This is a genomic window from Xanthomonas sp. LF07-6 (assembly GCF_034105445.1).
Taxonomy (GTDB): Bacteria; Pseudomonadota; Gammaproteobacteria; order Xanthomonadales; family Xanthomonadaceae; genus Xanthomonas_A; species Xanthomonas_A sontii.
In genome coordinates this window covers 173,015-288,357 of record NZ_JAXGGI010000001.1, presented here as the reverse complement: position 1 = coordinate 288,357, position 115,343 = coordinate 173,015, and the positions used below count along the sequence as shown (strand labels likewise).

Annotated in this window: 88 protein-coding genes and 1 pseudogene (1 of these 89 cut by a window edge); 49 read left to right on the top strand and 40 right to left on the bottom strand. The window is 69.1% G+C overall.

The window, feature by feature from the left end; all coding sequences use genetic code 11:
- The 3 genes from SLW56_RS01145 to SLW56_RS01135 form a co-directional block, all read left to right on the top strand.
- Positions 1-389, top strand: the 3' portion of a protein-coding gene (locus SLW56_RS01145; protein WP_152235786.1) for a formylglycine-generating enzyme family protein. It extends 1,471 nt beyond the left edge of the window; the window shows 389 of its 1,860 coding nt (coding positions 1,472-1,860); the start codon falls outside the window, past its left edge; it ends in the stop codon at positions 387-389.
- 57 nt (positions 390-446) lie between these two features.
- The gene (locus tag SLW56_RS01140; RefSeq protein WP_017909672.1) at positions 447-1,358 is read left to right on the top strand and encodes a M48 family metallopeptidase; all 912 of its coding nucleotides are present in this window, start codon (positions 447-449) and stop codon (positions 1,356-1,358) included.
- 115 nt (positions 1,359-1,473) lie between these two features.
- Positions 1,474-1,932, top strand: a complete 459-nt coding sequence (locus tag SLW56_RS01135) for a DUF6491 family protein (protein WP_295917721.1) — start codon at positions 1,474-1,476, stop codon at positions 1,930-1,932.
- A gap of 288 nt (positions 1,933-2,220) precedes the next feature.
- On the opposite strand, the gene SLW56_RS01130 is transcribed toward SLW56_RS01135, so the two are convergent.
- From SLW56_RS01130 to SLW56_RS01115, 4 genes are all read right to left on the bottom strand, one after another.
- On the bottom strand, positions 2,221-2,499 hold the full coding sequence (locus tag SLW56_RS01130) for an oxidative damage protection protein (protein ID WP_017912227.1): 279 nt from the start codon (positions 2,497-2,499) through the stop codon (positions 2,221-2,223).
- Positions 2,500-2,543: 44 nt separating this feature from the next.
- Complete coding sequence (mutY, locus tag SLW56_RS01125) at positions 2,544-3,602, bottom strand: A/G-specific adenine glycosylase (protein ID WP_267117609.1); 1,059 nt, start codon at positions 3,600-3,602, stop codon at positions 2,544-2,546.
- Between the two features lie 162 nt (positions 3,603-3,764).
- Positions 3,765-5,132 (bottom strand): signal recognition particle-docking protein FtsY, encoded by a 1,368-nt coding sequence (ftsY, locus tag SLW56_RS01120; protein ID WP_295908790.1) that lies wholly within the window; start codon positions 5,130-5,132, stop codon positions 3,765-3,767.
- A gap of 409 nt (positions 5,133-5,541) precedes the next feature.
- On the bottom strand, positions 5,542-6,249 hold the full coding sequence (locus tag SLW56_RS01115; RefSeq protein ID WP_017911046.1) for an AraC family transcriptional regulator: 708 nt from the start codon (positions 6,247-6,249) through the stop codon (positions 5,542-5,544).
- Between the two features lie 172 nt (positions 6,250-6,421).
- On the opposite strand from SLW56_RS01115, the gene SLW56_RS01110 reads away from it, so the two are divergent.
- The 11 genes from SLW56_RS01110 to SLW56_RS01060 all read left to right on the top strand — a co-directional run bounded on the left by SLW56_RS01110 (position 6,422) and on the right by SLW56_RS01060 (position 21,783).
- Positions 6,422-7,363: a 4-hydroxyproline epimerase gene (locus SLW56_RS01110; protein ID WP_320694236.1), complete on the top strand. Its 942-nt coding sequence runs from the start codon at positions 6,422-6,424 to the stop codon at positions 7,361-7,363.
- Positions 7,360-8,460: an FAD-dependent oxidoreductase gene (locus SLW56_RS01105; RefSeq protein WP_152247692.1), complete on the top strand. Its 1,101-nt coding sequence runs from the start codon at positions 7,360-7,362 to the stop codon at positions 8,458-8,460. Before SLW56_RS01110 ends, SLW56_RS01105 begins: the two co-directional genes overlap by 4 nt.
- The gene (locus SLW56_RS01100; protein WP_320694235.1) at positions 8,457-8,705 is read left to right on the top strand and encodes a (2Fe-2S)-binding protein; all 249 of its coding nucleotides are present in this window, start codon (positions 8,457-8,459) and stop codon (positions 8,703-8,705) included. The genes SLW56_RS01105 and SLW56_RS01100 overlap by 4 nt, the downstream gene beginning before the upstream one ends.
- Positions 8,698-10,068 carry an FAD/NAD(P)-binding oxidoreductase gene (locus SLW56_RS01095; protein WP_267093810.1) on the top strand — a complete coding sequence of 457 codons (1,371 nt, stop codon included), beginning with the start codon at positions 8,698-8,700 and terminating at the stop codon, positions 10,066-10,068. The genes SLW56_RS01100 and SLW56_RS01095 overlap by 8 nt, the downstream gene beginning before the upstream one ends.
- Positions 10,065-10,970, top strand: coding sequence for a dihydrodipicolinate synthase family protein (locus SLW56_RS01090; protein WP_017909351.1), 906 nt, complete (start codon positions 10,065-10,067; stop codon positions 10,968-10,970). Before SLW56_RS01095 ends, SLW56_RS01090 begins: the two co-directional genes overlap by 4 nt.
- A gap of 1 nt (position 10,971) precedes the next feature.
- Positions 10,972-12,564, top strand: coding sequence for an aldehyde dehydrogenase family protein (locus SLW56_RS01085; protein WP_320694234.1), 1,593 nt, complete (start codon positions 10,972-10,974; stop codon positions 12,562-12,564).
- Positions 12,561-13,769: a Xaa-Pro peptidase family protein gene (locus SLW56_RS01080; RefSeq protein WP_152247700.1), complete on the top strand. Its 1,209-nt coding sequence runs from the start codon at positions 12,561-12,563 to the stop codon at positions 13,767-13,769. The genes SLW56_RS01085 and SLW56_RS01080 overlap by 4 nt, the downstream gene beginning before the upstream one ends.
- An 82-nt stretch (positions 13,770-13,851) precedes the next feature.
- Positions 13,852-15,684, top strand: a complete 1,833-nt coding sequence (locus SLW56_RS01075) for a DUF885 family protein (protein ID WP_320694233.1) — start codon at positions 13,852-13,854, stop codon at positions 15,682-15,684.
- The gene (locus SLW56_RS01070) at positions 15,681-17,510 is read left to right on the top strand and encodes a DUF885 family protein (RefSeq protein WP_320694232.1); all 1,830 of its coding nucleotides are present in this window, start codon (positions 15,681-15,683) and stop codon (positions 17,508-17,510) included. Before SLW56_RS01075 ends, SLW56_RS01070 begins: the two co-directional genes overlap by 4 nt.
- A 231-nt stretch (positions 17,511-17,741) precedes the next feature.
- Positions 17,742-19,313 carry an APC family permease gene (locus SLW56_RS01065; protein WP_017916460.1) on the top strand — a complete coding sequence of 524 codons (1,572 nt, stop codon included), beginning with the start codon at positions 17,742-17,744 and terminating at the stop codon, positions 19,311-19,313.
- A 139-nt stretch (positions 19,314-19,452) separates the two neighbouring features.
- On the top strand, positions 19,453-21,783 hold the full coding sequence (locus SLW56_RS01060) for a DPP IV N-terminal domain-containing protein (RefSeq protein ID WP_320694231.1): 2,331 nt from the start codon (positions 19,453-19,455) through the stop codon (positions 21,781-21,783).
- A gap of 74 nt (positions 21,784-21,857) precedes the next feature.
- On the opposite strand, the gene SLW56_RS01055 is transcribed toward SLW56_RS01060, so the two are convergent.
- Positions 21,858-22,265, bottom strand: coding sequence for a hypothetical protein (locus SLW56_RS01055; RefSeq protein ID WP_152181887.1), 408 nt, complete (start codon positions 22,263-22,265; stop codon positions 21,858-21,860).
- 533 nt (positions 22,266-22,798) lie between these two features.
- Here SLW56_RS01055 and SLW56_RS01050 point away from each other — a divergent pair.
- From SLW56_RS01050 to SLW56_RS01015, 8 genes are all read left to right on the top strand, one after another.
- Positions 22,799-23,107, top strand: coding sequence for a flagellar basal body protein (locus SLW56_RS01050; RefSeq protein ID WP_320694230.1), 309 nt, complete (start codon positions 22,799-22,801; stop codon positions 23,105-23,107).
- A 150-nt stretch (positions 23,108-23,257) separates the two neighbouring features.
- On the top strand, positions 23,258-25,624 hold the full coding sequence (locus SLW56_RS01045; RefSeq protein WP_320694229.1) for a Tat pathway signal protein: 2,367 nt from the start codon (positions 23,258-23,260) through the stop codon (positions 25,622-25,624).
- A gap of 333 nt (positions 25,625-25,957) precedes the next feature.
- Entirely contained in the window at positions 25,958-28,786 is a 2,829-nt protein-coding gene (locus SLW56_RS01040) for a TonB-dependent receptor (RefSeq protein WP_320694228.1), read from the top strand.
- Between the two features lie 164 nt (positions 28,787-28,950).
- Entirely contained in the window at positions 28,951-33,132 is a 4,182-nt protein-coding gene (locus tag SLW56_RS01035) for an Ig-like domain-containing protein (protein WP_320694390.1), read from the top strand.
- On the top strand, positions 33,129-34,730 hold the full coding sequence (locus tag SLW56_RS01030; RefSeq protein ID WP_320694227.1) for a family 43 glycosylhydrolase: 1,602 nt from the start codon (positions 33,129-33,131) through the stop codon (positions 34,728-34,730). Before SLW56_RS01035 ends, SLW56_RS01030 begins: the two co-directional genes overlap by 4 nt.
- Before the next feature lie 428 nt (positions 34,731-35,158).
- Positions 35,159-36,958 (top strand): Svx/AvrXca family virulence/avirulence protein, encoded by a 1,800-nt coding sequence (locus SLW56_RS01025; RefSeq protein ID WP_320694389.1) that lies wholly within the window; start codon positions 35,159-35,161, stop codon positions 36,956-36,958.
- A gap of 384 nt (positions 36,959-37,342) precedes the next feature.
- Complete coding sequence (locus SLW56_RS01020) at positions 37,343-39,757, top strand: glycoside hydrolase family 127 protein (protein WP_295965271.1); 2,415 nt, start codon at positions 37,343-37,345, stop codon at positions 39,755-39,757.
- Between the two features lie 494 nt (positions 39,758-40,251).
- Positions 40,252-43,128 (top strand): TonB-dependent receptor, encoded by a 2,877-nt coding sequence (locus tag SLW56_RS01015; protein WP_320694226.1) that lies wholly within the window; start codon positions 40,252-40,254, stop codon positions 43,126-43,128.
- Positions 43,129-43,458: 330 nt separating this feature from the next.
- On the opposite strand, the gene SLW56_RS01010 is transcribed toward SLW56_RS01015, so the two are convergent.
- Complete coding sequence (locus tag SLW56_RS01010; protein ID WP_320694225.1) at positions 43,459-44,481, bottom strand: Ldh family oxidoreductase; 1,023 nt, start codon at positions 44,479-44,481, stop codon at positions 43,459-43,461.
- Between the two features lie 222 nt (positions 44,482-44,703).
- Entirely contained in the window at positions 44,704-46,608 is a 1,905-nt protein-coding gene (gene htpG, locus SLW56_RS01005; protein ID WP_320694224.1) for a molecular chaperone HtpG, read from the bottom strand.
- 212 nt (positions 46,609-46,820) lie between these two features.
- On the opposite strand from htpG, the gene rsmD reads away from it, so the two are divergent.
- The 6 genes from rsmD to SLW56_RS00975 all read left to right on the top strand — a co-directional run bounded on the left by rsmD (position 46,821) and on the right by SLW56_RS00975 (position 51,677).
- Positions 46,821-47,426: a 16S rRNA (guanine(966)-N(2))-methyltransferase RsmD gene (rsmD, locus tag SLW56_RS01000; RefSeq protein WP_267084809.1), complete on the top strand. Its 606-nt coding sequence runs from the start codon at positions 46,821-46,823 to the stop codon at positions 47,424-47,426.
- A complete protein-coding gene (coaD, locus tag SLW56_RS00995) occupies positions 47,423-47,929 on the top strand; it encodes a pantetheine-phosphate adenylyltransferase (RefSeq protein ID WP_010342036.1) in 507 nt (168 codons plus the stop codon). Before rsmD ends, coaD begins: the two co-directional genes overlap by 4 nt.
- Before the next feature lie 40 nt (positions 47,930-47,969).
- Entirely contained in the window at positions 47,970-48,464 is a 495-nt protein-coding gene (locus SLW56_RS00990) for a hypothetical protein (protein WP_010342035.1), read from the top strand.
- A gap of 223 nt (positions 48,465-48,687) precedes the next feature.
- Positions 48,688-48,972 (top strand): YfhL family 4Fe-4S dicluster ferredoxin, encoded by a 285-nt coding sequence (locus SLW56_RS00985; protein WP_017908325.1) that lies wholly within the window; start codon positions 48,688-48,690, stop codon positions 48,970-48,972.
- Positions 48,969-50,729, top strand: a complete 1,761-nt coding sequence (gene ggt / locus SLW56_RS00980) for a gamma-glutamyltransferase (protein WP_320694223.1) — start codon at positions 48,969-48,971, stop codon at positions 50,727-50,729. The genes SLW56_RS00985 and ggt overlap by 4 nt, the downstream gene beginning before the upstream one ends.
- A gap of 54 nt (positions 50,730-50,783) precedes the next feature.
- Positions 50,784-51,677 (top strand): MBL fold metallo-hydrolase, encoded by an 894-nt coding sequence (locus tag SLW56_RS00975; protein WP_320694222.1) that lies wholly within the window; start codon positions 50,784-50,786, stop codon positions 51,675-51,677.
- A gap of 15 nt (positions 51,678-51,692) precedes the next feature.
- Here SLW56_RS00975 and SLW56_RS00970 read toward each other — a convergent pair whose 3' ends face one another.
- The 5 genes from SLW56_RS00970 to SLW56_RS00950 are packed head-to-tail and all read right to left on the bottom strand — an operon-like array spanning position 51,693 to position 59,606.
- Entirely contained in the window at positions 51,693-53,135 is a 1,443-nt protein-coding gene (locus tag SLW56_RS00970; RefSeq protein WP_320694221.1) for a heavy metal sensor histidine kinase, read from the bottom strand.
- Positions 53,132-53,815 (bottom strand): heavy metal response regulator transcription factor, encoded by a 684-nt coding sequence (locus tag SLW56_RS00965; RefSeq protein WP_017917576.1) that lies wholly within the window; start codon positions 53,813-53,815, stop codon positions 53,132-53,134. Before SLW56_RS00965 ends, SLW56_RS00970 begins: the two co-directional genes overlap by 4 nt.
- Complete coding sequence (locus tag SLW56_RS00960; protein ID WP_320694220.1) at positions 53,812-56,964, bottom strand: efflux RND transporter permease subunit; 3,153 nt, start codon at positions 56,962-56,964, stop codon at positions 53,812-53,814. Before SLW56_RS00960 ends, SLW56_RS00965 begins: the two co-directional genes overlap by 4 nt.
- Positions 56,961-58,163, bottom strand: coding sequence for an efflux RND transporter periplasmic adaptor subunit (locus SLW56_RS00955; protein WP_320694219.1), 1,203 nt, complete (start codon positions 58,161-58,163; stop codon positions 56,961-56,963). Before SLW56_RS00955 ends, SLW56_RS00960 begins: the two co-directional genes overlap by 4 nt.
- A gap of 3 nt (positions 58,164-58,166) precedes the next feature.
- Positions 58,167-59,606 carry an efflux transporter outer membrane subunit gene (locus SLW56_RS00950; protein ID WP_320694218.1) on the bottom strand — a complete coding sequence of 480 codons (1,440 nt, stop codon included), beginning with the start codon at positions 59,604-59,606 and terminating at the stop codon, positions 58,167-58,169.
- 235 nt (positions 59,607-59,841) lie between these two features.
- On the opposite strand from SLW56_RS00950, the gene SLW56_RS00945 reads away from it, so the two are divergent.
- The gene (locus tag SLW56_RS00945) at positions 59,842-61,572 is read left to right on the top strand and encodes a glycoside hydrolase family 9 protein (protein WP_320694217.1); all 1,731 of its coding nucleotides are present in this window, start codon (positions 59,842-59,844) and stop codon (positions 61,570-61,572) included.
- Positions 61,573-61,844: 272 nt separating this feature from the next.
- Here the strand turns inward: SLW56_RS00945 and upp are convergent, their stop codons facing one another.
- From upp to SLW56_RS00900, 9 genes are all read right to left on the bottom strand, one after another.
- The gene (gene upp, locus SLW56_RS00940; protein ID WP_048489430.1) at positions 61,845-62,477 is read right to left on the bottom strand and encodes a uracil phosphoribosyltransferase; all 633 of its coding nucleotides are present in this window, start codon (positions 62,475-62,477) and stop codon (positions 61,845-61,847) included.
- A 124-nt stretch (positions 62,478-62,601) separates the two neighbouring features.
- Positions 62,602-64,767 carry a methyl-accepting chemotaxis protein gene (locus tag SLW56_RS00935; protein WP_320694216.1) on the bottom strand — a complete coding sequence of 722 codons (2,166 nt, stop codon included), beginning with the start codon at positions 64,765-64,767 and terminating at the stop codon, positions 62,602-62,604.
- Between the two features lie 332 nt (positions 64,768-65,099).
- Complete coding sequence (locus SLW56_RS00930; protein WP_148827934.1) at positions 65,100-65,432, bottom strand: non-heme iron oxygenase ferredoxin subunit; 333 nt, start codon at positions 65,430-65,432, stop codon at positions 65,100-65,102.
- Positions 65,429-65,965, bottom strand: coding sequence for a GNAT family N-acetyltransferase (locus tag SLW56_RS00925; RefSeq protein WP_017915886.1), 537 nt, complete (start codon positions 65,963-65,965; stop codon positions 65,429-65,431). The genes SLW56_RS00930 and SLW56_RS00925 overlap by 4 nt, the downstream gene beginning before the upstream one ends.
- Positions 65,966-66,126: 161 nt before the next feature.
- A complete protein-coding gene (locus tag SLW56_RS00920; RefSeq protein ID WP_320694215.1) occupies positions 66,127-67,377 on the bottom strand; it encodes a cysteine desulfurase in 1,251 nt (416 codons plus the stop codon).
- A complete protein-coding gene (gene sufD / locus SLW56_RS00915; protein WP_267084799.1) occupies positions 67,374-68,636 on the bottom strand; it encodes a Fe-S cluster assembly protein SufD in 1,263 nt (420 codons plus the stop codon). Before sufD ends, SLW56_RS00920 begins: the two co-directional genes overlap by 4 nt.
- Positions 68,633-69,400, bottom strand: a complete 768-nt coding sequence (sufC, locus tag SLW56_RS00910; protein WP_017909660.1) for a Fe-S cluster assembly ATPase SufC — start codon at positions 69,398-69,400, stop codon at positions 68,633-68,635. Before sufC ends, sufD begins: the two co-directional genes overlap by 4 nt.
- A 165-nt stretch (positions 69,401-69,565) precedes the next feature.
- On the bottom strand, positions 69,566-71,008 hold the full coding sequence (gene sufB / locus SLW56_RS00905; protein ID WP_017915889.1) for a Fe-S cluster assembly protein SufB: 1,443 nt from the start codon (positions 71,006-71,008) through the stop codon (positions 69,566-69,568).
- A gap of 15 nt (positions 71,009-71,023) precedes the next feature.
- On the bottom strand, positions 71,024-71,482 hold the full coding sequence (locus SLW56_RS00900; RefSeq protein WP_017909662.1) for an SUF system Fe-S cluster assembly regulator: 459 nt from the start codon (positions 71,480-71,482) through the stop codon (positions 71,024-71,026).
- Positions 71,483-71,678: 196 nt separating this feature from the next.
- Here SLW56_RS00900 and SLW56_RS00895 point away from each other — a divergent pair, with 196 nt between their 5' ends.
- Together SLW56_RS00895 and SLW56_RS00890 are read left to right on the top strand one after the other, a co-directional pair.
- Entirely contained in the window at positions 71,679-72,146 is a 468-nt protein-coding gene (locus SLW56_RS00895; protein WP_017909663.1) for an SET domain-containing protein-lysine N-methyltransferase, read from the top strand.
- A gap of 97 nt (positions 72,147-72,243) precedes the next feature.
- Positions 72,244-72,789, top strand: coding sequence for a type 1 glutamine amidotransferase domain-containing protein (locus tag SLW56_RS00890; protein ID WP_150410852.1), 546 nt, complete (start codon positions 72,244-72,246; stop codon positions 72,787-72,789).
- Positions 72,790-72,925: 136 nt separating this feature from the next.
- Here the strand turns inward: SLW56_RS00890 and SLW56_RS00885 are convergent, their stop codons facing one another.
- The 5 genes from SLW56_RS00885 to SLW56_RS00865 all read right to left on the bottom strand — a co-directional run bounded on the left by SLW56_RS00885 (position 72,926) and on the right by SLW56_RS00865 (position 75,823).
- On the bottom strand, positions 72,926-73,522 hold the full coding sequence (locus tag SLW56_RS00885; protein ID WP_152181855.1) for a DUF1439 domain-containing protein: 597 nt from the start codon (positions 73,520-73,522) through the stop codon (positions 72,926-72,928).
- 88 nt (positions 73,523-73,610) lie between these two features.
- Positions 73,611-73,910 (bottom strand): DUF3861 family protein, encoded by a 300-nt coding sequence (locus SLW56_RS00880; protein ID WP_010342007.1) that lies wholly within the window; start codon positions 73,908-73,910, stop codon positions 73,611-73,613.
- Between the two features lie 94 nt (positions 73,911-74,004).
- Entirely contained in the window at positions 74,005-74,571 is a 567-nt protein-coding gene (locus tag SLW56_RS00875) for a M23 family metallopeptidase (protein WP_152239153.1), read from the bottom strand.
- 4 nt (positions 74,572-74,575) lie between these two features.
- Positions 74,576-75,280: a tellurite resistance TerB family protein gene (locus SLW56_RS00870; protein ID WP_017910835.1), complete on the bottom strand. Its 705-nt coding sequence runs from the start codon at positions 75,278-75,280 to the stop codon at positions 74,576-74,578.
- A gap of 144 nt (positions 75,281-75,424) precedes the next feature.
- Entirely contained in the window at positions 75,425-75,823 is a 399-nt protein-coding gene (locus tag SLW56_RS00865; protein ID WP_026143706.1) for an HU family DNA-binding protein, read from the bottom strand.
- A gap of 285 nt (positions 75,824-76,108) precedes the next feature.
- Between SLW56_RS00865 and SLW56_RS00860 the strand changes: the two genes are divergently transcribed.
- Together SLW56_RS00860 and SLW56_RS00855 are read left to right on the top strand one after the other, a co-directional pair.
- Complete coding sequence (locus SLW56_RS00860) at positions 76,109-76,540, top strand: OsmC family protein (RefSeq protein WP_017910837.1); 432 nt, start codon at positions 76,109-76,111, stop codon at positions 76,538-76,540.
- A 232-nt stretch (positions 76,541-76,772) separates the two neighbouring features.
- Positions 76,773-77,378, top strand: a complete 606-nt coding sequence (locus SLW56_RS00855; protein ID WP_017916410.1) for a glycine zipper 2TM domain-containing protein — start codon at positions 76,773-76,775, stop codon at positions 77,376-77,378.
- Positions 77,379-77,474: 96 nt separating this feature from the next.
- On the opposite strand, the gene SLW56_RS00850 is transcribed toward SLW56_RS00855, so the two are convergent.
- Positions 77,475-78,353 carry a PhzF family phenazine biosynthesis protein gene (locus tag SLW56_RS00850; protein WP_152237775.1) on the bottom strand — a complete coding sequence of 293 codons (879 nt, stop codon included), beginning with the start codon at positions 78,351-78,353 and terminating at the stop codon, positions 77,475-77,477.
- A gap of 165 nt (positions 78,354-78,518) precedes the next feature.
- A pseudogene (locus SLW56_RS00845) lies at positions 78,519-78,761 on the bottom strand (PhzF family phenazine biosynthesis protein); the annotation flags it as partial.
- Positions 78,762-78,841: 80 nt separating this feature from the next.
- On the opposite strand from SLW56_RS00845, the gene SLW56_RS00840 reads away from it, so the two are divergent.
- From SLW56_RS00840 to SLW56_RS00820, 5 genes are all read left to right on the top strand, one after another.
- Positions 78,842-81,451, top strand: coding sequence for a bifunctional aspartate kinase/diaminopimelate decarboxylase (locus SLW56_RS00840; protein WP_320694214.1), 2,610 nt, complete (start codon positions 78,842-78,844; stop codon positions 81,449-81,451).
- Positions 81,435-81,887: a hypothetical protein gene (locus SLW56_RS00835; protein ID WP_267093833.1), complete on the top strand. Its 453-nt coding sequence runs from the start codon at positions 81,435-81,437 to the stop codon at positions 81,885-81,887. The genes SLW56_RS00840 and SLW56_RS00835 overlap by 17 nt, the downstream gene beginning before the upstream one ends.
- Positions 81,884-83,239 (top strand): UDP-N-acetyl-alpha-D-muramoyl-L-alanyl-L-glutamate epimerase, encoded by a 1,356-nt coding sequence (murL, locus tag SLW56_RS00830; RefSeq protein ID WP_152243521.1) that lies wholly within the window; start codon positions 81,884-81,886, stop codon positions 83,237-83,239. The genes SLW56_RS00835 and murL overlap by 4 nt, the downstream gene beginning before the upstream one ends.
- Positions 83,220-84,656, top strand: coding sequence for a UDP-N-acetylmuramoyl-L-alanine--D-glutamate ligase (gene murD, locus SLW56_RS00825; RefSeq protein ID WP_320694213.1), 1,437 nt, complete (start codon positions 83,220-83,222; stop codon positions 84,654-84,656). Before murL ends, murD begins: the two co-directional genes overlap by 20 nt.
- A gap of 208 nt (positions 84,657-84,864) precedes the next feature.
- Positions 84,865-85,668: a dienelactone hydrolase family protein gene (locus tag SLW56_RS00820; RefSeq protein ID WP_320694212.1), complete on the top strand. Its 804-nt coding sequence runs from the start codon at positions 84,865-84,867 to the stop codon at positions 85,666-85,668.
- Between the two features lie 206 nt (positions 85,669-85,874).
- On the opposite strand, the gene SLW56_RS00815 is transcribed toward SLW56_RS00820, so the two are convergent.
- Positions 85,875-86,138 (bottom strand): helix-hairpin-helix domain-containing protein, encoded by a 264-nt coding sequence (locus SLW56_RS00815; RefSeq protein WP_017913939.1) that lies wholly within the window; start codon positions 86,136-86,138, stop codon positions 85,875-85,877.
- A 13-nt stretch (positions 86,139-86,151) separates the two neighbouring features.
- Positions 86,152-87,150: a polyprenyl synthetase family protein gene (locus tag SLW56_RS00810; protein WP_150411084.1), complete on the bottom strand. Its 999-nt coding sequence runs from the start codon at positions 87,148-87,150 to the stop codon at positions 86,152-86,154.
- A gap of 281 nt (positions 87,151-87,431) precedes the next feature.
- Here SLW56_RS00810 and SLW56_RS00805 point away from each other — a divergent pair, with 281 nt between their 5' ends.
- The 5 genes from SLW56_RS00805 (at position 87,432) to SLW56_RS00785 (ending at position 92,788) form a co-directional block, all read left to right on the top strand.
- Entirely contained in the window at positions 87,432-87,959 is a 528-nt protein-coding gene (locus SLW56_RS00805; protein ID WP_267093838.1) for a single-stranded DNA-binding protein, read from the top strand.
- A gap of 857 nt (positions 87,960-88,816) precedes the next feature.
- Positions 88,817-89,713 carry a TIM barrel protein gene (locus tag SLW56_RS00800; protein WP_320694211.1) on the top strand — a complete coding sequence of 299 codons (897 nt, stop codon included), beginning with the start codon at positions 88,817-88,819 and terminating at the stop codon, positions 89,711-89,713.
- A gap of 30 nt (positions 89,714-89,743) precedes the next feature.
- Positions 89,744-91,429: a GMC family oxidoreductase gene (locus SLW56_RS00795; RefSeq protein WP_267093840.1), complete on the top strand. Its 1,686-nt coding sequence runs from the start codon at positions 89,744-89,746 to the stop codon at positions 91,427-91,429.
- Positions 91,429-92,001: a gluconate 2-dehydrogenase subunit 3 family protein gene (locus SLW56_RS00790; RefSeq protein ID WP_043095702.1), complete on the top strand. Its 573-nt coding sequence runs from the start codon at positions 91,429-91,431 to the stop codon at positions 91,999-92,001. The genes SLW56_RS00795 and SLW56_RS00790 overlap by 1 nt, the downstream gene beginning before the upstream one ends.
- Positions 92,002-92,044: 43 nt before the next feature.
- A complete protein-coding gene (locus SLW56_RS00785) occupies positions 92,045-92,788 on the top strand; it encodes a DUF1080 domain-containing protein (RefSeq protein ID WP_267099553.1) in 744 nt (247 codons plus the stop codon).
- A gap of 93 nt (positions 92,789-92,881) precedes the next feature.
- Here the strand turns inward: SLW56_RS00785 and SLW56_RS00780 are convergent, their stop codons facing one another.
- From SLW56_RS00780 to SLW56_RS00760, 5 genes are read right to left on the bottom strand one after another with little or no spacing between them, the layout of a single operon-like run.
- Complete coding sequence (locus SLW56_RS00780; protein ID WP_026143968.1) at positions 92,882-93,178, bottom strand: cytochrome c; 297 nt, start codon at positions 93,176-93,178, stop codon at positions 92,882-92,884.
- A gap of 18 nt (positions 93,179-93,196) precedes the next feature.
- Positions 93,197-94,051, bottom strand: a complete 855-nt coding sequence (locus SLW56_RS00775) for a sugar phosphate isomerase/epimerase (protein ID WP_267093843.1) — start codon at positions 94,049-94,051, stop codon at positions 93,197-93,199.
- Between the two features lie 19 nt (positions 94,052-94,070).
- On the bottom strand, positions 94,071-95,195 hold the full coding sequence (locus SLW56_RS00770) for a Gfo/Idh/MocA family oxidoreductase (protein WP_295839370.1): 1,125 nt from the start codon (positions 95,193-95,195) through the stop codon (positions 94,071-94,073).
- 11 nt (positions 95,196-95,206) lie between these two features.
- Positions 95,207-96,424, bottom strand: coding sequence for a nucleoside permease (locus tag SLW56_RS00765; protein ID WP_267084788.1), 1,218 nt, complete (start codon positions 96,422-96,424; stop codon positions 95,207-95,209).
- A 27-nt stretch (positions 96,425-96,451) separates the two neighbouring features.
- Positions 96,452-97,504 carry a sugar phosphate isomerase/epimerase family protein gene (locus SLW56_RS00760; protein WP_267099556.1) on the bottom strand — a complete coding sequence of 351 codons (1,053 nt, stop codon included), beginning with the start codon at positions 97,502-97,504 and terminating at the stop codon, positions 96,452-96,454.
- 95 nt (positions 97,505-97,599) lie between these two features.
- Here SLW56_RS00760 and SLW56_RS00755 point away from each other — a divergent pair, with 95 nt between their 5' ends.
- Together SLW56_RS00755 and SLW56_RS00750 are read left to right on the top strand one after the other, a co-directional pair.
- A complete protein-coding gene (locus SLW56_RS00755) occupies positions 97,600-98,607 on the top strand; it encodes a LacI family DNA-binding transcriptional regulator (RefSeq protein ID WP_295839377.1) in 1,008 nt (335 codons plus the stop codon).
- A gap of 430 nt (positions 98,608-99,037) precedes the next feature.
- Positions 99,038-100,801 carry a S9 family peptidase gene (locus tag SLW56_RS00750; RefSeq protein ID WP_320694210.1) on the top strand — a complete coding sequence of 588 codons (1,764 nt, stop codon included), beginning with the start codon at positions 99,038-99,040 and terminating at the stop codon, positions 100,799-100,801.
- A 169-nt stretch (positions 100,802-100,970) separates the two neighbouring features.
- On the opposite strand, the gene SLW56_RS00745 is transcribed toward SLW56_RS00750, so the two are convergent.
- Positions 100,971-102,731, bottom strand: coding sequence for an oligopeptide:H+ symporter (locus SLW56_RS00745; RefSeq protein WP_320694388.1), 1,761 nt, complete (start codon positions 102,729-102,731; stop codon positions 100,971-100,973).
- 567 nt (positions 102,732-103,298) lie between these two features.
- Between SLW56_RS00745 and SLW56_RS00740 the strand changes: the two genes are divergently transcribed.
- The 3 genes from SLW56_RS00740 (at position 103,299) to SLW56_RS00730 (ending at position 109,464) form a co-directional block, all read left to right on the top strand.
- Positions 103,299-105,257 carry an oligopeptide transporter, OPT family gene (locus SLW56_RS00740; protein WP_320694209.1) on the top strand — a complete coding sequence of 653 codons (1,959 nt, stop codon included), beginning with the start codon at positions 103,299-103,301 and terminating at the stop codon, positions 105,255-105,257.
- 584 nt (positions 105,258-105,841) lie between these two features.
- Complete coding sequence (locus SLW56_RS00735; RefSeq protein WP_152238045.1) at positions 105,842-107,911, top strand: S9 family peptidase; 2,070 nt, start codon at positions 105,842-105,844, stop codon at positions 107,909-107,911.
- A gap of 308 nt (positions 107,912-108,219) precedes the next feature.
- Positions 108,220-109,464 (top strand): DUF819 family protein, encoded by a 1,245-nt coding sequence (locus SLW56_RS00730; RefSeq protein WP_267099560.1) that lies wholly within the window; start codon positions 108,220-108,222, stop codon positions 109,462-109,464.
- 202 nt (positions 109,465-109,666) lie between these two features.
- On the opposite strand, the gene SLW56_RS00725 is transcribed toward SLW56_RS00730, so the two are convergent.
- Positions 109,667-110,875: an XVIPCD domain-containing protein gene (locus SLW56_RS00725; RefSeq protein ID WP_152181876.1), complete on the bottom strand. Its 1,209-nt coding sequence runs from the start codon at positions 110,873-110,875 to the stop codon at positions 109,667-109,669.
- Between the two features lie 34 nt (positions 110,876-110,909).
- On the bottom strand, positions 110,910-111,677 hold the full coding sequence (locus SLW56_RS00720) for an ankyrin repeat domain-containing protein (protein WP_320694208.1): 768 nt from the start codon (positions 111,675-111,677) through the stop codon (positions 110,910-110,912).
- A 350-nt stretch (positions 111,678-112,027) separates the two neighbouring features.
- Between SLW56_RS00720 and SLW56_RS00715 the strand changes: the two genes are divergently transcribed.
- Positions 112,028-112,714: an HAD-IA family hydrolase gene (locus tag SLW56_RS00715; protein WP_267121076.1), complete on the top strand. Its 687-nt coding sequence runs from the start codon at positions 112,028-112,030 to the stop codon at positions 112,712-112,714.
- A gap of 261 nt (positions 112,715-112,975) precedes the next feature.
- Here the strand turns inward: SLW56_RS00715 and SLW56_RS00710 are convergent, their stop codons facing one another.
- Positions 112,976-113,200 carry a CstA-like transporter-associated (seleno)protein gene (locus SLW56_RS00710; protein WP_017909376.1) on the bottom strand — a complete coding sequence of 75 codons (225 nt, stop codon included), beginning with the start codon at positions 113,198-113,200 and terminating at the stop codon, positions 112,976-112,978.
- Positions 113,200-115,281 carry a carbon starvation CstA family protein gene (locus SLW56_RS00705; RefSeq protein WP_153751909.1) on the bottom strand — a complete coding sequence of 694 codons (2,082 nt, stop codon included), beginning with the start codon at positions 115,279-115,281 and terminating at the stop codon, positions 113,200-113,202. Before SLW56_RS00705 ends, SLW56_RS00710 begins: the two co-directional genes overlap by 1 nt.
- Positions 115,282-115,343: the final 62 nt, after the last annotated feature.

Below are 115,343 nucleotides of genomic sequence, written 5' to 3'. Positions count from 1 at the left end.
GCAACGCCGGCACGCCGCCGCGCGGCAGCGGCAACTTCACCGGCGGCGGCGACGTCTCGCCCAGCGGGCGGCACTGGCGCAATGCCTTCGTCGGCTACACCGACGGCTTCTGGGGCCCGGCCCCGGTGGCCAGTTTTTCCGCCAACGCCTGGGGCCTGCACGACATGGCCGGCAACCTCAGCGAGTGGGTCGCCGACTGCTGGCACGCCAGTTATCGCCGCGCGCCGGCCGACGGCGCGGCCTGGTACAACCCGGGCTGCCGCTCGCGGGTGGTGCGCGGCGGCAACTGGGCCAATGCGCCGGAGCAGACGCGCGCGGCCTGGCGGCTGATGCAGGATTCGGACAGCACCAGCGCACGCGTCGGCTTCCGCCTGGTGCGCGGCATTTGACGCCGCCGCGCCAGGGCCGGCGCTAGATTGCCTCACCAGTCAGCGAGGGGGAGTGCGATGAACCAAGTCTTCGGCCGCCAGGGCGGCGAACCGGGCGGCGGCCGCCGTGGACCGCTGGGCGGGGTGCGCTGGCTGGTACTGCTGGGGTTTGCCGTGTATGCCGGGTTCTACTGGTTCTCCAACCGCAGCGAGGATCCGTACACCGGCGAACAGGTGCTGATCGACCGCTCGTTGAATGTGGAGGACGAGAAGGCGCTGGGTCTGCAGGCGTACCAGGAGATTCTGGCGCAGGAACATCCGGTCGATCCGCAGTCGCAGGTGGCGCAGCAGGTGCGTGCGATCGCGCAGCGGCTGATCGCCAAGGTCGACGTGGTCGAGGACGCGCTGGCCGCCGAGCACGGCATGCAGGCCAAGCATTACGCGCGCGGCTTCGACTGGGACGTCAACGTGATCGAGTCCGACCAGGCCAATGCGTTCTGCCTCCCCGGCGGCAAGATGGCGGTCTACACCGGGCTGCTGCCGGTGGCCAAGAACGCCGACGCGATGGCGGTGGTGATGGGCCACGAGATCGCGCATGCGCTGCTGCGGCATGGCGCGCAGCGCATGGCCCAGCAGAAGCTGACCCAGATCGGGCAGATGGCCGGCGCCGCCGGCGGCCTGGATCCGCAACAGCAGCAGATGGCGATGGCGGCGATGGGCTATGGCTACCTGCTGCCTTACGCGCGCAGCCACGAGACCCAGGCCGACGAAGTGGGCCTGATGCTGGCCGCGGCGGCCTGTTTCGATCCGCGCGAGGCGGTGCCGCTGTGGGAGCGGATGAGCGCCAGCAGCGGCGGCCAGGCGCCGCCGGAGTTCGCCTCCACCCATCCCAATCCGGGCACCCGCATCCAGAACCTGCAGGCGCTGATGCCCAAGGCGCTGGAGTACCGGCAGCGCTTCTGCGAGTCCGCGCGTGGTGCTTCGCAGTAAGCGCTGCCGTCGCCGCACGCGTTGGCTGCCTTGTCGCTGAACGCCGCGCGCTTATCCACGCTCGCGTGCACGGCGGCGGGGGCATGATGCGCTCCACACCATCAGGAGCACTGCCATGAAACGCCTGCTGCTGTCCTCCCTCGTCGCCATGGCCGTGCTGGCCGGCTGCGCCACCAACCGGCTCAGCGACGACGAGCGTCTGACCCTGTACCGCGCCCACGCCGGTGCGCCGGTGCGCGACTTCCAGTACTTCAACCGGCTCAGCGGCTGGACCGCACTCGGCGACAGCGCGCTGGCGGTGTGGACGCGCCCGAACCAGGCCTATCTGCTGGAATTCGCCGGCACCTGCCAGGACCTGGATTTCGCCCCCAGCATCGCCATCACCCATTTCGGCAGCCAGGTCTCGGCGAAGTTCGACGATGTGCTGGTGCTCGGCGGCGGCCCCGCCGCGATTCGCCTGCCGTGCCGCATCGACAGCATCCGCCCGCTCGACGTCAAGGCGCTGCGCACCTCGGAGAAGGAACTGCGCGAGGCCAAGGTGCAGGAGCGGGCGCAGCAGGCGCCTGGGAGCTGACGCAGTGCCGGGATTCGGGATTCGCGAGGCGGCGCGCGCGGTGGTGCGGCTAGTGTGATGTCGCGCCGTCGCTTGCTGGTGCAGCCTGTTGCGTCATGTGCACTGCAAGGTGCTGTGCGGCACGCCCTTATGGCTCCGGGGTGCACGCTTCAGCCGCGACGGGTATTACCGGTAAGGCCGTGTCGCGGCTGAAGACGCTCCTGGAGGTCGGGTGAGGTGCGACGAACGCAGGCGCTTGGCGGTGTCTGAGCGTCGGTACGTGGGAGTGACGCGACGACGCGGTGGTGCTCAGGAGGCCTGGTCGGGCGCCACGTAGCCGTCGGGTTTGTCGGCGCCGCCCTGGAACAGGAACTTTTCCAGTTCCGCTTCCAGGAACGCGCGGTGCTTGGGATCGCGCGGCGACAGCCGGTTCTCGTTGATCAGCATGGTCTGGTGCGCCAGCCAGGCCTGCCAGCCGGCCTTGCCGATGTGCGCGAACACGCGCTTGCCGAGCTCGCCGGGATAGGGCACGTAATCGAGCCCTTCGGCGTCGCGTTGCTGGTACTGGCAGAAGACGGTGCGGGACATGGCAACAATTCCTGGCGGTGCGTGCGGCGGCGCGCGCTGGCGCGCTAGAGACCGTCGAGCAGTTTGCGGATCGGTGCGGGCAGGCCCAGCGTCGACAGGTCGGCGCGCGCCACCCAGCGCAGGTCGTCATTGTCGCCCAGCGCATCGCCCATGGCGACCTTGCGCAGGCGCAGTGGCTGCAGGTGCAGGCGGTAATGGCTGAAGGTGTGCACGATCGGCGGCAGCGCTTCGGCGTCGTCGTAGGCGCGCCCGCGCATCCAGCGCGCGTACCAGGCGCGCAGCTCGCTGTCGGTGTCGGCCTGCGGCAGGGTCCACAGCGAGGCCCAGATGCCGGTCGGCGGCCGCCGCTGCAGCAGCAATTCGCCGGCGGCGTTCTCCAGCAACAGCGCCAGCGCCTCGCGCTCGGGCAGGGTCTTGCCCGGCTTGGGCGTGGGCAGCGCTTCGACCAGGCCGTCGCGGCGCGCCACGCAGTCGTCCTGCAGCGGGCACAGCACGCAGGCCGGGTTGGCGCGGGTGCACAGGGTGGCGCCGAAATCCATCTGCGCCTGGGTGTAGTCGGCCATGCGCCCGTCCGGCACGGCGGCCACGTGGTCGTGCGCGAGCGCCCACAGCGGCTTTTCCACCGCCGGCAGGCCGGGGTAGCCGGCGATGCCGTGGTAGCGGGTCAGCACGCGCTTGACGTTGCCGTCGAGGATCGGGAAGCGGTCGTTCCAGGCCTGGCTGAGGATCGCGCCGGCGGTGCTGCGGCCGATGCCGGGCAGCGCATGCAGGGCCTCGAAATCGCGCGGCAGCTCGCCGCCGTGCAGTTCCACGCAGCGCTTGGCGGCAGCATGCAGGTTGCGCGCACGGGCGTAGTAGCCGAGACCGGCCCATTGCGCCATCACCGCGTCGTTGTCGGCGGCGGCCAGTGCCGGCAGGGTCGGGAAGTGCTGCAGGAAGCGCAGGAAGTAGGGGATGACCACCGCCACCTGGGTCTGCTGCAGCATGATCTCCGACAGCCACACCCGGTACGGACTGCGCGGATGCTGCCAGGGCAGGTCATGCCGCCCGTTGCGGTCGAACCAGGCGAGCAGGCGGGTGGGGAAGGTGTCGGGCTGGCGCATGCTGGCATCTGAGTTCCTTCTCCCCTCGGGAGAAGGTGCCCCGAAGGGGCGGATGAGGGTACGGGCGAAGCCTGGTGCGGTTTGGGTAGTGCGCATGCCGGCATGGCGGGCTCCGCCGTACCCTCACCCCAACCCCTCTCCCGGGGGGAGAGGGGCTTTGCATCAGCCGCCCAAGGCGTCGGGCAGCAACGCGTCGACGAAGGCTTCGGCGTCGAACACGCGCAGGTCTTCGGGGCGCTCGCCGATGCCGGCAAAGCGGATCGGGATGCCGAATTCGCGGGCCAGGGCGAACACCACGCCGCCCTTGGCGGTGCCGTCGAGCTTGGTCACCACCAGGCCGGTGACGCCGACCGCGGCGTGGAACTGGCGCAGTTGCGACAGCGCGTTCTGGCCGGTGGTGCCGTCGATGACCATCAGCACCTCGTGCGGGGCGCTGGGGTCGAGCTTGCCGAGCACGCGGCGGATCTTGCCCAACTCGTTCATCAGCCCGGTCTGGGTGTGCAGGCGGCCGGCGGTGTCGGCGATCAGCACCTCGGTGCCGCGCGCCTTGCCGGCCTGCAGCGCATCGAAGGCCACCGAGGCGGCGTCGGCGTTCTGGCCCTGCGCGATCACGGTCACACCGTTGCGCTCGCCCCAGGCCTGCAACTGCGCTACCGCGGCGGCGCGGAAGGTGTCGCCGGCGGCCAGCATCAGGCTGTGGCCCTCGTCCTTGAAGCGCTTGGCCAGCTTGCCGATGGTGGTGGTCTTGCCGACGCCGTTGACGCCGACGGTCAGCACCACGAAGGGCTTTGCATTGCGGTCGATCTGCAGCGGCCTGGCCACCGGCTGCAGGATCGCCAGCAGGTCGGCGCGCAGCGCCTGCTGCAGCGCCCTGGCGTCGGCGAACTCGCGCGCCTTCATGCGCTTGCGCAGGCTCTCGATCAGCGCGGTGGTGGCGGGAATGCCGACGTCGGCGGTGATCAGCGCGGTCTCGATCTCGTCGAGCAGGTCGTCGTCGAGCTTGGGGTTGCGCGAGAACAGGCTGCCGACGCTGCGCGCGAAGCTGCTGTTGCGCAGACGCTCGCGCCAGCCGGGCTTGCCGGCCGGGGCGGCGGGCGGCGCGTCGCTGCGGACGAGGTTGGCGTCGGCTGCGGGCACGGACGCGGTGGCCGGCGCTGGAGCCGCGGGGGCGGGCGTTGGCGTCGGCACGCTCGGTGCCGGCGCGGCGGCCGGGGCCGGCACATGGGCCTGCGGTGGCGGCGTGGGCGCTGCGTGCGGCAGCGGGGTCGGTTGCGGCTGCGGCACCGCGACCGGGGCCGGCGCCTGCACGGGATGTTCGGCGACCGGCGCGGACGTCGGCTGCGGGGTGGCGGCGGGCGCGGGAGCGGCGGGCGCTGCTTCAGCGGCAGGCGGCGCCGGCGGCGCAGGCGCAGCGGGCTCGGCGCTTGCCGGCTTGGGGAAGGCGGCGGCCAGTTCCTCGATGCTGTAGCGCTGCGTGCGGCTCTCGCCGGCGTTGTCCTGGGGCTTGTTGCGGCGGAATAGGCTGACCATGGATGACGCGTGGACCGGAAACGAAGAATGCTACCACTTGCGACCTGAGCGGCCGGTGCAGCGGGGCGGACCGGGATGGTTGGCGGGGTGGGCTTCGGGCGTCGCGACTGCGTGTGTCGCGCCAGGCGCGGTTCCTGGCCCTTTGCGGGATCAGCCGCGACAGGCGGGTGCCCACTGAAGCACAGTCGCAGGGTGCAGTTGCGGAATTGCCATGGTTTTTCGACGTAATGGCTCCGCCGCACCCTCACCCCAACCCCTCTCCCGGAGGGAGAGGGGCTTGTCACTGTGGGCGCGGGTGTTCCTGGGGAGTCGAAACTGCTCCTGCGACAGCCTCAACAGCGTCGCGATCCCAACGCCCGCATTCAGCCAAAAAACCAATCCCGATTCCCCATTCCCCATTCCCAGCTCTTCACAGCTTGCCCTTCATCGACCGGTAGTCGCGCGGGGTCATGCCCACGGTGGCCTTGAACTGGCGGGCGAAGGCGCTCTGGTCGGCGAAGCCGCACAACTGGCCGATGCTGGCGATGCTGTCGTCGCCGTGCAGCAGGCGCATCGCCGCTTCGATGCGCATCTTGGTCAGCAACTGCTGCGGGGTCAGCTGGAACACGCGGCGGAAGTGCCGCTCCAGTTGCGCCACCGACAGCTCGGCCAGGTCGGCCAGGGTCTGCACGCGCAGGTTGTCGCCGTAGTGCGCCTGCATGTGTTCCATGGCGCGGCTGATGCGCTCGTAGGCGGAATGGCGGCTGTCCGGCTGGCCCAGGTCGCGGGAGATGCCGACCACGCCGATCACCTCCTCGCCCTCGCACAGCGGGCGCTTGAAGGTCAGGCACCAGCCGGGGGTGCGGTTGGGGAACAAGTGCACTTCGAGCTGGTTCTCGATCACCTCGCCGCACAGCACGCGCCGGTCCTGCATCAGGTAGCTGCCGCCCAGCGGCAGCGGGAACACGTCCGCGGCCGACTTGCCGATCAGGTCGGCGCGGTATTTCTTGCCCAGCCGCCGCACCAGGGTCAGGTTGACGTGGGTGTAGCGGCCGTCGCGGTCCTTCACGAAGAACACCACGTCCGGCAGGGCGTCGAACAGCGTCTGCAGTTCCAGTGCCGAAATCAGAGTGTCCATGGCGTTCACCTGCGGAAGTGGGCGGCGGTGCGGGCGCGCCGCCGCGCGTCCCCCGAATGCCGATGCTAGCCTAAGTCGGCACCGGCGGGCGTCGCCGGGTTGTGCGAACTTCCGCATTGGCGACAGGCAAACGCTGCTAGCCGGCGACGGTGCCGAATGTGAGCATGGCCCCATGCATACACTCGATGTCATCGACTCGCACAGCGCCGGCGAACCGACCCGTGTCGTCGTCTCCGGCTTCCCCGATCTGGGAACCGGTTCCCTGGCCGAGCGCCGTGAGCTGTTCCGCACGCGCTTCGACCGCTGGCGCAGCGCCATCGCATGCGAACCGCGCGGCTCGGACACCATGGTCGGCGCGCTGCTGCTGCAGCCGGTGGCCGCCGATGCCTGCGCGGCGGTGATCTTCTTCAACAACGTCGGCTACCTGGGCATGTGCGGCCACGGCACCATCGGCTTGGTGCGCACGCTGGCCGAACTGGGCCGGCTGAGCGCGGGCACGCACCGCATCGAGACGCCGGTGGGCACGGTCGGCGTGGAACTGCACGCCGACGGTCGCGTCTCGGTCGACAACGTCGAGAGCTACCGCCATGCCACCGGCGTCGAAGTGCAGGTGCCCGAGTATGGGCGCGTGCGCGGCGACGTGGCCTGGGGCGGCAACTGGTTCTTCATCACCGAACAGACGCCATGCGCGCTGGAGCTGCGCCACCAGCGCGCGCTGACCGCCTACACCGAGGCGGTGCGGCTGGCGCTGGAGGCGGCCGGCATCCGCGGCGCCGACGGTGGCGAGATCGATCACATCGAGATCAACGGGCCGGCGCCGGACGCCAGCGCCGACGCGCGCAACTTCGTGCTGTGCCCGGGCCTGGCCTACGATCGGTCGCCGTGCGGGACCGGCACCAGCGCCAAGCTGGCGTGCCTGGCCGCCGACGGCAAGCTGGCGCCGGGCCAGGTGTGGCGGCAGCAGGGCATCCTCGGCAGCGTGTTCGAGGGCAGCTACACGGCCGGTGCGCGCGGGGTACTGCCGCGCATCACCGGGCAGGCCTACATCACTGCGCGCGCGCAGTTGTCGATCGATCCGCAGGATCCGTTCGCCTGGGGCATTGGCGCCGCATGAGCGGTTTCGACCTGATCGTCGTCGGCGCCGGCATCGTCGGCGCGGCCTGCGCCGATGCGGCGGCGGCCGCCGGTCTGCGCGTGGCGATCGTCGAGTCGGGCAGTATCGGCGGCGGTTCCACCGCCGCGGCGATGGGGCATTTGGTGGCCATGGACGACGATCCGGCGGAACTGGCGCTGTCGGCGTACTCGCTGCGTCTGTGGGAAGAATTTGCGCCGCTGCCGGAGGCCGAGTTCAGCCGCTGCGGCACGCTGTGGGTGGCGCGCGAGGCACGCGAACTGGAGGCGATTCCGGCCAAGATCCAGCGGCTGGCCGCGGCCGGCGTGCACGCCGAGGCGCTCGATGCGCAGCGCTTGTACCAACTGGAGCCGGCGCTGGTGCCGGGCCTGGCCGGCGGCATGCGCGTGGCCGCCGAGGCGGTGGTGTATCCGCCGCGGATGGCGCGCTACCTGGTCGAGCGTGCCTGCGCCGCCGGTGCGCAGCTGTACGCCGGGCGTCGCGCCACTGCGCTGGCCGATGCCGGCGTGCGTCTGGACGACGGCAGCGCGCTGCATGGCCCAGTGCTGGTCGCCACCGGCTGCGCCGTGCCGGAGCTGTTGCCGGAACTGCCGATGCGCGCGCGCAAAGGGCAACTGGTGATCACCGACCGCTATCCGGGCTTCGTCGCCCATCAATTGCTGGAACTGGGCTACGCCGACAGCGCGCACGGCAGCGACGGCAGCAGCGTGGCGTTCAACGTGCAGCCGCGGCCGACCGGGCAACTCCTGATCGGCTCCTCGCGCGAATTCGATGCGACCGACCGCGCGGTGTCGATGCCGATGCTGCAGCGGATGCTGGAGCGCGCCTTCGCGTTCTTGCCGGGCCTGCGGCAACTGCAGGCGATCCGGGTGTGGACCGGCCTGCGTCCGGCCACGCCGGACGGGCGCCCGTACCTGGGCGCGGTGCCGGAGCGGCGCGACGTGTGGGTCGCGGCCGGCCACGAGGGCCTGGGCGTGACGACGGCGCTGGGCAGTGCGCGCCTGCTGCTGGACCAATTGCTGCAGCGGCCCACGGCCATCGACGCGGCGCCGTACGCGCCGGCGCGGGCGTTGGCATGAGCGCGCGCATATTGCGCCTGCAGGTCGACGGCCGCGACGTCGAAGTGCCTGATGGCAGCAGCGTGGCCGCGGCGGTGGCGCAGGTGGCCACGCATTTCCGCCGCTCGCGCAGCGGGCAACCGCGCGCGCCGCTGTGCGGCATGGGCGTGTGCGCCGAGTGCCGGGTGCGCATCGACCGCGTCGGCCAGTTGCGCGCCTGCATCACCCCGGCGCGCGACGGCATGCAGGTGTGGACCGATGGCTGAGCCGCGCACCCACTTCGAGGTCTTGGTGATCGGCGCCGGGCCGGCCGGGCTGGCGGCGGCGCTGGCCGCGGCCGGGCATGGCCGCCGCGTCGGCCTGGTCGATCTGCAGGCGCGTGCCGGCGGGCAGATCTGGCGGCACGACGTGGCCCAGGCGCCGCCGCGCCTGGCCGCGCGCACGCTGGCGCAACTGGCGGCCAGCGCCGTGACCTTCCTGCCGCAGACCCAGGTGCTGCTGGCGCAGGACCGGCAACTGCTCACCGATGGACCCGATGGCCCGCGCTGGCTGGGCTACGACGCGCTGGTGCTGGCCACCGGCGCGCGCGAATTGCTGTTGCCGTTCCCGGGCTGGACCCTGCCCGGGGTGACCGGCGCCGGCGGCGCCCAGGCGCTGGCCAAGCAGGGCTGGCCGCTGCGCGGGCGGCGCGTGCTGGTCGCCGGCAGCGGGCCGCTGCTGCTGGCCTCGGCGGCGACGCTGCATCGCCACGGCGCGCAGGTGCTGGGCATCGTCGAACAGGCGCCGTGGCGCGCGCTGGCCGCGTTCGCCGCGCAGCTGCCGCTGCGTTGGCCGGACAAGGCGCTGCAGGCGCTGGCGCTGCGCACGCAACTGGCCGGGGTCGGCTACCACGCCGGCAGCGTGGTGCTGGCCGCGTACGGCGAGGGCCGCGTGCAAGAGGCGGAGATCGACGGCCCGCGCGGCCGCCGCCGTCTCGCCTGCGATCAACTGTCGGTGGGCTACGGCCTGGTGCCGAACGTGGAATTGGCGCAACTGCTGGGCTGCCGGCTGGGCCGCAGCGGCGCGCATCCGTGCGTGGCGGTGGATGCGCAACTGCGCACCAGCGTCGACGGCGTGTACGCCGCGGGCGAGGCGCTGGGCATCGGCGGGCGCGATTGCGCGCGGGTGGAAGGCGCCATCGCCGGCCACCTGGCCGCCGGCCAGGACGCCGCTGCGCAGGCGCTGCAGCCGCAGCGGCGACGTGCGCGCGCCTTCGCTGAACTGCTGCAGCGCCAGTTCGCGCTGGATCCACGCATCCACGCGCTGGCCGCGCCGGACACGCTGGTGTGCCGCTGCGAAGACGTGCCGCTGTCCGCGCTGCAGGGCCATGCCGACCTGCGCGACGCCAAGCTGGCCTCGCGCTGCGGCATGGGCGCCTGCCAGGGCCGCATCTGCGGCAGTGCGCTGACCGAACTTGGCCTGGCCACGCGCGCCGCCGATTTCTCCGACGACGGCCGCCGGCCGCCGCTGTTCCCGGCGCGGCTGGACGCGCTGGCCCATCCCTGTCCGGACCCCGCTCCGGACACCGCTTGCGCCGCGCCGTCGCGCGCGGCATCCCTTCGCAACTCTCCACAAGGTGTACATCCATGAGCAAGGCTTCCTTCTGGTACGGCGTGCTGCCGGCCATCACCACCCCGTTCAACGCCGACGGCAGCATCGACCACGCGTTCCTGGCCAAGCATGCGCAGCTCATGATCGACGCCGGCTGCACCGCGATCGTGCCGCTGGGCTCGCTGGGCGAGGCGGCCACGCTGAGCTTCGACGACAAGCTGGCGATCCTGAAGACCCTGGTGCAGGCGGTCGACGGCCGCATCCCGGTGGTGCCGGGCATCGCCGCGCTGTCCACCGACGAGGCCGTGCGCCTGGCGCAGGCGGCCAAGCAGGTCGGCTGCGGCGGCCTCATGGTGCTGCCGCCGTACGTGTATTCCACCGACTGGCGCGAGATGGGCGCGCACATGCGCGCGGTGATCGCCGCCACCGACCTGCCGGCGATCCTGTACAACAACCCGATCGCCTACAAGACCGATTTCAGCCCGGCGCAGATCGCCGAGCTGGCCGCCGAGTTCCCGAACCTGCAGGCGGTCAAGGAATCCTCCGGCGACGTGCGCCGCTTCGCCGCGCTGGGCGAACTGCTCGGCGACCGCCTGGTGCTGCTGGTGGGCATGGACGATGCGATCGTCGAAGGCCTGAGCATGGGCGCCAAGGGCTGGATCGCCGGCCTGGTCAACGCGTATCCGAAGGAGTCGGTGAAGCTGTTCGAGCTGGCCCGCGACGGCGGCTACCCGGCGGCCAAGGCGCTGTACGACTGGTTCCTGCCGCTGCTGCGCCTGGACACCGTGCCCAAGTTCGTCCAGCTGATCAAGCTGGTGCAGGAGAAGGTCGGCCTGGGCAGCGAGCGCGTGCGCGCGCCGCGGCTGGTGCTGGAAGGCGCCGAGCGCGAGGCCGCGCTGAAGGTCATCGACCACGCCATCGCCACCCATCCCGGGCACTGAGATGAGCACGCAACCGCTGTTGCTGGCCGGCCATTGGCAGGCCTCGCTGGAAGAGCGCGGCAGTTTCCGCGCCGAGGACCCGCGCGACGGGAGCGAGTTCGGCCCGTCGTTCCCGATCAGCGGCGCCGCCGACCTGGAAGCGGCGCTGAGCGCGGCGGCGCTGAGCGCCGATGCGCTGGCCGCGGCTGCGCCGGAACGCATCGCCGGGTTCCTGGATGCGTACGCGGACGCGATCGACGCCGACGTCGAGCGCCTGGTGGCGCTGGCCCATGCCGAAACCGGCCTGCCGGTGGAGCCGCGCTTGGCCAAGGTGGAACTGCCGCGCGCCAGCGGGCAGTTGCGCCAGGCCGCACAGGCAGTGCGCAGCCACAGCTGGGCGCAGCCGGTGATCGACACCGCGGCCGGCCTGCGCGCGCAGCTGGGGCCGCTGCACAAGCCGGTGCTGGTGTTCGGTCCGAACAATTTCCCGTTCGCGTTCAACGCGGTGGCCGGCAGCGATTTCGCCTCGGCCATCGCCGCACGCAATCCGGTCATCGCCAAGGCGCATCCCTCGCATCCGGCCACCAGCCAGCGCCTGGCCCAGCTCGCGCACCAGGCGCTGCTGGCGCATGACCTGCCGGCGGCGACGGTGCAGTTGCTCTACCACTTCGACAGCACGCTGGGCCTGGAGCTGGCCGGCGATCCGCGGCTGGGTGCGATCGGCTTCACCGGCAGCCGTGCCGGCGGGCTGGCGCTGAAGGCCGCCGCCGACCGCGCCGGCGTGCCGGCCTACGTCGAGTTGTCCAGCGTCAATCCGGTGTTCCTGCTGCCGGGCGCGCTGGCCGAACGCGGTGCGGCGCTGGCGCAGGAGTTCTTCGCCTCCTGCACCATGGGCAGCGGCCAGTTCTGCACCAACCCGGGCATCGTGGTGGTGCCCGAGGGCGAGGCCGGCGATGCCTTCGTCGCCGCGGCCACCGCGCATTTCGCCGCGGCTGCGCCGGCGCTGCTGTTCTCGCGCGGCGTGCTGGAGCACCTGCAGCGGAGCGTGGGCATGCTGCGCGATGCCGGCGCCACGGTGCTGGCCGGTGGCGAGGCCGATGCCGGCCCCGGCTATCGGCATGCGCCGACCCTGCTGCAAGTGTCGGCCGAGGCCTTCCTGCAGCAGCCCGAGGCGCTGCAGACCGAGGCGTTCGGCCCGGTCAGCCTGATCGTGCGCGGCGGCGGGTTGGGGCAGTTGACCGCCCTGGCGCGCAGCTTCGAGGGCAATCTCACCGGCACGCTCTATCGCGCCGCCGATGGCAGCGACGACATGGCCTTCGCCGCGCTGGCCGCGGCGCTGCGTCCGCGGGTCGGTCGCCTGATCTGCAACAAGATGCCGACCGGCGTGGCGGTGAGCCCGGCGATGAACCATGGCGGCCCGTATCCGAGCACCGGCCATCCGGGCTTCACTGCCGTCGGCATGCCCGCGGCGATCCGCCGCTTCGCCGCGCTGCACAGCTACGACGGCGTGCCCGACGCACTGCTGCCGCCGTTGCTGCGCGATCGCAATCCCGGCGGCGTGCAGCGCTTGATCGACGGCTGCTGGAGTACCGCCGACGTGGAGCCGCGCGCATGAGCGAGCAGGCCCAGATCGGCGGGTTGACCCTGGAGCAGGCGCACGCGCAACTGGCGCCGTGGCCACACCGCGCGCCGGCGATCCAGCAGCAGGAGTACCGGCAGCGTCTGGCCAACGCGCGCGCGCTGATGCGCGCGCACGGCGCCGACGCGTTGCTGATCGGTGCCGGCGCTTCGTTGCGCTACTTCACCGGCGTGCCGTGGGGCGCCAGCGAGCGCCTGGTGGCGATGTTGCTCACCGCCGAAGGCGATCCGCTGCTGATCTGCCCGGCGTTCGAGGAAGGCTCGCTGGACGCGGTGCTGTCGGTGCCGGTGCGCAAGCGCCTGTGGCAGGAACACGAGGATCCGCACGCGCTGGTCGCCGAGGCCTTGCTGGAACTGGACGCGCAGAGCCTGGCGCTTGACCCGGGCGTGGCCTTTGCGGTGCACACCGGGCTGACGGCGGTGCTGGGGCGGATCGCCATCCGCGATGCGGCGGCCATCGTCGACGGTTGCCGCATGCGCAAGTCGCCGGCGGAACTGGCGCTGATGCAGCAGGCCTGCGACATGACCCTGCAGGTGCAGCGGCTGGCCGCCGGGCTGATCCACGAAGGCATCACCACCGCGGAACTGACCCGCTTCATCGACCAGGCGCACCGCGCGCTCGGCGCCGACAACGGCTCGACCTTCTGCATCGTGCAGTTCGGCCATGCCACCGCGTATCCGCACGGCATTCCCGGCGTGCAGGCGCTGCGCCCGGGCGAACTGGTGCTGATCGATACCGGCTGCACGGTGCAGGGCTACCACTCCGACATCACCCGCACCTACATCTTCGGCGAGCCCAGCGAGAAGCAGCGACGCATCTGGCAACTGGAGCACGACGCGCAGGCGGCGGCCTTCGCCGCGGTGCGGCCGGGCGTGGCCTGCGCGGTGGTGGACGAGGCCGCGCGCAAGGTGCTGCAGCGTGCCGGGCTCGGCCCGGACTATCAGCTGCCGGGGCTGCCGCATCGCACCGGCCACGGCTGCGGCATGAGCATCCACGAGGCACCGTACCTGGTGCGCGGCAATGCGCTGGCGCTGGCGCCGGGCATGTGCTGCAGCAACGAGCCGATGATCGTGGTGCCGGGCGAGTTCGGCGTGCGCCTGGAGGATCATTTCTACGTCACCGAGGACGGCGCGCAGTGGTTCACGCCCCCGTCGCCGGCGATCGACCGGCCGTTCGCCTGATGCGCAGGGCGGCCGCCTGCCACGTTTGCGCGGCGGCCGCCGCGGTGTGTCACGGGCGCGTGCCGCCCTGCGGAGTTCCTCGATGAAGCACATACGTCTGCCCGTCGTCGGCATGCTGGCACTGGCCCTGCTGAGTGCCTGTCAGCCGTCGGCACCGTCGGCGCCTTCCACGCCGGCGGCAACGGCGCCGGCCAAGGCAAGCACCTCGCCGTCGCAGGCCTTCGCCGCGCTGCTCGATGCGCAGTGGCAGTACCAGCTCGAACACTATCCGGAGTTCGCCAGCATCATCGGCGACAGCCGCTACAACGATCGCTGGAGCGACTATTCGCTCGCCGCGCTGGAGGCCGAACGCCAGGCCATCGCTGCGTTCCTGGCGCGCTTCGATGCGATCGATGCCAAGGCGCTGTCGGCGCAGGAGCAGTTGAGCCTGCAGATGATGCAGCGGCAGTTGCGCGACCGGCTGGAGGCGATCGCGCTGAAGAACGACGAGATGCCGCTGGAACCGGTCGGCGGCATCCAGGTGGCGTTGCCGGGCTACGCGCAGGCGTTCCCATTCGCCAGCGTCAAGGACTACGAGGACTACATCAAGCGCCTGCAGGCGATCCCGGCGCTGCTCGACCAGGTGGTGGCGCTGTCGCGCGCCGGCGCCAGGGACGGGCTGGTGCAGCCGAAGTACCTGCTCGAGCGCATTCCCGCGCAGGTACGCGAGATCGCCGCACCGGCCGGGGCCGACAGTCCGTTCGCGCAGCCGCTGCAGCAGTTTCCTGCGGCAGTGCCGGAGGCCGAGCGGCCGCACCTGCGCGCGGCGATGATCGCGGCGATCGACCAGCAGGTGCGGCCGGCCTATCGCAAGCTCGCCGACTTCGTCGCCGACGAGTACGCGCCGCAGGGCCGCGTCCACGAAGGCCTGTGGTCGCTGCCCGATGGTGCGCGCCGCTACCGCTTCGCGATCCACACCCAGACCGCCACCGATCAGTCGCCCGAGCAGATCCACCAGACCGGCCTGGCCGAGGTCGCGCGCATCGAGGGCGAGATGGGCGTCATCGCCAAGCAGCTCGGCTATGCCGATCTGGCTGCGCTACGCAAGGCGGTGGCCCATGATCGCAAGTTCTTCGCCACCTCGCCCGAGCAGATCCTGCAGCGCTACCGCGACGACATCGCGCAGATGCAGCCGAGGCTGCCGACGTTGTTCGGTACGCTGCCGAAGACGCCGCTGGAGGTCCGCGCGATGCCCGCGTTCCGCGCCACCGCGCCCGGTGCCGAGTACTGGCAGAGCGATGCGCAGGGCAGTAAGCCGGGGCTGGTGATGGTCAACACCAGCGACTACGCGCACCGTACCCTGGTCAACATCGAGGCCACCGCCTACCACGAGGGCGTGCCCGGTCATCACCTGCAGATCTCGCTGGCGCAGACCCTGCCGCTGCCGCCGTTCCGCCAGCAATCCAGCTACAACGCCTACGTGGAAGGCTGGGCGCTGTACGCCGAGCGGCTGGGCAAGGAAGTGGGCTTCTACCGCGATCCGTACAGCGACTACGGCCGCCTGGCCGGCGAGCTGCTGCGCGCGAATCGACTGGTGCTGGATACCGGCGTGCACTACAAGCGCTGGACGCGGCAGCAGATGATCGACTTCTTCCACGCGCATCCGTCCGACGACGAGCCCAGCATCCAGTCCGAGACCGACCGCTACATCGTCTGGCCGGGCCAGGCACTGGGCTACAAGCTCGGCGAACTGGACATCCTGGCGCTGCGCGAGAAGGCCAGGCGCGCGCTGGGCGAGCGCTTCGACATCCGCGCCTTCCACGATGCCATCCTCGGCGGCGGCGCGATGCCGCTGGACCTGCTGGACGCGCGCATCGACGCCTGGATCGCCCAGGTCCAGGCCGGCGCTCCCTCTACTCAGGAGACTTCGCGATGACCTCCCGTTCCCGACTGCGCACGGCGCTGGCCCTGGCCATCGCGTGCACCCTGGCCTGGCAGGACGCTGCCGCCGCCGCGCCCGCAAAGACCGCCGCGCCGGCGGCCGCTGCCCCCGCCGGCGATGCCGGCGCGCGCTTCAAGGCGCTGTACCAGCGCGAGTGGAAATGGCGCCAGGAGCAATTCGCCGGCGCCGACGACGAGGACGCGCAGGGACAGGCCGCCGACCACCTGCCCAAGGTCGATCCGGCCACCCAGGCGCAGCGCACCGCCTACTGGCAGCAGACGCTGCATGATCTGGATGCGATCGACCCGGCGCAGTTGTCGGCGCAGGACCAGGTGAACTACCAGGTCTATCGCCAGCAACTGCAGGTGCTGCTCGACCAGCAGCGGTTCCGCGCCTGGGAAATGCCGTTCAACAGCGACTCCGCGTTCTGGAGCGACCTGGGGTTCACTGCGCGCGCCACCCTGCGCAATCGCGAGGACTACCAGCGCTATCTCGGACAGCTCGCCGACATCCCGCGCTACTTCGACGAGCAGATCGCCAACATGCGCGCCGGCCTGGCGCGCGGTTTCGCCCAGCCCAAAGTGACCCTGCAGGGCCGCGACCAGTCGATCGCCGAGGTCGCGCAGGCGGCGGGCGAGACCAATCTGTTCTACACCCCGTTCAAGCAGATGCCGGCGACGATCCCGGCGCCGTTGCAGGCGCAGTTGCGCGCGCAGGCGCGCACGGCGATCGCCCAGCAGGTGGTCCCGGCCTACGCCAAGCTGCTGCGTTTCATGCGCGAGGAATACCTGCCCAAGGCACGCCCGGCGCTGGCCGCCGAATCGCTGCCCGACGGCGCGGCGTACTACCGCGCGCAGATCCGCGAATACACCACGCTCGACCTCAGCCCCGAGCAGATCCACGCGGTGGGGCTGAAGGAAGTGGCGCGGCTGCGCAAGGAGATGGACCAGGCGATCGTCGACAGCGGTTTCAAGACCCCGCCGGGGCAGCAGACCTTCCCGGCGTTTCTGCACTATTTGCGCACCGATCCCAAGTTTTACGCCAAGACCCCGGAAGAACTGCTCAAGGACGCGGCGTGGATCGCCAAGCGCGTGGACGGCAAGATCGGCGACTACATCGGCCGGCTGCCGCGGCAACGCTTCGCGATCGAGCCGGTGCCGGCGGACCTGGCGCCGTTCTACACCGGCGGCCGCGGTGGCCCGGGTATCTACCTGGTCAACACCTACGACCTGCCGTCGCGTCCGCTGTACAACCTCGCTGCGCTGACCTTGCACGAGTCCTCGCCTGGTCATGCGCTGCAGATGCCGTTGGCGGCCGAGCAGGACAACCTGCCGGATTTCCGCCGCTACACCTTCATTTCCGCGTATGGCGAGGGTTGGGCGGTGTACTCGGAATACTTGGGGCAGGAGATGGGGATGTACGACACCCCGTACGACCGCTTCGGCTACCTGACCTACCAGATGTGGCGTGCGTGCCGGCTGGTGATCGACACCGGCATCCACCACGACGGCTGGACGCGGGAGCAGGCGCAGGCGTTCCTGCGCGACAACACCGCGCTCAGCGAGCACGAGGTGACCACCGAGGTCGACCGCTACATCGCCTGGCCCGGCCAGGCGCTGTCCTACTACCTGGGTGAGTTGAAGATCCTGGAGCTGCGGCGCAAGGCGGAGCAGGCGCTGGGCGAGAAGTTCGACATCCGCGCGTTCCACGACGCGGTGCTGGAGACGGGCTCGGTGCCGCTGCCGGTGCTGGAGCAGCGCATCGACCGGTTCATTGCCGAGGGTGGGAAGTCGCCTTGGTCGAAGGAGGCGGCGAAGTAATAGCCCCTCTCTGGAATAGGGGTTGGGGTGAGGGTCGGGGCGCGAAGCGCATGCGGTAGTTCGGCTGCACGAGGCTTCGCCCGTACCCTCATCCGCCCCTGCGGGGCACCTTCTCCCGGGGGGAGAAGGGGGCTTAAAAGCCCCTCTCCCTCCGGGAGAGGGGTTGGGGTGAGGGTAGGGAACGCCGCAGATCATCGAATCGCCAGTGACACCAATCCAGCGGGAGACGCCATGGCCGCACAAGGCAAGTTCCACAAGCGCTTGAGCCTCACCGATCTGACCTTCATCGGCTTGGGCTCGATCTTCGGGTCCGGTTGGCTGTTCTCGGCCAGCCACGTCTCGGCGATCGCCGGGCCGGCCGGCATCGTCTCGTGGATCGCCGGCGGCGTGGCGGTGCTGCTGCTGGGCCTGGTGTACTGCGAACTCGGCGCGGCGTTGCCGCGCGCCGGCGGCGTGGTGCGCTACCCGGAGTACTCGCACGGCGTGCTGCTCGGCTGGCTGATGGGCTTCATCACCCTGATCGCCTTCTCCAGCCTGATCGCGATCGAGGTGGAAGCGGCACGGCAATACGCCGCGGCGTGGTTCCCCTGGCTCAACCAGGCAGGCAGTACCCATCCCAGCGTCGCCGGCTGGCTGCTGCAACTGGCGCTGCTGGTCGCGTTCTTCCTGCTCAACTACTACAGCGTCAAGACCTTCGCCACCGCCAACAACATCGTCAGCGTGTTCAAGTTCCTGGTGCCGGTGCTGGTGATCGTGCTGCTGATGGCGCACTTCGATGTGCGCAACCTGCACGTGCAGGGCTTCGCGCCGTTCGGCGCGGCCGGGGTGGAGGCGGCGATTTCCGCCGGCGGCATCATCTTCGCCTACCTGGGGCTCACGCCGATCGTGTCGGTGGCCAGCGAGGTGCGCGATCCGCAGCGCAATATCCCGATCGCGCTGATCCTGTCGGTGGCGCTGTCCACGGTGATCTACGTGCTGCTGCAGCTCGCCTTCCTCGGCGGGGTGCCGGCGCAACATCTGGCCAACGGCTGGGGCGGCATCGACAAGGCGTTCTCGCTGCCGTACCACGATATCGCATTGGCGCTGGGCATGGGCTGGTTGGCGGCATTGGTGATCTGCGACGCGATGATCTCGCCCAGCGGCACCGGCAACATCTACATGAACGCCACGCCGCGGGTGGTCTACGGCTGGGCGCGAAGCGGCGGCTTTATGCCGGTGCTGACCAAGGTGGACGCCGCCTCCGGCATCCCGCGCCCGGCGCTGTGGCTGAGCCTGGGCCTGTCGGTGTTCTGGACCCTGCCGTTCCCCTCGTGGGAGGCGCTGATCAACGTGGTGTCGGCGGCGCTGGTGCTGAGCTATGCGGTGGCGCCGGTGACCGTGGCCGCGTTGCGGCGCAGCGCGCCGGAACTGCCGCGGCCGTTCCGGTTGCGCGGCATGGCGCTGCTCGGGCCGCTGTCGTTCATCGTCGCAGGCCTGATCGTGTATTGGTCGACCTGGAACACGCTGTCGTGGTTACTCGGCCTGCAGATCGCCATGTTCGCGCTGTACGTGCTGTACCGCCTGCCCAACGCGGCCGGCCGCGCACGGCTGTGGCGGCAGGTGCGCGGTGTGCTGTGGCTGATCGTGTTCTTCGCGCTGGTGTTGGTGGTGTCGCGCCTGGGCACCTTCGGCGGCAGCGGCTGGATCGCCCATCCCTGGGACACGCTGTGCGTGGCCGCGATCGCCTTGGGTTGCTACCACTGGGGTGCGCGCAGCGGCCTGCGTCCGGAGGAACTGGCGTTGGAAGAGGATGACGGGGAGTAGCCGTTGCGTGTGTGGAGAGGCGTAGGACGGTTCTTGTCCCTTTTTGTGGGATTGGCTGCGGCAGACGTCAACGGGAAAGCCCGTCGCGGCTAAAGCCGCTCTACGGGGAACAGCGCGTCATGAGATTTTTGGAAACCGAATGAACAAGTTCGTCGTATCGATCGTCATGGCACTGGCCTGCTGCGCCGGCGCCGCCCAGGCCGCGCCCAGCGTCGCCGACTACCAGCGCTCGCTGGGCCTGCGCGAGGCCTGGATCGGCCTGACCGAGAACGTGACCTGGCCGGCGCAGTGGCGCGACGACGGCGCGTTCTACTACCGCAAGACCGTACCGGGCGGCTTCGCCTTCGTGGTCGAGGACGTGGCCAGCCAGCGCAAGCAGCCGGCGTTCGACCAGCAGCAGTTGGCGCGCGCGTTGAGTGCGGCGACCGGCACCACGTATCCGGCGCTGCGGCTGCCGTTCGCGCGCTTCGCCTACGTCGCCGAGGGCGGCAAGTCGCAGGCGGCGATCGCCTTCGAGCTCGATGAGACGCCGTGGCGCTGCACGCTCACCACTTACGTCTGCGCGCGTGCCGACAGCGGCCCGCAGCCGCGGCCGCGCGGCTTCGGCGTGGTGCGCGATCTCAGCGTGCCGGCCGACGCCACCCCGCGGCGCTCGCCGGACGGACGCTGGGACGCCTATGTCGACGGCAATGCGGTGATGCTGCGCGCAGTGGCGGACGGCCACACGCTGCGCCTGGCCGACGATGGCCGCAGCGACGATTTCTACGATCCGGAAACGATTGCCTGGTCGCCGGATTCGCAGCGGCTGGCGCTGTACCGGGTGAAGCCCGGCTTCCCCCGCCGCGTCACCCGGGTCGAGGCGGCGCCGCCCGGCGGCGGCCAGCCGATCGTGCGCACGCAGCTGTATCCCAAGCCCGGCGATGCGGTGGACATCGAGCGGCCGGTGCTGTTCGACCTCGGCGCGCTGGCGCGCGGCGGTGCGCCCAAGCGCCTGCCCATCGACGACGCGCTGTTCGCCAACCCGTACCAGCTCTCGCCGATCCAGTGGCGACGCGACAGCGCCAGCTTCGTGTTCGATTACGTGCAGCGCGGCTTCCAGCGCATGCGCGCGATCGCGGTGGACGCGGCCACGGGCAAGGCGCACGTGGCGGTGGGCGAGGACGCCAAGACCTTCGTGTACGCCGACCGCAGCTACCACCACGATGTCGACGGCCTGGGCCAGGAAATCCTGTGGATCTCCGAGCGCGATGGTTGGCGCCACCTGTACCTGTTCGACGGTGCCAGCGGCCGGATCAAGGCGCAGATCACTAAAGGCGACTGGATCGTGCGCGACGTGCTGCGGGTGGACGATGCGCAGCGGCGCATCTGGTTCACCGCCAGCGGCATGGACGCGGGCAAGGATCCGTACTACCGGCAATTGTTCGCGGTGGATTTCGACGGCGGCCACCTGACCCGGCTGACCCAGGCCGATGCCGACCACGACGTGGCCATCGCCGACGACGGCCGTCATTACGTGGACGTGTATTCGCGTCCGGACATGGCGCCGGTGATGGAACTGCATGCCATCGACGGGCGCCTGCTGCAGGTGGTGGAGCGCGGCGACATCCGCAAGCTGCAGGCCGCCGGCTGGCGCGCACCGCAGACCTTCGTCGCCAAGGGCCGCGACGGCAAGACCGACATCTGGGGCATGGTGGTGCGGCCGCGCGACTACGACCCGCACAAGAAGTACCCGGTGATCGAGAACATCTATGCCGGCCCGCACGATTCCTTCGTGCCCAAGACCTTCTGGCCGTTCGGCTATCACTCCGGCGGCGACAAGCAGATCGGCATGCAGGCGCAGGCGGACCTGGGCTTCATCGTGGTGATGATCGACGGCATGGGCACCGCCAACCGCTCCAAGGCCTTCCACGACGTGGCCTGGAAGAACCTCGGCGATTCCGGCTTCCCCGACCGCATCGCCTGGCACAAGGCGCTGGCCGCGCAGGATCCGTCCTACGACATCGGCCGCGTCGGCATCTACGGCGCGTCGGCCGGCGGGCAGAGCACGCTGGGTGCGCTGGAGCGGCATCCGGACTTCTACAAGGTCGGCGTGGCCTATGCCGGGTGCTACGACAACCGCATGGACAAGATCAGCTGGAACGAGCAGTGGATGGGCTGGCCGGTGGACGCCAGCTATGCCCGCGCCTCCGGTGTGGACAATGCGGCCAAGCTGCGTGGCGACCTGCTGCTGATCGTCGGCGAGCAGGACAGCAACGTCGACCCGGCCTCGACCGCGCAGGTGGTGGACGCGCTGATCAAGGCCAACAAGGACTTCGACCTGCTGGTCGTGCCCGGCGGCGAACACACCGTCGGCCGCTCCACCGGTCCCATCGATTACGTGCAACGGCGCCAGTACGACTTCTTCGTGCGGCATCTGTTGGGGGAGCCGACGCCGCGTTGGAATGGCGTGGACGGACGCGTTGCGCGATAAGTAGAGCGCGCCTGCATGAATGTCAGAGATGCCGCCTTCCGGTGGCGGCATCGGATCATTCGGAAATCGTGGATTTAATAGAATCCGGCGTCACAGTTGGCGCCTTTGATCGTCGCTAATGAGCGATTTTTAATGGTATAGGTTCCGCCATAGGGTAGTCCTATTGCCATGCGCTTTGGATTTGTGACGTAGAACGTCTTTGCGGCTTTGTCGTACGTGACGTTTCTGGGGTCGTCGGTTTCGACATAGACTCTTTTTTCGGCTGCAGGCGTGCCAGAGTATGTGATCGCAAAAAAGATATTGCCGGGGGCGAAGAAATCGCATCCTGTTTCAAGGCCCATGTGTTCTTCGCCAGCGGTGAAGTCATAGGTTACTTTTTCCAAGGGCATGAAGAACCACGAGTTCTCGCCTATTCCGCAATTGCCTGCTCCGGCAATGGAAAACAACGCGCATGCCACGACTGATTTTTTATAAATCTTCATTCTTCTCTCTTGCAAGTGAGTCAAGTGAATCAAGTGGAATTCGATAAGAAATATAATTTTATTTAATGAATTTTGTATTTCGGAATATATACCCTGAATTTTTAAGGAAAATAAAATTAACAGTTCATTCAAGAGGCGTCAAGATAATTTCATATTTATGACACATTAATTTGGCCGAATGACGTGGCGATCCATCCGCGGTCCGCTGCGAACAGGGCAGCAATATCATCTGACTTCGATCGCACAATTGATGGATGGGTGGATCGCGATCGCCAATACTTCGACGTGTTTCCTTGACCTTTCGGCAGAAGGAGCCCCGCAGGGGCGGATGAGGGGGCGGAGGAGGCATTGGGGTTTCGCAGGCATCGCGGCGCTTCCGTACCCTCAGCCCCACCCTCTCCCGGCGGGAGAGGGGCCTTTGCTCTCGGCGCCGATGCGTTCGCTCCTGCGAATCCCCAATCCCGACTCCCGCCCCTAAAGATGCGGCGAACTCGGCCGATATCCCGGCAAGTCTCCTTGTGCCACGGCCTGCCATGACCGCCATCGCTCCCAGTTCCTCGCTCGCGCTGTCCGGCATGCGCGCTGCCACGTCCGGGCTGCAGGTGCGCGCCAACAACATCGCCAATCTCGCCACCGACGGGTTCCAGCGTTCGGTCCCGGTGAACCAGGCGAGCGCCGGCGGTGGCGTGGTCAGCCAGGTGCAGCAGGCCGGTGGGCCGGGCAGCGATCTGGTCGACGACATGGTCGGCACGCTGACCGAGCGCACCGCGTTCCAGGCCAATGCGCGCGTGCTGCGCGCGGCTGACGACAGCATCGGCAGCCTGCTCGACGTGCTCGCGTAAGCCGTCGCCGACGCGTTGCGTTCCCGCAGCGCAACATCGCCGCGATCACGCGGCTATGCGATTTTCCGCACCGATCCTCGGCACAGCGCACAAGACGCTGCGGCGCGCGCAGCGCACGATGCGACGATCGCATTGCATCGGGGACGGTAGATGGATCGGAGAGATTTCCTGCGGCAGGGCCTGGCCGTCGGCGCGGTTGCCGGCGTGGAAGCGCTGGCCGGGCGTGCCGCCGCGGCACCCACAGCGGCCAGCGCCGCGCGTGCGCCCGCACCGCCGCAACTGCAGCCGCTGGCGGCCGACGCGCTGGCCGGGCACACCTTGCAATGCCGTTTCGTCGAGGCCGGCGCGACCTGGGAGGTGTACGAAGACCTGCGCCAGCCCGACGGCGATCTGACCCTGCGCGGGCCGGGCGGGGCGCTGGTGCTGGGCAAGCGCACCGAAGCGGTGTTCCCTGCGGCGCAGGCCCCGTACTTCGGCATGGCCCTGGCCGAAGTGGCGATGGCCGATGCCGACCTGCTCGCCGATCGCCTGCTGCGCGACGGCGACCCCCGCGCCGACGAGGTGCGCGACGTGGCGCCGCCGCCGGCCTCGCAACTGGATCCCAAGGACTACAACGGGCGCCTGCCGTGGACCACCTTCGTCGGTACCCGCGAGTGCGCCGACACCATGCCGGTGTACCCGGACGGGCGCACCCGCTGTTATCGCGCCATCCAGGCGTTCCCGGAGCTGGGCAAGGACGAGCTGGTGCGGCGCCGCAGCGAAGGCCTGCTCGGCGGCTGGATGCCGGCGGTGCGCAAGGTAGTGCCGGCCGGCGAGGGCCGCTACTACGACATCCTGCTGTTCGCCGACGTGCTGGCCGAGGACCGCTTCGTGGTGCAGACCTGGCACCGCAGTGCGCTGGTCGAGCATGGCAAGGTCAGCAAGGTGGTGTACGGCTACAGCTATCCCGACTACCCGCCGCGGCGCGGCCCGCGCAGCGCCGAGGATTTCTACCGCGGCCTGCTCGCCTTCGCCGGCTACTGGCAGGCGCAGCTCGCCGACACCGTGCAGGCGCAAACCCCGGATGCGAGTTGGCGCGACATGGCGCGCTTCGCCTTCGCCCGCGAATTGGTGGTGCGTCCGGGCGGCACCTATCCCAAGTACGGCGCGGTAGACCGCGACTACTACGGCAACGAGTACGACGGCTTCCAGGACACCTTCACCAGTTCGCTGTACGCCAACCTGGAATGGGGGCGTTTCAGTCAGGCGGCGGCGGTGCTGGACGGCTATTTCAGCGACTTCGTGCAGGCCGACGGCATGGTCAACATGCGCGGCCCGGAGACCGGCCAGTTCGGGCTGACCCTGTCGCTGCTGGCGCGCTACCTGCGCTACACCGGCGATGCCGCGCTGCTGCGCAAGCACCGCGACAAGATCGCCGCCACCGCGCAGGTGCTGGTCGAGCTGCACGACGCCAGCCTGCGCCTGCCGGCATCGGCAGCGGGGCATGGCCTGCTCCACGGCTGGAACGAATCCGACGCCTGCCTGTTCCCCGATCCGCAGGTGTGGTGGAAGCCGTACTACGCCAACAGCGCGCTGACGGTGCGTGGCTGGCAGGACCTGGCGGCGGTGTGGAGCGGCATCGCCGGGCCCGGCGGGCAGGCCGCTGCGGCGCAATGGCAGCGGCGCGCGCAGCAGTTGTCCGCGCAATTGTTGCGCACGCTGCGTGGCAACATCCGCCGCGATCTGCAGCCGCCTTACATCGGCCCGCTGCCGGGGGTGAAGCTGACGTTCCGCCAGTCGCTGCAGCAGGAGCATCCCAGCGAGCAGGGCTGGCCGCACCGCGCCTATGCCGAACTGCTGCAGGCCGACGTGCTGCCCGACGACCTGGCGCACCTGGTCATCGACTGCGTGCGCGGCCACGGCGGCACCAGCCTCGGTGTGGTCGGCAACATCACCGCGCCGACCCCGGAGGCGCGCGACCTGCTTGGTTTCATCTCCTACGGCTACGCGCAGCAGTTGCTGCGCCTGGACCGGATCGAGGAATACCTGCTGTTCCTGTACGCGCATCGCTTCCACGTGCATACCCGCGGCAGTTGGACCGCGGGCGAGGTCACCGGCATCACCGGCGGCATGCCGCTGTTCTGCATCCCCGCGCAGTTGACCATTCCACTGCTGATGCGCTGGATGCTGGTGTTCGAGGACAGCGCCGGCGAGGAGCTGTTCCTGGCGCGGGCGGTGCCGCGCGACTGGCTGGGCAGCGGCGAGACGATCGCGATCGACGCCGCGCCGACGCGCTGGGGCAGGGTGTCGCTGGCGCTGCGCGGGGATCCGGCGCGCAAGCGCATCGACGGCCGCGTGACGCTGCCGGCGCAGCGGCCGGCACGGACCTGGCTGACCCTGCGCGTGCCGGCCGGCACCCGCCTGCAGGAGGTGCAACTGGACGGGCAGCCGGCGGCGCTGTCCGGGCCGCGCAACGAGCGCGTGCTGATGCCGGCCGGCAGCGCGGCGACGGTGGCGATTTCCGGCGTCTACGGCTGAGTGGCGAAAAAGTCGGAAACGTCCCGCCTGCCTGCGGGGCAGTGCGGTATTCCGCACGTTTTCCCGATAAATACGACAAGACGCCGCGCGCGTCCTACGCGCACATTGTGACCGTGCAGTGAATGTCCAGGGGGAGATTCGTTGCACGTCACCGGGGACGCAGCGCATGGGTCGTGCGCGTCGCCGTGCAGGCGGCGTCGGGATCGTCCCATCCGACGGCGCATGCGTGGACACGTCCGTTTTCGTTTCCGCCACACGCGCTGGCGACGGGGCGGCCGCCTGGGGAAGGGCGGCGTTCCGGCGAACGCCAGGCTGCCGCTCAGGAGATTTCCGATGTCGTCTTTGCTCGAACGCGTTGCGCCGCTGCTCCCGTGTTCCTGGCGCGCCGCGCCGCAGCCCGGTCCGCTGGCCGCGGCGATCTGCACCGCCCTGGCCCTGCTCGCGCCGGCGGCGCAGGCGCAGGATGCGCCGACGCAGGATAGCCAGGCGACCACGCTGGAACGCATCAGCGTCACCGGCAGCCATCTGCGCCGGGTCGATGCGGAAACCGCCAGCCCGGTCATCACCATCGACCGCCAGCGCATCGAGGACAGCGGCCAGGACACCCTCGGCCAGTTGCTGCAGCAACTGCCGGCGATGGCCGGCAACATGCCCAACGTCGCGCTCAACTCCGGCTTCAGCCACGGTCGCGCGCTGGTGTCGCTGCGCAACCTCGGCCCCGAGCGCACCCTGGTGCTGGTCAACGGCCATCGCATGGCCGGGCCGGCCAGCAGCGTCGCCGCCGCGCCCGGCGTGGACGTCAACGCGATTCCGGCGGCCATGGTCGAGCGCATCGAGGTGCTCACCGACGGCGCTTCGTCGGTGTACGGCTCCGACGCCATCGCCGGCGTGGTCAACATCATCCTCAAGGACAAGTACGACGGCTTCGCCGCCACCGCCGACTACGGCCTGAGCACCCACGGCGACGGCAACCGGCGCTCGCTCGGCCTGGAGTGGGGCAAGACCTGGGACCGCGGCGGGCTGATCCTGGGCGTGAGCCGCAGCTCGATGAACGCGCTGTACGACAGCGATCGCGACTACGCGCGCACCGCGCAGAACTATCTCAACGGCCAGGTGGTGGAGCGCCGCGGCAACGGCACCCGCGCCTTCCTGCGCAATGGCAGCGTGCTGACGCCCAACGCCAACCTGGCGCCGGGCCAGGTCACCGCCAGCGACTTCCATACCTACATCCAGGCGGTGGAAGGCTACAACTCCTACACCGGGCAGTACCTGATCACCCCGGTGCAGCGCACCAACGCCTCTGCACACGCCACGTTCGATTTCACCCCGAACGTGCAGGGCTACCTGGACATGTTCTGGACCCGCAGCGAGACCACCTCGCAGCTCACCGCCTACGGCCTGGAACTGCCCAACGCCGCGCAGAACTACTACAACCCCTTCGGCGCCCAGCTCAGCCGCTACCTGCTGCGTTCGGTGCCGGCCAACACCCGCGTCTACACCTCGACGATGTACCAGACCAACATCGTCGCCGGCTTGCGCGGCAAGTTCGGCGACAGCAGTTGGCAGTGGGATGCGGCGGCCGGCTACGCGCACTACAAGGACACCCTGGTGCGCAACGGCTTCTCCATCACCTCGGCGCTCAACAACGCGGTGGGTGCTTCGTTCCGCGACACCGACGGCACCATCAAGTGCGGTACGCCCGGCAACGTCATCGCCGGCTGCACCCCCATCAACGTGTTCAACCCGGACGATCCGGCCACCATCGCCGGCATCAAGGCCACCCAGAGCGCGGTCGACCTGATCGACGAGAGCACGATGAAGTTCGCCGAGGCCAGCGTCAACGGCGACCTGTTCGCGATGCCGGCCGGAGCGGTGCAGGCCGCGTTCGGCCTGTCGTTCCGCAAGAACGGCTTCTCGCAGGGCACCAGCAATCCGGTGGCGGCGGCCGATGCGGAAGGCAACTGCGACTACAACGACGGTTGCATCATGAACCAGGGCCACGACGAGACCATCAAGGAGGCGTATGCCGAAGTGCTGGTACCGCTGCTCAAGGGCGTGACCGGCGCGCAGGCGCTGAACCTCAACCTGGGCACGCGCTACTCGCGCTACGACTACTGGGGCAGCACCACCAACAGCAAGGTGGCGCTGGAATGGCGGCCGATCGACAACCTGCTGATCCGCGCCACCGGCTCGCAGGTGTTCCGCGCGCCGGCGCTGGGCGATCTGTACGGCTCCCCGTTCAACGGCGTGGTCGACGACGCCGGCACCTACACCGATCCGTGCAACGGCTACACCGGCGGCGGCAATCCCGCAGCCTGCGCCAACGTGCCGACCAACGGCAGCTTCGTCAACAGCTCGTCCTTCACCGTGCTCACCACCGGCTCGGCCAACGCCGGCTTTGCGATCAAGCCCGAGCAGGGCCGCTCCTACAACATCGGCGCGGTGTACGACCCGGGCTGGGCCGAGGGTCTGTCGCTGAATCTGGACAGCTGGCGCGTCACCCTGGACGACATGATCAACGGCACCGGCCTGGATCAGGTGCTGCAGAACTGCTACGACGGCCAGAGCGCCTATTGCCCGCTGATCAAGCGCGGTCCCACCGGGCAGCTGGTCAGCGTCACCGTGCCGTTCGCGATCAACAGCGGCAAGGTCGACATCCGCGGCGACGACGTCGGCATCAAGTACGCCTTGCCGGAGACGGCGTGGGGTCGCTTCCGTGCCGGCGTCGATGCCACCTACCTGTCCAGCTACAAGTTCAGCGGCGATCCGCACAACTACGTGGGCGAACAATCCAGCTACGGCAACATGCCGCGCTGGCGCGCCAACTTCACCCTCGACTGGGACAACGGCCCCTGGCACGCGAGCTGGAACACGCGGCTGATCGGGCGCACCACCGTCGGCAGTGCCTACGAGGACTTCTGCGTCAACACCGCCGCCGACGGCAGTTGCGTGTACTTCCCGGTCGGCACGGTGACCTATCACGACGCCAGCGTGAGCCGGAAGTTCGAGAGCCTGCATACCACCCTGGCGCTGGGCGTGAACAACCTCGGCAATCGCACGCCGCCGCGCTACTACGGCTATGCCAGCGCGGCCAACACCGATGCGTTCACCTACGACACGCTGGGGCGTTACTTCTGGGCGCGGATCAGGACCGAGTTTTGAGTCGCACGTCTGCACCCGGTGGCGCCGCATCGCGCGTGCGGCGCGGCGCCATCGCTCTCCTGGTTGGACTGTCGTTCGCTGCGAGTGCGGTGGCGGCGTCAGCCGCCGTCAGCGACCGCGACGGCGAAGGCGAAGGCCTGCAGCCCAGCAATGCCGCGATCGGCATGCCTCACTTCAAGGGCGATGCGCATCCCTTGCCGGATAGCGGCGTGGCGTTCGCGCCGGGGCAGGGGCAGGGCCAGTTGCAGCGGGCGTTCGCCGCCGACCTGGCGGCGGGTGCCGGCCGCGCGCCCGGCCGCGATTTCTGGATCGACCGCCTGCTGGCGCGGCAGGGCACCGGCGGCGGTTTCGGCGACAGCAACAACTGGCTGTTCACCCGCGGCCGCGCCGCCTACCTGTACACGCACAAGCCGGAGGAGCCTGGCTTCGTCGGCGACGCGGCCTACGTGCACAAGACCGGCCACGACGCGCTGTTCCGCCTGCAACTGGAGCGCGACGGCGTGCCGATCGCGCTGGTCGAGGACAGCGCGCAGCGGCGGCAGACGCCGAGCTATTTCAGCAGCGTGTATGCCGGTGGAGGCGTGCGCCTGCAACTGGTCAAGTTCATCAGCGAACAGAACGTTGCGGTGGCCGAAGTCACCGTGTCCAGTGTCGACGGCGTGGCGCACAGCCTGACCCTGCGTGCGGTCTCGCCGATGGCCACGCATCCCGTCAGTGCCGAGTTGACCGGCGCCTTCGTCACCCACAACGCCATCACCACGCTGTTCCCGCGGCTCTCCGGCGACGGCTTCGCGGTCGATGGCGCAAGCATCGCGCGGCCGCTGGCGGTGCCGGCGCACGGCGCCGCGCCGACGCTGAAGGTGCAACTGGGGCTGATCGCGCGCGAGCTGCCTGCCTCGCTGCAGGAATACCGGCGCATCGCCGCGCAGTCGCAGCAGCAGGCCTACCGCGACCACGTCGTCGCCTACAACCGCTGGTGGGCCGACAACCTGCCGTACCTGGACACGCCCGAGGACAATCTCGACAAGACCCTGTTCTACCGCTGGTGGCTGCTGCGCTTCAATTTCCTCGACGCAGCGGTGCCCGGCAACGACTACCAGTTCCCGGTGGCGATCGAAGGCGTGCTCGGCTACGACAACGCCATCGTGCTCACCACCGGCATGTTCATCGACGACCTCAAGTACCTGCGCGATCCGCTCTACGCCTACGGCTCCTGGCTCGGCGCGGGCGAGACCGCCGGCGGCGGCAAGTACGTGGACAACCCCGGCGCGCCGGAGAACTGGTCCAATTCCTACGCCCAGTACCTCAGTGCTGCCGCCTGGCGTGCCTACCAGGTGCATGGCGGCCCGCCGGCGATCGCCGGGCAACTGGCGCGCTACGCCAGCGACGACGTGGACGCGCTGCTGCGCGCCTATGACCGCAACGGCAACGGCCTGATCGAATACGACTGGGCGGCGATGACCGGCAACGACGCCGATGCGGTGTCCTTCGACTGGGCCAAGCGGCATGGCGCGCCGCGCATGGACCGCAGCGAGAGCGCGTACGTGTACGCCAATGCGCTGGCCGCTGCACAGGCCGCGCAACTGGCCGGCGACGCCGCCACCGCGGTGCGCATGCAGGCGCTGGCGGCGAAGATCCGCCGCGCCGTGCTCGATGTGCTGTGGCAGGACCACAGTGCACAGGCCGACGGCATGGGTCTGCACGGCGACCTGCTCAAGCAGCGCCAGGCCGATGAGCCGCGCCTGCCGGTGGACTGGAAGGAAACCAACAACTACTACCCTTTCAGCGTCGGCCTGATGCCCAGGCACGGCGATGCCGACGACGACCCCAAGTACGTGCGCGCGCTGCGTCTGTTCGCCGATGCGCGGCAGTTCCCGCTGTTCCCGTTCTACACCGCCAATCAGGCCGACGCGCAGGCGCGCGGCGCCGGCGGCAGCAACAATTTCTCGGTGATCAATTCCACCGTGGCGTTCCGCCTGCTCGGCAGCGTGTTGCGTGATTACCCGAGCCCGTACCTCGATGCGTCCAGCTACCGCAAGCTGCTGTACTGGAACGCGTGGGCGCACTACATCGACGGCGACAACCGCTACCCGGACCAGAACGAGTTCTGGGCGCAGGGCAGCGCCGCCGATGGCGGCCGCATCGGCTATCGCTCGTGGATCCACCACACCCAGCTCGGCGCCACCAACTTCACTTTGATCGAGGATGCGATGGGCCTGCGCCCGCGCAGCGATGCCCTGATCGAGCTGTATCCCATCGACATCGGTTGGGACCATTTCGCCGCCGACCGCCTGCGCTACCGCGACCGCGACCTGAGCATCGTCTGGGACCGCGACGGGCGCCGCTACGGCGGGGCCGCGCCAAAGGGCTATTCGCTGTACCTGGACGGGCATCTGGCCTTCACCGTCGATCGCCTGGCGCACGTGCTGTACGACCCGGCCAGCGGTCACGTGCAGGCCTTGCCGGATGTGGTCAATGCCGGTGCCGCGCAGATGCAGGTGCTGGCCGCGCATCGGCTGGCGCTGCAGGCGCCGCAGCAGGTGCGGTTTCCCGGCACGGCGCGAATCGGTGCGGTCCTCGCCGACGCGGGGCTCGACATCGCGTTGCCGCCCGGCGCGCGCAACCTGGCGCAGGCCGCGGCAGTCAGCGCCAGCTATGCGGCCGACGGGTTTCCGGCCACGGCGGCGGTCGACGGCAGCACCGCCAATGAACCGTTCTGGGGCACCGCCGGTTCGCCTGCCGCCAGCGATTGGCTGGAACTGGATCTGCAGCGCCCGCAGACCCTGGACGATGTACGCGTGTACTTCTATCGCAGTTCCTCGCCTCCGGGTGAACAGCACGGCTTCCCGTCGGGCACGCGCGCCGGCTACACGCCGCCGTGGCTGTACGTGCTGCAGTACTTCGACGCCGGCGTGTGGAAGACCGTGCCGGGCCAGGTGCGCGATGCACAGATCGCGCAGGGCAACCGCAACCGCATCCGTTTCCCGCCGCTGCGCGCGCAGCGCTGGCGTCTGCAGGTCACGCATGCCGGCGCGCTGCGCACCGGGATCAAGGAGATCCAGGCCTATGCCAGCGGCGCCGCGGCGCCGGCGGTGCACGGCAACCAGGCGCCGGAGGTCGAGGCCTGGCAGGAAGACGGCAGCGCGGCGGGTGGCGTGATGCGCCTGGTCGGCCGGGTCGGCGACGACGCGTTGCCGAACGGCACGCTGGCGCTGCAGTGGCGCACGCTGCAGGCACCGCCCGGCGGCGCTGCCCTGTTCGAGCAGCCGCAGGCGGCCACCACGCAGGTGCGTTTCACCGCGCCCGGTACCTACACCCTGCAGTTGCAGGCCGACGATGGCGCGTTGCAAGGGCACGCCGAGGTCAAGGTGATCGCGGCGGCGGCTCCGGCCGGGCAGACGCTGCAAGTACAGGGCGAGGCCACGCCGAGCGCGCAGTTCACCGCTGGCCATCACCGCCTGCAGGCGCTCAACGATGGGCTGCTGCCGGCGCCGGACCAGGTGCCGGCCGCCGACCGCCGCTGGGGCAGTTGGGGACGCGCGCAGCCGGCCTCGGTGTGGGTGCAGTACGAGTGGCCGCAACCGCAACGGCTGAGCGCCACGGCGCTGTATTTTTGGGACGACCAGCCGCAGGGCGGGGTGGCGTTGCCGCGCGCGTGGACGTTGCAATACCGAGACGGCACGCAGTGGCGCGACATCGCCGTGCGCGGCGGTTATCCGGTGCACGGCGATGGCGCGCCGAGCCGGGTGACGTTCGCGCCGGTGGTTACCACGGCCTTGCGCGCGGTGCTGCAGACCGCGACGCAGGGCGAGGGCCACTACGCGGTCGGGCTGGACGAATGGCAGGTGTTCGCCGAGCGCGCGGTGGCGACCGAAGCGGTGGACGTGCGCATCGCGCCCGGGCAGGCGCCGACGCTGCCGGCACGCATCGCCGGCTACTTCGCCGACGGCAGCTGGGCCTGGCTGGGCGTGCGCTGGTCGCAAGTCGATGCGGCGGCGCTGGCCGGCGAGGGCCGCGTGCAGGTGCAGGGCCTGGCCGACGGCGGCGTGCCGGTGACGGCCAGCATCTGGGTCCGCGCGACCGCGCCGGGCCAGCTCGCCACCGTGCAGGCGCCGCCGCCGCTGCACGTGCCTGCGGGGCAGGCGCCGGGGCTGCCGGAACTGGTCTCCGTGCAGTACAACGACGGCTCGCGCGAGCGCGTGCCGGTGCGTTGGGCGCCGCTGGCGCCGGCCGCCTATGCCAAGCCCGCACGCCTGAGCGTGGTCGGACAGGCGCGGGGCCGCGATGGCACCGGGACGCTGCCGGTGCGGCTGGAGCTGGTGATCGAGGCGGAGACGACACCATGAACCGCCATCCCGTGCGCCGTGCCGTCGCCTGCCTGTTGGTGGCCTGCACTGCCTGCATCGGCGTTGCCGCGGCCATCGCCGCGACACCGGCGGTGCCCTGGTCGCGGCAGGTACATGCGCCGGGCAATCCGATCCTGGCCGACGGCCGCGCCTATTCGGCCGACCCCGCGCCGCTGGTCGCCGACGGCAAGCTCTACATCATCGCCGGCCGCGACGAGGCGGCACCCGAGGTCAACGACTTCGTGATCGACCGCTGGCAACTGCTGGTCACCGACGATGTCGGCCGCGGCGACTGGACCCATTACCCGACGTTGCTGCGCCCGCAGCAGGTATTCGCCTGGGCGGCGCCCGGCCACGCCTACGCGGCGCAGATCGTGCAGGGCCCGGATAAACGCTATTACCTGTATGCGCCGGTGCAGGAAGCACACTCGCGCAATGCCGATCCGTTCGCGATCGGCGTGGCGGTGGCCGACAGCCCGCTGGGGCCGTGGCGCGACGCGCATCCGCAGGGACCGATCCTGTCGCAGTCGCTGCCGGTGCCCAACGCGATCCAGAACATCGACCCGACCGTCCTGGTCGACGACGACGGCCGCGTGTATCTGTACTGGGGCACCTTCGGCAAGCTGTTCGGCATCGAACTGGAACGCGACATGGTCACGCCGAAGGGGCAGGCGGTGGCGGTGACCACGCTGGACGGCTACTTCGAGGCGCCGTGGCTGTTCAAGCGCAATGGCACCTACTACATGGCCTACGCCGACAACCATGCCGGGCCGGAGTCGGACTGCACGCCGACGCTGTACCACGCGTGCATCGCCTACGGCAGCGCGCCCTCGCCGTTGGGGCCATGGACCTACCGCGGCGTGATTCTGCCGCCGGTGTCCTCGACCACCTCGCATCCGGGCATCGTGCAATTCAAGGGCCAGTGGTACCTGGTCTACCACACCGCCGACGCCAAGGGCGGCGGGCATTTCCGTCGCAGCGTGGCGATCGACCGGCTGCAGTGGGACGACACCCGGCAGCCGGCGCGGATCCTGCCGGTGGTGCCCACGCGGCGGCCGCAGCCTCCGTTGCCGCCGCAGCGCAACCTCGCCCGCTATGCGCGGGCCAGCGCGTCCAACGGCCCGGACATCCCGCACCAGTACTGGATCGCCGCGCTCAACGACGGCCGGGTCAAGCGCAATCCGTTGCCGCCGCAGCTATGGGGCAGTTGGACACCGCACAACCCACCGCAGCAATGGCTGCAGTACAGCTGGGCGCAACCGGTGACGCTGCAGGGCAGTCGCATCCTGTTCTGGGCCGATCATCCGCCGGGCGCGGACAGTGGCGTGGCGCCGCCGGCGCGCTGGCGGCTCGAGTACCGTCGCGACGGCCGTTGGTGGCCGCTGGCAGAGAGTGCACGCGCGCCCGTCGCCGGCCGCTGGCAGACGCTGCGCTTCGCGCCAGTGACCACGCGCTGCGCGCGCGCGGTGCTGGACGCATCCGGCGGCGGTGAGCGCTACGCCGCACTGGCGGTGCAGGAGTGGGAGATGTTGGCGCCGCAGGCGCAGCGCCTGCCGCAGGCGACCGCGGCGGATGTGCAGCGGTGCGACATGCCTTGAGGCGAGGCGGGGGTGCCGATTGCGCCAACGTCGCCGACCTTTGCGTGCGTTCCAGTGGCGAGCCCACTGCAGACATCGGCCGCAGTTGCCGGTCGCATCATGTTCCTGTCGTGACGCTAGTTTGATTTCCGGAATGTGTGCGGAATTAGCCCGATTCCGTGGGGATAACCGTAAGGTGGATTGCGTTTCACTGCATTAGTCTGCAAACGGGCTAGCGATATGCGCGTGGCTGACTCCGCCTGTTGTCGGCGTTCTGCCGGCCGCATTCCTCTACCGGCACGCCATCGGGGTGATGGCGGATCATCCATCACGGCACGCTGTTGCAGCGCATTGCGCGTCGCTCGCCCAATCCATCCACTGTCATCGAACAAGAGGAGTGTGGAGCCGTGAAACTTGCTGCTTCTCGATACGTGCGTCTGGTCTCCACGATGTGCCTGTCGGCCGTTCTGGCCTTGGCTGCGCAGCATGCGCAGGCGGCGGCCTGCACCGCCGGCCAATGGATCGCCAATCCCGGCGATACCGACATGCCGGCCGTTCGCTACGAAACGCAACACTTCGCGTTCCGCTGGAAGGACGGACAAGCCGTGTCGCAGAACGACGTCGCCTCGGCAGCCAAGGAACTGGAGCTGATTTGGGCTGCCTACATGGAGCGCGTCGGGTTTCCCGAGCCTTACTGCAACACGCAAACGAAGTACAAGGTCAGCGTCTACCTGGACCACAGCTTCGGCCTGAACGGCGGTACTTCCGCCAGCGGCGGCATGGGCATGTGGATCAATCCGGACCAGTTGGGGTATCACTGGGGCCTGGCGCATGAATTGACCCATGGCTTGCAGGGCAGTACCGGCGGCTTGCGCGACTCGCCGTACGTCGGCTGGATCTGGGAATCGCATGCCAACTGGATGGCGCATCAGTATTTCCACGACGACGTGCAGTGCTCTGAGATGTTGGTGAACTACCCGCATCTCTATCTTGGCTCGACTCGCGACCGCTACTGCAACTGGCAGTTCATGGAGTACCTCAAGGATCGCTTCGGTTACGCGATCATCAACGATCTGTGGGCCAAGGCGCCCAAGCCCGGCGATTCCCGCCAGGCCGATGCCGATCCGTTCTCGATCATCCGCGACAACATGGGCTGGAGCCAGTCGCAGCTCAACGACGTGCTCGGCGACTGGGCCATGCACAACGTGCAGTGGGACTACACCGACCCGGACGGTCGCGACCATGGCGCCGTGATGCGCCAGCAATACGGCAGCAATACCGCGTTCGATCCGGAAAACCCGGCCGATGAGACCAACCGCGATCGCGCGCTGCGCCTGACCCAGCTGGATCCGGTGCAGGGGCAGACAGGCGTCTACCAAGTGCCGTTCGACTGGGCGCCGCAGCGTTGGGGCTACAACCTGGTCCGGCTGATTCCCACCGTGGGTGCGAATGCGGTCGTGGTGAAGTTCCATGGCAACGTGCAGCAGAAGTCGGCGGTCGACACGTTGCCGGGCCTGGTCAACGATCCCGAGACGATCGGTACGCCGGATTCGGATTGGCGCTGGGGCCTGGTCGCGATCGAGGCGAACGGCAAGCCGCGCTACAGCGCGTTGCAGCGAGGCGCCGATGCCGCGCTGTCGTTCCAGGTGCGCAGCGATGACAGCGACCTGTATCTGGTGGTGATGGGGACGCCGAGCAAGATGCAGAAGATCAAGTGGGATCAGTCCTACTATTCGGTCTACCGCTACCCGTGGAGCGTCACGCTGCAGAACGCGTATCCGTCGGGCCAGCAGCCCGGGGCGCCGACGCCGACGCGCGTGGGCGGCCGTCACCCCAACGGCGGTGGCTGGGTCGCCCAGAACGCGTATGTCGCGTCGACCGCCTATGTCGGCCCGCATGCGCGGGTGCTGGGTGGCAAGGTGCTGGGCGATGCGCGCATCGAGGATCATGCGACGATCCTGGGCGGGCAGGTGCAGGACGGCGCCGTGGTTGGCGGGTTGAGTTTGCTGCAGGACGGGGTGACGGTGAAGGATCGCGCCCGGTTGCATACGGTGTTCAAGCCGGCGGGGGCGTTCGGCGGGTTCACGCTGTCCGGTTCCGCGCAGTTGCGTGGCGACGTCGAACAACGCGGCGCGTCGGCCAGCAAGGGCGTGTTCTACGGCTACGTCGATGCGAATACGGTGACCAACCCCGATTATGGCGCCGACCTGACCGACGCGGTGCCAGAGGTCACGGCGAAGCCGCAATGATCGACCGGCAATGACTGCCAGGCGGTGTCGTGGCGGATGCACGGTGCATTCGCTGCGACACCACCGCGGTGTCGCGATCCCGGCATGACACGACGCGTCGTGCAGGTGGCGCATGAGCTGCAGCGCATTGGCGTGTCGGCCGCGTTCGCCCACGCTGTCCGCAGGGGCCTGGTCGCCAGCGCCGGGTCGGCACGGTGATTCGGCAGAAATCCGCATCTGCACGCATCAGTGGGGACAAGACGCGCTGTCACCCGGATGACACAGTGACCATGGATCCGCCGGTCGTTGCCCTGCGGCGTCGGCGTCCCGACATCTCACACAGGAGCAGTCCATGCCTCGATGCGTTTCTTTCCCGCATGCCGCCTCGCACGCGGGAGGCCGGCGATGAGCGGGCAGGGCATGCATCGGCATGGCGCCGCCTGCGCGCACGCAGCTGCCGACGCGGCCGGCGCTGCGCTGGATCCTTCGCGGCGCCGCTTCCTGCAATGGAGCGCACTGGCGGTGGCCGCCGGGCTGCTGCGCTTCCCGCTGGACGCCGCCGCGTCCACGCCGGGCCGGGTGCAGGCGCTGCCCTTGCAGCAGGTCACGCTGAAGCCGTCGCTGTTCCTGGACTCGTTGCAGACCAACCGCCGCTACCTGCTGGAACTGGAGCCGGACCGCCTGCTGCACAACTTCCTGCAGTACGCCGGCCTGCCGCCGAAGGGCGCGGTGTACGGCGGCTGGGAGGGCGACACCATCGCCGGCCACACGCTGGGCCACTACCTCAGCGCACTGGCGAAGATGCACGCGCAGACCCGCGATCCCGCACTACGCGAGCGCATCGACTACATCGTCGCCGAACTGGCGCGCGCGCAGGCAAAGGACGCGGACGGCTACGTCGGCGGGCTCACCCGCAAGAACGACAACGGCGCCATCGACAGCGGCAAGGTGGTGTTCGAGGAAGTGCGCCGCGGCGTCATCAAGGGCAGCAAGTTCAATCTCAACGGTAGCTGGTCGCCGCTGTACACGGTGCACAAACTGTTCGCCGGCTTGCTCGACGCGCAAGAACTGGCCGGCAACGCACAAGCGCTGCAGGTGCTGTTGCCGCTGGCCGGCTATCTCGCCGGTGTGTTCGACGCGCTCGACCATGCGCAGATGCAGACCCTGCTGGACACCGAGTTCGGCGGGCTCAACGAGTCCTACATCGAACTGGGCGCGCGCACCGGCGATGCGCGCTGGGTCGCCATCGGCACGCGTTTGCGCCACGAGAAGGTGATCGACCCGGCCGTGGCCGGGCGCGATGAACTGCCGCACATCCACGCCAACACCCAGGTGCCCAAGTTCATCGGCGAGGCGCGCCAGTTCGAAGTCGCCGGCGATGCCGATGCGGCCGCGGCGGCGCGCTTCTTCTGGGAGACGGTGACCGCGCACTACAGCTACGTGATCGGCGGCAATGCCGACCGCGAGTATTTCCAGGAGCCGGACACCATCGCCGCGTTCCTGACCGAGCAGACCTGCGAGCATTGCAACAGCTACAACATGCTCAAGCTGACCCGGCACCTGTACCAGTGGACGCCGCAGGCGCGCTACTTCGACTACTACGAGCGCACGCTGCACAACCACACCATGGCCGCGCAGCATCCGGCCACCGGCATGTTCACCTACATGACGCCGATGATCAGCGGCGGCGAGCGCGGTTTCTCCGACAAGTTCGATTCGTTCTGGTGCTGCGTCGGCAGCGGCATGGAAGCGCACGCGCAGTTCGGCGATGCGATCTACTGGCAGGACGCCACCTCGCTGTACGTGAATCTCTATATTCCCTCGCGGCTGGACTGGAGCGAGCGCGACCTGGCGCTGGAACTGGACAGTGGCGTGCCCGACAACGGCAAGGTGCGCCTGCAGGTACTGCGTGCCGGCGCACGCGCGCCGCGGCGGCTGCTGTTGCGGGTGCCGGCTTGGTGCCAGGGCCGCTACACCCTGCGCGTGAACGGCAAGCCCGCGCGTGCGGCATTGGCCGATGGCTATCTGGCGCTGGAGCGCGACTGGCGCGCCGGCGACGTGATCGACCTGGACCTGGCCACGCCGCTGCGGCTGGAACACGCCGCCGGCGATGCGGACACGGTGGTGGTGATGCGCGGTCCGCTGGCGCTGGCCGCCGACCTGGGGCCGGTGAGTACGCCGTACGACGCGCCGGACCCGGCGCTTGTGGCCGCGGCCGATCCGCTGCGCGGCTTCGTCGAGCTGCCGCAGCCCGGCCATTTCCTGGCCAGCAGCACGCAACCGACGGGCCTGACCTTCGTCCCGTTCTACGCACAGTACGAGCGCCGCAGCGCGCTGTATTTCAAGCGTATGGATCCTGCGCAGTGGGCGCAGGAAGCGCAGCGGCGGGCGCGGCGCCAGGCCGAGCAGGACAAGCTGCGTGCGATCGCGGTGGACATGATCCAGTTCGGCGACGAGGCCTCCGAGCAGGCGCACCAGTTGCGCAGCGACACCTCCTTCGGTGGCGCCTACCGTCGGCAGCAGTGCCGCGACGTGCGCGGCAAGGGCTTCGTCGAGTTCCGCATGCGCGGCAGCGCGCAGCCGCTGGCGCTGCGCCTGCGCTTCTGGGGCAGCGACAAGGGCCGTTTCAACATCCTGATCAATGGCAAGCTGGCCGTGGAAGTGGCGGTGGAGCGCGGCCAGGTGATCGATTTCGTCGACCGCGATTACCCGTTGCCGCCGGCGCTCACCCGCGATGCGCAGCCGTTGATCGTGCGCATCGAGCCGCAGCACGGCGACACCGCCGGCCCGCTGTTCGGTGGCTGGCTGATCCCGGCGTGACCGCAACCAGCGGCATCGCCGTGCGCAGCGATGGCAGTGTGTGCCTGCCGTGTCGGTGTCTGCGCGACACCACGCCATGCCTCGTCACGAGCGCCTCATGCAGGCGCGCAGCCACGCACGACCATGCGTGATTCCGCATGCGAAACCGCGAATCGCGACAAGACGCGGCCATGCATCCACGGCACAGTGTGACCGCGTGATGAAAATCTGATCGCATCGTCGTACCGGCCGTGGCGCCGGCGTGCGCCACCGGAGCGCCGCCATCGTCGTCGGACGTCATCGTAGCAGCGGGGAGCCGCGCACGGCCGTGCGCGCAGGAGATCGGCCTCCCCGTTGTGCGCCAGGCCGTCGTGGTCCGGTGCAGGCACGCCACCGCAGGCGCCGCGCAGGCGCCACCGTCCAGCAGGTCCGTCCGTCGGCATGGCGCCGGCATGGCGTCGTTCGGCCTGCGTTTCTGCATCGTTCCCGTCTCGCCATCGTCCAGGAGTTCGCCCATGTCGTTTTCGCAGCCACGTCCTTCCTTCCGCCATGCCGCAACGCCGCTGGCGCTGGCGGTCGCCACCGCCTTGTCGCTGGGCAGCGCGGCAGCGGCGCAGGCGCAGGAGGCGAGTGCCGACAGCGCCACCCAGACCCTGGACAGCATCGTGGTCACCGGCTCGCGCCTGCGCCGCGTCGATACCGAAACCGCCAACCCGGTGGTGACCATCAGCCGCGCGCAGATCGAAGCCACCGGCAAGGCGACGCTCGGCGACCTGGTGCAGGAACTGCCGTCGATCGCCGGCAACGCCACCAATCCCAACACCAACAACGGCGGCGGCACCGGCGCCTCGGTGATCTCGCTGCGCGGCCTCGGCGACAAGCGCACCCTGGTCCTGGTCAACGGCACGCGCCTGGCCAGCAACGACGTCAACGCGATCCCGGCGACCATGATCGAGCGGGTGGAAGTGCTCAGCGACGGCGCCTCGGCGGTGTACGGCTCGGACGCGATCGGCGGCGTGGTCAACTTCATCCTGCGCAAGGGCTTCGACGGCGTCGAGGCCAGCGCCGACTTCGGCACCAGTTCGCGCAGCGACGGCAACCGCCGCAACTTCTCGCTCACCGCCGGCAAGACCGGCGAGCGCGGCAGCATCGTCGCCGGCCTGTCCTACCACGACATCGATCCTGTCTCGGCGGGCGCGCGCGCCTACTCCAAGGACGCGCTGTCGCTGATCGACGGCGTCGGGGTGAAGCAGGGCTCCTCGGCCACGCCGACCGGCAGCATCAGCTTCAACGACGGCTCTGCCGCGGCCAAGGCGCTGGCGGCCAGCAACGGCTGTTCGCGGGTCACCTTCAACGGCGGCAGCAGCAGCCCCACCAACGCCAGCCAGTACCACTGCTACGTCGCTTCCACCGATTCCTACAACTACCAGCCGTACAACCTGCTGCAGACCCCGCAGGAACGCACCAACGCCTTCGTGCTCGGCAGCTATCGCTTCAACGATCACCTGGAAGGCTACGTCAACACCTATTTCAGCAAGACCACCTCGTCCTCGATCATCGCGCCGATCCCGATCTTCGCCAACGGCGACAACTTCCTGGTCTCCTCCGCCAGCTACTACAACCCGTTCGGGGTCAACTTCGGCACCGACCGCAGCACCGGCACCTCGTACAACAACTTCAACACCCGCGCCACGGTGCTGGGCAACCGGCGCTACGAGTACAACACCTACAATTTCCAGATCAATCCGGGCCTGCGCGGCAGCTTTGGCGACAGTTCCTGGCAGTGGGATGCCAGCCTCAACTACGGCAAGGTCAAGCAGAAGTCGATCAACTACGGCTTCCTCGACTACGCCGGCTTCAATGCCGCGGTGGGGCCGTCGTTCCTGGCCGCCGACGGCACGGTCAAGTGCGGCAGCGCCGGCGCGCCGATCGCCGGCTGCACCCCGATCGACGTGTTCAACCTCAACGCCGCCAGCAACAAGGCCGCGCTGGAAGCGCTGGTGGTCAATCCGATCGTCACCAACGTCTATACGGTCAAGCAGTTCGAGGCCAACGCCAACGGCGAGCTGTTCGCACTGCCGGCCGGCACCGCGAGCCTGGCCGTCGGTGTCTCCTATCGCAAGGAAAGCACCAGTACCGCCGCCGATCCGCTGTGGACCGGCGACGAGAACGGCATGTGCGGCGTGCTCGAGTACTGCGCCTCGGTGCTCGGCGGCAGCTTCAGCGTCAAGGAAGCCTATGCCGAAGCGTTGTTCCCGCTGCTGGCCGGCCTGCCCGGCGTGCACTCGCTCAACCTGACCGTGGGCAGCCGCTTCTCCGACTACGACACTGTCGGCAGCAAGACCAACAGCAAGGTCTCGCTGGAGTATCGCCCGATCGAGAACCTGCTGCTGCGCGGCACCGCCTCGCAGGTGTTCCGCGCGCCCAACATCGGCGAGCTGTATGCCGGCGTGGCCGGCGACTCGCCGTCGGTCACCGACCCGTGCAATGGCTATACCGGCGGCCATGCCGCGGCCTGCGCCAACGTGCCCACCGATGGCAGCTACCAGCAGGCCGACAACCAGGTCGGCGCCAAGGCCTCCGGCGCGGCAGTGGCGGGCTACCAGCTCAAGCCGGAGACCGGCATGTCCTACGACTTCGGCGTGGTCTACGACCCGGGCTGGGTCGAGGGCCTGTCGATGAGCGCGGACCTGTGGAAGATCAACCTCAAGGACACCATCACCCAGGTCTCGGCACAGACCGTGCTCAACCAGTGCTATGCCAACGACGCCAGTGCGTTCTGCGCGCTGATCCACCGCAACGACAACGGCACCGTCAACTACATCGCCGAGCCCACCGTGAACCTCGGCAAGCTGTGGGCCAGCGGCGCGGACTTCAGCCTCACCTACCGCCTGCCGGACACCGCCTGGGGCAACTTCAGCGCCGGCCTCAATGGCACCTACGTGATCCGCTACGACATCAACCCCGACACCACCGACGCCAGCACCGTCACCATCCACAACGCCGGCAAGTACACCTACGCCTACGGCAACTTCCCGCGCTGGCGCGCACTGGGCACGCTGAACTGGAACCTGGGCGACTGGAGCGCGTCGTGGCGTGTCCGCTACATCGGCCGCACCGAGATCGGCAGCGCCGATACCCGCCAGAGCCTGTCGGCCGATGCCGACCAGCCCGCCGTGGTCCGCGACATCGGCGCCTACGTCTACCACAGCGTGCAGGTGGGCTATCAGGTCAAGCCGTGGAAGACGCGTTTCGAAGTCGGCGTGGACAACCTGGCCGACCGGCAGCCGCCGCTGTACTACGCCAACAACGTCACCAACGCCAACACCGACGTGGCCACCTACGATCTGCTCGGCCGCTACTACTGGGCGCGGGCGACGGTGAAGTTCTGAGGCGGAGCCTGCTTGCGCAGGCGAGTAGGTGACAGTGCCGTGGCGGGTGGAGCCCGCCGCGGTATGCTCGGCCAGGCGCGATTCCACCTGCTAGCGAGATTCCAGGTCGGCGGTAATGCCGTTCCTGCCCGCGGATCGTGCGGGCGGGGCGCTTGCTCACCCGCATCTGGCGCGCGCATGACACGAGCACACGATGCGCTGAAGCTCAATTGTAGAAGCGACTTCAGCCGCGACGCCTCACCAGTAATGCCGGTCGCGGCTGACGCCGCCTCTATGCGACAACGGCATGTCCCGCTGAGTCGCGTTGAAGCGCGTTACCAATAGTCTTCTTCAGTCGAGCAAGGCCAGCAGATCCTGATGCAGGGCCTGCGGAATCCGCACGCCTTCGCTGCGGCTGCGTTCCCGCGCCTGGTAACGGCGTTGCGACGGCAAGCGTGCCCCGGTGGCCTCGTAGGCCGCAAAAAAGGCTTCCGCACGGGCCAGGTGTGCGGCGCGGTCGGCGCCAAGAAAGCGCGCCGGATCCATGGCCAGAATCAGTTCGCCATGGTAGGGCGAAGCACCGGCGCCAGCATCGTGGGCCAGCGATTCGGCGCTGGTGAGGTCGCCGATCAGCGGCCCGGCGATCAGTTCGATCATCGCTGACAGCGCGGACCCCTTGTGCCCGCCGAAGGTCAGCATCGCGCCGCCGTCGGCGACTGCGGCCGGATCGGTGGTCGGCGCGCCCGCCGCGTCCACACCCCAGCCTTCGGGAATCGGCTGGCCGGCGCGCCGGCGCAGCTCGATCTCGCCGCGCGCTACCGCACTGGTGGCGAAGTCGAACACGAACGGCGGCGCGTCCACGCGCGGCCAGCCGAACGCCAGCGGGTTGGTGCCCAGCAGCGGCGTGCGCCCGCCGGCCGGGGTCACCCAGGCATGGCTGGGATTGCAGATCAGCGCGACCAGCCCGGTCTCGGTGATGCGCTCGACTTCCGGCCACAGCGCAGAGAAATGCACGCAATGGTTGATCGCCAGCGCCGCCAGCCCATTGCCACGGGCCTTCTCGATCAACAACGGCAGGCCGCGCTCGAACGCCAGCAGCGAGAACCCGCCGCGCGCATCGACCCGCACGATACCGGGCGCATGATCGTGCACGGCAGGCTCGGCATCGCCCACCACCTTGCCGTTGCGCAGCGTCGCCACGCAGCCGAGCGTCCGGTACAACCCGTGCGAGGCGCAGCCGTCGCGTTCGCCGGCGACGATGGTGTGGGTGAGCGCCTGCACGTGCGCCGGGCTGAAGCCGGCGTGGGTCAGGATGCGTTCGACCAGGGTGGTGGCCTGGTCCAGGGACAGGGTGATGGTGTCGCTGGCGTTCATCGAAGAGGACGGTCCGGGAATGTCATGGATTCTCGCGCTCACGGCGCTTCGTGAGAAGCCTGGGAGCGTCATGCAACCTCGAAGTTCTATCTACGTCGGCCGGTGCCGTGCATAGCGTCACCTCGCTCCGAGGCACTGTAATGATCGATCACTCAGGATTTTTCAAAAAAACAAAGCCGGCGCATGCCGGCTTCGTTCTTTTCGCGACCATCTGTCTCAGGCTTACACCGACAACTCCAACAACAACTTATTGAGCCGCCGCACATACGCCGCCGGGTCCTTCAGGCTGTCGCCAGCCGCCAACGCCGCCTGGTCGAACAGCACCTTCGCCAGATCGCCGAAGCGCTCGCCATCGGCTTCCGCATCCAGCTTCTCGATCAGCGGGTGCGCCGGGTTGAACTCGAACACCGGCTTGCTCTCCGGCAGCTTCTGGCCACTGGCTTCGAGGATCTGCCGCATCTGCAGGCCCAGGTCGCCCTGGCCGATGGCCAGGATCGCCGGGGAGTCGGTCAGGCGGTGCGAGACGCGGACTTCGGAGACGTCGTCCTTGAGCACGTTCTGGATGCGCTCGACCAGGCCCTGCTTGGCCTTGGCGGCTTCTTCCTTGGCCTGCTTCTCTTCTTCGCTGTCGAGCTTGCCCAGGTCCAGGTCGCCGCGCGCCACGTCGACGAAGGACTTGCCGTCGAACTCGGTGAGGTAGCTCATCAGCCACTCGTCGATGCGGTCGGTGAGCAGCAGCACTTCGATGCCCTTCTTGCGGAACACTTCCAGGTGCGGGCTGTCCTTGATCTGCGCGTAGCTCTCGCCGGTCAGGTAGTACAGCTTGTCCTGGCCTTCCTGCATCCGCGCCACGTAGTCGGCCAGCGAGACGTTCTGCGCGCCGTCGCTGCCGTGGGTGGAGGCGAAGCGCAGCAGGCCGGCGATCTTCTCGCGGTTGCCGAAGTCCTCGGCCGGGCCTTCCTTCAGCACCTGGCCGAAGTTCTTCCACACGCCCTGGTAGCGCTCGGCGTCGTCCTTGGCCAGCTTCTCCAGCATGTCCAGGGCGCGCTTGGTCAGCGCCGACTTCATCGAGTCGATCACCGGGCCGGACTGCAGGATTTCGCGCGAGACGTTCAGCGGCAGGTCGCTGGAATCGACGATGCCCTTGATGAAGCGCAGGTACAGCGGCAGGAACTGCTCGGCCTGGTCCATGATGAAGACGCGCTGCACGTACAGCTTGAGCCCGCGCGAGGCGTCGCGCTGGTACAGGTCGAACGGGGCGCGGCCGGGCACGTAAAGCAGCGAGGTGTACTCCAGCTTGCCCTCGACCTTGTTGTGGCTCCACGCCACCGGGTTCTCGTGGTCGTGGGCGATGTGCTTGTACAGCTCCTGGTATTCCTCGTCCTTGATCTCGGTGCGCGGACGCGTCCACAGCGCGCTGGCGCGGTTGACGGTTTCCCATTCCGGAGCCTCGGGCTTGTCCTTGTCCTCGCCGTAGTGTTCCTTATGAAACTCGATCGGCAGGGCGATGTGGTCGGAATACTTGCGCACGATGCCGCGCAGCTTCCAGCCGTCGGCGAAGTCCTTCTCGTCGTCCTTCAGGTGCAGCACGATGCGGGTGCCGCGCTCGGCCTTCTCGATGGTGGCGACCTCGAACTCGCCTTCGCCGCGCGAGGACCAGTGCACGCCTTCGCTGGCCGGCAGACCGGCGCGGCGGCTGTACACGTCGACTTGGTCGGCAACGATGAAGGCGCTGTAGAAGCCGACGCCGAACTGGCCGATCAGGTGCGAGTCCTTCTTCTGGTCGCCGGACAGGTGCTTGAGGAATTCGGAGGTGCCGGACTTGGCGATGGTGCCCAGGTGCGCGACGATCTCCTCGCGGCTCATGCCGATGCCGTTGTCGTCGATGGTGACGGTGCCGGCCTCCTTGTCGAAGCCGATGCGGATACGCAGTTGCGCGTCGCCGTCCAGCAGCTCCGGCTTGACCAGCGCCTCGAAGCGCAGCTTGTCGGCGGCGTCGGAGGCATTGGAGATCAGTTCGCGCAGGAAGATCTCCTTGTTGGAATACAGCGAATGGATCATCAGCTGCAGCAGCTGCTTGACCTCGGTCTGAAAGCCCAGGGTTTCTTTTTGGGTTTCCACGCTCATCGGTAGGTGCTCCATGAAGGATGGGCGGCCGCGCGGAGGAGGGCGCGACTCTGCCGGCCGACATGGTGGCGACCGCGGCCGGCTTCAAGCGCCTCGCCGCGCATACGCGCGACACCGCGCTGGTCTATGATCCGGACCCTGTTTCCGCGCCCGCCGCCCATGCCGTTCCTGCATTCCCCGTCCCGCCTGTCCCGGCCCCTGCGAGGCCGCCGATGAGCCGTCCCGGCGGCGGCCAGGTGCGGATCAACGGTGGGCGCTGGCGCAACACCCGGCTGCCGGTGCCGGACCTGGCCGGGCTGCGCCCGACCTCCGACCGGGTCCGCGAGACCCTGTTCAACTGGCTGCAGCCGGTGCTGCCCGGGGCGCGGGTGCTGGACCTGTTCGCCGGCAGCGGCGCGCTGGGGCTGGAGGCGGTGTCGCGCGGCGCGGCCGCTGCGGTGCTGGTCGAGCGCGATTTAGGCCAGGCGGCGCAGTTACGCGCCACGGTCGCGCGGCTGCAGGCGCAGGACCAGGTGCAGGTGGTGCAGGGCGATGCTCTGCGCTGGCTGGCCGAGGCGCCGGCCGAGGCACTGGCGGACATCGCCTTCGTCGACCCGCCGTTCGCCGCCGGGCTGTGGGACGCGGTGCTGCAGCGCCTGCCGGCGCGGCTGGCGGCCGATGCCTGGCTGTACCTCGAGTCGCCGGCCGGGCAGGCGCCCGCAGTGCCGGCGTCCTGGGCGCTGTACCGTGAGGGCGGCAGCCGCGAGGTGCGCGCTGCCCTGTACCGGCGCACCGCTGCTACACTTCCCGGCGACCTTCACGCGGTACCCGACGCATGACCGTGGCCCATAGCCGCATCGCCGTCTATCCCGGCACCTTCGATCCGATCACCAACGGCCATATCGATCTGGTCAACCGTGCCGCACCGCTGTTCGAGCAGGTGATCGTGGGCGTGGCGCAGAGCCCGTCCAAGGGGCCGACCCTGCCGCTGGACCTGCGCGTGTCGCTGGCCCGCGAAGCGCTGGCCGGGCACCGCAACGTGGAAGTGCTGGGCTTCGACACCCTGCTGGCTCATTTCGTGCGCTCGGTCGGCGGCGGCGTGCTGCTGCGCGGCCTGCGCGCGGTGTCGGACTTCGAATACGAGTTCCAGATGGCGAGCATGAACCGGCATCTGATCCCGGAGGTGGAGACCCTGTTCCTCACCCCGGCCGAGCAACACAGTTTCATTTCGTCCTCGTTGGTGCGCGAGATCGCGCGCCTGGGCGGGGACGTCTCCGGCTTCGTGCCGCCGTCGGTGGTGCAGGCGCTGGTCCAGGCCCGCCAGGCCGCCGCGCAGCGCTGAGCCGTCCACCATTCACTGACGACACAGAGGGAGCCGTTCCATGAACACCACCGCACGCGCGTTGCTGATCGCTTCGCTGGCCCTGGGCTTCACCGCCTGCAAGAAGGAAGAAGCCGCCAAGCCGGCCGCCGACGCGCAGCCCGCGCTGACCGCCCCGGCCAAGGACGACGACGCCGGCTGGAAGAAGTACCTGCAGGAAGTGGCGATCCAGAACATGGGCAACGTCACCAACAGCCCGTTCCTGTACTACCTGCCGCCGGAATCGGATCCGGAGTTCCAGGCCAAGTACGAGCGCCAGGTCGAAAGCGCCACCACCGCCATCGGCCGCGGCATCCAGCCGGGCAACATGCTGGCGTTCGGTTCCTCGGCCTCGGCCAAGATGGCCGACCTGATCGCCGCCGCCTTCGCCAAGGTCGAGGCGAACAGCATGAAGGGCGTGCGCGTGGTCTACATCGGCGCCCCGGCCGACAACGCCCGCGTCGAAGCCGTGGTCAAGCCGACCGGCGCCGACTACATCTTCGTCGAAGCCAAGTAAGCCCCGTGCGGACCGGCGCGCCGATGCGCGCCGGTTCCGCCATCCCGCGCCGCCCGCAACGGGCGGTTGCGCTGCGCAGTTCTGCTGCGTGCCGTGCCACATCGAGGTAGTTGCCCAAGCCGCCTTGCGCTGCATTGCAGCGTTCCGCGCCCCGGCGCCGCCTTCGCAGGGCCGTCCCGTCCCGATCCGGTAAACTGCCCGGGTCAGTGCCGAAGTGCGCCACATGTCCCTCAAGATCAACGAGCTCTGCGTCAACTGCGACGTCTGCGAGCCGGCCTGCCCGAATCAGGCCATCGCCATGGGCGAGACGATCTACGTGATCGACCCCGCCCGCTGTACCGAATGCGTCGGCCATTTCGACGAGCCGCAGTGCGTGGTGGTGTGCCCGGTGGAGTGCATCGACCCCGACCCGGCCATCCCGGAGACCCACGCCCAGTTGCTGGCCAAGCTGCAGCGCCTGCAGCGCGACCACCCCGAGTTGTACCCACAGGAGCCCCCCGCCGCATGAGAAGCCTCGTCCGCCGTGTCCTGCTGCTCGCCCTGGTCCTGACGCCGTCGGCGTGGGCCGAGGCGCCGGTCGCCGAAGCGACCGCCACCGCCCCGGCCGCGCACCCGCCCGGCGCCGCGATCGCCAGCGGCCATCGCCTGGCCACCGAGGCCGGCCTGCAGATCCTGCGCGAGGGCGGCAATGCCTTCGACGCCGCGGTGGCGGTGTCCTCGACGCTGTCGGTGGTCGAACCGATCAGTTCCGGCCTCGGCGGTGGCGGCTTCTTCCTGCTGCACGACGCCAAAACCGGCAAGGACGTGATGTTGGACGCGCGCGAGACCGCGCCGGAGTCGGCGACGCCGGCCGCGTTCCTGGACGCCAAGGGCGAGCTGGACCGCGATCGCTCGATCAACGGCCCATGGTCGGCCGGCATCCCCGGGCTGCCGGCGGCGCTGGTGGAACTGGCGACCAAGCACGGCCGGCTGCCGCTGCGGCAGTCGCTGGCGCCGGCGATCCGCATCGCCCGCGATGGCTTCCCGGTCTACGCGCGCATGGCCGAGGGCTACCAGTCGCGGCGCAAGGTGATGGAGCGCTATCCCGGCACCCGCGAGGTCTACCTGCGCAACGGCCGGCCGATCGCGGTGGGCGACGTGTTCAAGCAGCCGGAACTGGCCAACACGCTGCAACTGCTGGCCGACAAGGGCTTCGACGGTTTCTACCGCGGCGCCACCGCCAAGAAGCTGCTGGCCGGCGTGAAGCAGGCCGGCGGGCGCTGGACCGCGGAGGAACTGGCCGGCTACACGGTCAAGGAACGCACCCCGATCCGCTTCGACTACAAGGGCTGGACCATCACCACCGCGCCGCCGCCGTCCTCCGGCGGCATCGCCCTGGCCAGCATGCTGCAGATCCTGGAGGGCTACGACCTCAAGACCATGGACTCGGTGCACCGCGTACACCTGACCGTGGAGGCGATGCGCCGCGCCTACCGCGACCGCACCTTCTTCCTGGGCGATCCGGATTTCACCCACGTGCCGCAGCGCATCCTGCTCAGCAAGGACTATGCGGTGGGCCTGCGCTCGACGATCAACCCGGACAAGGCCACGCCCAGCGACCTGCTGTCGGGCCAGCCGACCCCGCTGGAAGACGACGAGACCACGCATTTCTCGATCATCGACGGCGAAGGCAACCGCGTCGGCGCCACCCAGACGGTCAACCTGCTGTACGGCTCTGGGCTGATCCCCAAGGGCACCGGCGTGCTGCTCAACAACGAGATGGACGATTTCGCGCTGCGTCCGGGCACGCCCAACGCCTTCGGGGTGATGGGCTACGCGGCCAACGCGCCCAAGCCGGGCAAGCGCCCGCTCAGCTCGATGTCGCCCACCTTCATGGAGAACGCGGACAAGGCGATCGTGCTCGGCACCCCGGGCGGCAGCCGCATCATCACCATGGTGCTGCTCGGCATCCTCGGCTACGACGACGGCCTCACGGCGCAGCAGGTCGCCGCGCTGCCGCGCTACCACCACCAGTGGCTGCCGGACGTGATCGAGGCCGAGACCGGCACATTCGACGCGGACACCGCGAAGGGCCTGGAAGCGATGGGGCACACGCTCAAGCTGCCTGGCGACACGGCCGAGGACGGCCACGGCTCCAGCCACGTCTGGGGCAACCTGCAGACCGTGGAATGGGACAAGCGCCGCAACGTGCTCAGCGGCGGCAGCGACCCGCGCAACGAAGTCGGCAGTGCCGAAGTGCTGCAACTGACAGCGCCGGCGCGCTGAGCAGCGCGTCGCCCGCTTTTGCGAATCCCCAATCCCCAATCCCGAATCCCCGCCATGAAACTCTGGTCCATCCAAGGCAACTCGCAAAAACTCGACGGCGGCGCGATGTTCGGCAACGCGCCCAAGGCGATGTGGCAGCAGTGGGCCGCGCCCGACGACGGCAACCGCATCGCGCTGGCCTGCCGCGCGCTGCTGGCCAGCCCGCTGGCCGGCAAGACCGTGCTGTTCGAGACCGGGATCGGCGCGTTCTTCCCGCCGGCGCTGCGCGAGCGCTACGGCGTGCAGGAGGCGCGGCACGTGCTGCTGGATTCGCTGCAGGACGCCGGCTTCGCCCATACCGACATCGACGTGGTGGTGTTGAGCCACCTGCACTTCGATCACGCCGGCGGCCTGCTGGCCGCCTACCGCGAGGGCGCGGCGCCGGAGCTGCTGTTCCCCAACGCGCAGTTCCTGGTCGGCGCGGCGCACTGGCAACGCGCGCTGCACCCGCATCCGCGCGACCGCGCCAGCTTCATCCCGGAACTGCCCGGCCTGCTCGAGGCCAGCGGCCGGCTGGAGCTGGTCGACGGCGAATATTCCCGCGCGCTCGGCGAGGCGGTGCGATTCCGTTTCAGCGACGGCCACACGCCGGGGCTGATGCTGGCCGAGATCGTCGGCCCCGGCCACGGCGAGGATGGCCAGGCACACGGCGGGGTGGCGTTCTGCGCCGACCTGATCCCGGGCCGCTCGTGGGTACACGTGCCGATCACCATGGGTTACGACCGCAACGCCGAGCTGCTGATCGACGAGAAGCGCGCATTCCTGGAAGACGCGCTGGCGCGCAACGTGCGCCTGTTCTTCACCCACGATCCGGACTGCGCGCTGGCGCAGCTCCAGCGCGATGCCAAGGGCCGTTTCGTCACTGCGCACGAAGTGCCGGCGCTGCAGGCCCGCGCACTGGCCGCCTGAGTCCGGCCTTGCGGTTTACCAGCGCAGGGCGGCGTGCGCCGGCACTGCGGCCGCGGCGCCGTCCAGCGCCACCGAAAACCCGATGGTGGTGATGCCGTCGCGGTGCTGCGCGAACACGCGCCCGCCGTGCATGCTCGCCACCGCCTTGACGATCGCCAATCCCAGGCCGTGGCTCTCGCGGCTGTTGGCGCGGGCGGCGTCGCCGCGGTAGAAGCGATCGAACAGGCGCTGCAGATGTTCCGGCGCCAGCGCCACGCTGGGATTGGAGAAGGCGATCAGTGCCTCGCCGCCGCGCTGTGCGATCTCCACCACGATCGGCGCGGCGCCGGCCGAATGCGTCGAATGCTGGATCGCGTTGTGCAGCAGGTTGGACAGCGCGCGCCGCAGCAGCGACTTCTCGACCGGCACCACCACGTCGCCGCGCATCTCCACCTGCAAGCCGGCCTCGTCCAGCAGCACCTCGAAGAACTCCACGGTCTTGCCGACTTCCTCGGCCAGCGACGCGTCCTCGCACTGGCGCGCGCGCTGGCCCTGTTCGGCGCGGGCCAGGAACAGCATGTCGGCGACGATCGCGCGCAGCCGCTCCAGTTCCTCCAGGTTCGACTGCAGTACCTGGCGCAACTGTTGCGCGTCGCGGTGGCGGGTCAGCGCCACCTGGGTCTGGCCGATCAGGCTGGCCAGCGGCGTGCGCAGTTCGTGGGCGACGTCGGCATTGAAGCTTTCCTGCTGCGCATAGGCGGCATCGAGCCGGTCGAAGGCCGCGTTCAACGAGGCGCCCAGGTCTTCCAGTTCGCGCGGCAGCCGCGGCAGGTCCAGGCGCCGCCGGTCGTGCGGGCCGATGCGCTGCGCATCGGCCGACAGCCGCTGCACCGGGCGCAGGCCGAGCTTGGCGGTCCAGTAGCCCAGCGCGCCGACCAGCGCAGTGCCGGCCAGCGTGACCAGCGCCAGGGCGATGTCGAAGCGGCGCCGGGTCAGCGCGAACGGTGCGCTGTCCATCGCCGCGATCAGCTGCACCGGCGGGCGTACCGGCGTGGCCGGCAGTGTTTGGCCGATGGCCTGCCACGATAGCGGCTGCGCGTCGGCGATGCCCAGCGCCTGCGGATCGCCGATGCGCACCAGGCCGCTGCGGCCGCGCGTGGCCGCCGCCATCGCCTCGGCGCCGCGCCCGTAGCGGAACGCCGGATCCTCGCTCCACAGCCAGAAGCGCAGGTCCGGCGCGCTGGAGACGCTTGCCAGGCGCGTGCGCGCATGTGCGGCCAGCTCCGGCGAGCGGCTGTTGATCAGCATGTACTGCACCGCGTCCATGCGTGAGCGCAGTTCCTCGCGCTGGTGGCGGCGCAGTTCGTGCTCCAGCACCTGGTGCAGCACCAGCCCGATCAGGGCGAAGCCGAGCAGCGCGGTGGCCGCGAACAGGCCGGCCAGGCGCAGCGCGATCGAGGGCCGCGCCGGCGCGCTCACCCGGCCGCGTCCTCGCGTTCTTCCAGCACGTAGCCCATGCCGCGCACGGTGTGCAGCAGCGGGGCGTCGAACGGCACGTCGATCTTGGCGCGCAGGCGCTTGATCGCCACTTCCACCACGTTGGTGTTGCTGTCGAAGTTCATGTCCCAGACCATCTCGGCGATCGCGGTTTTGGACAGGATCTCGCCCTGGTGCCGGGCCAGCACCGCCAGCAGCGCGAATTCCTTGGCGGTCAGGTCCAGCCGCTGCCGCCCGCGCATGGCTTTGCGGCTGATCATGTCGATCTGCAGCTCGCCCACGCGCAGCAGCGTGCTCTCCTGGGCACGGCCGCGCCGCGCCAGCACCTGCAGCCGCGCCAGCAGTTCGATGAAGGAGAACGGCTTGATCAGGTAGTCGTCGGCGCCCTCGCGCAGGCCCTTGACCCGGTCCTCGACGCTGTCGCGCGCGGTGAGCATGATCACCGGCGTGCTCTTCACCGAACGCAGCGAGCGCAGGATGGCGAAGCCGTCCAGGCCCGGCAGCATCGCGTCGAGCACGATCACGTCGAAGTCGTAGTGCAGGGCCAGGTGCTGGCCGTCGATGCCGTCGTAGGCCACGTCGACCGTGCAGCCCTGTTCGCTCAGTCCCTGCTGCAGGTAGTCGGCGGTCTTGCGCTCGTCCTCGACGATCAGCACCTTCATGGCTGCAGCGCCTCCGGCGCGGCAGTGCGTGCGCGACGTGCCTGGCGCCGCTGCATGTACCAGCCGTGCAGGCGGTCCAGGTACAGGTACACGATCGGCGTACTGAACAGAGTCAGCAGTTGCGACAGCAGCAGTCCGCCGACCATCGCATAGCCCAGCGGCCGCCGCAGTTCCGACCCGGCGCCGTGGCTGAGCATCAGCGGCAGGCCGCCGAGCAGTGCGCACAGGGTGGTCATCATGATCGGCCGGAAGCGCATCAGGCAGGCCTCGAAGATCGCATCGCGCGAGGACAGCCCGCGTTCGCGTTCGGCATGCAGGGCGAAGTCCACCATCATGATCCCGTTCTTCTTGACGATGCCGATCAGCAGGATGATGCCGATCATCGCAATCACGCTCAAGTCGTAGCCGCCGGCCATCAGGATCAGCAGCGCGCCGACGCCGGCCGAGGGCAGGGTGGAGAGGATGGTCAGCGGGTGGATGTAGCTCTCGTAGAGCAGGCCGAGCACGATGTAGACCGCGATCAACGCCGCCAGGATCAGGTACGGCTGGGTGCGCAGCGAGGCGCTGAACGCCTGCGCCGTGCCCTGGAAGCTGCCGCTGAGCGTGGCCGGCACCCGCAGCTGCGCCTGGGCCTGCTGGATCGCGTCCACCGCATCGCCCAGTGCCGCGCCCGGCGTCAGGTTGAAGGAGATGGTCACCGCCGGGAACTGGCCCTGGTGGCTCACCGACAGGTAGCCGGTCTTGCTGGTGTCGAGCGTGGCGAAGGTGGACAGCGGCACCTGCTTGCCGGTCAGCGGCGAGGTCAGGTACAGCCGCTGGAACAGCGACGGATCGCCCTGCAGCGCCGGCGTCACTTCCAGCACCACGTGGTAGCTGTTGAGCTGGGTGAAGTACTGCGCGACCTGGCGCTGGCCGATGGCGTCGTTGATGGTCGCGTCGATCTGCTGCGGGGTGATGCCGAAGCTGGCCGCGCGCTGGCGGTCGATGGTCAGGCTGGCGATCGGCGCGGCGTTCTGCTGGTCCGAGGCGACGTCGGTCAGTTGCGGCAGCGCCCGGAACGCCTTCAGCAGCTGCGGCGCCCAGGTGTTGAGTTCATCCAGGTTGGCGTCGGTCAGGGTGTATTGGTACTGGGTGCGGGCCAGGCGGCCGCCGACATTGATGTCCTGCCCGGCCTGCATGAACAGGGTGACGCCCTGCACGTGCGCCAGGCGTTTGCGCAGCCGCGCGATCACCTGGTCGGCGCTGGCGGTGCGGCCCGCGTCCTTGGGCTTGAGCGCGATCGAGAAGGTGCCGGAGTTGAAGGTGCTGGCGCCGGTCTGCATGCCGAAGGACAGCACGTCCGGGTCGCGGCGGATGATGTCGGCCAGTTGCAGCATGCGCGTGCGCATCGCCGCCGAGGACGAATCCTGCGCCGAATCGGCGGTGCCGGAGATGAAGCCGGTGTCCTGCTGCGGGAAGAAGCCCTTGGGCATCACCACGAACAGCGCCACGCTGGTGGCCACGGTCAGCAGGAAGCTGGCCAGGGTCAGCCGCGGATGCCGCAGCACCGTCTCCAGGCCGCGCCGGTAGGCCGCCAGCATCGCATCGAAGCCGCGCTCGAACGCGCGCGCCAGGCGTCCCTGCGCCTGCTCGGCGTGCGGCTTGAGCAGGCGCGCGCACAGCATCGGGGTCAGGGTCAGCGACACCAGCAACGACACCAGGATGGTCAGGCTCACGGTCACCGCGAACTCGCGGAACAGGCGGCCGACGATGCCGCCCATCAGCAGCAGCGGGATGAACACCGCCACCAGCGACACCGAGATCGAGACCAGGGTGAAGCCGATCTCGGCCGCACCCTGCAGCGCCGCCTGCAACGGCGCCATGCCGTCCTCGATGTGCCGGTAGATGTTCTCCAGCATCACGATGGCGTCGTCCACCACGAAGCCGACCGCGATGGTCAGGCCCATCAGCGACAGATTGTCCAGGCTGTAGCCGAGCACGTACATCAGCGCGGCGGTACCGAGGATCGCCAGCGGCACGGTCAGGCTCGGGATCAGGGTGACCACCGCGCTGCGCAGGAACACGAAGATCACCGCCACCACCAGCACGATGGACAGCAGCAGGGTGAACTCCACGTCCTTGACCGAGGCGCGGATGTTCTGCGTGCGGTCGGCGAGGATCTTGACGCTGACGCTGGGCGGGATCGAGGCCATCAGCCTGGGCAGCGCGGCCTTGACCTGGTCCACCGTGTCGATGACGTTGGCGCCGGGCTGCTTGGTGATGGCGATCATGATCGCGCGGCCATCGACGATGCCGCTGTCGGCCGGCGCGGCGGCGCCGGCGAAGCCCCACGCGGCGATCTTGGCGTTCTCCGGCCCGTCCACCGCGGTGCCGACGTCGCGCACGCGGATCGGCGCGCCGTTGCGCCAGGCCAGCACCGCGTCGTTCCAGGCCTGGCTCTGCAGCAGTTGATCGTTGGTGGAGACAGTGAAGGCCTGGCGCGCGCCATCGATCGAGCCGGTGGCCGCGTTCACCGTGGTGGTGGCGATCACCGAGCGGATGTCCTCCAGGCTCAGGCCAAGCGCCGCCAGCTTGGCCGGATCCACCTGCACGCGCACCGCCGGCTTCTGCGCACCGTACAGGTTGACCAGGCCGACCCCGGAGATGCGCGAGATCTGCTGCGCGAGCACGTTGTCGGCGTAGTCGTTGACCTGGGTCAGCGGCAACACCCGCGACTGCACCGCCAGGATCAGCGACGCCGATTCGGCCGGGTTGATCTTGCGGAAGCTCGGTGCGCTCGGCAGCCCGCTCGGCAACTGCCCGGACGCGGCGTTGATCGCGGTCTGCACATCGAGCGCGGCGGCGTCGATGTTGCGGTCCAGGTCGAACTGCAGCGTCACCTGGGTCGAGCCGAGCGCGCTGGTCGAGGTCATCTGGCTCAGGCCTGGGATCAGCGACAGCTGCCGCTCCAGTGGCTGCGCCACGTTCGAGGCCATGGTCTGCGGGCTGGCGCCGGGCAGGCTGGCCGAAACCTGGATGGTGGGGAAATCGACCTGCGGCAACGGCGCCACCGGCAGCAGCGGCCAGGCCACCAGGCCCAGCAACAGCAGCGCCATGGCCAGCAGCGAGGTGCCGATCGGGCGTTTGATGAAGGCCGCCGAGACGCTCACGCGTGCGCTCCCGCCGCGGCCGGTTTGGCGTGCCTGGCCGGCTTGGCCTCCACCACCTTCGCCCCCGGATGCAGCCGGTACTGCCCATCCACCACCACACGCTGGCCGGCCTGCAGGCCCTGGCCGATCACGCTCTCGCCATCGGCCTCGTCCAGCACCTGCACCGGTTGGTCGCGCACGCTGCCGTCGCTGCCGACCACGTACACGAACTCGCCGTCCTGGCTGCGCTGCACGGCCGCGCTCGGCACCACCAGCGCGCCGCTGCGCATGCCCAGGGTGATGCGCGCATCCACCGTCTGCCCCGGCCACAGCGTGTGCCCGGAATTGGGGAAGTGCGCCTTCATCGCGATGGTGCCGGTGCTGGTGTCGATCTGGTTGTTGAGCAGGGCCAGCGTGCCGTGCGCCAGCACCTGTCCGCTGCCGTGCTCGACCGCGTCCACGCCCACGCTGGCCGGCGCGGCCTGCAGTGCGCGGTTGATCTGCTGGAACGTGCTTTCCGGCAGGGTGAACTGCACGGCGATCGGGTCGATCTGGTTCAGCACCACCAGGCCGCCGGCATCGCTGGCGTGGACGATGTTGCCCGGATCCACCAGGCGCGCGCCGGCGCGGCCGTCGATCGGCGCGCGGATGGTGGTGAAGTCCAGTTGCACCCGTGCGTTGTCGATCGCCGCCGCATCGCTCTGCAGGGTGGCGCGCAGTTGCGTCACCAGCGCCTTCTGCGTGTCCAGGGTCTGGCGGGTGGTGGCGTTGTCCTGCAGCAGTTGCTGGTAGCGCTGCAGGTCGGCCTGCGCATTGCCCAACTGCGCCTTGTCCTTGGCCAGTTGCGCGGTGGCCGCGGCCAGTTGCGCCTGGTCGATGCGCGGATCCAGTCGCGCCAGCACCTGCCCGGCCTTGACGTCCTGGCCTTCGCTGAAGCCCACGGCGATCAGTTGCCCGTCGATGCGCGAGTGCACGGTCACCGAGGCGATCGGCAGCACCGTGCCGATCCCGGTCTGGCGGATCGGCACGTCCTTGCGCAGCACCGGCGCGCTGGTCACCGGCACCGGCGGCGTGGCCTTGGTCGGTGCGTGGCGCGGGCGCAACCACACCGCCAGCAGCAGCGCGACCAGCACTGCGGCGGCGACGAATGGCCAGCGCCGCCGCGGCATGGCATGGCGCGGTGGCGGATCGGCGGGGCGGATGGGCGCGGCGGTGGACATGGGCTACTCCGGGACGACAGGAGCCGGCGTGGCGCCCGGCGAGGCGCCACGCATGGCGGGGAGATTGGCGCTGTCCCAGTCGCCGCCCAGCGCGACCAGCAGCGCGACCTGGGCGCCGAACTGGCGCGCTTGCACCTGCAGCAAGCTGCGTTGCGCGTCCAGCGCGTTGGCCTGCGCGGTGATGACGGCGCTGTACAGCGCGGTGCCGGCGCGATACTGGTCCATCAGCACGCGTTCGGCCTGTTGCGCGGCGTCGGCGGCGCTGCGCTGTTGCTGCTGTTCGCGCGCCAGTTCGCGTGCGGCGGCGAGCTGGTCCTCCACGCCTTGGAACGCGCTCAATACGGTCTGCCGGTAGGTCGCCGCGGCCGCGTCGAAGGTGGCTTGCGCCTGCGCGCGCTGCGCGCGGCGGGCGCCGCCGTCGAACAGCGTGCCGGCCAGCGCTGCGCCCACCGCCCAGACCCGGTTCGGCACGCTCAGCAGCGAGGCCAGCCCGGCACCGTCGTAGCCACCGCTGGCGCTCAGCGACAGGGTCGGGAACCAGGCCGCCACGGCCATGCCGATGCCGGCGTTGGCCGCGGCCATGCGCCGTTCGGCGCCGGCGATGTCCGGGCGCCGCTGCAGCAGCACCGAGGGCAGGGCCTCCGGCGTTGGCGGCAGCGCCGGCAGCGGTGCGTCGCTGGCCGCCAGCGAGAACTCGGAAGGGGGTCGGCCGAGCAGCACCGCCAGCGCGTGGTCCAGTTGCCGGCGCGACAGCGCCAGATCGGTCGATGCGGCTTCGGTGCTGTGCAGGGTGGCCTCGGCCGCCGCCACATCGGCGTCGCTGGCAACGCCGGCGCGCACCCGCGCCTGGGTCAGCCGCAGGGCGTCGCGGTAGCCGGCGAGGGTGCGCTGGTACAGCGCCAGGGTCTGGTCGTCGAAGCGCAACTGCAGGTAATCGGCGACCACCGCGGCCTGCAGCGACAGCCGCGCCTGCGCCAGATCGGCGGCGCTGGCCTGGGCGTTGTCGCCGGCCTGTTCGACGCTGCGCCGGACCTTGCCCCAGAAGTCAGGCTCCCAACTGGCGCTGAGCCCCAGCGTATCGGCGTCGCGCAGCCCCGGCTTGGGGGTGACGCTGCGCTCGCGCGTGGCCGCGGCCTGCACGCCCAGCGTCGGCGCCTCGGCCGCCCGCGCGCTGCCGACCAGCGCCTGCGCCTGCCGATAGCGCGCCTCGGCCTGGCGCAGGGTCTGGTTGGCGCGGTCGGCCTGTTCGACCAGGACATCCAGCTGCGGATCGCCATAGCGGGTCCACCACGCCACCGCCGGGTCGGCGGCGGCCGGCGCGGCGGGCGTCCAGCGGCCGTCGGCCTCTTCGAACGGCTGCTGCGCGGCGGCCGGCGGCGCCGGGCGCACGTAGTCCGGGCCGGCCATGCAGCCGCCGAGCAGCAGCACACTCAGCAGCGGCACGAGCGGTACCAGGCGGCGGGAAACGGGCGGTGGGGGCAGGGCGGTCACGGGGCGGCGCCGGCAGCGGGGACAGGCCTTCACCGTAGGCGCCGCATGGCGACCCCACGCTGACGCCTCACTGACGGCGCTGTCAGAAACGCAGCATGCGGCCGTCCAACGCCGCGTCTTGAACCGCTGCCAGCGCGTCCGCAACGTGGCGCTTGCAGCCGTCATCATGGCCGGCCAGTATCGGCGCATGAAGCTGCCCCATGCCCTGTCCTGCCTGTTCCTCGCCTGCCTGTTGCTGGGCGGCTGCACCTCGCATGCCGACACCACCGTGCCGTCGCCGATCCGCCTGAACCAGGTCGGTTTCCTGCCTGCCGCGAGCAAGCTGGCGGTGGTGCCGGATGGGCATGGCGACGCGTTCTCAATTGTGCGCGCCGACAGCGACGAGGTGGTGCTGCGCGGCACCCTCGGCGCCGCCGCGGCATGGCCGCCGGCGCAGCAGACCGTGCGCATCGCCGATTTCTCCGCGTTGCGCACGCCGGGCCGCTACCGCCTGCAGGTCGACGGCCTGCCGCCCTCGGACAGCTTCGCCATCGGCGAAGACGCCTACAACGCGCTGTCGCGCGCCGCGCTCAAGGCCTACTACTACAACCGCGCCAGCACCGCGCTGGACGGCACTTACGCCGGCCGCCACGCGCGCGCTGCCGGCCATCCCGACGACCACGTGCTGGTGCATGCCTCGGCGGCCTCGCCGGAGCGCCCGGCCGGCACCGTGATCGCCGCGCCCAAGGGCTGGTACGACGCCGGCGACTACAACAAGTACGTGGTCAGCTCCGGCATCACCGTCTATACCCTGCTGGCCGCCTACGAGCAGTTCCCCACCTACTTCAGCACGCACCCCGAAGGCATTCCCGACAGCGGTGGCGACGTGCCGGACATCCTGCGCGAGGTCGACTGGAACCTGCAGTGGCTGCTGGCGATGCAGGATCCGCACGACGGCGGCGTGTACCACAAGCTGACCAACCTGGACTTCGCCGGCATGCAGATGCCGGACCAGGCGCGCGCGCCGCGCTACGTGGTGCAGAAGAGCACCGCGGCCACGCTCGACTTCGCTGCGGTAATGGCCCAGGCCAGCCGCATCTACGCACCGTACGACGCGCAGTTCGGCGGCATCTCCACGCGCATGCTGGAGGCCTCGCGGCGCGCGTGGGCCTGGGCGCAGGCGCATCCGGACGTGGCCTACCGGCAGCCGGACGACGTGCACACCGGCGCCTACGACGACACCGAGTTCGACGACGAGTTCGCCTGGGCCGCGACCGAGTTGTATCTGGCCACCGCCGACGACGCGTTCTACGAGGCGGCGATGGCGCGCAAGGTGCCGGCCAGCGTGCCCGACTGGCGCCAGGTCGGCGGGCTGGCGTGGATGTCGCTGGCGCAGCACCGCGCGCGGCTGACCCCGCGTGCCGACCAGGCGCGCATCGCCGACGAGATCGAGGGCCTGGCCGATCACCTGGTGCAGGTGTGGCAGGGCTCGGCCTGGCGCGTGACCATGCGCGACGCCGACTTCCACTGGGGCAGCAACGCCACCGCGCTGAACCAGGCGATGATGCTGCTGCAGGCCTACCAGTTGCAGCACAAGCCCGAATACCTGCAGGCCGCGCAGTCGCAGCTGGACTACGTGCTCGGCCGCAACCCGCTGGGCATGTCCTTCGTCACCGGCATCGGCGCGCGCTCGCCGATGCACATCCACCATCGCATCTCCATCGCCGACGGCGTCGCCACGCCGGTGCCGGGATGGCTGGTGGGCGGTCCGCAGCCGGGGCAGCAGGACGCCGACGCGTGCAAGCACGCCTACACGTCGTCGCTGCCGGCGCTGTCGTACCTGGACAAGGAATGCAGCTACGCCACCAACGAAGTGGCGATCAACTGGAATGCGCCGCTGGTGTACGTGAGCGCCGCGCTGCAGGTGCTGCAGCGCTGATGCTGGACGGCGCGGATGGCGCCGCTCAGGGCGTGTCACCGATTCCCGAGTATGCCGCGTTGGGTCTGGCAGGCGCGCTGCCGGCGTTGGCCGTCAGGTCAAGCCGCGCGGCGCCGGCAGCGCGCCTGCCAGGCCCAACCCGAAGGGCCGCGATTGCGCGCGCCCATGGCCGCGTTATCGCTCGGGCGTGGACGCACATCCACTTCCTCGTTCTTCCTTGCCACAGGCATGCGCAATCGCGGCGCGGCATGCTCGGGGATTGATGACACGCCCTAGCCCAGACGGGTGCCGAAGATGCGGTCGCCGGCGTCGCCCAGACCTGGCAGGATGTAGCCCTTCTCGTTGAGATGGTCGTCGATGGCGGCGGTGTACACCTCCACGTCCGGATGCGCCGCTTCCAGCGCCTGCAGGCCTTCCGGCGCGGCGACCAGGAAGATGCCCTTGATCCGCCGCGCACCGGCGCGCTTGAGCATGTCCACGGTGGCGATGAGGGTGCCGCCGGTGGCCAGCATCGGATCCAGGATCAGCGCGTCGCGCTCCTCCAGTCGTCCGGTGAGACGTTCGAAATAGGGCACCGGCTGCAGCGTCTCCTCGTCGCGCTGCAGGCCGACCACGCTGACCCGCGCCGCGGGAATCAGCGCCAGCACGCCCGGCAGCATGCCCAGCCCGGCACGCAGGATCGGCACCAGGGTGATCTTGGCGCCGGCGATGCGCTGCACCTGGGTCGGGCCGGCCCAGCCGTCCATGGTGTGGGTCTCGGTCTCCAGGTCGGCGGTGGCCTCGTAGCCGAGCAGGGTGCCCAGCTCGGTGACCAGTTCGCGGAAGCCCTTGGTGCTCAGCGCCGCGTCGCGCAACAGGCCGATCTTGTGCTGTACCAGCGGGTGACGGACTTCGACGATCTTCATGGGCGCGCTCGCAAGGGGGAGGCGCACAGTGTGCCGCAGCCGGCTCCGGCGCCGCCAGGTGTGGGCGCCAGCGCGCGGCGGGTGACGCGTCGGGAAGGCGCATCACCCGCCGTGCCGAGGCGACTCAGGCCGCGGGGTCGAGCATCTCGGCCGCACGCGTGCGTGGCGCTGTTGCGCTGCGCATCGCGGTACTGCGGGTGTCGATCTTGAACAGCGCCACCGCCTGGGTGAGTTGGCCGGCCTGATCTTCCATCGAGCGCGCCGCCGCCGTGGCTTCCTCCACCAGCGCCGCATTCTGCTGGGTGGCCTCGTCCATCTGGGTGACGGTCTGGTTGACCTGCTCGATGCCCGCCGACTGTTCCTGCGAGGCCGCGGAAATCTCGCCCATGATGTCGGTGACGCGCTGCACCGACGACACGATCTCGTGCATGGTCTTGCCGGCCTGGTCGACCAGGGCCGAGCCCTCGGCGACGCGGGTGACCGAGTCATCGATGAGGTCCTTGATCTCCTTGGCGGCGTTGGCCGAGCGTTGCGCCAGCGTGCGCACTTCGCTGGCGACCACTGCGAAGCCGCGGCCCTGCTCGCCGGCGCGCGCCGCTTCCACCGCGGCGTTGAGCGCCAGGATGTTGGTCTGGAAGGCGATGCCGTCGATCACCGAGATGATGTCGCCGATCTTCTTGGAGGACGCCTCGATGCCGCTCATGGTCTGCACGACCTGACCGACCACGTCGCCGCCCTGCGAGGCCACCGAGGCCGCACCGACCGCCAACTGGTTGGCCTGGCGGGCGTGTTCGGCGTTCTGGCGCACGGTCGAGGTCAACTCTTCCATCGAGGCCGCGGTTTCCTCCAGGCTGGCCGCCTGCTGCTCGGTGCGGCGCGACAGGTCGTCGTTGCCGCTGGCGATCTCGCCGGCGGCCGCGCTGATGCTGCTGGCCGCGGTCTGGATGCGCGCGACGATGCCGGTCAACTGGTCGGTGGTGGCGTTGGCGTCCTCGCGCATCCGTGCGAACACGCCGTGGAACTCGCCTTCCATGCGCGCGGTGAGGTCGCCGGCGGCGATGGACTGCAGCAATGCCGACAGCTTGCCCAGATTGACGTCGCTGACCTTCATCATCGCGTTGAGGTCCTGCACCATCAGGCGGAAGTCGTGCTGAAAGCGCGCGTCATCGCCGCGAGCGCTGAAGTCGCCGGCCGCCGCTGCGGCGGCCAGGCGCTTGATCTCGGTATTGATCGCCAGCAGGCTGGCCTTGGCCGCATCCATCGACTCGTGCAGCACCGCACGGCTGCCGGGCAGGCGGCGCGCATCGCGGCGCAGATCGCCGTTGGCGTATTCGTTGAGGATCTCGACCGCCTCGACGATGGCGTCCAGGTGCTCGAACATCATGGTGTTGATGCCCTTGCTCAGTTCTCCGTACACGCCGGGGAAGTCCTGCGGCATGCGGTGGCTGATGTCCTTGTCGGCATGCAGCTCAATCATCAAGGCGGTTTCGCGGGAGAAGCGCTGCAACTGGGTCTGCATGCGGCCCATCGCGACCAAAAGGCGGCCGGGCTCGTCGCGCGCGTCGGTGGCCACGTCGTTGTCCAGGCGGCCCTCGGCGATGGCTTCGGCGGCGCGGGTGGCGCGGGCCAGCGGCACGGTCAGGCTGCGGGTGATCAGCCAGGCCAGCAGGCTGCTGACCAACACCACGGCCAGGCCGCCGGCGATCAGCAGGAAGCGGCCGCGCGCCATCACCGCGGTCGCATCGGCGTAGGCCTGTTCACCGTTGTTGCGTTGCCAGCTGGCGTAGGCGCTAATCGCCTCGCGCCAACGTTGAGTCGCCGGCGCGGCCTGCTGCAGCAGCACCTTCATCGCGTCGTCGGACTTGTAGGTCAGGCCCAGTTCCAGCACTTGCTGGTTGACCTCGCTCGCCTGCGCGTAGGTCCGGTTCATCTGCTCGCGCAAGGCGCGATCGCGCGCGCTGGTGGCGGGGATGGCGAACAGCTTGGTGCAGTATTCGCGATAACGGCGCAGTTCCGTCACCATGATCTTGGCGAAGGCGATGTTCTCTTCCTGCGTGGTCGGCAGCACGATGTTGCGCAACTGGATGCCGATGTCCGAGCTGGCATCGAGCATTTCGTTGGTATAGACGATGCTGGACACGGTGCGGCGGGCGACGGTGTCCAACTGGCTGCGCGCCTGCGACAGGGTGACCAGGCCGCCGACCACCAGCCCGCAGGACAGCAGGATGAGCAGGCCGAACGCGATGGAGAGGCGTCTGGAGACGTTAAAGCGGTGCAGAAGAGCGGTCATGCTCTGGTCCTAGCAAGGGGGATGGGAGTACCAGGGGTGGTCGCATAAATAACCGATACGAAATGCAACGGATATTTCACGTAATCGTGACGAAGTTGCATATCCGTCTACATCGCCTCCCCTTATCGGCCGAGGGATCGGGATCTTGAATCGGATCGATCAAGATGGCCTTTCCATCCCGGTTGCCCCCTTGCCGGCGCGCACGCACAACGTGCCAGCAAGCGTTGCGCTTGCTGCAGGTAAGGGAGCTTGATGTGGCGACCGCCGTGAGCGGCGCTGCAGAGATGACGAAGGACGCGGTCAGCGCCGGTTCGCGACGAAAACGCGTGGCCTCAACCGCGGTCGTCGCGGGTCCACAGCCCGCCGTGTTCGGACTTCACCGGAAACTTCGGCACCGGGCCGTAGGCCGGCGCGCACAGGGCGCGACCGTCGCGCACGTCGAAGCGGGCGCCATGCAGCACGCACTCGATGCTGCCGGCGGCGGCATCGAAGGTGCCCGGCGACAGCTCGTAGTCCTCGTGGCTGCAGCGGTCTTCCAGCGCATAGAACTGGCCATCGAAGTTGAACACCACGATCGGCGTGTCGGTTACTTCGTCCCACACCGTCTTCATTTCGCCGGGCGCCAGTTCGCCGTCGGCGCAGACGAACGTCCAGGTCTCGCTCATGCGGCACCGCCCAGCGGCTTTTCCAGCACCTCGAAACGCAGGTCTTCGCGCTTGGGCAGGCCGAAGCGCGCATCGCCGTACGGAAACGGCTTCTTGATGCCGGTACGGCGATAGCCGCGGCGCTCGTAGAAGGCGATGAGTTCCTCGCGCAGGTCGATCACCGTCATCCGCATCAGCGGCAACCGCCACTCCTGCCAGGCGATGCGCTCGGCCTCGGCCAGCACGGTCTTGCCCAGGCCGCCGCCCTGCGCCTGCGGCTGCACCGAGAACATGCCGAAATAGCCGGCGCCGTCCTCGTCGGCGACGTGCGCGCAGGCGATCAGCTCGCCGTCGCGTTCGGCCAGCAGCACCAGGCTGCGCGGACGCAGGATGTCGGCGCGCAGCACCTCGCGGTCGATGCGGTTGCCGTCGAGCAGGTCGGCTTCGGTGGTCCAGCCGACGCGGCTGCTGTCGCCGCGATAGGCCGAGGTGACCAGGGCGGCGATGGCGTCGAGATCGTCGACGGTGGCGGTGCGGAAGGTGAGGGTGTGCATGGGCCGATTCTAGGGCGTGCCGCCGGGAATGGGGAATGGTGAATCGGGAATCGAAATTCGCGCTCTCAAGGAGGCGAGGACACGTTTTGCCCGCTAGGCACAGTCCGTACGTGGAGCGCTTTGCCGATTCCCGATTCCCTGCTCCCGATTCTCAGCTTCAATCACCCCAACAGCGCCCGCACCTTCCGCAACGCCGCCACGAAACGCTCGATCTCGGCGTGCGTGTTGTAGAACGCCAGCGAGGCGCGGCAGATGGCGGCGACGCCGTAGAACTGCAGCAGCGGGTGCGCGCAGTGCTGGCCGGACCGCACGGCCACGCCTTCCAGGTCGAGCAGGGTGGCCAGGTCGTGGGCGTGGGCGCCCTCGATCAGGAACGAAACCACCGCGGCCTTGCCCGGCGCGGTGCCGAACAGGCGCAGGCCGTCGATCCGCTGCAGTTCCTCGGTGAGGTGCGCGAGCAGTTCGCTCTCGCGCGCTTCCACGTGCTGCAGCCCGAGCGTCTGCAGATAGTCCACCGCCGCGCCGAGGCCGACGAAACCGGCGATGTTGGGGGTGCCGGCCTCGAACTTGTGCGGCGGGTCGTTGAACACGGTGCCGTCGAAGCTGACTTCCTTGATCATCTCGCCGCCGCCCAGGAACGGCGGCATCGCCTGCAGGTGCTCGCGCCGCGCCCACAACGCGCCGGTGCCGGTCGGGCCGCACATCTTGTGGCCGGTGATGGCGTAGAAGTCGCAGCCGATCGCGGCCACGTCCAGCGGCCGGTGCGGCGCGGCCTGCGAGCCGTCGATGACGCTGACGATGCCGCGCTTGCGCGCCTCGCGGCAGATCTCGCGCACCGGGTTGACCGTGCCCAGCACGTTGGAGACGTGCGCCAGGGCCAGCAGCTTGACGTCGGCGGTCATTGCCGCGCGCAGCGCGTCCAGGTCCAGCGCGCCGTCGGCGGTGATCTCGGCGACCTTGACCGTGGCGCCGGTGCGCTGCGCGACCAGTTGCCAGGGCACGATGTTGGCGTGGTGTTCCATGCGCGACACCAGGATGGTGTCGCCGGCGCGCAGCCGCGGCAGTGCCCACGAGTACGCCACCAGGTTCAGCGCGAAGGTGGCGCCGCTGCACAGCACCAGCTCGTCGGCGCGCACGTTGAGGAAGCGGGCCAGCCGGGTCCGTGCGCCTTCGTACGCCTCGGTCGCCTCGCTGCCGAGCGCGTGCACCGCACGGCTGACGTTGGCGTTGTGGCGGCGATAGAACGCGTCGGTCGCCGCGATCACCTGCAGCGGCTTCTGCCCGGTGTTGGCGTTGTCGAAGTACACCAGCGGCTTGCCGTGCACTTCCCGCATCAGCAGCGGGAAGTCGCGGCGGACCGTATCCCAGTCCGGCGCCTGCGGCGCGGCGCTGTGCGCGGCGGGCCCGTTCATGCCACGCCCGCGTCGCTCAGCGCCCGCTCCAGCCGCGCCAGCAGGCCTTCGCTCAGCGCCGGCTCCAATGCGCGCAGCGGTTCGCGGCAGAACGCGGCGGTCAGCAGTTGCTGCGCGCGTTCCTGCGGCAGCCCGCGCGAGCGCAGGTAGAACAGCGCATTGGCATCGAGCTGGCCGACGGTGGCGCCGTGCGCGGCCTTGACCTCGTCGGCATCGATCACCAGCACCGGCTGGGTGTCGATTTCGGCGTCGGCGGACAGCAGCAGGTTCTTGTTCGACAGCGCCGCGTCGGTGCCGTCGGCGCCGCGGCGAATGCGGATGCCGCCATGGAAGGCCACGCGGCTGCGCCCGGTGGCGACACCGCGCCACAGCAGTTCGCAGGCGGTGTCGCGGGCGATGTGCTCGATGCCCAGGCGGGTGTCGAGCTGGCGCCGGCCGTTGCCGAGCAGCACGCCGTTGGCGACCAGTCGGGCGTTGTCGCCCTCCAGGCGCACGTTGAGTTCGTGCCGGGCCAGCGCGCCGCCCAGTTCGAGGTCCACACGCCGGTACTGCGCGTCGCGCGCCAGCACCGCATCGGTACGCAGCAGCGCGGTGACGCCGGCCGCCTCGTCCTGGACGCGGGCGTGGCTCAGTTGCGCGCCGGCGGCCAGATGCACGTGCGCCAGGCTGTTGCTCAGGTGCGCGGCATCGCCGGCATGCAGATGATGCTCGACCAGCGCCAGCGTCGCGTCCTGGCGCAGTTCGATCAGGTGGCGGTGGTGCCAGGCCAGGTCGGCCTCGGCGGTGGTGGAGACGAAGACCAGGTGCAGCGGCTGCTCCACGCGCACGCCGGCGTCCACCCGCAGCACGCAGCCTTCGTCGGCGAGGGCGGCGTTGAGCTGGGCGAACACCTCGTCGCTGCGTTCGAAGCGGCGGCCGAGGAAGCGCATGGCAGCGTCGCCGCTGCGCAGGATGGTCGACAGCCGCTGCAGCTCCACCCCGGCCGGCAGGCCGCTCAGATCCGACAGCGCATCGCTGGCGCGGCCGTTGACGAACACCAGGCGCGGCGCCGGGATACCGTCGAGCAAGGCCGCGTCCACCGCCGGCGCGTTCTGCGGTGCAGGCGCGAAGCTGCGCCGTTCCAGTGCGCGCAGCGAGGTGTACTTCCAGGCTTCGCTGCGCATGCCGGGCAGGCCGTCGCGCAGCGCCTGCTCCAGCGGCGCGCGGCGTGCGGCATCGCCGTGGAACGCGGCGGCCAGCGAGTCGAGCAGGGCGCTCATTGCACTGCCGCCTCGGGCGCCACGCGCTCCTTCAGCCAGGCATAGCCGTGCGCTTCCAGCTCCAGCGCCAGCTCGGGGCCGCCGGTCTGCACGATGCGGCCGTCGGCCAGCACATGCACCACGTCCGGCTTGATGTAGTCGAGCAGACGCTGGTAGTGGGTGATCACCACGAACGCGCGCTCCGGCGAGCGCAGCGCGTTGACGCCTTCGGCCACGGTCTTGAGCGCGTCGATGTCCAGGCCGCTGTCGGTCTCGTCGAGGATCGCCAGCTTCGGTTCCAGCACCGCCAGCTGGAAGATCTCGTTGCGCTTCTTCTCGCCGCCGGAGAAGCCCTCGTTGACGCCGCGGTGCAGCAGTTCGTCCTTCAGGTGCAGCACCGCCAGCTTCTGCCGGACCAGCTTGAGGAACTGCATCGAATCCAGCTCGGCCTCGCCACGCGCCTTGCGCTGCGCGTTGAGCGCGGCGCGCAGGAAGTAGGTGTTGTTCACGCCGGGGATTTCCACCGGGTACTGGAAGGCCAGGAACAGGCCGGCAGCGGCGCGCTCCTCCGGTTCCAGTTCGAGCAGGTCGGCATCGTCGAAGCGCACGCTGCCGTTGGTGACTTCATAGCCGTCGCGGCCGGCCAGCACGTTGCCCAGGGTGGACTTGCCGGCGCCGTTGGGCCCCATGATGGCGTGCACTTCGCCGGGCTTCACCTGCAGCGACAGGCCCTTGAGGATGTCCTTGCCGGCGACGGAGGCGTGGAGGTTTTCTATGGTGAGCATGGGATGGTCCGTCAGAATTCTTTGATGTAGCCCCTCTCCCACCGGGAGAGGGGTTGGGGTGAGGGAGCGGTGCGAAGCATCTCGCGGGTTTGGGTGTGCGAGGCTGCGCACGTACCCTCATCCGGCGCTTCGCGCCACCTTCTCCCAGAGGGAGAAGGAAAGGCGTCAGCCGACCGAGCCTTCGAGCGAGACTTCCAGCAGCTTCTTGGCTTCCACCGCAAACTCCATCGGCAGTTCGCGGAACACCTGCTTGCAGAAGCCGTCGACGATCATCGACACCGCGTTCTCCTGGTCGATGCCGCGGGCACGACAGTAGAACAGTTGGTCGTCGCTGATCTTGGAGGTGGTGGCCTCGTGCTCGACGGTCGCGGTCGGATGCTTGACCTCGATGTACGGGAAGGTATGCGCGCCGCACTGCTTGCCGATCAGCAGCGAGTCGCACTGGGTGTAGTTGCGCGCGCCCTCGGCACTGCGCTCCACCTTGACCAGGCCGCGATAGGTGTTCTGCCCGCGGCCGGCGCTGATGCCCTTGCTGACGATCTTGCTCTTGGTGCGCTTGCCGACGTGGATCATCTTGGTGCCGGTGTCGGCCTGCTGACGGTGATGGGTCAGCGCCACCGAGTGGAACTCGCCCACCGAGTCGTCGCCCAGCAGCACGCACGACGGGTACTTCCAGGTGATCGCCGAGCCGGTCTCGACCTGGGTCCAGGTGATCTTGCTGCGCGCACCGCGGCATTCGCCGCGCTTGGTCACGAAGTTGTAGATGCCGCCGCGGCCTTCCTCGTCGCCCGGGTACCAGTTCTGCACGGTGGAGTACTTGATCTCCGCGTCTTCCAGCGCCACCAGCTCGACCACCGCCGCGTGCAGCTGGTTCTCGTCGCGCATCGGCGCGGTGCAGCCTTCCAGGTAGGACACGTAGGCCTTGTCCTCGCACACGATCAGGGTGCGCTCGAACTGGCCGGTGTGGCCGGCGTTGATGCGGAAATAGGTGCTCAGCTCCATCGGGCAGCGCACGCCCTTGGGGATGAACACGAAGCTGCCGTCGGAGAACACCGCCGAGTTGAGCGCGGCGAAGAAGTTGTCGCCGACCGGCACCACGCTGCCCAGGTACTGCCTGACCAGCTCCGGGTGTTCCTTGATCGCCTCGGACATCGAGCAGAAGATCACGCCCTTCTCGGCCAGTTCCTTGCGGAAGGTGGTGCCGACCGAGACCGAGTCGAACACCGCGTCCACCGCCACGCCGGCCAGCTTGGCGCGCTCGTGCAGCGGCACGCCCAGCTTGTCGTAGGTGTCCAGCAGCTCCTTCGGCACCTCGTCCAGCGAGGCGTACTTCGGGCCCTTGGGCGCGGAGTAGTAGCTCAGCGCCTGGAAGTCGATCGGCGCGATGTCCAGCTTGGCCCAGTGCGGCATCGGCATCTTCAGCCAGTGCCGGTAGGCGGCCAGGCGCCACTCGGTCATCCATTCCGGCTCGTCCTTCTTCACGGACAGGGCGCGCACGACGTCCTCGTTCAGGCCGGGCAGGAACGAATCGGATTCGATGTCGGTGACGAAGCCGGCGTCGTAGCGACGTCCCAGCCGTTCCAGGATTTCAGCGTTTTCGGTGGCCATGGGGCTGCCTACAGGTCAGGTGGTCGCGAACCGCACGGCAATGGAACGCCGTTTCGGATCGCCGGAGGGGGGGAGGGGGTGGAGCATCTGCGCCAGGGTCACGCCGCGCAGCGCGTCGGCGACCACGTCGTTGATCAACCGCCAGTTGGAACGCACGCCACAGGTCTGGGCGATGCTGCACTGGCTGCCGTGGTGGCTGCATTCGGTGATCGCCAGCGGGCCTTCCATCGCCTCGACGATCTGGATCAGGGTGATGGCGTCGGCCGGACGCGCCAGCCGGTAGCCGCCGCGCACGCCGCGCAGGCCCTCGACCAGGCCGGCCTGGGCCAGCGGCTTGAGCAGCTTGCTGACCGTGGGCGGCTCTAGCCCGGCCTGTTCGGCCAGTTCGGTCGCGCTCAACACTTCGTTCGGACGCGCGGCGAGCACGGTCAGCACGACGGTGGCGTAATCGGTGAGCTTGGTGACGCGGAGCATGGCGACGCGGTGGTTTTTCAATGCGGACCGAAATTGTACTCTTTTGCGCCGCAGCGTCCAACCGGGCCATTCATCTTTTCTTTCGATCGCGGCGATTCGGGGATCGCGGCGGCCGCGGTCGCCGGACCGGGAGGCGCGGGCTTGGGATCGCGGGCGATGTGCGCCAGAATCTAGGCTTTCCTGTCCGGATCGCCGCATGCCCCGCAAGATCGCCGCCCGCAAGTCCCGCATCCATGGCAACGGCGTGTTCGCCGTGCTGCCGCTCAAGAAAGGCGAGCGGGTCATCGAGTACAAGGGCCGCCGCCGCAGCCACGCCGAAGTCGATCGCGACGAGGCCGGCGACGTCGAGACCGGGCACACCTTCCTGTTCACCCTCAGCGACGACTACGTGATCGACGCCAACTACGAGGGCAACGACGCGCGCTGGATCAACCACAGCTGCGCGCCGAACTGCGAGGCGGTGATCGTCGAGGCCGAGGGCGAGGACCGCCGCAAGGACAAGGTGGTGATCGAGGCGCTGCGCGACATCAAGCCCGGCGAAGAACTCACCTACAACTACGGCATCACCCTGGCCGAGCGGCACACGCCGCGGCTGAAGAAGATCTGGGAATGCCGCTGCGGCGCCAAGAACTGCACCGGCACCATGCTGCAGCCCAAGCGCTGAGGTCGCGTCCAGCCGTGCACGCCGCGCCGACGCGCGGTTCACGGCACTGCCACCGGCGCGTTTCTACGGTGGGGCTCCCCTACTCGAGGAGTGTCCCATGAGCGCAATGCCTTCCCTTGCCGGCAAGCAGGTGGCTGTCCTGGCCACCGACGGTTTCGAACAGTCGGAACTGCAGGAACCCAAGCGCCTGCTCGAATCCTGGGGCGCCCAGGTCGACGTGATCGCGCCGGGCGACGCCAGCAGCATTCGCGGCTGGAACAAGAAGGATTGGGGCGACAGCGTGCCGGTGGACAAGCGCCTGCAGCAGGCCCAGGCCGGCGACTACGACGCGCTGGTGTTGCCGGGCGGCGTCATCAACCCGGACAGCCTGCGCACCGAGCCGACGGCGATCGCCTTTATCCAGTCCTTCGCCAGCGCCGGCAAGCCGGTGGCGGCGATCTGCCATGGCCCGTGGCTGCTGGCCGAGAGCGGGCTGGTGCGCGACCGCCAGGTGACCTCGTGGCCGTCGCTGAAGACCGACCTGTCCAATGCCGGCGGGCGCTGGGAGGATCAGGAAGTGGTGGTGGACGGCAACCTGATCACCAGCCGCAAGCCGGACGACATCCCGGCGTTCGCGCAGGCGGTGGCCAAGGCGCTGGGCTGAGGCCTGGCGATTCGCCTTCGCCGCCGCGATGGTGGCGGATGCGGGAGCCCACCAGAAACAGCAACGGCGGCCGAGGCCGCCGTTTCTACGTGCGCTGCTGGTGGCGGCTGCCGCCGCACCCCGGACGTCGCGTGGGTTACTGCGCGGGAAGCATGCCCGCCGGCACCAGCTTGCCGATGTCCTGGTTGAAACGCACCACCAGCGAACCGTTTTCCACGCCGGCCGACTGGATCTGCACATCGCCCAGCATCGCGGTCAGGCGCGGATCGAGCTTGTAGATCGGCTCCTTGCGCGCGTAGTCCTCCAGCCAGGCATTGAGCAGCTCACGCGTATTGGCGTCGAGCTTGCCGCCATTGGCAGCCGGGCGGAAATCATCGATGGTCGGGGACTGCAGGTGGAAGCTCTGGCTCTGCTGGTCGTAACGCAGCGCGCTGGTCAGCAGGACCTGGCCCAGTGGCGTCGGCGCGCCGCCGCCGGTGGCCATGCTCAGGTCGAACTGCATCTTCAGGCGATCACCCGGCGGCAGGCTCAGCTTCGGGTCGCGGACGGTCATCTTGAGCAGCCCGCCCAACGCCTTGTGCGTCTGCGGGAAGCTGCTGTCCAGGTAATGCTGCACGTCGGCGGCGCCGACGCTGACCTGATGGCCCTGGATGGTCGGCTCGGCCTGGGCCTGGGTGGCGACGGCGAGCGCCAGCAGCGCCGCCGCGCGCAGGGTGAACTTGCGGAAGATCATCGGGAAGCCCTGGGCGAACGAGAGGAATTCACCATAACGGTGGCCGGTGAATGCGCGATTAGCGGAACCGGCGGCGCGGGGTCATCGCTCAGGCGGCCGGCAGCGCCAGCCGTGCCAGCAGCGCGTCCAGCGCCGGCTGCAGCGGCGCCAGCAGTTCACGCGCCTCTCCCTCGCTGCGCTCGCCGAGGCCGCGCAGCAACTGCGTGCCGACGATCAGCGCGGCGCGCTCGTCGCCGCGCAGTCCGGGCTGGCGCTGTGCCGCCTCGAGCAGGCGCATCCAGTCCTGCCGACAGCGCGCCTCCAGTTCGATGGTGCAGCGGCCCTGGCAGGGCAGGCCGTCGTCCTGGATCGGGGTGACGGTGACGCGATAGCGTTGGGAGGCAGTCATGGCAGTGGCGCACGCGGGGTGTGCCTCCAAGATAGGCGCGCGCGAGCGGCACCACGAGCCTGTCGCTCGCGACGCTCTGTTCCAGTGCGTCCGTTCAGCGTGCCGCGCGCAGCAGCGGCAGCGGATCGTAGGCGCCGCCCTCGGCGTAGACGCCATAGTGCAGGTGCGGCGGCGTGCCGCGCGCGTTGCCGCTGTCGCCCACCGCGCCCAGCGGGTCGCCGGGCTGCACCAGGTCGCCCACCTGCAGCCCCGGTGCCCACGCCTGCAGGTGCGCGTAGTAGTGCCGCTGCCGGGCTGGGCCCAGCACCCAGACCTGGCGGCCGCCGAGGCCGCGGTCGGCGATGGCCACGACGATGCCGCGCGTCGCCGACACCACCGGCGTGCCGCGTCTGGCGAAGATGTCCACGCCGGCGTGCTGGCGGTCGCGCCCACGCGGCGCGCCAAAGGTGGCCGCGATGCGACGGGGATCCACGCCTTCGACCGGCATGTGCAGGGCCGTCGGCGCCGGCGCGCGCGCCAACTCCCAGCCGACGCGCAGGCGCTGCGCCCACGGATGCCGCCAGGCCCAGGCGGCGGCGAGCGCCAGCGCAGCCAGCAACGCCGCACGCAGCACGTCGCGGCGCAGGCGCTGCGCTGGCGAAAGCGTGGGCGTCGCGGCCATCTGCTCAGTCCGCGTGCAGGGCGGCCGCCTGTTGCTGCAGGCGCTGCTTCAGGGCGTCGTCGATGCCGAGCTGCCGCGCCAGTTCGTCCAGGTAGCTGCGCTCCATGAAGCCCTGTTCGTCGGCGGCGAGCAGGCTGGCCAGGTACATTTCCGCGGCCATCTCGGGACTGGTCGACGCGCGCGCCACCTCGGCCGGATCCAGCGGCTTTTCCAGTTCCGCATGCAGCCACTGCTGCACGTCGGCATCGTTGCCGTGGAGGCGGGCGAACTCGCCTTCGATCAGGCGGCGCTCGTGCTCGTCCAGATGGCCGTCGGCCTTGGCCGCGCCGACCAGCGCGCGCAGCACCGCCTGGCTGTGCTGCTCGACGTCCAGCGGCGGCAGCCGGTCCAGGGTCTGCGGTTCGGGCGCGGCGGCACCGAGTTGCTGACGGCGGTAGTCGCCGTAGGCGCGATAGGCCATCAGCCCCAACGCGGCCAGGCCGCCGTAGGTCGCCAGCTTGCGGGTGGTGCGGTGTTTGCCGAGCAGCAGGCCGAGTGCGCCGCCGCTGAGGGCTCCCTTGCCGAAGTCGGCGTTGAGCAGGCCGCCCAGGCCGCCGGCGCCGGCGTGCGCCGGTGCGGCAGGAGCGGCGGTGCCGGTCTTGCCCATGGCCTGGCCGGCGGCACCCTGCGCCGATTGCAGCAGTTGGTCGAGAAAGCCCTGTAGTTTCATGCAGGTGATCCTGTCGAAGGGAATCACCGGTATAGCGGCCGTCGCCTTAGCGGGCCGTCAACCCAAATGCGCAGCAGACACAAAAAAAAACGAGACGGCCGGGGCCGTCTCGTCGGTGTGCTTGCCTGGATCAGGCGACGCTGCTCAGAGCGCGGCGTCCTTGAGCTTCTTCAGCGGGCGCACCTTGAGCTTGGTGGTGGCCGGCTTGGCGGCGAACCACTGCTCTTCCTTGGTGAACGGGTTGATGCCCTTGCGCTTCGGCTTGGCCGGCACGCTGACGGCGGTGATCTTCAGCAGGCCCGGCAGGGTGAACGAGCCAGCGCCCTTCTTGCTGACCGAACCGGCCACGGCGTGCTCCAGCGAGGCCATCACGGCGCGCACGTCCTTGGCGATCACGCCGCTGGTTTCGGCGATGTGGGCGACGAGCGCGGACTTGCTCAGCACGTCCTTGATCGGCTTGGGAGCGGCCGGCTTGGCGGCAGCCTTGGTCGCTACCTTCTTCACTGCCTTCTTCGGGGCAGCCTTTTTTGCGGTCTTTGCCATGATGTCCTGATTCCGTATTTGGTGGTTTGGGTCGCGCCGACCCCGTCGGCATGGCGAAATGTAGGGCATGTGCTACGCCGCGCCAATAGGCCGGAAGCAAAAAACGCGAATATTCGCCGCGACCGACGCCTTTTTTGCCGAGGACGGCGCCGATGCCGGCGCATCCGCGGCGATGCGCCAGGGCATTTTCGCTGCCGCGCGCCGCCGCCGCCTTCGCGCGGAAGCACAAGCCCGTAACGCCGCCTCCCCTATGGTCCGCGCTCCACTCACCGACAGGAGCCTCGCATGGGCATTTCGCGTCACGCCACCGCGCATTGGGAAGGCGATCTCAAGACCGGCCAGGGCCGGTTGAACACGCCGCAGAGCGGCCTGCTGGAGAACACCCGCTATGCGTTCAACAGCCGCTTCGGCGACGAGAAGGGCACCAATCCGGAAGAACTGATCGCCGCCGCGCACGCCGGCTGCTTCACCATGGCGCTGTCGGCCAAGCTGACCGAAGCCGGCTTCCCGCCGACCGCGCTGGACACCCGCGCCGATGTCGACCTGTCGATGGAAGGCGGCCCCCAGCTTTCGCAGATCCGGTTGAAGGTCAAGGCCGTGGTGCCCAACATCGACGCCGCGCGCTTCCGCGAAGTGGCCGACGACGCCAAGCAGAATTGCCCGGTGTCCAAGGCGCTGAGCGCGGTGCCGATCAGCCTGGAAGCGGAACTGGGCTGAGGAATCCCCGGCGCGGCCCGGCGGCATGCCGGGCCGCGCGCGTGCGGCGCACCTGCGGCGCTACCGATGGCAGGCCAGACGCGTTGCGCCTCTGCACCGTCCCGCGTGGCTCGATCGATCGCTAGCTGTCGCGCCACTAAATGTGCGCGCCACAGCCGTCCCTATTCAGTCTGGTTTCACCGCATCGGATCGAGCATGCAGTCGCGCGATCCACGCGCTTGGAACCATCGCCATGAACAAGCTCTCGACCCGTCTGTTGACCGCTGCGCTCGCTGTCGGCGTCATCGGCTCCGCCGCCGCGCAGGATTACGGTTACACCCGCTACGACGACTACCGCGACCGTGGCTACGCGTCCGGCACCTACGAATATGCGCGCGTGGTGCGCGCCGATCCGATCATGGTGCAGGTCAACGGTCCGCGCGAGACCACCGAGCGCTGTTACGACCGCCCGGCCTCGGGCAGCTACGCCAGCGACTACGGCTACCGCGGTACCGATGGCGGCCGCACCGCCTCGTCGGTGGTCGGCGGCATCGCCGGCGCCGTGCTGGGCAGCCGCGTCGGCGGCGGCAATGGCCGCTTCGTCGGCACCGCCGTCGGCACCATGCTCGGCAGCCTGGCAGGCCGCTCGATCTACGACTCCAATACCCGCGGCTACGGCGGCGGCTACGGCGGCGGCGTGGTCCGCGAATGCGACCCGGTGTCGTATCGGACCGAACGCTACGACCGCGTCGACGGCTACGACGTGACCTACGAATACGGCGGCCGCTACTACCACACCCGCACCGCCTCGCCTCCGGGCGATCGCATCCGCGTCCGTGTCGACGTCCTGCCCGACTGACGTATTGCCCGACTAAAACAAAGGGCGCCTCCTTGCGAGGCGCCCTTTGTTTTTGCGCGTGCGTTCGCGCCCGCGGTGCGGGGCGGCGGCCGGCGATCAGGGCCAGTCGATGTGGCCTTCGATCACCGTCTGCACCTGTCCGCCGGACCACACCTCGCCGGCCTCGTCGACGCACAGCGTCAGCAGCGCATCGTGGCCGACCTCGCGGCCCTGGCTGGCGACGTAGCGGCCACCCTGGCCGGGCAGGGCCTTGCTGTGATCCAGCCATGCCGCCAGCACCGCATTGGCCGCGCCGGAGGCCGCATCCTCGAAGCGCCGGCCGTTGCCGACGAAGGCGCGCACGGCCACTGCATAGGCCTGGCCGCTGGCGCGCGCGTAGGCGAACACGCCCATGCTGGCGGTGCTTTCGGCCAGGGCGGCGATCGCATCCCAGTCCGGCGCCAGCGCGCGCAGCGCGGCTTCGTCGGCCACTTCGACCAGCCACCAGCAGCGGCCGCCGTCCATGCGCACCGGCGGCAGCGCGCCCAGCGTCCAGCCGCGCAGCGCCGCCTGCAGGCGTGGATCCGCGGCATCGGCGATCTCGGCCACCTGCGCGCGCGGGGTGCGGATGGCGATGCTGCGCACTCCGGCATCCACGTCGACCCGCAGCGGCAGCAGGCCGGCGATGCCGTCCTGGGTCAGGACGCCGTCGCGCGGGCTGGCGATGCCCGCTTCCAGCGCGACGTGCGCGGTGCCGACGCTGGGATGGCCGGCGAACGGCACTTCCTTCTGCGGGCTGAACATGCGCAGGCCGTAGCTGGCATCCGGCCGCGTCGGCGCGAACACGAAGGTGGTTTCCGGCAGGCGCGTCCAGCGCGCGATGGCCTGCATCGTGGCGGCGTCCAATCCATCGGCATCGAGCACGACGGCCAACGGATTGCCGTTGCCGGCGCGGGCGGAGAAGACATCGACCTGGAAGAAGCGGCGTGCGGCCATGAGGGGGAACTCCGGACTGCGGTGGGGGAGGCCGGAGCTTACCAAGCGATCTTGCCAGCGATCACCGCTTGCACCAGACCGCCGCTCCACAGCTCTTCGCCATCGACCTGGAGTTCGACGCGGCCGTCGCGCCCGAGTTCGCGTCCCTGGCTGGCACGTAGCGCCCGCCGCGCAGGCCGCGCCGACGCTGTGGTGGCCTGCGAACGGCAGTTCTCCCTTGGGGGTGAAGATGCGGATGCGGTAGTCCGCGCCCGCCTCCGGCGGCAGGAGCAACACCGTCTCCGAGAGGTTCAGCCACGCCGCCAGGCGCTGCATGCGCGGTGCGTCCAGGTCGGCGGCATCGAGCGCCACGCCAGGCCCCGGGCTGGCGGAAAAGACGTCCAGGTGCAGGTAGCGGCGCTCGCTCATCGGCGCTCGGTTGGCAGTAGAATCGGGGGTTCCGCCCGCGCATGCAGGCGTTTTCCCCACATTCCAGACACCCCCACTCCATGTCAGCTTCCTCTCCTGTCGATCGCTGGATCGTCCTCAAGTTCGGCGGCACTTCGGTGTCGCGTCGTCATCGCTGGGACACGATTGGGACGCTGGCGAAAAAACGCGCGGAGGAGACCGGCGCGCGGGTGCTGGTGGTGGTGTCGGCCTTGTCCGGGGTCACCAACGAACTGACCGCGATCGCCGACGGCAGCGCCGACAGCGCGCAGCGCGTGGCCGCGCTGGAGCAGCGCCACCGCGAGTTCCTGGCCGAACTGGAGCTGGATGCCGAGGCGGTGCTGGGCGAACGCCTGGCGGCGCTGCGCGGCCTGCTCGCCGATCCGCGCGCCGCCGAGCGCACGCTGGACTGGCAGGCCGAGGTGCTGGGGCAGGGCGAGTTGCTGTCCTCGACCCTGGGCGCGGCCTACCTGCGTGCCAACGGCCTGGACATGGGCTGGATGGACGCGCGGCAATGGCTGGACGCGCTGCCGCCGCAGCCGAACCAGAGCGCCTGGTCGCGGCGCCTGTCGGTATCGTGCCAGTGGCAGTCCGATCCGCAGTGGCGCGCGCGCTTCGTCGCCCAGCCCTCGCGCATGCTGATCACCCAGGGCTTCATCGCCCGGCATGAGGACGGCGGCACCGCCATCCTCGGCCGCGGCGGCTCGGATACCTCGGCGGCGTATTTCGGCGCGCTGCTCGGCGCCAGCCGGGTCGAGATCTGGACCGACGTGCCGGGCATGTTCAGCGCCAATCCGCGCGAGGTGCCGGACGCGCGCCTGCTGACCCGCCTGGACTACTACGAGGCGCAGGAAATCGCCACCACCGGCGCCAAGGTGCTGCACCCGCGCTCGATCAAGCCGTGCCGCGACGGCGGCGTGCCGATGGCGATCCTGGACACCGAGCGCCCGGAGCTGCCCGGCACCAGCATCGACGGCAACGCCCGCACCGTGCCCGGGGTCAAGGCGATCAGCCGCCGCAACGGCATCGTGCTGGTGTCGATGGAAGGCATCGGCATGTGGCAGCAGGTCGGCTTCCTGGCCGACGTGTTCGCGCTGTTCAAGAAGCACGGGCTGTCGGTGGACCTGATCGGCTCGGCCGAGACCAACGTCACCGTGTCGCTGGACCCGAGCGAGAATTTGGTCAATACCGACGTGCTGGCCGCGCTGTCGGCTGACCTGGCGGAGATCTGCCGGGTCAAGATCATCGTGCCGTGCGCGGCGATCACCCTGGTCGGGCGCGGCATGCGCTCGCTGCTGCACAAGCTCTCGGACGTGTGGGCCACGTTCGGCAAGGAGCGCGTGCACATGATCTCGCAGTCGTCCAACGACCTGAACCTGACCTTCGTCATCGACGAGACCGACGCCGACGGATTGCTGCCGATCCTGCACGCCGAGCTGATCGACAGTGGCGCGATGCCGGTGGAAGAGACCGAGGTGTTCGGCCCGCGCTGGCGCGAGATCGCCGGCACGGTGCGGCCGCGGCCGGTGCCGTGGTGGCAGGGCGAGCGCGCGCATCTGCTGCGTCTGGCCGAGGCCGGCACGCCGCGCTACGTCTATCACCTGCCGACCCTGCGCGAGCGCGCGCGCGCGCTCAAGGCGATCGCCGCGGTGGACCAGCGCTACTACGCGATCAAGGCCAACGCGCATCCGGCGATCCTGCAGACCCTGGTCGAGGAGGGTTTTGGCCTGGAGTGCGTTTCGCACGGCGAGCTGCGCCGGGTGTTCGAGATCGTGCCGGAGCTGTCGCCGCGCCGCGTGCTGTTCACCCCCAGCTTCGCGCCCCGCGCCGAGTACGAAGCCGCGTTCGCGCTGGGCGTGACCGTCACCGTGGACAACGTCGAGGCGCTGCAGCGCTGGCCGGAGCTGTTCCGCGGCCGCAGCCTGTGGCTGCGCATCGACCTGGGCCATGGCGACGGCCACCACGAGAAGGTCAACACTGGCGGCAAGGCCTCCAAGTTCGGCCTGTCGGCGACCCGCGTCGACGAGTTCGTCGAGGCCGCGCGCGCGCTGGACATCCGCATCGTCGGCCTGCACGCGCACCTGGGCAGCGGCGTGGAGACCGCGCAGCACTGGCGGCGCATGTGCGACGAACTGGCCGGCTTTGCCCGCCGCATCGGCAGCGTCGAGGTCATCGACATCGGCGGCGGCCTGCCGATCCCGTACAGTGCCGACGACGAACCGTTCGACCTGGACACCTTCGCCCAAGGCCTGGCCGAGGCCAAGGCCGTGCATCCGGCGTTCCGCCTGGCGATCGAACCGGGCCGCTACCTGGTCGCCGAGTGCGGCGTGCTGCTGGCCCGCGCCACCCAGGTGATCGAGAAGGACGGCATCCGTCGGGTCGGTCTGGATGCCGGCATGAACACGCTGATCCGCCCGGCGCTGTACGACGCCTGGCACGACGTGGCGAACCTGAGCCGCCTGGAACAGCCGGCCGAGACCGTGTTCGACGTGGTCGGGCCGATCTGCGAATCCAGCGACGTGTTCGGCAAGCGCCGGCGCCTGCCGGCGGGCACCGCGCCCGACGACGTGATGCTGATCGCCGATACCGGCGCCTACGGCTACAGCATGGCCAGCACCTACAACCAGCGCGAATTGCCCCGCGAGGAGGCGATCGATGGGCACGCAGACTGAATTCGTCGCGGGCAGCGCCGCGGCCGGCGCGCTTGCGATGGTGGCTGCCACCGCGGTGGATCAGTCGGGTACGTCGCTGCCGTGGACCGACAGCCTGAAGTGGGCGTTGCCGGCGTTGGCCGCCGCTGCCATCGGCGCATGGCTGGCGGTGCGCTGGCAGCGCCGCGGGCCCGCGGCGAGCACTGGCGCGCTGGCCCTGCGCACCTCGCTCCTGGCCGCGTTGGCCTACGTGCCGGCACTGGCGCTGTATGTGCTGGTCGCCGTGCTGGCCTCCGCCGCGTCGGTGCCGGCCGGAGAGCACTGGCAACTGCTGCTGATGGCGTTCGTCTTCGGCTGCCTGCCGCTGCTGTGGGCCGCCTTGCCGTTTTCGATGCTCGAATTTCTTCTGTGCCGCCGCTACTTGCGGCACACCCGTGTGCTTGCAGGACGTCCATGACCGCTTTCGACAAACAGCAGATCGCCACCTTCCGCTTCGTGCGCTGCGGCTTCGACGCCGACAGCGGCGTGGCGCGCCTGGTCTATGCGTTCGACGACGGCCCGGAGCTGGTGGAGACCATCACCGTGCCCGGCGCGCCGTTCGCGCTCGACCCGGCGCGCGCGCAGGCGGCGCAGCGCGCCCTGCGCCTGCTGCACCTGATCGCCGGCGTCAGCTACTACAAGGCGGCGGTGCCGCCGCGCATCGTCATCGACGACTACGCCATCGATGCCGAGACCGCCGCGCTGCTGGACAGCGTGTACCTGCATGGCCTGGGCGAGTTCGCCTATCGCAACGGCCTGGACCTGCGCGGGCGCATCCGCTTCCCGGCCGCGGACGCCGAGGCGGCCGACGCCACGGCGCTGGGGCTGCGCGATCAGGCGCTGGTGGCGATCGGCGGCGGCAAGGATTCGCTGGTCAGCATCGAGGCGTTGCGCGCGGCCGGCGTGGCGCAGACGGTGACCTGGATCGGCGGCTCGCAGTTGATCCGCGCCTGCGCCGAGCGCACCGGGCTGCCGACCTTGAACATCGGCCGCACGCTGGCGCCGGAACTGTTCGAGCTGAACCGTCAGGGCGCGTGGAACGGCCATATTCCGGTGACGGCGGTGAACTCGGCGATCCTGGTGTTCGCCGCGGTGCTGCACGACGCCGGCCAGGTGGTGTTCTCCAACGAGCACTCGGCCAGCTACGGCAGCCAGATCGCCGGCACCGGCGAGGTCAACCATCAGTGGTCCAAGGGCTGGGCCTTCGAGCAGGCGTTCGGTGAGCAGGTGCAGCGCTATGTGGCCGCGGACCTGCGCTACTACTCGCTGCTGCGTCCGCTGTCGGAACTGGCGGTGGCGCGGCAGTTCGCCAAGACCGATCACTACGACGCGCATTTCTCCAGTTGCAACCGCAATTTCCACATCCTCGGCGAGCGCCCGGCGCACCGCTGGTGCGGGGTCTGCCCGAAGTGCCATTTCGTGTTCCTGGCGCTGGCGCCGTTCATGCCGAAGACGCGGCTGGTGCGGATCTTCGGCCGCAACCTGCTCGACGACGCCGGCCAGGCCGGCGGCTTCGATGCGCTGCTGGAGTTTCAGGACCACAAGCCGTTCGAGTGCGTCGGCGAAGGCCGCGAGTCGCGCGCGGCGATGGCGGCGTTGGCGGCACGCGCGGAATGGAAGGAGGACGCGCTGGTGGCGCGCTTCATCCGCGAGATCCAGCCGCAGCTCGACCCCGCCGACCTGCGGGTGGAGCCGCTGCTGGAACTGGACGCGCAGCACCGCATCCCGGCCGACCTGTGGGAACGCGTGCGTGCGAATTTCGCAGCTTGAGGCGCAGCGCGTCGCGCTGTGGGGGTGGGGGCGGGAAGGCCGCGCGGCCTACCGCGCGCTGCGCAATAGCCGGGGCCCGGGGCCCGGGACCCGGGACCCGGCGTCCACGCCGCTGACCCTGTTCTGCACGACGGCCGAAGCCGAGGAGGTCGCAACGCTTGGCGATCCGGCGCTGCACGTCGAGACCGAGGCCACCGCCGAGCGCCTGGCCGCGTTCGATGTGGTGATCAAGTCGCCCGGGATCAGTCCTTACCGGCCCGAGGCACAGGCCGCCGCGGCGCGCGGCACGCGCTTCATCGGCGGCACCGCGCTGTGGTTCGCCGAACACGCTGGCACGGACGGCGTGGTGCCCGGCAGCGTCTGCGTCACCGGCACCAAGGGCAAGAGCACCACCACCGCGCTGCTGGCGCACCTGCTGCGCGCCGGCGGCCATCGCACCGGCCTGGTCGGCAATATCGGCGTGCCGCTGCTGGAGGTGCTGGCGCCGATGCCAGCGCCGCAGTACTGGGCGATCGAACTGTCCAGCTACCAGACCGGCGACGTGGCCCGCAGCGGCGCACGGCCGCAGCTGGCGCTGGTGCTGAACCTGTTCCCCGAGCATCTGGACTGGCACGGCAGCCAGGCGCGTTACATCGCCGACAAGCTCGAGCTGGTCACCCATGCGCAGCCGCGCATCGCCCTGCTCAATGCCGCCGATCCGCAACTGGCGGCCCTGCAACTGCCCGACAGCGAGGTGCGCTGGTTCAACCGCGAGGACGGCTGGCACATGCGCGGCGAGGTGGTCTACTGCGGCGACAGCGCGGTGTACGACAGCGCGCAAGCACCGCTGCCGGGCCGGCACAACCGCGGCAACCTGTGCGCGGTGCTGGCCGCGATCGAGGCGCTGGGCCTGGATGCGGCGGCGCTGGCGCCGGCGGCCGATCGTTTCCGGCCGCTGCCGAACCGGCTGCAGATCCTGGGCACGCGCGACGGCGTGACCTATGTGAACGACTCGATCAGCACCACCCCGCATGCCAGCCTCGCGGCGCTGGAGTGCTTCCGCGGGCGGCGCATCGCGCTGCTGGTGGGCGGTCACGACCGCGGCCTGGACTGGCAGGACTTCGCCGGCCACATGCGCGACGGTGGCGCACCGCTGGAGATCGTCACCCTGGGTGCCAACGGCCCGCGCATCCACGCGCTGCTGGCGCCGCTGGCCGCCGACGCCGGCTTCGGCCTGCATGCCGCGGCCGACCTGGCGGAAGCGGTGGCGCTGGCACGCGCGGCGCTGGGCGAGCAGGGCGGCGTGGTGCTGCTGTCGCCCGGTGCGCCCAGCTTCGGCGCCTACCGCGACTACGTGGCGCGCGGCCGCCATTTCGCCGCGCTGGCCGGGTTCGACCCGGATGCGATCAGCGCCATTCCGGGGCTGGGCATCGCCTGAGCCTCGGCGCGGCGTCGGCGCACGCGGTGCGCTGATGTCGCTGTCCGTCGTGGGTGCTGCGGAAAGAGCATGCCCGGAAGCATTCGCCGGGCCGCCATGCGACGGCGCTGTGCGCCTTGTCCCATCGCCATCGCCGGCCGCCGTCGCCCTCACCTCGACGTGCATGGCACGTTCTAGACTGCCGCCTGGTTTCCACGGGAGAAGGGCGATGCGCATACGATCGATGCTGCGGTGGACCGGTCTGCTCGGGCTGGCCTTGGCGCTGCCGCTGCCGGCCTGGGCGGCGATGCAGGCCAAGCCGGTGGAGTGGCAGGTCGGCAAGGACACCTTCAGCGGCGTGCTGGTCTACGACGATGCCGACCACGACAAGCGCCCCGGCCTGGTGATGGTGCCGAACTGGCGCGGCGTCAACGACTCCGCGGTGGAGAAGGCCAAGCGCCTGGCCGGCGACGACTACGTGGTGCTCGTGGCCGACGTCTACGGCAAGGGCAAGCGACCGGCCAACGATACCGAGGCCGGGCAGTTCGCCGGTGCGCTGAAGAAGGATCCGGCCACGCTGCGCGCGCGGGCGTTGGCGGCGTTGGCGGCGCTGAAGGCGCAGGCCGGCAAGGCGCCGCTGGATCCGGCCCGGATCGGTGCGGTCGGCTTCTGCTTCGGCGGCACCACGGTGCTGGAACTGGTCCGCGCCGGTGCGCCGCTGGCCGGCGTGGTCAGCCTGCATGGCGGCCTGGCCACGGCGGCCCCGGCGGCCGCAGGCAGTGCCAAGGCACCGGTGCTGGTGCTCAATGGTGCCGACGACAAGAGCGTGAGCCGCGACGATATCGCCGCCTTCGAGCAGGAAATGAACGGCGCTGGCGCCGACTGGCAGTTCGTCAACTTCAGCGGTGCCGTGCACTGCTTCGCCGAAGCCGACGCCAACAGCCCGCCAGGCTGCCAGTACAACCCGCGTGCGGCCAAGCGTGCCTACCGGATGCTCGAGGATTTCTTCGAGGAGCGCTTCGGGCGGGAGTAGGGAGGTGCCTCGCGCTGCGCGCTTGGCGGGATTGGGGATTGGTAAAAGCGGACCGTCGGTGCTGCCCAACTGATCGGTTGGTGTGGCGAGCCCGTAGCGCTTCAGGCGTCAACCAAGCCGCCGTTGCGAATTCCCAATCCCGAATCACCAAACCCCTCCGGCGCGCGGCTGCGCGCCGATGGCGGCTAAATGGGCCCAATAGGCCCTTAAGGTGTCTTGGCGGAGTGCTTGAGCAAGTGCGCCTGCGCCGCGGCGATGGCGCCGCTCATGGCCGCGCGCGCTTGCGGGCTGTTGCGCCAGCAGGTGGAGCCGAGCAGCGCCGCGGCCTGTTCGGTGAGTTGCCGTGCATCGCAGGCGGCTAGCGCCTGCAGCGAATGCACGCCCAATTGTTCCAGGCGCGCGACCACGGTGGGACCGACGCCTTTCACCGCCAGCAGTACGGCGCGGTCCTCGGCGTCAAAGGCGATCATGCCCGGGCAGCGCTCAGTGTCTGCGCTCGACCGCGTAGCGAGCCAGGCCGCGCAGGGCGGCCACGGCCTCGTTCTCGGGCAGGCCGTCCAGGGCGCGTTCGGCGGCGGCGGCGTAGTCGGCCGCGCGGCGGCGGCTGTAGTCGATGCCGCCGCTGGCTTCGATCGCGGCCAGCACCTCGGGCATCGCGCTGGCGTCGCCCTGTTCGACGATCTGGCGCAGGCGCGCGCGGGTGACGTCGTCGGCATGCGCCATGGCGTGGATCAGCGGCAGCGTGGCCTTGCCCTCGGCCAGGTCGTCGCCCAGGTTCTTGCCCAGGTCGGCGGCGTCGGCGGTGTAGTCGAGCACGTCGTCGGCGATCTGGAACGCATAGCCCAGCTGCATGCCGTAGTCGTACAGGCGCTCCTGTACCGCCTCGCTGGCACCGGAGGCCAGCGCGCCAAGCCGGGTGCCGGCGGCGAACAGCACCGCGGTCTTGCGCTCGATCACGCGCAGGTAGGCGGCTTCGTCGGTGTCGGGGTTGTGCACGTGCAGCAGTTGCAGCACCTCGCCCTCGGCGATGCGGTTGGTGGTGTCGGCCAGCAGGCGCATCACCGCCATGCTGTCCAGCTCCACCATCAGCTGGAAACTGCGCGAATACAGGAAGTCGCCGACCAGCACGCTGGGCGCGTTGCCCCACAGCGCATTGGCGGTGCTGCGGCCGCGGCGCAGGTCCGACTCGTCCACCACGTCGTCGTGCAGCAGGGTCGAGGTGTGGATGAATTCGATGATCGCCGCCAACTGGTGCTGCATCGGCCCGCCGGCGCCGCAGGCGCGGCCGGCCAGCACCACCAGCATCGGCCGCAGGCGCTTGCCGCCGGCGGAGACGATGTGGTCGGCGATCTGGTTGATCAGCACGACGTCCGAGGACAGGCGGCGGCGGATCAGGGCGTCCACCTCGGCCATGTCCGGCGCGGCGAGCATCTGGATCTGGGGCAGGCCCAGGGCGGAGCTGGGGGATTCGGCGATGCTCATGCGGACAGGACTGGAAACGTGCGCAAAGTATAGGCTGCGCGGCCACATCCGTCCCGTTGTGGGCCGGGGCAGGGGGCGGAGAGCTTGCCGTGCCTGGGTTTGCAGCGCCCGGCGGGAGGCGTGCCGGCAGGATTCCGACAGCCCAATGCGGCGTTTTCCGGGGCGCCCGCGGGCGCCTGGCGCAGGCCGGTCCGGCCCGGCGATGTTAGGATTGCTCCCCGAAATCTTCTTTACCGCTCTGCGTGCCCCCTGGCCGCGGAGACCCCAGACGGAAGCAGCTCATGGCCCGCGGCATCAACAAAGTCATCCTCGTCGGCAACCTCGGCAACGATCCCGACATCAAGTACACCCAGGCCGGCATGGCCATCACCCGCATCAGCCTGGCCACCACCAGCGTGCGCAAGGACCGCGACGGCAACCAGCAGGAACGCACCGAGTGGCATCGCGTGGTGTTTTTCGGAAAGCTCGGTGAGATCGCCGGCGAGTACCTGCGCAAGGGCAGCTCGGTCTACGTCGAAGGCTCGATCCGCTACGACAAGTACACCGGCCAGGACGGCGTGGAGAAGTACTCCACCGACATCGTCGCCGACGAGATGCAGATGCTCGGCGGCCGCGGCGAGGGCGGTGGCGGCGGCATGGGCGGCGGCGACCGTCCGCAGCGCTCGGCGCCGCCGCGCCAGGAACGCTCCGGCATGGGCGGTGGTGGCGGTGGTGGCGGCGGGCAGGATTACGCGCCGCGCCGGCAGCAGCCGGCCCCGCAGCAGTCCGCACCGATGGACGACTTCGCGGACGACGATATTCCGTTCTGATCTTTCGTCGTTCCTGCGATGCAAACAGACCCCGGCAAGCCATTGTGCTTGGCGGGGTTTTTTCTGTTTTGGCGAGGTGTTTTCCTTTCTAGCGCGAGTCTGTCCGGTCCTCCAAGGCAGGCGATATGAAGCCAGACGGTATCGGTCGACTGGAGTGGTCACACGTACCGTGCTTTTCACCGCTGGCGATTGGGGGCGGAGCGTGCGTGCAAGCGGCGAGTGCCCTGCTGTTCTTGCCTTCAAAACGGGGTCGGTTGCCAGCGTCGCGTCGTGCCCAGTCGCCTCAGCAACGCCTTGGCGCGGCTTTCGTGCCGAGTCCATGCTATCGCTCAACGCCGGCCGACCCGGCTGCAACGGGGAAGGTGTCGTAGGGGCTGCTTTAGCGGCGACAGGCTTTCCGATGAAAGCCATCGCGGCTAAAGCCGCTTCTGCGAAAAGCACATTGGCGTCGCTCGCCGCCACACCACGATCCTCACCACATGAATGCGCATGGCAACGCGGCGGAGGTGTCCTGAAGCTCCAGGTCCGACCTCCCATCCCCGCCGCCTTGCAGGCGATTTAGCGCCTTAGTCCCAGGGAGGAACCACGGGTCCGTCGGTATCTCGCCATGCGTCGCCTGCTCGAGCAGGTTCACCAAATACCCGTTTGTTTGTCGCTCTACGTCTCGCTGCACAACTCCGTACGTCACCCGAAATTCCATCGCCGTCATGACGACTGACGCCACAGGCGTTGTGCCCTGCAGCATGTGTTTTCGTGCAGTGCGTCTTGCAAAAGCGCAATTCACTGCTCTATGGTTCAATCGATTGAATCGCGGCGAATCGTCAGCGTTTGAGACCGGTTGGGAGGCCGGAAGGTGGATGTCTATCCATTCGATCGGACCGGCGCCGGCCTCGGGCTTCACGAGGCGCGACGCGCTGCGCATGGCGGTCGCCGGGAGCCTTGGCCTTGGTGCGATGGGCATGCTGCCAGCGCTTGCGGCGGCCACGCCGCTCAAGGGCAACCTGAAGCAGTCTGTCGCCCGCTGGACGTTTCCGCAGCTGTCGACCGCACAGCTTTGCCAGGTGGTGAAGGGCCTGGGGTTCGCCGCCATCGATCTGGTGGGCCCGGCGGATTGGCCCACGCTGAAGGCGCATGGCGTGTGCAGCGCGATGTGCAATGGCGCGGAACTCGGCCTGGACAAGGGCTTTGCCGGCAGCCAGTTCCACGATGCGCTGGTCGAGCGCTACACGCGGCACATCGACCTGGTGGCCGACGCCGGCTATCGCAACCTCATCTGTTTTTCCGGCAACCGGAATGGCATGGATCCCCAGGAGGGCATGGCCCACGCCGAAGTCGGACTCAAGCGCATCCTCGGGCATGCCGAGAAGCGCGGGGTCGTGCTGGTGATGGAGCTGCTGAACTCCAAGGTCGATCATCACGACTATCTGTGCGACCACTCCGCCTGGGGCGTGGAGCTGTGCCAGCGGATCGGCTCGGACCATTTCGGCCTGCTGTACGACATCTACCACATGCAGATCATGGAGGGCGACATCATCGCCACCATCGGCAAGCATCACGCGTGCTTCAAGCATTACCACACCGCCGGCGTCCCGGGACGGCACGAGATCGGGGACGATCAGGAGCTCCACTATCCCGCCATCTGTCGCGCGATCCGCGATACCGGTTTCGATGGCTATCTGGCGCAGGAATTCGTTCCTGCCGCGCCGGATCCCGTCGGCTCGCTGCGCGAGGCGATCCGCCTCTGCGATGTCTGAAACGCTATCCACCGAGGTGAAGTAGAACCCATGGCAGACAATCATTACGACGCCATCGTCGTTGGCTCGGGCATCAGTGGCGGTTGGGCGGCGAAGGAGCTGACCGAGAAGGGACTCAAGGTCCTGATGCTGGAACGCGGACGCAACATCGAGCACGTCAAGGACTACGTCAACGCGATGAAGGAGGCGTGGGATTTCCCGCATCGCAACCGCCCGACCCAGGCGATGAAGGCCGATTATCCGGTGCTGATGCGCGACTACGCCCTGGTCGAGAACCTGCAGGGAATGTGGGCCAACGAAAAGGAATCGCCCTACACCGAGATCAAGCGATTCGACTGGTTCCGCGGCTATCACGTGGGCGGCCGCTCGCTGATGTGGGGACGGCAGAGCTATCGCCTGTCGGACCTGGATTTCGAGGCGAACCTGAAGGACGGCATCGCCACCGATTGGCCGATCCGTTACGCCGACCTCGCACCCTGGTACGACCACGTGGAGAAGTTCGCCGGCATCGCCGGCACGCGCGAGGGACTGGACGTGTTGCCGGACGGCGAGTTCCTGCCGCCGATCCCGTTGAACATCGTCGAGAAGGACGTCGCGGCGCGGATCAAGAAGGCCTTTGGCGGCACCCGGCACCTGATCCACTCGCGTACCGCCAACATCACCCAGCCCAAGGTCGAGCAGGGCCGCGTCAACTGCCAGTATCGCAACAAGTGCATCCTGGGCTGTCCCTTCGGCGCCTACTTCTCGACCCAGGCGGCCACGCTGCCGGCGGCCATGAAGACGGGCAACCTGACCTTGCGTCCGTTCTCGATCGTCAAGGAGGTGCTCTACGACAAGGACCGCAAGCGTGCGCGCGGCGTGGAGATCATCGACGCCGAGAGCGGACAGACCTACCAGTACACGGCCAATGTCATCTTCCTCAACGCGTCCTCGTTCAATTCGACCTGGCTGCTGATGAACTCGGCCACCGATGTCTGGGACGGCGGCCTGGGGTCGTCGTCCGGCGAGCTCGGGCACAACGTGATGGACCATCATTTCGGCGCCGGTGCCTCCGGCCGGGTCGAGGGCTACGAGGACAAGTACTACTTCGGCCGCCGTCCCTGCGGCTTCTACATCCCCCGGTTCCGCAATGTCGCCATGGACAAGCGCGGCTACCTGCGCGGCTTCGGCTACCAGGGCGGTGCGAGCCGCACCGGCTGGTCGCGCGAGATCGCCGAGCTGAACATCGGTGCCGACCTGAAGGAGGCGCTGACCGTGCCAGGCGACTGGAGCATCGGCATGACCGGATTCGGCGAAATGCTGCCGCACCACGACAACACGATTCGCCTGGACCCGCAGCGCAAGGACAAATGGGGGCTGCCGGTGCTGGCGATGGACGTTGCCATGCGCGAGAACGAAAAGGCCATGCGCAAGGACATGGCCGCCGATGCCGCCGAGATGCTGGAGGCGGCCGGCGTCAAGGACGTGAAGATGCACGATGGCGATTACGCGCCGGGCAAGGGCATCCATGAGATGGGCACCGCGCGCATGGGCCGGGATCGCAAGCACTCCGTGCTGAACCAGTACAACCAGGTGTGGGACGCACCGAACGTCTACGTGACCGATGGCGCCTGCATGACCTCCAGCGGCTGCGTGAATCCTTCGCTGACCTACATGGCGCTGACCGCACGTGCCGCCGATCATGCCGTGCGCGAACTGAAAGCGGGGAACCTGTGATGGAACGTCGCGAACTGCTGAAGATGATCTTCGCCGCCACCGGCGCGGCGATGGTCGGCCTGCCCGCGCTCGCCCCGGCACAGGCGTCGGCCGCGGGGACGAAGGTGCTGTTCTCCGCCGCCGAGATCGGCACGCTGGACGAGATCGCCGAGACCATCCTGCCGCGGACCAAGACGCCGGGGGCGAAGGACGCCGGTGCCGGCGCGTTCATGGCGAAATTCGTCACCGACTGCTACACCCCGCGGCAGCAGGCGACGTTCCGCGCCGGCCTGGCCGAGATCGACAAACGTGCCGGCGGCCGATTCGTGTCGCTCACCCCGCAGGCGCGCGCCGAACTGCTGCGCGCCTTGGATGCGGAGGCCAGGGCAAAGGCCGTCGACGTGACCGACACCGGCACCGCCGACGCGGCGGACGCGATGCCGCATCCCTTCACCATGATCAAGCAGCTGACCATCTTCGGCTTCTTCACCTCCGAGGTCGGCGCGACCGAAGTGCTGCGCTACGTCGCCGTGCCGGGCCGCTATGAAGACATCACCTACGTTCCCGGCACGCCCGCCTGGGCCACCGGCTGATGGAGCGCCACGCTTCGCCCTTCCTCCTTCTCCTGGAAACACGATGACCAGATCCCTGCTGATGGCGGCCTGCCTGCTGGCCGTGGCGCCTGCGGTCGCGCAGGCCGACGGCGACCCCGCACGCGATCCTGCCAAGACCGAAGTGTGGAAGCCCGTGCCCGCGACCGTGGCCACGCCCCCGGGCGGCGCGCCCTCCGACGCGATCGTGCTGTTCGATGGCAAGGATCTGTCGGCCTGGGAGTCGGAGCAGGGCGGACGCGTGCCCTGGAGCGTCGCCGACGGCGCGCTGACCGTGGTGCCGGGCAGCAAGGGCATCCGCACCAAGCAGCGCTTCTGCGACATCCAGTTGCATGTCGAGTGGCGCACGCCCACCGCGACCGGTGGCTTCGACGGCCAGCAGCGGGGGAACAGCGGCATCTTCCTGCAGGAGCTGTATGAGTTGCAGGTGCTCGACAGCTACAACAACCCGACCTATGCCAATGGCCAGGCCGGTGCGATCTACAAGCAGGCCATTCCGCTGGTGAATGCCTCGCGTGCGCCGGGCCAGTGGCAGGTGTACGACATCATCTGGAAGGCGCCGCGTTTCTCGCAGGGCGGCGGGCTCACGTCACCCGCCCGCATCACCGTCCTGCACAACGGCGTGCTGGTGCAGAACGACACCGTGCTGGCGGGCAAGACCGAATACATCGGCGCGCCGTCGTACGCGCCGCATGGATGCGCGCCGATCTTCCTGCAGGAGCACGATTCCAAGGTCAGCTACCGCAACATCTGGGTGCGCGAGCTGTAGCGCCGGCGCCGTCGGCGCCGATCGCCTGGGGTGTGTCGGCGATCCCGGGTATGCCGTGCTCAACGCGGCATACCCGGGAATGGAGGGCGCGCCCTACTGCGCCAGAAAGCTGGCGAGGTCGTCGACCTCCTGTTGCGACAGCTGCGAAAACGGCGGCATCAGCCCGCCGCCGTTGCGGATCTTCTCCTTGATCTGCGCGGGCTGCAGGCGCTTGCCCACGTCGGTCAGCGCGGGGAAGGTGGGCGGGACGCCCGCGCGATTCGCGCCATGGCAGGCCGTGCAATGGTTCGCGTAGAGCTGCGCGCCGGCCGCCGGGTCGTCCTTGGACCAGGCCTTGGGCGCAAGCGTCGCCCCCAGCAGCACCACGGCCATCGTCGTGATCGTTTTCAAGCGGAACTCCTTTGCGTGCTAGCGCTGTGTGCTGGCGGGCAGATGTTCGCGCAGGTACTCCGCACTGGTCCGGACGACGCTGGCCGGGTCGCGCGGCTGGTCGTGCTCGATGATGTACCACTGCACGCCGCTCGCCGCCGCGGCAGGCAGGATCGCGTTCCAGTTCAGCACGCCCTTGCCGACCGCGGCGAAGCCGCCTTCGTCTTGGGCCTGGCCTTTCGGTGCGTTGTCCTTGGCGTGGACCGCGAACATGCGGCCCTTGAACTTGCCCAGCATCGTCGCCGGGTCGTAGCCCGCGCGCGCGACCCACGCCAGGTCCAGCTCGGTCTTGAGATCGGGGCCGGCCGCGGCGAACAGCAGTTCCAGGCCGGTCTTGCCATCGAAATCGACCAGCTCGAAATCGTGGTTGTGATAGGCCAGGCGCATGCCCTTGGCGCGTGCCCGCGTCGCGAGTTGGCCCAGTTCCTTGCCCAGTGCGGTCCAGCCTGCGGCATCGGTGGGCCGCTCCTTCTGGTCCAGGTAAGGCACCACCAGCGTCGTGTTGCCGATCGAGCGGTTGAAGGCCACCGCGCCGTCCAGGTCCTTGCGCAGGTCGGCCAGCTGCACGTGCGAGGAGATCGCCTTGATCGAATACTTGTCCAGCAACTGCTTGAGTTCCACCGCGCTCATGTTCTGCGTGCCGACCGTTTCCACCGCGCCCACGCCGGCGTCATGGACGATCTTCAACTGTTGGTCGAGCGTGCCGGCGTTGCGCAGCGAGTACATCTGCACTGCGATGGGGGCCTCCTGGCCGGCGGCGTCGCGTGCGAAGGCGGGCAGGGCCGCGAAGAGCAGCAGTGCGAGGGTTGCGGTTCTGCGTGTCGCTGTGTTCATCAAGAAGTCCTCCCGGGAGTCAGTCGATGGATGTCCAGCCGCGTGTCCTGGCCGATGCGATGACGCGATCGACGATCAGCGCCGAGCGCAGCCCGTCGTCGAAGGTGGGCAGGCCGTCCGGCCGCTCGCCGTCGATGGCGCGGTAGGTGTCGGCGACGAACGCCTCGAAGCAATCGCCGTAGCCCTGCGCGTGCCCGGCCGGCAGCGTCGCCAGCCGGCGCTGTTCGGCGCTGCCGGCACCCGGTCCGCGCACGAAGACTTCCTCGCGCTGGTCGGGCCGGCCGATCCACAGGCGTTCGGCGTCCTCCTGGTCGAACGCCACGCTGGCCTGGGCGCCATCGATCTCGAACCAGAGCCGATTGCGGCGCCCCGCCGAGACCTGGCTGACCGTCAACGAGGCCAGCGTGCCCGCGCCGGTTCGGAGCATCGCCATGGCCACGTCCTCGCTGGAGACCGCCTGCATCGCGCCGCCCGCCGCCGGCGTGGTGAAGCTCTGCCCGGTGTTGGTGCCGCGCTCGGCGATCACCGTCGCGAACGCCGCGCTGACCTCGGCGAAGCGCTCGCCGCTCACCCATTCCACCAGGTCGCACCAGTGCGAGCCGATGTCGGCGAACACGCGCGACGCGCCGCCCAGCGCCGGGTCCACACGCCAGTTGTTGCTGGCCGGATCCAGCAGCCAGTCCTGTAGATAGCTGCCGTGGATCAGGCGCAGCGGCCCCAGTTCGCCCTGGGCGATGCGGGCGCGCGCCTCGCGGACCACCGGGTGGTAGCGGTAGACGAAGGGCACCGTGGCGACCAGCCCGGTCGCGCGGGCCAGGGTCGCCAGCGCCCGCGCATCCTCCAGCGTGGTGGCCAGCGGCTTCTCGCAGATCACGTGCTTGCCGGCGTCCAGCGCCGCCTGCGCCATGGCGCGGTGCAGATGGTTGGGCGTGCAGACGTGCACGACCTGCACCTGCGGATCGGCGACCACCTCCTCGATGTCGCGATACGCATGCGGGACATCCCACGATTGCGCCACCTCGCGTGCGCGCTGCGGGGACGAGGCGGCGACGCCGCGGACCGAGGCGCCCGCCAGTAGTGCCGCGCGACGGTGCACGGCGCCGATCATGCCGGTGCCGACGATGGCGATTCCAAGCTTGGGCATCGGGGGGATCCTCAAGGCGCGGAGGGGGCGGCCGCGACGGCGGGCCGGTCGCGGAACAGCAGCAGGAAGGCGACCAGCACCACCAGTGCCACGCCGGCCGGGAACAGCCAGATCTGCCGCCAGTCCGGGCCCGCCGCGGTGGTGTAGTGCTCAACCACGGCGCCGGACAGGAAGGTGCCGATCAGCATGCCCACGCCGTACGTGGCCAGGGTGATGAAGCCCTGCGCGCTGCTGCGAGCGGCCGGGCCGGCGTGCGCATCGGTGTAGATCTGGCCGGTGACGAAGAAGAAGTCGTAGCAGATGCCATGCAGCACGATGCCGATCACCAGCAGGGAAAAGCCGCCGCCGGCATCGCCGAAGGCGAACATCGCGTAGCGCACCACCCACGCCGCCATGCCCACCGCCAGCATCGTCTTGACTCCCAGCCGCACGAATAGGAACGGCATGGCCAGCATCAGCAGGACTTCGGACACCTGGCCCAGCGACTGCAGGCCGGCCGCGCCGCGCACGCCCAGATCGTTGAGGTAGGGGTTGGTGAAGTTGTAGTAGAACGCCAGCGGGATGCAGATGGCGATGGACGCCAGGAAGAACACCAGATAGGAGCGCGACTTCAGCAGCCGCAGCGCGTCCAGCCCCAGGATCTGCCCCAGACCGGCATCGCGCTGGCGCGCCAGCGGCGGCGTGTGCGGCAGGGTGAAGGCATACAGGCCCAGGGCCAGCGAGGCCAGCGCCGCCATCCGGAAGGTCAGCTCGAGCCGATGCGCCTGTTCCCAGCCCAGCCAGCCGATCAGCACGCCGGCCACGATCCAGCCGACGCTGCCGGCCACGCGCACCGGCGGGAACTGCTTTTCCGGCGCTTGCATGTGCCGCATCGCCACGCTGTTGGCCAGCGCCAGCGTCGGCATGAACAGCAGCATGTAGCCCATCACGCAGGCGAAGAACACGCCGAAGCTCGTCGCCGTGGATGCCAGCCACATGAGTACCGCACCGGCGAGATGCAGCACTCCCAGGATGCGCTGCGCCGCGAAGTAGCGATCGGCGATCAGGCCGACCAGGAACGGCGCGACGATGGCGCCGATGGACTGGCTGAGGAACGCCGTCGCCACCTGGCTCGCGCTGGCGTGCAGCGGCCCCTGCACCAGGTAGGTTCCCAGGGTCACGAACCAGGCGCCCCAGATGAAGAACTGCAGAAACATCATCGCGCCCAAGCGCGACATGGTGTGCGTCATGGCGTCCCCTCCCAGGGCGGTAATGACTCAGGTTCCCAGCATGCGGCGCAGCGATGCCGGATCGGCGCCGCTATCGGCGAAATCGTCGAAGGCGCGTTCGGTCACGCGGATGATGTGGTCGCGAATGAACGCGGCCCCCTCCCGCGCCCCGTCTTCCGGATGCTTCAGGCAGCACTCCCATTCCAGCACCGCCCAGCCCGGGAAATCGTATTGCGCGAACTTGGAGAAGATGGCCTTGAAGTCGACCTGGCCGTCCCCGAGCGAGCGGAACCGCCCCGGACGATCGATCCAGTCCTGGTAGCCGCCATAGACGCCGCTGCGCGCGCTGGCGCGATACTCCGCGTCCTTGACGTGGAAGATGCCGATGCGCGCGTGGTAGCGATCGATGAAACCCAGGTAGTCCATCTGCTGCAGCAGCAGGTGGCTGGGGTCGTACAGGATCTTGGCGCGGGGGTGCTGGTCGACCACGTCGAGGAAGCGCTCGAAGGTGGCGCCGTCGTGCAGGTCCTCGCCCGGGTGGATCTCGAAGCACAGGTCCACGCCGCAGGCGTCGAAGGCATCCAGGATCGGACGCCAGCGCCGGCCGAGCTCGGCGAAGGCTTCTTCCACCAGTCCGGGCGGGCGTTGCGGCCAGGGATAGAAGTAGGGCCAGGCCAGCGCGCCGGAAAACGTGGCATGCGCCGTCAGTCCCAGGCGCTGGCTGGCCTTGGCGGCCAACTGCAGCTGCTCCACCGCCCAGGCCTGGCGGGCGGCGGGGTTGCCGCGCTTGTCCGGCGGTGCGAAGCCGTCGAACAGGCCGTCGTAGGCGGGGTGGACGGCGACCAGCTGTCCCTGCAGGTGGGTGGACAGCTCGGTGATCTGCAGGCCATGCCCGGCCAGCATGCCGGCGAGGTCGTCGCAGTACGCCTGGCTGTGCGCGGCCTGGGCCAGATCGAACAGGTGGGGCGCGCTGGTCGGTATTTGTAGGCCAGAATAGCCCAGGCCCGCGGCCCATTCGGCCAGCGTGTCCAAGCGATTGAAGGGAGGTGTGTCGGCGATGAACTGTGCCAGGAACAGCGCTGGACCCTTGAGCGTCTTCAACGTGATTCGCCCTCATGCAATCGATTGAATCATCCTAGCATGGGCCTCCCGCAAGACCCGTTGTGCACTGCACAGCAGACACAAGAGCTCAGTTCATGGCGACAACCATCTACGACATCGCAAAGCACGTCGGCGTCACCGCGGGCACGGTGTCGCGGGCGCTTTCCCGTCCGGAAAAAGTCCTGCCCGCCACGCGCGCGCGCATCGAGCAGGCCGCCGCCGCGCTGGGCTATGTCCCCAACGCGGTGGCCAGGACGCTCAAGACCCAGCGCAGCGGCAAGCTCCTGGTCACCGTCCCGGACATCGCCAATCCCTTCTTCGCCCAGATCCTGCAGGGCGCGGAAGACGCCGCGCAGGCGGTCGGCTACGCCGTGCTGCTGGGCGATACCCAGCACCAGCCCGACCGCGAGGAGCGCTACGCGCAGATGCTCCCACGCAACGAGGCGGACGGCCTGATCGTGCTGGGGCACCGCTTGCCGCCGACGGCGCGTGAGATCGTCAAGCAGCAGGGCGACGCCGCGCCGGTGGTCAACGGCTGCGAGTTCGACCCGGCGCTGGGGATTCCCAGCGTCCACATCGACAACGCGGCCGCCGCGCGCGCCGTGATGGACCACCTGTATGGACTGGGGCACGTGCGGATCGCCGTGGTGGGCGGTCCGCCCGACAATCCCCTGCATCAGCAGCGACTGGAAGGAGTTCGCGCCTGCGCCAAGGCGCGCGGTCGCTTGCGCAACCTGACCGTCGTGCCGGGCGACTTCTCCGTGGAATCCGGCCATGCGGCGGCGATGACGCTGTTAGGTCGTACACCCGCGCCGACCGCGATCTTCTGCTTCAGCGATCAGATGGCACTGGGTGCCCTGGCGGCCTGCCGGGACCTGGGAGTCCGCGTGCCGGACGACCTGTCCATCGTCGGCTTCGACGACCTGGCCTCGTCCAGTTACCTCACGCCGCCATTGACGACCATCAGGCAGCCGATGCGGGAGATCGGTGTCCGCGCGGTCAACCTGCTGCTTGCCATCATCGAACGGGTGGACGTGCCGCTGCAGCAGACGCTGGACTTCAGCTTGATGGTGCGCGGGTCGACCGGCGCGCCGAGAGAGTAGGTGACGGCAGGGCGGCGGCGATGCGCCTGATCGGTGCGCGCCGCCGTTTCCGCGGCAGACGACGGGCGTGCGGCCTCCGGGCAGCGCGCTTTTTCAGTTTCCAGCCCCGACGTCGCCGGAGGTCGGCACCCAGCTTCCGGTAGGCCATCGGACAAGCGTCTGGATTAGACTTCACGCGAACGTCACGCCAACAGGAACAGGGGAACAGGGAATGAAGAGGGGACTGCGCGCAGTCGCGTTGTTGTGTCTGCTGGGAGCGGGGAATGCATGGGCGCAGGTGGATCTGGCGCCGTATCTGGTCAAGGAGCAGGTCGAAACGCTGAAGTTGTCGCCGACCGGCGAGTACTACGCGGCGACGGTGCCGCTGGAGGATCGGACCGCGCTGGCGATCATGCGCCGTTCCGACAACAAGATCGTCGGCAGCTTCTCGATGGAGAAGAACACCCACGTCTCCGATTTCGTGTGGGTCAACGACACGCGCGTGCTGTTCAACATGGTCCAGAAGATCGGGCAGCGGGATCAGCCGTGGGGGACCGGAGAACTGTTCTCGATCAACGCCGACGGCGGGGCGGCGGAGCTGTTGGTGGGCCAGCGCGTGACCGGCAACGGGCCGGGGACGCTGATCCAGACCAAGAAGGTGGAGAAGGTTGCCGCGTATTTCGTTGGTTCGCTGCCCGGCGACGACCGCAACGTCATCATCCAGGCGCAGCCGTTCAGCACCAGCCAGGATCCTTATAGCCGCACCGAAATCATGGACGTCTATAGCGGCCGCCGGCGGTTGCTGACCGGTTCGCCCAAGGTGCGCGGCGCGGATTTCTACAGCGATGAGCAAGGTAAGGTGCGCTTCGCCTTGGGCGCGGATGCCGACAATGCCAAGAAGCTGTTCTATCGCGATGCGCAGGGCAGCGACTGGAAGCTGATCAATGACGAAAACGTCAGCCATCACGTGGAGACGCCGATCGGTTTTTCCGAAGACGGGCATGTCGCGTATCTGCAGGTACAGCAGGCGAAGGGGAGTGACGTCATCGAGTCGTGGAATACCGACAGCGGCGAGCGCAAGGTGGTGGCACGCGATGTGCTGGCCGATCCCTATCGGATCATGTATCGCCATGGCACCCATGTCCCGGTCGGGATCGAAGTGCTGGGCGACAAGCCGCGGAGCCTGTTTTTCGATGACGCCTCGCCCGAAGCCAAGACCCAGCGCTCGCTGGAAGCGGCCTTCCCGGGGCAGGCAGTCTATGTCACCTCCAGCACGCGCGACGGCCGGCTCAACCTGGTCAACGTGCAGTCCGGTCGCAATCCGGGCGAGTTCTACCTTTTCGACACCGTCGCCAAGAAGGCCGATTTCGTGTTCGCACGCCGTGCGGCACTGCAGCCGCCGAAGCTGGCCGAGGTGCGGCCGATCGCGTTGCAGGCGCGAGATGGCCTGCCACTGCATGGGTTCGTGACCCTGCCGGCGGCGGCCAAGTCCGGCAAGGTGCCGATGGTGGTGATGCCGCATGGCGGACCGTTCGGGATCTTCGACAACGGCATGTTCGATGAGGATGCGCAGATCCTGGCCAGCGCCGGTTACGCGGTGCTGCAGGTCAATTATCGGGGTTCCGGCAACTACGGGCGCGCTTTCCAGCAGGCCGGCGCCGGCCAATGGGGCGGCAAGATGCAGGACGACGTCACCGATGCCACGCGCTGGGCGATCGACCAGGGCATCGCAGACCCGCAGCGCATCTGCATGTACGGTGCCAGCTATGGCGCCTATGCGTCGTTGATGGGCGTGGCCAAGGAGCCGACGCTGTATCGCTGCGCGGCAGGCTATGTCGGCGTCTACGACCTGCCGATGATGTACGCAAGGGGCGATATCCAGCAACGCGATGCGGGTCAGACCTATCTGCGCGAGTGGCTGGGGCCGACCAGCGAACTGGCCGCGATCTCGCCGGTCAATCTGGCCGACAAGATCAAGGGGCCCGTGTTCCTGGCGGCGGGTGGCGAGGACGAGCGCGCGCCCATCCAGCACTCCAAGAAGATGGAAGCCGCCCTGAAGAAGGCGGGCGTACCGGTGGAGACGCTGTACGTCCCGACCGAGGGCCATGGCTTCTACACCGAAGCGCATCGTCGCGAGTTCTACACCCGGCTGCTGGCGTTCCTGAGCAAGTCGCTGGGCGGCGCGCAGGCGGCGCCGGCGGCAGCGAAGCAGTAAGTGATCCGACTGGCGATGCATGCCTGCACGGCACGCATCGCAGGCGCACGACGTCAGTGCGGTCCGGGGCAGGTCCGGACCGCACTCGCCTTGATTGGTCGGCAGCTGGGCCTGACGCCCGTTGCGGCGAAGTCGCGGTCGCAATGATGCGACCTCAGCGGCAATCCCCTCAATGCACCCCATGCATCATCCGCCGCAGCAGGGGCGCGGCGAGGAAGGCCAGCACCGCACAGCCCACGCCGATCCACAGCAGCAGCCAGAACAGGTGCGCGTACTTGGCCGCGGCGTCGGCGATGTTGAGGGTCTGGCCATCCGGCACCTCGATCGCGGCCAGCTTGCCGAACAGCGCCGCCAGCGCCTCGGAGAACGCCGTGGCCAGGAACCAGGTGCCCATCATCAGGCTGACCACGCGCGGCACCGCGAGTTGGGTCACCGCCGACAGGCCGACCGGCGACAGGCACATTTCGCCGGCCTCCAGCACGAAGTAGGCCAGCACCAACCACCACACGCTCGCCATCTGGCCGGTCGCGCCGACCTGTTGCGCGGCCAGTGCCAGTGGCACGAAGGACAGGCCGGCCAGCAACAGCCCCATCGCCGACTTGGCCGGCTTGGACGGCTCGCGTCCGCGCCGCGCCAACCACGCCCACAGCGCGGCGAACAGCGGCGCCAGCAACACCAGGAACAGCGCGCCCAGATAGGTCAGGGAGCCGGCGGTCTGCGGCAGCACCAGGCAGTCGCGGATCAGGAACAGCAGCATCAACGCGCTGACCGCGACGAATAGCCGCCGCGGCGCCGACGAGCCGGGGCGGCGGTCGGACAGCGAGGCCGCCAGCACGAAGCCCAGCGGCGCCAGCAGCAACGAGGCGATCGACCAGGGCAGGGGCGTGCCGCCGCGGATCACCAGCGACGGCACGATGTCCTTGGTCATCAGCCGGTCGGTGAAGGTGACCCACGAGCCGTAGGTCTGCTCGTACAGGGTGAAGTACACCAGCGCCATCGCGATCAGCACCATCAGCGCGATCATCTGCTGGCGCTGCACCGGGGTGCACTGGGTGCCGGTGAACCAGGCGAACCACAGCAGCACCGCGCCGAGCACCAGCAGCATCAGCAGCAGGGCCAGGGAGATTTCCCCGCCCAGGCTGAAGGCGCCGTTGGCCGCGGCCCACATCAGCGCGGCCACCGGCAGCACGCCCAGCACGGCGCATAGGTAGATCGCCCATTCGCGCGGCACGCCGAGCACGCGCTCGCGCAGTAGCGCCGGCTGCGCCGGTTCGGCGTGGCCGTGCAGGTATTTCTGGCCCCACAGGAACATGCCCAGGCCGAGCAGCATGCCGATGCCGGCCGCGCCGAAGCCGTAGCGCCAGCCGTAGGCCTCGCCCAGGAAGCCGCAGACCAGCGAGGCGAACAGCGCGCCGAGATTGATGCCGGCGTAGAACAGCGAGAAGCCGGCGTCGCGGCGCGGGTCGTCGGCCGGATACAGCTTGCCGACGATGGTGGAGATGTTGGGCTTGAGGAAGCCCACGCCCATGATGATCAGTGCCAGCGACAGGTAGGTCACGCCCAGGGATGCGGTGTCGCGGACCACCTCGCCGTTGACCCGGGTGGCGGCGTGACCCTCGAAAGCCATGCCGATGTGGCCGAGCACCAGCAGCAGGCCGCCGAACACCACCGCCTTGCGCATGCCGAGCCAGCGGTCGGCGAGCAGGCCGCCAAGCACCGGCACGCAGTACACCAGGCCGCCGTAGGCGCCGAGCAGGTCGAGTCCCGCGTCGTCGCCGAACAGGTGGTACTTGGTGAGGTACAGCAACAGCAGCGCCTTCATGCCGTAGAAGGAGAAGCGCTCCCACATCTCGGTGAAGAAACAGACGTAGACGCCCTTGGGATGGCCGAGGAAATCGTCGCGCGCGTCGCGCAGCGGCAGGGAGGACACGGACACGGCGACTCTCGGCGCAGGAAGGCAGCGGCGGAGTATAGGCGCGCGGACGCCCGCGCGAATGGCGGCGCGGCATGGATGGTTCGGCGGCGGGCGTACCCTCACCCCAACCCCTCTCCCGGTGGGAGAGGGGCTAGCGTGGTTCCTTCTCCCCTCGGGAGAAGGTGCCCCGCAGGGGCGGATGAGGGTCGGGCTGCACCTGCATGGCTGGGGCGCGCTGCGTGCGCCGTACCCTCACCCCAACCCCTCTCCCGGTGGGAGAGGGGCTAACGCCGTTCCTTCTCCCCTCGGGACCACGGCCCCCTTCTCGGGGGGAAGGTGCCCCGCAGGGGCGGATGAGGGTCGGGCTGCGCCTGGGTGGTTGGGGTGTGCTGCGCGCCCCCGCACCCTCACCCCAACCCCTCTCCCGACGGGAGAGGGGCTATTAGCTGTCTCAGCCTCTGCAAATCCCAAATCCCCAATCCCCGCCCCCAGGCATGTGCCACAAGCTGGGCACCGCGATGCTGGACTTGCCCGGCCCCAGACGCTAGCGTGCAAAGCGTTTTTGTCGTTTCAGGGGTAACCATGAACAACGCTGCCGCGCCGCGCCAGCTCACGTTCCGTGCCGTGGTGCTGGCGATCGTGCTGGCCGTGGTGCTGTCCGCCGCCAATGCCTACCTCGGTCTGTTCGCCGGCCTGACCATCGCCACCGCGATTCCGGCGGCGGTGGTGTCGATGGGGGTGCTGCGCCTGCTCGGCGGCGGCTCCATCCTCGAGAACAACATCGTGCAGACCGGCGCCTCGGCCGGTTCCTCGATCGCGGCCGGGGTGATCTTCACCATCCCGGCGCTGGTGATCATGGGCTACTGGCCGGACTTCAAGTACTGGTGGGTGCTCGGCATCGCCGGCATGGGCGGCCTGCTCGGGGTGCTGTTCTCGGTGCCGCTGCGGCGCTCGATGATCGTCGAGGATCCGCTGCCGTTCCCGGAGGGCAAGGCCGCCGCGGAAGTGCTCAAGGCCGGTGAGAATCCCGGGCCGGGGCTGAAGATCTTGGGCCTGTCGGCGGCGATCGGCGGGCTGGTCAAGCTCGGCGCGGCCAGCGGCCTGAAGGTGATTCCGGATACCTGGGCGCAGGCCGCGTACATCGGCAGCAGTAAGATGGTCGGCTACGTCGGCACCAATCTGTCGCCGGCGTTGCTGGGCGTGGGCTACATCGTCGGGCTCAACGTCGGCATCGTGGTGCTGTCCGGCTCGATCCTGTCCTGGCATCTGGCCATCCCGCTGTACCAGCAGTTCTTCATGGGCTCCGACCCGGCGCTGGCGCAGAGCCTGGTCAATGCGCCGGCGGCCGAAGCGGCGTTCGGCATCTGGGCGGCCAAGGTGCGCTATCTGGGCGTGGGCGCGATGCTGATCGGCGGCGTGTGGACGCTGTTCTCGCTGCGCAAGTCGCTGCTGTCGGGCGTCAAGAGCGGCTTCGCCGCGGCGCGCAAGAGCACCGGCGGCGCCGCGGTGGCCGAGACCGATCGCGACCTGCCGATGAAGTGGATGCTGGTCGCGCTGCTGCTGTGCACGCTGCCGCTGCTGGGCCTGTACCAGGCCATCGTCGGCCAGTGGCACGTCAGCGTGCCGATGACCCTCATCATGATCGTCGCCGGTTTCCTGTTCGTCTCGGTGTCCGGCTACCTGGCCGGCCTGATCGGCTCGTCGAACAACCCGGTCTCCGGCATCACCATCTCCACCATCCTGTTCGCCTCGGCGGTGCTGGTGGTGCTGCTCGGGCGCGATTCGCCGATCGGCGCGGTCGCCGCGATCATGATCGGCGCGGTGGTGTGCTGCGCCGCCGCGGTGGGCGGCGACAACCTGCAGGATCTGAAGGCCGGCTACCTGGTCGGCGCCACGCCGTGGAAGCAGCAGCTGATGCTCGCGATCGGCGCGTTCTCTTGCGCGTTGATCATGGCGCCGGTGCTGAATCTGCTGGCCCAGGCCTATGGCATCGGCGCAGCCACGCCGCAGCATCCCAATGCGCTGGCGGCGCCGCAAGCCACGCTGATGGCGTCGGTGGCCAAGGGCCTGTTCGGCGGCGAGTTGCCGTGGACCATGATCGGCATCGGTGCCGGCGTCGGTGCGGCGATCATCGCGCTGGACGAGTGGCTGAAGAAGACCGGCAAGCGCTTCCGCGTGCCGGTGCTGGCCGCGGCGATCGGCATTTACCTGCCGCTGGAGCTGATGGTGCCGATCTTCCTCGGCGGCCTGCTGACCCACCTAGTCGAGCGCTTCCACAAGATCCGCGCTGATGACGAGGAGGGCCGCGATCGCGCGCACCGCCCGGGCACGCTGTTCGCCGCGGGCCTGATCACCGGTGAGGCGTTGATGGGCATTGCGATCGCGGTGCCGATCGTGGCCTCGGGCCGCGCCGACGTGCTGGCGCTGCCGGAAGCATTCCACCTCAACCAGTGGTACGGCCTGGCGCTGCTGGCCTTCGTCGGCTGGCTGCTGTACCGCACCGGCCGCAAGGGCGAAGCCGCGGCCGCGCCGCGCGCGTAACCGGCGCAATCGCCTCCTGCAACGCAACATCCGAAGCCCGGCCCCGCGCCGGGCTTCGCTTTTTCCGGCCGGGCCCGCGCGCCGCACGTGCCGATCCCATCAGCTTCTCGCTGGCTGCTCCGCGCCGCGTGCATCGCGCAGGCCAAGGAGCGAATTGCGCCGCAGCCGTGCGTGCATCGCGCTCCGCCACGCCACCGGAAGCTGGCCCAAACCGACCTCGCGCGCCTGGCCGAGCCAGCGCATCACACTGTCGATCCCGACCCGCCTTTCCATCCAGCGGCGGATCTGCCCGTCCGCGCTATCCGAACCAGGTCCCAGGCTGCTCCTAATCGCCCTGGCCGAACCAACGCACCGCACCTGCCAATCCCGATCCGCCTCTCATCCAGCCGCGCGTAGATCGCGGTCCGCCTGTTGCCCGACACCGATCCGTCAGAACCTTCGTAGTCCCAGCCGAGCCAGCACCTCGCTCTTCCCAATCCCCAATCCCGATTCCCCAATCCCGGCCCCTCCATGACTTCAGTCCTTTGCGCCACGCCCACCGCGGCCCCTACCATCGACGTTTTGCCGTGTTCCGGAGACGCCCGATGACCCTGCGCTACGCCTTGCTGCCCCTGGCCCTGCTGACCGCGCTGCCCGCGCTGGCCGCCACCCGCGGTTTCGAAGTTCGCGACATGGTCGCGCTGGACCGGGTGTCCTCGCCGCTGCTGACGCCCGATGGCGGCACGGTGATCTTCGCCAAGCGGCAGATGGACAAGGCGCTGGAGAAGTCCAGCACCAGCCTGTGGCTGCGCGACCTGCGCACCCGCGATGCGGCGCCGCCGAAGCGGCTGACCCCGGAAGGCTGGAACGTCAACTCGCCGGAACTGTCGGCCGACGGCAAGACCGTGTACTTCCTCAGCGCCAAGTCCGGCCGCCAGCAGCTGTACGCGCTGCCGCTGGCCGGCGGCGCGCCGCGCCAGCTCACCGATTTCGCGCTGGACGTGGACAGCTACCGCATCGCCCCGCAGGGCGACCGCGTGGCCTTCAGCGCCGGCGTGTTCCAGGACTGCGGCTCGGACCTGGCCTGCACGCAGAAGCGCCTGGACGCCAAGAAGCAGTCCAAGGCCACCGGCGTGGTGTTCGACCAGTTGTTCGTGCGCCACTGGGATACGTGGAACGACGGCCGCCGCAACAGCCTGTTCGTCGCGCCGCTGCCGGCCGGCGCCAAGGCCAAGCCGGTCGCCGGCGCCTCGGCGGTCAGCGTGACCCTGGCCGGCGACATCCCCTCCAAGCCGTTCGGCGGCAGCGAGGACTACACCTGGGCGCCGGACGGGCAGTCGCTGGTCGCCAGCGTGCGCGTGGCCGGCCGCGAAGAACCGTGGTCGACCAACTTCGACCTGTACCGGCTGGACGCCGCCGGCAAGGCCGCGCCGGTCAACCTGACCGCGTCCAACCCGGCCTGGGACGCCGGCCCGGTGTTCTCCGCCGACGGCAAGACCCTGTTCTACCGTGCGATGAAGCGCCCCGGCTTCGAGGCCGACCGCTTCGGCCTGATGGCCATGGACGTGGCCAGCGGCAAGACCCGTGAGATCGCCCCGCAGTGGGATCGCTCGGCTGGCGAGCTCGTGCTCTCGGCCGACGGCAAGACCATCTATACCACCGCCGACGACATGGGCCAGCACCCGCTGTTCGCGGTCGACGTGGCCGATGGCAAGGTCCGCACCGTGGCCGCCGACGGCAGCGTCGGCTCACCGGTCCTGGCCGGCACCACCCTGGCCTTCACCCGCAACAGCCTCAAGAGCGGCGACCAGATCGTGGTCGCCGACGCCGATGGCCAGCAGCCGCGCGCCATCACCCCCAGCGCCGGCGAACTGCTGCCGGACGTGAAGTTCGGCGACTACGAGCAGTTCTCGTTCAAGGGCTGGAACAACGACACCGTGCACGGCTATGTGGTCAAGCCGTACAACTACCAGGAAGGCAAGACCTATCCGGTGGCGTTCCTGATCCACGGCGGCCCGCAGGGCAGCTTCGGCAACGGCTGGAGCTATCGCTGGAACCCGCAGACCTATGCGGGGCAGGGCTACGCGGTGGTGATGATCGACTTCCACGGTTCCACCGGCTACGGCCAGGCCTTCACCGATGCGATCAGCCAGCACTGGGGCGACCGCCCGCTGGAAGACCTGCAGAAGGGCTGGGACGCGGCGCAGAAGCAGTACGGCTTCCTCAATGGCGACAAGGCCTGTGCGCTCGGCGCCAGCTACGGCGGCTACATGGTCTACTGGATGGCCGGCAACTGGAACAAGCCGTGGAAGTGCCTGGTCGACCACGACGGCGTGTTCGACAACCGCATGATGGGCTACGCCACCGAGGAGCTGTGGTTCAGCGAGTGGGAGAACGGCGGCACGCCGTGGCAGAACCCGGCCGGCTACGAAAAGTTCAACCCGATCCTGCACGTGGACAAGTGGAAGGTGCCGATGCTGGTGATCCATGGCCAGCAGGATTTCCGCATCCCGATGGAGCAGGGCCTGGCCGCGTTCGGCGCGCTGCAGCGCAAGGGCATCGAGTCCAAGTTCCTGTACTTCCCGGACGAGAACCATTGGGTGCTGAAGCCGCAGAACAGCATCCTCTGGCACGACACGGTCAACGGCTGGCTGAAGCAGCATATCGGGCAGTGAGGGGACCTGGGGCCTGGGTTTCCCGGGCCCCTTCTGGGAATACGGCCCAGGTCCCGGGATTCGGGATTTTCCCGCGATCCCGGTAATCCGATGGCCCTTGTGGGAGGGGCTTCAGCCCCGACACCTTACCAATGAAGCGTCGGGGCTGAAGCCCCTCCCACAAAAACAACAGGCGCTTGCAGCGCATCGCTCCTGCGAATACACCCGCGGCCTGTTGCTCTCTTTCGATCGTTGTTGACACCTCCAAACCTCCAACCGCGGCGCACGAATCCCGAATCCCCACTCCCGAATCCCCGCCCTAAAGCCCGATGCCCTCGACGCCCCTGATCACCAACGACATCGTCATCTTCGGCCTGATCGCCGCCACCCTGGGCGCGGTGTTCTGGACCGCGGCGCGGCCGTCGGGATTCTGGAAGCGCTTCTACGGCTTCGTGCCGGCGCTGTTGCTGTGCTATCTGATTCCGGGCATCTACAACACCGTCGGCCTGATCGACGGGCAACACAATTCGCTCTACAACCCGGTCGCGCGCGACGTGCTGCTGCCGGCGGCGCTCGTCCTGCTCACCCTCACCATCGATCTCAAGGGCATCCTGCGGCTGGGGCCGAAGCTGGTGGCGATGTACCTGGGCGCGTCCTTCAGCATCATGCTCGGCGCGGTGGTCGCGTTCCAGGTGATGAAGTGGCTGCATCCGGTGACCGTGGCCGGCGACACCTGGGCCGGCATGGCTGCGTTGGCCGGCAGTTGGATCGGCGGCGGCGCCAACATGCTGGCGATGCGTGAGGTGTTTCAGGTCGATGCCACCACCTTCGGCCAGTTCGCGGTGGTCGACGTCGGCGTCGGCTACGTGTGGATGGCACTGCTGATCTTCTTTGCGCAACGTGCGCCGGCGATCGATGCGCGCACGGGCGCCGACACCCGCGGCATCGACGACCTCAAGCAGCGCATCGCCCACTTCCAGGCCCAGCACGAACGCGTGGCCAGCCTCACCGACCTGATGCTGATCGTCGGCGTGGCCTTCGGCGCGGTCGGCCTGTCGCATGCGATCGCCACTCCCACGGCGGCGTGGTTCGACGCGAACGTGAGTTGGGCCAAGCAGTTCAGCCTCGGCTCGCCGTTCGTGTGGGTGGTGGTGCTGGCGACCACCTTCGGCCTGCTGCTCAGCTTTACCCGCGCGCGCACCCTCGAGGGCGCCGGCGCCTCGCGCATCGGCACGCTGCTGCTGTATTTCCTGATCGCCTGCATCGGCATGCAGATGGATCTGCTGGCGCTGTTCGACCGGCCCTGGATCTTCGCGCTCGGCCTGATCTGGCTCATCGTGCACGTTCTGCTGCTGCTGGCGCTGGGCAAGCTGCTGCGGGTGCCGTTCTTCTACTTCGCGATCGGCTCGCAGAGCAACGTCGGCGGCCCGGCCTCGGCGCCGGTGGTGGCGGCCGCGTTCCATCCGGCGCTGGCCCCGGTCGGCGTGCTGCTGGGCACGATGGGCTACGCCACCGGCACGTACCTGGCCTATCTGGTTGGGATCACCCTGCGCGCGATGGCCGGCGCTGGCTGAGCCGCGGCGGCGTGACCGCCGCAGCCTGTTCGCGTGCGGCAGTGCGATGTGGGAGCCGGCGCTGGGACTGCCGCCGTACATCGCGGGCGTGGATCTGGGGCGCTGCGTCCGGCGGTGTGCCTGCGAAACTGCTGGTCTGGGTGGTGGACGCCACGGCAGGCGTCGGCGTGGACGCCTGCCGTGATGCAGTCGCAGGCGGCGACTACTGCATCGCCACGCTGCGCTGCCGTTCTTCCTGCTGCTGCGGCGGCGCCTGCAGGTTCTGTTGCTGCAACTGGCCGACGTTGGCCTGCGACGGCTCGTGGGCCGCGGCCGCGGTCTGGACCTGGCTGCGCAGGTGCGCCGGGTTCTCCGGTTGCCCCTGGACCGCGAACAGTCGGTCGCCATCGCGGCTGGGCAGCACTTGGTCGATGCGCTGCAGGCCGTCCTGGCCGGCGCGCGCGGCGACGCTGGCGGCGGTGTTGAGGAAGGCTGCGTCGTCGTGCAGGCCGAGCCGGTCGCGCTGGCCGTCCAACTGCACCACCGCGTCGTTGAACAGGCGGCTGCCGGTCGACAGCGAACCGGATTGCCCCTGGCTCTGGACCTGACCCTGGCTCTGGTTCTGCGCCAGGTCCTCGGCCTTCATCACCGAGTCGATGCCGTGCAAGTCCAGGCGATGCTTGAGCATCATCCCGGGGATCAGGCGCTGGCCGAACGACAGCGGGTCCGGTTCCGGCAGCTGGATCTGGTGGCCGGCGGCGTCGGGCATCAGGCCGCGGGTCAGCAGGTTGTCTTCCTGCAGGTAGGTCAGCAGTTCGTTCTTGACGTGATAGCCGCGGATCAGCCCGTCGGCGGCATAGGCCTTGGCCGCGTCGGCATCCAGCCCTTCGCGCTCGAGCGTCTTGTTGTTGACCCCGGCGGCGTTGAAGGTCACCGCCGGCACGTCGTTGACCATCGACGAGGCCGCGGCCAGGCCGCCGCCCAGCGAGTGCCCGGAGATCAGCAGGTTGTCGCCGAAGGCCTGCTTGGCCTGGCTGCCGAGCTGGATCGCCGAGGCGTACTGTGAGTCGGAAAAGCCCAGGCCCTGGCCGAGGTTGTGTTTCCAGTCCTTCAGTTCGTCGGTGCCGCAGAAGCCCAGCACCACGTTGCCCTGCGGGTTGCGGTAGAACGCGGCATCGAAGCCGCTCTTGGCATCGTGCTGCAGGCTGGGATCGATGCCGGCGCGCTGCAGCGCGGCGTCGTCCATGCGCGACCAACCGTCGGGCAGCGCGGCGAAGGTCTCGGCGCCGCCGGCGCGGCGTTCGGCCGCGGTGTGGTAGAGGTCCTGAAGCAGCGGCGGCAGTTGCCGGTCCACGGCCTGCGGCTGCTGGCCGCGGACGGCGTCGGAGAAGGAGGTGGACGGATCGGACGGGGAAAGCTCGTTCTGGTTCATGCGCGGCTCCGTGCGAATGTGGCGACCGACCGCGTCAGCGGCTCGCTTCCAACGGGATTGCGTGGGCGCTCAGCCAGGCGCGCACGTCGTTGCGGACCTGCTGCGCGTTGGTGTTGAGCAGGCGCTCGGGCGTGTTGAAGAAGTACGCCTGGAAGGTCTTGCCCTGGGCGTTGCGCAGGCTCGGATCGACCCCGGCCTGCAGCAGCTTCGGCACCCAGGGATTGCCGGCGCTGCTCTGCGCGGCCAGGTGCAGCAACGAGTTGCCTGTGGCGTCGACCCGTTTCGGGTCGGCGCCGGCCTTGAGCAGCATCTCGATCTGCGCGTCGCGCTTGCTCTGCACGGCGCGGAACAGCGGCGTCCAGTTCGCGCGCGCGCTTACCGGGTCGACCGGGGCGCCATGCTGCAACAGGATCTCCAGGTATTGCGGATCCTTGGCCATGGCGGCCATGTGCACCACGGTTTCCTGGTCCATGCCCGGCAGGGACGGGTCGGCACCGGTGTCGAGCAGCGCCGCCAGCGCGCGCGGCTGTTCGTTCCAGATGGCCCATTCGAGCAGGGTGACGTTCTGGTCGCCGTGCGCGGACAGGTCCGTGCTGGGCGCCAGGGCGGCGATGCGGGCGACGTCGCCGCGCGCGATGGCGGCGGCGATGTCGGCGAGTGCGGGGTCGCGGAACGCGACAGAATGATCCTGCAGCGAGGCTGACATGGCGGAATGCTCCTTGGCGCCGGACTGTGCGGCGCAACTGACCGAGAAGAACAGCGAGGTCGCGAGTGCGATCAGGGCGGGGACGGGCGTACGCATGCAAGGCTCCTTTCCTGTTCGCGGTCCTGGGATGACGGCGCACGTCCTGGCGCCGTTGCCGATGCTAGCAGCGGATCGCAGTGGTGTTGTGCCATTTTTGTGACGCGGTCTGCGAATCTCTGGTGGCGTCCCGCCAGGCGATCCATCGTTTAACCGGAAACAAACGCTTGGCGGCCGGGATATTGCCGAGATGCGATTGCTGCCGCGAGCGGGCAGGGCGGACAGGCAGCGCCGCAGGCGCATGCAGCGCGTGCGCATGGGATTGGCCGCGCTGCCGCGACTGCAGGCGCCGCACAGGCGAGGGACATGTGCGCAGCGGCATAATGGACGTTTTCCCAAAGGAGCGCGCGATGACGGCGACCCCCTTCGACCTGTTGATCAGCGATTGCGACGGCGTGCTCGTCGACAGTGAAGTGCTGGCCGACCGGGTGATGCTCGACGCGCTGGGCGCCTATGTGCCGCGGGCCGAACTGGAACGCTTTCTTGCGGGCAGCTTCGGCCTCACCGCACAGGAAATCGTGCAGCGCGTGCAACGGCAGTACGCGCTGGCGCTGCCGCCGGGCCTGTACCAGGAGATCCGCACACGCTCGGAGGCGCTGATTGCCGCCGAGGTGCAGCCGATCGACGGCGTGCGCGAAGCCTTGCTGGCGTTGCCGCTGCCGCTGGCGGTCGCCTCCAACAGCATGCGCGAGAGCGTGGTCGCCTCGGTGGCGCGCGCCGGCCTGCATGAGCGTGTCGGCGAACGCATCTTCAGCGCCGACATGGTGGCGCGGCCCAAGCCCGCGCCGGACGTGTATCTGCTGGCCGCGCGCACGCTGGAGGTGGCGCCGGAACGCTGCCTGGTGATCGAGGACAGCGCCACCGGCGCCAGCGCCGCGCTGGCCGCGGGCATGACCGTGATCGGCTTTACTGGCGCCGCGCACATTCCCGCCGGGCACGCCGCGACCCTGCGCCAGCTCGGCGTGGCCGCGGTGATGGAGCACATGCGCGAACTGCCGCAGACCTATGAGGAACTGGTGCGCGCCGCGGCGGCCTGAAGAGCTGGGATTGGGGAATCGGGATTCGGGAATGGGAGCGGCGCCGCGAGTGCATGGCATCCGCGTGCTTCTCCGTAAAAGCGGCTTTAGCCGCGATGCCTTGTCGGTAATGCGTCGCGGCTGAAGCCGTTCCTACAACAGCCAAGCGGCGATGCTCATTGCAAGCATCGCCGCACTTTCATCACGATCACCGCCGCGTTCGCCGAATGCCTTCAGGCGCCCACCACCAATCCCCAATCCCGACTCCCCAATCCCCGCCTTTCAACAACAGCGAAACCCGCTCTTGCCGCCGTACCGCGCCTCCTGGCGCTCGCGGAAGAAGGTCTTGTAGTCCATCGGCTCGCGGTCCGGATGCTTTTCCAGCATGTGCCGCACGTAGTTGTCGTAGTCGGGAATGCCGCAGCACAGCCGCGCGGTCTGCACCAGGCGCCGCCATAGCCGGCGGTGCGCCTGGTACTGCCCGACCGGAACCAGGGCGCCGGCCATTACAGGTCCGCCATCTGGTGCGGCTGCAAGGCCACGTACGCGGTCTCGCGGTCGCTGCGCTGCGGGTTGCGGCGCGCGGCAAGAATGGTCTTCACCGCATAGATCAGCACCGCGAACACCACGCACAGGAACAGCACGGTCAGCCCGGTGTTGACGTAGGCGTTGGTGACGATCTGCTGCATCTGCGCCACCGACTTGGCTGGTGCGGTGATGGTGCCGCTGGCGATGGCGTCCTGGAACTTGTGCGCCTGCGCCATGAAGCCCTGCGACGGGTTGCGGTCGAAGATCTTGATCAGGCCGGCGTAGGTGGTGCAGATCAGCAGCCACACCGCCGGCACCGCGGTCACCCAGGCGTAGCGGTCGCGCTTCATCTTGAACAGCACCACCGTGCCCAGCATCAGCGCGATGCCGGCCAGCATCTGGTTGGAGATGCCGAACAGCGGCCACAGCGTCTGGATGCCGCCGAACGGATCGACCACGCCGGTATACAGCAGGTAGCCCCACAGGGCCACGCAGCCGGCGGTGCCGATGATGTTGGCGGTCCACGACTCGGTCTTCTTCAACGCCGGGATGAAGTTGCCGAGCAGGTCCTGCAGCATGAAGCGTCCGGCGCGGGTACCGGCGTCCACCGCGGTGAGGATGAACAGCGCCTCGAACAGGATCGCGAAGTGGTACCAGAAGGCCATCATCGCGTCGCTGCTGTTGGGGATGGCCTGGTGCAGGATCTGCGCGATGCCCACCGCCAGCGTCGGCGCACCGCCGGCGCGATGCAGGATGGTGGGTTCGCCGATCGCCGCCGCGGTGGCGGTCAGTTGCTCCGGGGTGATGGCGAAGCCCCAGGTGGTGCTGATGTGGTGCGCGGCGGCGGCGACGTCGGCACCGATCACGGCGGCCGGGCTGTTCATCGCGAAGTACACGCCCGGGTCGATGATCGAGGCCGCCACCAGCGCCATCACCGCCACGAACGATTCCATCAGCATGCCGCCGTAGCCGATGTAGCGCATGTGCGACTCGTTGGCGAGCAGCTTGGGCGTGGTGCCCGAGGAGATCAGCGCATGGAAGCCGGACACCGCGCCGCAGGCGATGGTGATGAACAGGAACGGGAACAGGCCGCCCTTCCACACCGGGCCGTCGCCGCTGGCGGCGAACTGCGTGAGCGCCGGCATCTTCAGCTCCGGCATCACCACCAGGATGCCGATCGCCAGGGCGATGATGGTGCCGATCTTGAGGAAGGTGGACAGGTAGTCGCGCGGCGCCAGCAGCAGCCACACCGGCAGCACCGAGGCGACGAAGCCGTAGCCGATCAGCATCCAGGTGATCTGTGTGCCGGTGAAGGTGAAGGCCGGGCCCCAGGTGGGATCGGCGGCGACCTTGCCGCCGAACCAGATCGCCGCCAGCAGCAGGATCAGCCCGACCACCGAGATCTCGCCGATCTTGCCGGGGCGGATGTAGCGCATGTACACGCCCATCAGGATCGCGATGGGCATGGTCGCGATCACCGTGAACATGCCCCAGGGGCTTTCCGCCAGCGCCTTGACCACCACCATCGCCAGCACCGCCAGGATGATGATCATGATCAGGAACGCGCCGAACAGGGCGATGGTGCCGGGCACCTGACCCATTTCCTCGCGGACCAGGTCGCCGAGCGAGCGGCCGTTGCGGCGGCTGGAGAGGAACAGCACCATGAAGTCCTGCACCGCGCCGGCCACCACCACGCCGACCACCAGCCACAGCAGGCCGGGCAGGTAGCCCATCTGCGCGGCCAGCACCGGCCCGACCAGCGGCCCGGCGCCGGCGATGGCGGCGAAGTGGTGGCCGAACAGCACGTGCTTGTTGGTCGGCACGTAGTCCAGGCCGTCGTTGTTGAGCACCGCCGGCGTGGCCCGGGTGGGGTCGAGCTGCATCACCTTGTCGGCGATGAACAGGCTGTAGAAGCGGTAGGCGATCAGGTAGATCGACACCGCGGCCACCACGATCCACAGCGCATTGATGTGTTCGCCGCGGCGCAGGGCGATGGTGCCGAGGCAGAACGCCGCCAGGATGGCGAGTGCGGCCCAGGCCAGCTTGGAAAACCCTTTCATGCAGAACGCTCCCCCGGAGATTGCCGCAAGGGTCGCCCCGATGGCCTGGGGGGTCAATGGCG

Excerpts from the sequence above, each read along its gene's own strand:
- SLW56_RS00835 (WP_267093833.1), top strand. The coding sequence starts at position 81,435 with ATGGGCACGCAGACTGAATTCGTCGCGGGCAGCGCCGCGGCCGGCGCG.
- SLW56_RS00900 (WP_017909662.1), bottom strand. The coding sequence starts at position 71,482 with ATGCTCCGCGTCACCAAGCTCACCGATTACGCCACCGTCGTGCTGACC.
- SLW56_RS00920 (WP_320694215.1), bottom strand. The coding sequence starts at position 67,377 with ATGAACGGGCCCGCCGCGCACAGCGCCGCGCCGCAGGCGCCGGACTGG.
- SLW56_RS00755 (WP_295839377.1), top strand. The coding sequence starts at position 97,600 with ATGGCGACAACCATCTACGACATCGCAAAGCACGTCGGCGTCACCGCG.
- SLW56_RS00765 (WP_267084788.1), bottom strand. The coding sequence starts at position 96,424 with ATGACGCACACCATGTCGCGCTTGGGCGCGATGATGTTTCTGCAGTTC.
- SLW56_RS00805 (WP_267093838.1), top strand. The coding sequence starts at position 87,432 with ATGGCCCGCGGCATCAACAAAGTCATCCTCGTCGGCAACCTCGGCAAC.
- SLW56_RS00885 (WP_152181855.1), bottom strand. The coding sequence starts at position 73,522 with ATGATCTTCCGCAAGTTCACCCTGCGCGCGGCGGCGCTGCTGGCGCTC.
- SLW56_RS01070 (WP_320694232.1), top strand. The coding sequence starts at position 15,681 with ATGACCTCCCGTTCCCGACTGCGCACGGCGCTGGCCCTGGCCATCGCG.
- SLW56_RS00720 (WP_320694208.1), bottom strand. The coding sequence starts at position 111,677 with ATGCGTACGCCCGTCCCCGCCCTGATCGCACTCGCGACCTCGCTGTTC.
- murL (WP_152243521.1), top strand. The coding sequence starts at position 81,884 with ATGACCGCTTTCGACAAACAGCAGATCGCCACCTTCCGCTTCGTGCGC.
- SLW56_RS00895 (WP_017909663.1), top strand. The coding sequence starts at position 71,679 with ATGCCCCGCAAGATCGCCGCCCGCAAGTCCCGCATCCATGGCAACGGC.
- SLW56_RS00875 (WP_152239153.1), bottom strand. The coding sequence starts at position 74,571 with ATGGCCGCGACGCCCACGCTTTCGCCAGCGCAGCGCCTGCGCCGCGAC.
- SLW56_RS01065 (WP_017916460.1), top strand. The coding sequence starts at position 17,742 with ATGGCCGCACAAGGCAAGTTCCACAAGCGCTTGAGCCTCACCGATCTG.
- SLW56_RS01135 (WP_295917721.1), top strand. The coding sequence starts at position 1,474 with ATGAAACGCCTGCTGCTGTCCTCCCTCGTCGCCATGGCCGTGCTGGCC.
- ftsY (WP_295908790.1), bottom strand. The coding sequence starts at position 5,132 with ATGGTCAGCCTATTCCGCCGCAACAAGCCCCAGGACAACGCCGGCGAG.
- sufC (WP_017909660.1), bottom strand. The coding sequence starts at position 69,400 with ATGCTCACCATAGAAAACCTCCACGCCTCCGTCGCCGGCAAGGACATC.
- SLW56_RS01015 (WP_320694226.1), top strand. The coding sequence starts at position 40,252 with ATGTCGTTTTCGCAGCCACGTCCTTCCTTCCGCCATGCCGCAACGCCG.
- SLW56_RS00930 (WP_148827934.1), bottom strand. The coding sequence starts at position 65,432 with ATGAGCGAGACCTGGACGTTCGTCTGCGCCGACGGCGAACTGGCGCCC.
- SLW56_RS00810 (WP_150411084.1), bottom strand. The coding sequence starts at position 87,150 with ATGAGCATCGCCGAATCCCCCAGCTCCGCCCTGGGCCTGCCCCAGATC.
- SLW56_RS00860 (WP_017910837.1), top strand. The coding sequence starts at position 76,109 with ATGGGCATTTCGCGTCACGCCACCGCGCATTGGGAAGGCGATCTCAAG.
- SLW56_RS00990 (WP_010342035.1), top strand. The coding sequence starts at position 47,970 with ATGAACACCACCGCACGCGCGTTGCTGATCGCTTCGCTGGCCCTGGGC.
- SLW56_RS00865 (WP_026143706.1), bottom strand. The coding sequence starts at position 75,823 with ATGGCAAAGACCGCAAAAAAGGCTGCCCCGAAGAAGGCAGTGAAGAAG.
- SLW56_RS00785 (WP_267099553.1), top strand. The coding sequence starts at position 92,045 with ATGACCAGATCCCTGCTGATGGCGGCCTGCCTGCTGGCCGTGGCGCCT.
- SLW56_RS01085 (WP_320694234.1), top strand. The coding sequence starts at position 10,972 with ATGAGCACGCAACCGCTGTTGCTGGCCGGCCATTGGCAGGCCTCGCTG.
- SLW56_RS01110 (WP_320694236.1), top strand. The coding sequence starts at position 6,422 with ATGCATACACTCGATGTCATCGACTCGCACAGCGCCGGCGAACCGACC.
- SLW56_RS00790 (WP_043095702.1), top strand. The coding sequence starts at position 91,429 with ATGGAACGTCGCGAACTGCTGAAGATGATCTTCGCCGCCACCGGCGCG.
- SLW56_RS00850 (WP_152237775.1), bottom strand. The coding sequence starts at position 78,353 with ATGGCCGCACGCCGCTTCTTCCAGGTCGATGTCTTCTCCGCCCGCGCC.
- sufB (WP_017915889.1), bottom strand. The coding sequence starts at position 71,008 with ATGGCCACCGAAAACGCTGAAATCCTGGAACGGCTGGGACGTCGCTAC.
- SLW56_RS00735 (WP_152238045.1), top strand. The coding sequence starts at position 105,842 with ATGACCCTGCGCTACGCCTTGCTGCCCCTGGCCCTGCTGACCGCGCTG.
- SLW56_RS01025 (WP_320694389.1), top strand. The coding sequence starts at position 35,159 with ATGTGCCTGTCGGCCGTTCTGGCCTTGGCTGCGCAGCATGCGCAGGCG.
- SLW56_RS00820 (WP_320694212.1), top strand. The coding sequence starts at position 84,865 with ATGCGCATACGATCGATGCTGCGGTGGACCGGTCTGCTCGGGCTGGCC.
- SLW56_RS01055 (WP_152181887.1), bottom strand. The coding sequence starts at position 22,265 with ATGAAGATTTATAAAAAATCAGTCGTGGCATGCGCGTTGTTTTCCATT.
- SLW56_RS00945 (WP_320694217.1), top strand. The coding sequence starts at position 59,842 with ATGAAGCTGCCCCATGCCCTGTCCTGCCTGTTCCTCGCCTGCCTGTTG.
- upp (WP_048489430.1), bottom strand. The coding sequence starts at position 62,477 with ATGAAGATCGTCGAAGTCCGTCACCCGCTGGTACAGCACAAGATCGGC.
- SLW56_RS00890 (WP_150410852.1), top strand. The coding sequence starts at position 72,244 with ATGAGCGCAATGCCTTCCCTTGCCGGCAAGCAGGTGGCTGTCCTGGCC.
- SLW56_RS00975 (WP_320694222.1), top strand. The coding sequence starts at position 50,784 with ATGAAACTCTGGTCCATCCAAGGCAACTCGCAAAAACTCGACGGCGGC.
- SLW56_RS00855 (WP_017916410.1), top strand. The coding sequence starts at position 76,773 with ATGAACAAGCTCTCGACCCGTCTGTTGACCGCTGCGCTCGCTGTCGGC.
- SLW56_RS00775 (WP_267093843.1), bottom strand. The coding sequence starts at position 94,051 with ATGAACACAGCGACACGCAGAACCGCAACCCTCGCACTGCTGCTCTTC.
- SLW56_RS00800 (WP_320694211.1), top strand. The coding sequence starts at position 88,817 with ATGTCTATCCATTCGATCGGACCGGCGCCGGCCTCGGGCTTCACGAGG.
- SLW56_RS01130 (WP_017912227.1), bottom strand. The coding sequence starts at position 2,499 with ATGTCCCGCACCGTCTTCTGCCAGTACCAGCAACGCGACGCCGAAGGG.
- coaD (WP_010342036.1), top strand. The coding sequence starts at position 47,423 with ATGACCGTGGCCCATAGCCGCATCGCCGTCTATCCCGGCACCTTCGAT.
- SLW56_RS01060 (WP_320694231.1), top strand. The coding sequence starts at position 19,453 with ATGAACAAGTTCGTCGTATCGATCGTCATGGCACTGGCCTGCTGCGCC.
- htpG (WP_320694224.1), bottom strand. The coding sequence starts at position 46,608 with ATGAGCGTGGAAACCCAAAAAGAAACCCTGGGCTTTCAGACCGAGGTC.
- SLW56_RS00925 (WP_017915886.1), bottom strand. The coding sequence starts at position 65,965 with ATGCACACCCTCACCTTCCGCACCGCCACCGTCGACGATCTCGACGCC.
- SLW56_RS00795 (WP_267093840.1), top strand. The coding sequence starts at position 89,744 with ATGGCAGACAATCATTACGACGCCATCGTCGTTGGCTCGGGCATCAGT.
- SLW56_RS00815 (WP_017913939.1), bottom strand. The coding sequence starts at position 86,138 with ATGATCGCCTTTGACGCCGAGGACCGCGCCGTACTGCTGGCGGTGAAA.
- SLW56_RS01080 (WP_152247700.1), top strand. The coding sequence starts at position 12,561 with ATGAGCGAGCAGGCCCAGATCGGCGGGTTGACCCTGGAGCAGGCGCAC.
- SLW56_RS01105 (WP_152247692.1), top strand. The coding sequence starts at position 7,360 with ATGAGCGGTTTCGACCTGATCGTCGTCGGCGCCGGCATCGTCGGCGCG.
- SLW56_RS00705 (WP_153751909.1), bottom strand. The coding sequence starts at position 115,281 with ATGAAAGGGTTTTCCAAGCTGGCCTGGGCCGCACTCGCCATCCTGGCG.
- SLW56_RS01090 (WP_017909351.1), top strand. The coding sequence starts at position 10,065 with ATGAGCAAGGCTTCCTTCTGGTACGGCGTGCTGCCGGCCATCACCACC.
- sufD (WP_267084799.1), bottom strand. The coding sequence starts at position 68,636 with ATGAGCGCCCTGCTCGACTCGCTGGCCGCCGCGTTCCACGGCGATGCC.
- mutY (WP_267117609.1), bottom strand. The coding sequence starts at position 3,602 with ATGCGCCAGCCCGACACCTTCCCCACCCGCCTGCTCGCCTGGTTCGAC.
- SLW56_RS00725 (WP_152181876.1), bottom strand. The coding sequence starts at position 110,875 with ATGAACCAGAACGAGCTTTCCCCGTCCGATCCGTCCACCTCCTTCTCC.
- SLW56_RS00730 (WP_267099560.1), top strand. The coding sequence starts at position 108,220 with ATGCCCTCGACGCCCCTGATCACCAACGACATCGTCATCTTCGGCCTG.
- SLW56_RS00840 (WP_320694214.1), top strand. The coding sequence starts at position 78,842 with ATGTCAGCTTCCTCTCCTGTCGATCGCTGGATCGTCCTCAAGTTCGGC.
- SLW56_RS01020 (WP_295965271.1), top strand. The coding sequence starts at position 37,343 with ATGAGCGGGCAGGGCATGCATCGGCATGGCGCCGCCTGCGCGCACGCA.
- SLW56_RS00715 (WP_267121076.1), top strand. The coding sequence starts at position 112,028 with ATGACGGCGACCCCCTTCGACCTGTTGATCAGCGATTGCGACGGCGTG.
- ggt (WP_320694223.1), top strand. The coding sequence starts at position 48,969 with ATGAGAAGCCTCGTCCGCCGTGTCCTGCTGCTCGCCCTGGTCCTGACG.
- SLW56_RS00880 (WP_010342007.1), bottom strand. The coding sequence starts at position 73,910 with ATGACTGCCTCCCAACGCTATCGCGTCACCGTCACCCCGATCCAGGAC.
- SLW56_RS01075 (WP_320694233.1), top strand. The coding sequence starts at position 13,852 with ATGAAGCACATACGTCTGCCCGTCGTCGGCATGCTGGCACTGGCCCTG.
- SLW56_RS00935 (WP_320694216.1), bottom strand. The coding sequence starts at position 64,767 with ATGACCGCTCTTCTGCACCGCTTTAACGTCTCCAGACGCCTCTCCATC.
- SLW56_RS01115 (WP_017911046.1), bottom strand. The coding sequence starts at position 6,249 with ATGGACACTCTGATTTCGGCACTGGAACTGCAGACGCTGTTCGACGCC.
- SLW56_RS00740 (WP_320694209.1), top strand. The coding sequence starts at position 103,299 with ATGAACAACGCTGCCGCGCCGCGCCAGCTCACGTTCCGTGCCGTGGTG.
- SLW56_RS01095 (WP_267093810.1), top strand. The coding sequence starts at position 8,698 with ATGGCTGAGCCGCGCACCCACTTCGAGGTCTTGGTGATCGGCGCCGGG.
- SLW56_RS01100 (WP_320694235.1), top strand. The coding sequence starts at position 8,457 with ATGAGCGCGCGCATATTGCGCCTGCAGGTCGACGGCCGCGACGTCGAA.
- SLW56_RS00870 (WP_017910835.1), bottom strand. The coding sequence starts at position 75,280 with ATGAAACTACAGGGCTTTCTCGACCAACTGCTGCAATCGGCGCAGGGT.
- SLW56_RS00965 (WP_017917576.1), bottom strand. The coding sequence starts at position 53,815 with ATGAAGGTGCTGATCGTCGAGGACGAGCGCAAGACCGCCGACTACCTG.
- SLW56_RS01040 (WP_320694228.1), top strand. The coding sequence starts at position 25,958 with ATGTCGTCTTTGCTCGAACGCGTTGCGCCGCTGCTCCCGTGTTCCTGG.
- SLW56_RS01030 (WP_320694227.1), top strand. The coding sequence starts at position 33,129 with ATGAACCGCCATCCCGTGCGCCGTGCCGTCGCCTGCCTGTTGGTGGCC.
- rsmD (WP_267084809.1), top strand. The coding sequence starts at position 46,821 with ATGAGCCGTCCCGGCGGCGGCCAGGTGCGGATCAACGGTGGGCGCTGG.
- SLW56_RS00985 (WP_017908325.1), top strand. The coding sequence starts at position 48,688 with ATGTCCCTCAAGATCAACGAGCTCTGCGTCAACTGCGACGTCTGCGAG.
- SLW56_RS01010 (WP_320694225.1), bottom strand. The coding sequence starts at position 44,481 with ATGAACGCCAGCGACACCATCACCCTGTCCCTGGACCAGGCCACCACC.
- SLW56_RS01140 (WP_017909672.1), top strand. The coding sequence starts at position 447 with ATGAACCAAGTCTTCGGCCGCCAGGGCGGCGAACCGGGCGGCGGCCGC.
- SLW56_RS00770 (WP_295839370.1), bottom strand. The coding sequence starts at position 95,195 with ATGCCCAAGCTTGGAATCGCCATCGTCGGCACCGGCATGATCGGCGCC.
- SLW56_RS00750 (WP_320694210.1), top strand. The coding sequence starts at position 99,038 with ATGGAGAAGAACACCCACGTCTCCGATTTCGTGTGGGTCAACGACACG.
- SLW56_RS00710 (WP_017909376.1), bottom strand. The coding sequence starts at position 113,200 with ATGGCCGGCGCCCTGGTTCCGGTCGGGCAGTACCAGGCGCACCGCCGG.
- SLW56_RS00955 (WP_320694219.1), bottom strand. The coding sequence starts at position 58,163 with ATGTCCACCGCCGCGCCCATCCGCCCCGCCGATCCGCCACCGCGCCAT.
- SLW56_RS01045 (WP_320694229.1), top strand. The coding sequence starts at position 23,258 with ATGGATCGGAGAGATTTCCTGCGGCAGGGCCTGGCCGTCGGCGCGGTT.
- SLW56_RS01035 (WP_320694390.1), top strand. The coding sequence starts at position 28,951 with ATGCCTCACTTCAAGGGCGATGCGCATCCCTTGCCGGATAGCGGCGTG.
- SLW56_RS01050 (WP_320694230.1), top strand. The coding sequence starts at position 22,799 with ATGACCGCCATCGCTCCCAGTTCCTCGCTCGCGCTGTCCGGCATGCGC.